The following is a 115,343-nucleotide window of genomic DNA, read 5'->3' as shown; positions in this document are numbered from 1 at the left end:
CGGCCAGATTATCATTGAAATGACGCTGTCCCGGCAGGATTTGGCCAGTTTGGTGGGAACGACACGGGAGACGGTCACCCGTACGCTAAGTTCGCTGAAAAAGGGCAAGGTCATTGATTTTGACAGTGGCAGCATGGTCATTCTGAACGAAGCGGCCTTGATGGAATATTTGCCTTAGGCTGAAACAAAGGCTGACGTTTTGCCTGGTGAAAGCATAACGTCAGCCTTTATTATTCGATAATGGTTTTTAAACTGTCTCCCTGTTTGATAGGGGAGGTATATTCGGTGGGCTGGTCATTTAAGAGCAGGGTGACCTTGGCTGTTGGCGGCAGGGAACGGGGATTGAAACGGGCTGCCAGCAGCGCATCGCTGATAATCGGGGCGGGCCGTTCCAGCGAGGTTAATTCCAGCACGCTGCCCGAGGGCACCGGAGTGTTTGGTGTGCAAGGCTTACCGTTTAAGGTGATGGTGTGCTGCACGGTGGGGATGGAGCAGGGGGTGCCGTTAAAGTTGATAACAACCTGCCGTTCCGTTGCCGGGGCAATACCAAGAATGTCACCGGCTGTTGGCGCAGCCGGCGGCGTGAGGGTGATGACATCGCCGGCCTTGACTTTGGTCGACAGCCGGGCGGCTAATTCCTGGCCGTTACGGTGGAGGCCAGGCTGGGGGCGGACCTGGTAGCGCCGTTCTGTACCGTTGATCTGATAAATATACTCTATGGAGGAACCGGTATGGCCGGTTGCTGCCAACACTTCGGCCAACGTGATTGGCAACTGGCAGATGATGGCGGCACGGTCAGTCAGTGGCGTGCCGCCATCTGCCGGTTGACCGTTAACGGTAATGACCGGTTCAATGAGGCATTGGCTGTCGTTAAGGGTAATGGTATAGGGGACGGGGATATCAACCACCTCGCTAAGGGCCGGCGACGGCGTGTTTCCGTCGACGCCGGGTGTGACGCGGAGAATGTCGTTCTCGGTGATGGCATCGTCGTAGGAGGCCGGCTGGCCGTTGAGCAGAATAGAGCCTGGCGTGCAGCGGGTGCCTGGTATAAATTTGGTCTGTCCGTTCACGCTAATGGTGATACCGAGGCCTGGCCGTCCGTGAAGACTGCGGATGTCAATGCCTGCTGCCAGCAGGGCGTCAGCGACTGTTAAATTGCCGAGGTTGAATAGATGGAGCGGGGTATCGTTTAAGGTAACATTGACAAAGTTGAGTGTCCGGCTGCCTGACAGCTTTAAAATGCCCAAGGGAGTAACGGCGTCCGGTGTTTGGAGCGGCGCCGGAATGTTGACCAGGCCGTCGATAGTTTCCGGACGGCGGATGGCTACTCGCCCCGCCGGTACATCCAAGGCCTGCGCCAGCGCTTCGGGCAGCATGGGTGTCAGCGAACCGCCGCCGACGAGCAATACTGCCTGGGGTGCGGTTGTATTGAGTTCGAGAATTTGTGTGGCAATCGACTGGGCTAACTGGCCGACGGTGGGAGCGATGGCATCGAGGATTTCCTGTACGCTTACTTTGTGTGTACAGCCAAGCACATCGACGAAAGATACTTTTTTCGCTTTACCGCTTAACTGGCGCTTTACCTTTTCCGCCACGTTAAAATCCAGCAAGTAGGACTGGGAAATAGCCTCGGTAATTTCATCGCCGGCACAGGGAACCATACCAAAGCCAATGACCGAGCCTTCCCGGGTGATAGCAACATCGGAGGTACCTGCCCCGACATCGACCAGCGTTAGATTCAGGTGGCGCATAGTGGGCGGAATCAGTACGCTGATGGCGGCAATCGGTTCGAGCGTAAGCGTCGCCATTTCCAGGCCGACCGTTTGGATGGCCGATTGCAGGGAGTCAATAACCTGGCGCGGCAGGAAGGTTGCGATAATTTCAATGGTGGCGATTTTCCCGCGCTGCCCGATCAGACTTTTCAGCACCGATTGATCCAGTGAAAAAGTGACGACACTGTAACCTACACAATAGTACAGGGTAGGATCGGCTACGGCATTGGAGGTTGCCAGTTGGTGCTGGGCCGTTTGAATAGCGGCAAGCTCCAGGGCGTGTTCATCCTCGGCGTTCAGCAGCCGGCCATGGGTTTCCAACTGAGCTGTGGAACGGATGGTGCATAAGGCCCGGCCGGCTGCGGCCACCGATACTTTTTTCAGCGGACCGCAGGTTTGCTCCAACCGTTTTTTTACGCTGTCCAGGATACTGGCGACTTCCATGACGTCGTGAATTTGCCCGTCCAGCATGGCCCGTGTGTGATGCTCCTGGCGGTCGGAGGCCAGCAGCCGGATGGCTGTACCGGTTTGTTCGCCGACCAGGCCGATTACGCTGCGCGTGCCGATATCCAAAGCGAAAAACATTTGTTTTTGCATCAGTACACCTCGAAATGGAGAGTATCTTAAAATACTTACTATTTCGAGTTTAATAGACAATTTCCTCTTTGTTGTACGGGAAATTAAGCAGCCGTTGATTTATTCCCGGACATGCTTCATATTGTCAGGATTGACCTGGGACGATATGGAAAAAAGGTAAGTGAAATAGCCCGGGGAACTGTAAACATAGGTAGGCTATTTTAAGGTTTTTGCCGACGCAGTCAGACGGGTCGGTTTGGACGCACAGTACGAATAAATCAAGGGTTATCCGGCTAAATATGGTAAAATAAGAAAACAGAAGGATCGTTGGGGAGGTTAGTGTCATGGCAGGTATTCATTTTGTGGTGGACAGTACGAGCCGGGTGCCGGTGACTATGCTGGCGGCCCATGACAATATTCATGTGGTGTCTTTAAAGATTATTTATGGCCGGGAAGAGTATCCGGAAACGATGCTGGACGCCGCCGCCGTATTCCGCCTTTCCGGAGAGCATCAGCAGCATCCCCGGACATCCCAGCCGTCGCCCGGCGATTTTTTAACTGTCCTTGAGCCGTTGGCGGCGGCCGGTCAGTCGGTCATTGTTTTGACGCTGGCCGGCGGCTTAAGCGGCACCTTTCAGGGCGCGCAAGCGGTGGCGCGGCAGTTGACGGGGGCCAATATCTATGTGGTCGATTCCCAGTCGGTGGCCGGCGGCATGGTTAGTCTGCTTCAGGCCGGTCTGACTTTGGCTGAAAATAATTTGGAGGCCGGGGCGATTGCCGTCCGGCTGCGGCAAATGGCGGAAAAGAGCCAGGCCATTTTCATGGCCGGAACGCTGCAATATTTACACAAGGGTGGCCGGATCGGCAGCGCCGCGGCGCTGGTGGGCAGCATTCTGCAAATTAAGCCGCTGTTGTATTTAGGCCGGGATGGCCGGGTCGGCGTGCTGGATAAGGTGCGGACTCAGGGACGGGCGGTGGCCCGTCTGGCCGATGAGTTAAACCGTTACAGTGGCCTGGAGTTCATTTCGGTGGCTCATATCGGCATGGAAGAGGAGGCGCTGGCCATGCAAGCCTTGCTGGGAGAGCGCTTTCCCGGCGTAGCCGTGGCTTTGGAGGAGCTGGGGCCAGTATTGGCGACTCATCTGGGACCCAAGGTATTGGGGATTATCTATCGGGAACAATAAGGGCTGCAATGATTTGTTGCGGTCAGGGAGGGATTTGCATGCCGCAGGCGGTAGAACTTATTTCCGGCAGCGATTTCCGGCGCATGATTGCCGGGGCATACCGGACCTTTATGCGGGAGCATGAATATATCAATAATCTGAATGTATTTCCGGTGCCGGATGGTGATACCGGCACCAATATGCTGTTGACTCTGGGGGCGGTGGCCAAGGCGTTGGGCGATATAACCGAAGGCGATATCGGTGCGGCCAGCAAGCGGGCTGCCGACAGTGCCATTATGGGGGCCCGGGGGAATTCCGGGGTGATTCTTTCCCAATTATTCCGGGGTATTGCCAGGGGGCTGGCCGGCAAGGAGCAGGCCACTTCATCCGGACTGGGCAAGGCTTTTCAATACGGCGTGCTGTATGCCTACCGGGCGGTGACCAAACCGGTGGAAGGTACTATTCTTACCGTGGCTAAGGGCATTGCCAAGGGAGCCCATCAGGCTGTGCGGGACGGGCGGCCTTTTGCCGATATCCTGATCGCTGCCATTGCCGCCGGGGAAGGTGAACTGCAAAGAACGCCTGAACTGCTGCCGGCCTTAAAAGCGGCCGGTGTGGTGGATGCCGGCGGTTATGGCCTCCTGGTCTTCTTGCGAGGGTGCCTGGACGGACTTAATGGAGAATATGCCGGCCCGGAGAGTGAAATGGCGAGGGAACTAATCCTGGCCGATGGCGTGTCGGCCGAGGTAGTTCACCCGTACTGCACCGAGTTTATTGTCAAACCCTGCAGCATCACGGTGAAAGAGGCTCGCCGGGTGTTGTCGCCGCTGGGCGATTCGCTGATCGTGGCCGAAGGAACCGAGCTGTTGAAGGTTCATATTCATACCGCTCAGCCCGGCCGGGTGCTGGAGTCGGCCATTACCTGGGGCACTTTGCATGATATAAAAATCGACAATATGGCTGATCAAAAGGAACACCATGCCGGAGCGGCTGCTAAGGTACCGGCCGGTGCCAGGCCGGCGGCGCTGATTTGCGTGGCGGCCGGCGATGGGCTGACCGCTATGCTGCGGGAACTGGGGGCCGATTTTATTATCGCCGGCGGCCAGACGATGAATCCCTCGGTGGAGGACATGGTGGATGTCATTCATACCGGCAAGGCCGAGCGTTACATCCTGCTGCCGAATAATAAAAATATTGTGCTGGCTGCTACGCAGGTGCAAAAACTGCTGCCTGACCGGGTGTCTATTGTGCCGACCGCTAATATTCCGCAGGGAATGGCAGCGCTGTTGGCTTTTGATCCGAAGCAGGACGTGACGGCCAATGTGCAGCGGATGACCGAAGCGGCGGCCAAGGTGCGGGCGGCTGCCGTAACGGTGGCGGTGCGGGACAGCTATCTGGCGGAAGAACTGGTGCCGGCCGGCGCTTATATCGGTGTCATTGAGCACCAGGTTCTAGTGCAGGCTCCGTCGCTGCAGCAAGCGGTGACCGGTCTGCTGCAGGCCATTGTCCGGTCGGAAGATGAACTGGTTAGTCTGTATTACGGTGAAGGGGTAACCGCCGGTGAAGCGCAGCAGATTGTGGAACAAATTGGTTTGCCGCAGGCGGAAATTCAGCTCTACAATGGCGGGCAACCCAACTATCTCTTTTTGGTCAGTGTGGAATAAGGCGGCAGCAGCTTAAAAGGAGAGTGCCTGATGATTACAACACTTAGTATCCGGGATTATGCCCAAAGCATGGCGCTGCGGCAGCCACCGCCCGGCGGCGGCAGTACGGCGGCGCTCAGCGGTCTTTTGGGTGTCAGTCTGCTGGCGCTGCTGATCAATTTGGTGCTGCCTGGCGCTGCAGCGGCGCTTGACGAACCGCAACAGCAACTGGCGGCACTTCGTGAACGGCTGTTATCGTTGGCAGAAGAGGATGCGGTTATTCTGGCCGACGTGCTGGCGGCATTTCAGTCAGGTGCGTCGGCCGTCCGTGAGGATGACCGGGCGCAGGCGGTGCTGCTGCAGGCCGCCTGCGTTCCGCTGTCCATTGCTGAGAACTGCCTGCAGGCGCTGCAGGTGGGGGAGCGGGTATTGGCGGCGCTGCCGCCTCACGCGCAGGGAGATTTGCTGACCGCGGCCTTGGCTTGCCAGACCGGCATCAAGGGGGCGCTGCTAAGTGTCGCCGCCAATCTTCCCTGGCTGGCCGATGCCGGCCAGGTACAGAAGCTAAAAGCGCGGCTGCAGGAGGTCAAGGAAAGCCAAGCCCGGCTTGTGGCCGGTTTGACCGACAGTATATATGCGGTACAGCCCTATCAAATACTGCGTTAAGGAACCGCTGATGTAATGAACCTGCCGGCCTGGTGAGATATTTTTTCAGCGGGCAAGGAAGTAAAACGGCAAGTCCCTACTTCAAGGCTTGACTGACGCAGCCAGACGGAAAAGGATCCGCCAGGCTGCGCTGTGTGAGTAAAGCAGTGGTTCCCTGACGGCAATAAATAAAGCCAGCCGATGCTGCTTATAGCAGTGTCGACTGGCTTTATGTTTGCGTTCAAGCGGTAAATCCCTCTGTTTTACTGGTCTGGTTTAGCCTGTTTGAGACTTAGACCAATCCGGTTGCGTTCTTCTTCCACGCTAATGACCACTACCTCCAAAATATCACCGACGGAAACGATGTCCAGCGGGTGACGGAAAGGCTTATGGCTCAGCTCGGAACGGTGAATAAGGCCGTTTACTTTAATGCCGATATCGACAAAGGCCCCAAAGTCGGTGACATTCTGGACCGTTCCCTTAAGCCTGGTGCCGGGAGTGATATCGGACAGTTTCATGATGTTTTTGCGGGTCAGCGGCAACGGCGTATCTTCCCGCGGGTCCCGGCCAGGTTTGGCCAGAGCGGCCAAAATGTCGCGGACGGTTGGCTCGCCGGCCGCCAGTTCCCGGGCCAAAGCAGCGGCATCGGCAGTTTGCAGCTTAGCCTGCAAGGCCGGCAGGCGGTCCCTGTCCTTCAGATCACCTGTGGTAAAGCCCAGACGGGACAGGAGTTTTTCGGCTAAGGCATACGATTCGGGATGCACCGGAGTGTTGTCCAGCGGGTTGTCAGCATTGCGGAGCCGTAAAAAGCCGGCGCACTGGGTAAAAGCAGCCGCGCCTAAGCGGGGGACTTTCAGGAGCTGCCGGCGCGACAGGAAAGAACCGGACTGGTCGCGGTAGGCCACGACATTTTTAGCAACGCTGGCGTTGATGCCGGCCACATGCTTCAACAGTTCAACCGAGGCGGTGTTCAGTTCGACGCCGACGTGGTTGACGCTGGATTCGATCACCTGGTCAAGTGTGTCACCCAGTTGTTTTTGATTTACGTCATGCTGGTACTGACCGACACCGATGGATTTCGGGTCGATTTTAACCAGTTCGGCCAGCGGGTCCTGGACCCGGCGGGCGATGGAGACGGCACCGCGAATGGACACATCCAGTTCGGGCAGCTCCTCCTTGGCCAGCTTGGAGGCCGAATAGACCGAAGCGCCGGCCTCATTGGTGATGATATAGCGGACAGGCAGATTGTTTGTATTGATTAGGCGGGCCACGCATTCCTCGGTCTCATAGGAAGCCGTGCCATTGCCAATAGATATCAGGCTGACGCCGTGGGTTGTAATGGCGTTATGCAGCGTTACCAGGGCCTTTTCCTGCTGGGCGGCCCCCAGCGTGAGATAGAGGGTGTCTGTAGCCAGTACCGTACCGGTGGGACTGACAATCGCCATTTTGCAGCCTGTCCGGTAACCGGGATCGAGTCCCATAATGGTATGACCGGCTAGCGGGGCCTGCAGTAAAAGCTGACGGAGGTTGAGGCCGAACACCCGGATGGCCTGCTCTTCGGCATTTTCCGTCAACTGGGAGCGGATCTCCCGTTCCATGGCAGGAAACAGGAGGCGCTTATAACCGTCAGCAATGGCCACTTGCAGAGTCTCGCTAAAAATTGAGCTGCCTGTAACGGTTTTCCGGATGATAAAGGAAATCAACTGCTCATGAGGAGCAGTCAACGTGACTTTTAACATTTCTTTTTTTTCGCCGCGGTTGACTGCCAGCACGCGGTGGGAGGGAATGCGCTTGACCGGTTCATGGTATTCCTTATAGGTTAAGAAATCAGCGCCCTGTTCCTCCGGTACGGCCAGCTCGGTCACCAGCTCGGCGTTCTGCCAGAGCTGCTTGCGAATGGCACTCCGGATATCGGGCTGCTCGCAGACTGTTTCAGCGATAATATCCATGGCTCCCGTCAAGGCGGCCTCGGCAGTGAGAATATCCTTTTCCGGGTTTATGAAGGCGGCGGCCTCCTCCAGCGGCGTACCGCTTTGCAACTGTTGAGCCAAAACAAGCATTGTCAGTGGCTCCAGACCCCGTTCCCGGGCTGTCTGGGCTCGGGTGCGCTTTTTGGGACGGAACGGCAGGTAGAGGTCTTCCAGGTCTTGCAGCTTACTACAGGACTGAATAGCTGTGGTAAGCTCAGGGGTTAATTTTCCCTGCTCCTCAATGTTGCGCAGAATTTCTTCCTGCCGTTTAACCAGGTTTCGCAAATATTGCAGCCGTTCTTCGGTTGTGCGGATTTGTTCCTCATCCAGCTCCCCGGTGGCTTCTTTCCGGTAGCGGGCGATAAAGGGGACGGTATTGCCGTCGTCCAGCAATTTGATGACAGCCTCGATTTGGTAAGGCTTTACCTGTATTTCCCGGGCAATGAGCAAGGGGATATCTTGTAACAGCAAAAAAATCACCTATTTTCTAAGGAACCGCTGTTGTAAGGTGCCTGTCGACCCGCTGAAAAAAAGCAGTCAGGACACGCAGGGCGAATAAATCAATGGTTCCTAAAATTCTTCCATTATTATACCATATTCTTTATGGAATATAGCCGGTCTGGTGCCTTGTGCCACTTAAAACATAGGAAAAGCTCGCAAGGGTTTTTCGTTCCCCTGGGTGGAGGAACGGGGCATATCTAAGAAATGTCAATAAAGAGGGACGGAAAAGGTGAAAAAACAGGCTCCCTTAGTCTGGCGATGGGATCGCTGGCTGGCGGGAGCCTGTTAGGCTTCAATTAACTCGGTAATGGTCAGCGTGGGCCGGTAGACCAGATTGATGTCCATCGCGGTCTGTCCCTGATTGATAACAAGGCGAATGGTGGGACGTAACGGGAAATGCATCCGGTTGTTGATCACATAGCCGGTTTGTCCGGTATTGAGACGGACCAGGGAGCCAACAGGATAAACCACTACAGTATGGAAAAAAGCCTTCAGCAAGTTCAAATCATATAAAGTATTACCGGCGGACATCATCCGCTCCGATATTTCATGCAGCGGGGTTCCGTCCAGCATGGCCTGGGCAACATCCCGGTCATAGCGATTGGCAATTGCCACCAGACGGGCCAGCGGATGAATGGCTTGTCCGGACAAGCCATTCGGTACGCCGGTGCCGTCGTAGTGCTCATGATGCTGGGCCGCGATGCCGGCGACGGTCTTACCGACGCCTGTCTTTAGCAGAAATTGATGGCCCAGGGCGGTATGAAGATCCCCGGCCGACAAGTTGCCGTCAGAGGCCAGGGGGATGATGTTCTTACCGGTGTCGTGCAGAAGCGCCCCCAGCGCCAGGTCCCGCAAAATCGGGCGCGGCATCTTGAGATACAGCCCGGTAATAACAGACAGCAGGCAAACATTAATAGCATGGTTGCTGTCATCCGGCGAAGGCTGGCGGATTTGGCAGTTCATGATTTGCGGCATGTGCTGTTCCAAATGGGTAATGGTGGTATCGGTTGCCGTTGCCAGCCGGCGAAGCAAGACGCTGCGCTGCTCCGACTGCAGAAACTCCTCGGTGGTGGCTTTGAAAATATATGTAAAGCAATGGAACAGTTCGGTTCGCAGGGCGGTCGTGATGACATCGGGCGGCCGCAGGGAATCGGCATAGGGATCGCTAACATACACATGTGGAATACCAAGCTGCTTTAGACGATGAATATATGCCTCGGTTAAGGTAATTCCTTTTTCCAGTAATAGTTTGCCGGCTGTATCAGTAAGATCTTTGGCAAGCACCATACCGGCTTTCGCGTTTTCCACACGCATTTTGATCACCTCTAAAAAGGTATTATCCGTGTACACCTATTATACAATAATATTTGTCAAAGAGAATGCCCCTAGGTCCCGGAGTGCTAGGACTTAAGTCTTATCTTATGTCACTTTTTGCAACTTGCAAGATGTATTCTGACGAACCATCGCAGGTTTACTTTCATATTATGTAAAAAAAGGGAGTTGCAGGGGAGGGAATGGAATGTCCCCATTGCTAGACAAAGCAAAAATCAAGTTAAGTTTGCTGGCAGTCGGGTTTGTCCTGTTCGGAATTCTGGGATTGATATCCTGGCGGCCGGGGCTATTTTATTTCGTTTTTCCGGTGGAGACCTACTTGTTTATGCATACTATATTCGAGTTTTCCAGCATCATTATTGGCATTTCCGTGTTCTTGATTGTTTGGTATAGCTGGCCGCAAACCCATAACGGACGGGATTTGGTCATCGGGATATCCTTTCTTGCCGTTGGCTTGTTTGAATGGGCCCATATTCTGGCCTGTAATGGAATTGCTGACAGTTTTCTCATTAACCGTGAAAACCAGACTGCGGCTTTTGCCCTGGCAAGCAGGTTTTTTGCGGCAGCCGGGCTTTTTTTTGCCGCTTTCACTCCCCGCCGCGGCCGTTATAGACTATCTGACCGCCTGCATTTCACCTGTTCGGGAATCGGTGTAGCGGCCGGGGTGATGCTGGTTATTCTCGGATTTTCCAATTACCTGCCAACCATGTACCGCCATGGCCAGCCTGATGGTGCTTTTCTTGTAGGAGTAGAGAGTGTGATCGTTGGCTTGCATATTGCCGCTTTGTACCGGTTTGCCCGGCGCAGTCCCGGTGAACAGCATGTCTGCCAGTTGCGCACCGCTCTCGTTTGCAGTCTGGCTGGCGAGATCGCTGTCATGGGTTTTGGCACAGGCGGTCACGACAGCTATGAACTTATGGGCAGTCTGTATCGGCTGGGCGCCTATTGTTTTGTCCTGAAAGCGCTGTTCGGAACTTCGGTGCTCCACCCCTATATCCGGATTTCCCGGCTGGCCAGATCACTGCGCAACTTGTCGGTACGCAATGCCAAGCTGTACAAAGAGGCACAGAACAACCATCAGCTGCTTAAAGAAACGTTAGTTCAGCTCGGTGCAATGGTGGCTTCCAAGAACAATCTGGAGGAGATGCTGGAACAGGTTATCCGTTCGGCGGCGGCTGTATTTAAATGTGATCATGCTTATCTGGCATTGGCCGAGGGTGAACCGGCCAGATTGAAGCTGGTTGCCTATATCAGCAGTTTTAAACCACCGGCCGAGTTATTGCCGGATCAAAGCCTGCTGGGAGAGGTATTTGCCAGCAGGCAGGCTATCGTCATTGACAGCTTTGCCCAAGCGCCCAAGAAGGTCGCCCATACGCTGGATGCGGCCGGACTTCATTCCATGGTGGGGGCGCCTATCCGGCATAATGGAGATATCATCGGTGCGATCGGACTTTTCTCCCGGCGGTTCGGTAATTTTACCGACAGCGATGCCGCTCTTTTGACGGTGTTTTCCCATCAGGCCGGCGAAGCGATCAAGAACGCCCGGTTTTTTGCCCATACCGTGCAGAGCCTGAATGATCTTAGGGTGCTCTACGATATTGTCAAAGAGATTGCCGTGCAGTTGTCACCAAGCGATCTATTGTGTCAGGTGACAATGAAGCTGCAAAGTCTGTTTCAGGCCGACGGGGCGGTTGCCTTTATCATGCATCACCGGGATGACGGTTTGCATACGGAAAAAGTGTTTAGTGAGAATTTCACCGACGGCGAGATTAAAAACCTGGGCAAGGTGTTTTCTGATAATAAAACAAGCTGGCCCTGGGGTGATCTGGAGGAAAGCCTTGTTACCATGTCCATTCTCAATCAGCGACGGCTGCACATTATGCCGTTAATATCGGGCGGCATTCTGCAGGGCCTGTTGGTGTTTAGCTGGCAGGATCCGAAAATCGAGATTCCCTCCGGTCTGGAAATTATTTTGAGCACCATTGCCCGCCAAACGGCAGTGGGGCTGGAGCGGGCCTATCTATATGACAACATCCGGGAAATGGCTCTGACCGATGCTCTGACTAGGCTGCCCAACCGGCGACAGTTTGACAGTTGTCTGACAAAGGAGTTTAACCGGGCTGTGGTGTATCGTCGACCGATTACCCTGGTCATGCTGGATATTGACTTTTTTAAGAAAGTCAATGATACCTGGGGGCATTTGGCGGGAGACGCTATTTTACAACAACTGGGCACAAAAATAAAATCCCTGTTCCGTAATACCGACTTCCCGGCCCGTTACGGCGGCGAGGAGTTTGCCGTCATCCTGCCGGAGACAGCCGAGGCGCAGGCCTGGGAACTGGCGGAGCATTTCCGTCTGCAGATCGCGGCAGAATCTTTTCAGGTGGAGGAAAACTGCATCAAGATTACCGTAAGCCTGGGCTTGGCAACGGTGTCCGACGATATGCTGTTCAAGATGACGGCTACCCGCTTGCTGGAAACGGCTGATCAGGCACTGTATGAAGCAAAGCAAAGCGGTCGCAACCGGGTGGTTGTCTGGCAAAAGAATGCGTGAACCCTTTCCTGACCGACCCTGTATATTCTGACTGTGCCGGGTAATGCTATGGATGAGCGCAGGCGCTCTAAAATAGCAGTCCGCAGTGAGGCACCGGGGCTGCCGGAAGGGAGGGATCAGAGTGTTATCACAAAAGGAGCTAATGCAGATTGAGGATTTTCTGGGCATGGAGCAAACTAGTGTGAAAATGTTGAACTATTTCGCCACCAACGTACAGGATAATCAGGTGAAGCAGTTATTTCAGCAGATGGCCCAAAAAAATCAGCAGCATTTTCAAACCATCAGCAAGCATCTGAACGCAGGACAAACGCTGCAATAAATTGTGAAGAGGTGAAGACACGTGGCACAAGGTCAGCAAAAAGGCGGAAGTCAGTCCAATCAAATGGTCATCAACGGACAGGGGATGCAGTATACCGACCGTGATATTCTGCAGGTATGCCTGAATGAAACAAAACACACGGCCGAATCCCTGAACACCTATATCCTGGAGGCCTGCAGCGATCAACTGCGCCGGGACTATATGACTGTTTTGGGGGATTTATATAGCCAGCAAAAACAACTGTTTGATGTAATGCAGCAAAAAGGCTATTACGACGTGAAAAACGCCAATGCCCAGGATATTTCCCAGGCAGCCAGCAAGTTTAGCAGCCAAAACGGCTAACACTTCCTATAAAAAGGAATCCCGTGAAATTTTCACGGGATTCCTTTTTATTTTATTAGGAAACAGTTATCTATGCAAGATGATCTATAGCGGCATAAACACTTTCACCCGGTTGGGAATAACCGAAAGCGTCAGCGGCAGGTAGGGGCCCCGCTCGCCGTCCAGATCGCTTTCCAGCATTTCGTCGCAGGTGATGGTGATATTCCGGGCCTGCAGGTAGGTGATGTTTTTGTGATTGGTATGGTTGCCGGTGGCCAGGTTGATTAACAGGCGCATAAACTCGGTGACATTACAGCGGGTTACAATCAACAGGTCCAGTTTGCCGTCATCCAGTCTGGCCTTCGGAGCCAGATTGGGAAAGCCGCCGGCGGCGCCGCTGTTCATAACCAGAAAGAGCAGAATGTCATCTTTAATTACCATGCCGTCAGCATTGATTTCAATTGGCAGAGAGCGGAAATAAGGGATGGTTTCCAGGGTTTTCAGGTAATAGGCTACTTTGCCCAAGGTGTTCTTTAAGGCCGTATCGGTGTTGTGGACTACCGAAGCCAGTAGCCCGGCAGAGGCAACGTTGATAAAGTATTTATTGTTGATCAGGCCGACATCAATGGTTTGCCAATGGCCCTGACAGATAATCTGGACGCATTGCTCAATGTCGCGGGATATTTTTAAGAAGGTAGCAAAGTCGTTGCTGGTGCCACAGGGAATAATCCCAAGCGGCAGAGCTGTTTCGGCCTCCAGCATGGCATTGATAACCTCATGCAGGGTGCCGTCGCCGCCGGCGGCGATAATTCCGTCAGCGTGTAGTTCTTCGGCAAGCCGGACAAAGCGCGGCGTATCCTCCTTGCTTTCGGTGCGGGCCGGGATTAGCAGGCACTGCTGGCGTTGAAACAGACGTATGGCGGCATCCAGCTCATTTTTAAAATAAGCATTGCCGGAAAGTGGATTGTAAATTAGTAAAAAACGCTTCACAGCAACCTCCTGGTAGAATCGAAAAATTTGCATATCCTTAATCTTACCATTTACAGGAAGAAAAAGATAGCGTTTTGTTCGACTGAACGGCTACGTATTGATTGTACCTGTCTGGCTGCCCGGTTGCAAGGGCTTGTCAAGAGTTTGTAAAGTTTTTGTAAATGTTTTTCTTGACAAGAAAAATCAAGCTAATGTAAAATAAATATAACTAAACAATAATTATTATCTATAAAAAATTAAGTTGGTGAATGTATGGATTCAATTACAACGTTACTCAGGAACAGAGGGTTTAAAGTTACTCCCCAGCGACTGGCCATTTACAAAGTGCTGGTCAATACCAGGTCACACCCCAGTGCCGAAATGATTTTCAATGATTTGCAGCCCGTATATCCTACGATGAGTCTGGCAACCGTGTATAAGACAATTGAGATTTTGCAGGAGCTTGGTTTGGTGCAGCGCCTGAATGTCGGCGAGGACAGCTTCCGCTACGATGCCATCGTGGATACTCATCCGCATATCCGATGTCTGGGCTGCGGCCGGGTGGATGATCTGGAGGAGGTCGATTCCCAGGAGTTCGTGAAATCCATTGACGAGACAACTTCCTATAAAATAACCGGGCAGCAATTTTATTTCTTTGGCTATTGCCCGGTTTGTCAGAAACAAAAGAAGCATCAAAATTAATTTTATAAACCCGGACTTCCCGGGTTTATTTTTTTTGCCTGTAACGCAGTAGCGCAGATGACTGCCTGACTGTTTACATAATTTACTGGTGGCAAAGTCCTTTCTAAATGGCTATAATGGATATTTGCTAGTTGTTATGTAAATTAAAAGGAGGTGCCGTTATGCGCATAGCAGGAAACCAGCAGGAAGTAACCTTGCTGGCTGGTGTTATCGGTGTGGCTTTACTGTTTTTACTGTTACTTCATGGGCCGGTAAGGCTGCAAGCTTGGCTGTATCCGCTGGCAAGACAGGCGGCACAAGCCAAAATACAGTTTGAGACCCGTAACATGGAGCGATTTGAAACAGAACATTTTGTGATTAAATATACTCCGGCCGATCAGGCATCGCTGACTTTGGTAGGCGAAGCCGCCGAAGCGGCCTACCGGCCGGTTACCCAAATAATGGGTTACCAGCCGGCAGGAAAGACGCTGATCGTTATTTATCCGGACAAAACAGAGCTGCGTAAAGCCTTTGGCTGGTCCGGCGACCAGAGCGCCATGGGCGTGTACTGGGGCGGCGCTATTCAGCTTTTATCGCCGCAGGCCTGGCTGCAGCAGGATGGCGACCAGAAGGAACAGTTTATCCGGACCGGTCCGATGGTCCATGAATATACCCATCTGGTCTTTGACTATATGACCAATGGCAATTATCCACGCTGGTTTACGGAAGGCCTGGCCCAGTACGTGGAATACCGGGTAAACCGGTATGAGTGGGTGACTGCCAAGAACAAACTGACCGGCAATCTGTACTCGATGGCGGAACTGGAAGGCGGTTTTGACGATTTGCCTAATCAGGCGCTGGCCTATCGTGAATCACTGGCGGCGATTCGCTATATTGCTGAAGTGCATGGCCAGGATAAGCTCAACGGTATTATTAGCCGCCTGCAGCAGGGTGTTCCCGTCAAAACGGCAATTGAAACGGTGCTGGGGATGGACTATGACCAGTTTAACCGGGAATGGCCGGACTGGGCTAAGAGCCATATGCAGCAGGATACCTGGGATGTGAAATAACCCAGAGAAGTATAAACTCCGGGTTATGGCTCGTCAGCGGTGTCTTCCGGCAAAGCGAGGTCCGGTTCATCCGTGTCGTCGTTGCGGTTATCCAGCTTACACAGAATTTGGGAAAGCAAGTCGATAATCTGCTTGTTTTGGGCGACGACCACATTTTGGTCCTGGGCGATGTTTTTTAGCAGAACCAGATTCTGGTTCAACTCGCCCAGTACATATTTTATGATTTTTTCCGGAGAAGCCATGGCGTACCTCCTTGGGTATGATTTAGGGCTTTCTTTTTTGAGGAATCACTGATGTAATGAGTCTGTCGGACTGGTGAAGTTTTTCGTCGGAAGAAAGTAAAACCGCAAGAATAGTTAGGCTATTTCAAAGTTTTACTGACACAGCCAAACTAAAAAAATCCGCCAGGACACGCAGCGCGAATAAATCAGTGGGTCCTTCGTACTATATATGATATGCGCGACCGGGCAAAATAGTTCCGGAAAATGGGGGTGAGGGAGGTTGCTTGTATTTAGCCCGGGGCTCGTGCTACAATAATCGTGGAGAGGATTCTGGTGTAGTAACCAGCTCAGGTGTCGCTAAATGACTTGTCACTACACTTGAAAGGAGCTTGTATGAGCATATTTCACGCATGCGATATTCGCGGCATTGCGGATACTGAGCTTACGGAAGCCGTGGCACGCAAGATTGCCAGGGCTGTGGGAATTAAATTAACCGGGCGAAGAGTTGTGGTCGGCGGTGATGTGCGGCTGTCTACGCCGCGGCTGCAGGCGATCATGGTGGAGGAGCTGGCTGCTGCGGGTTGCGAAGTCATGGATATAGGCACGGTAGCTACGCCTGTTTTCTATTTTGCGTTAAAAAATATGGACGCCTTTGGCGGGGTGATGGTCACGGCGTCGCATAATCCGGCTCCCTATAACGGCTTTAAGCTGGTGCTTGGGCCCCAGCCGGTTACGGAAGCGGATATCCGGGAAATTGAACGTCTGGTTAATGACGGCGCAGTCATCCGGAGCGAAGGCTCTGTGACGAAGGCGGACATTATTGGCCGGTACATAGAATATACGGCCGGAAAGGCCCGGCAAAACGGAATGAAGGTTGTGCTGGATGCCGGCAACGGCGCTACGGCCGACATTGTTCCCCGGTTGTTTCGCACACTAGGTTATCAGGTGGAGGAGCTTTTTTGCCAGCCTGACGGGAAATTTCCCAACCGGTCTCCCAATCCGGCGCTGGCGGAAAACCTGGCAGCTCTCGGCGCCAAGGTCCGCGAGGTCGGCGCTCAGATCGGCGTGGCTTTTGACGGCGACGGTGACAGGGTGGCTTTTGTCGATGAAAATGGACGGGCTGTGGATAATGACGATATCATGGTGTTGATTGCCCGTTACTATCTGGAGCGGCAACCGGGTACTATCATTTATGACGCCAAATGCTCGATGGTTGTGCCGGAGGAGGTAGCCAAAGCCGGCGGCAAAGCCGTTATGGCCCGTGCCGGCCACACGTTCAGCAAAGCGGCGTTTCTCCGGGAAAAGGCGCTGTTTGCCGGTGAGATCAGCGGCCATTTCTTCTTTTCCGAAATGGGCTATGACGACGGCATGTTTGCCGGGCTAAAGGTTTGTGAATTCGTGGCGGAACATGGTTCGCTGGCGGCGTTGATTGACGCTATTCCCAACTATAGTCTGACGCCGGATATCCGGGTTTGCTATACCGGGACGGACAAGGCGGCGATTCTGGCTGGCGTGGCCGAACGGCTGGCGGCATACCAACCCAACCTGATTGACGGCGTACGGGTGGAATTTGCCGACGGCTGGGGTATGATCCGGGCCTCGGTTACCGAACCTTTATTTACCCTGCGGTTCGAGGCTAAGACCCCGGAGCGGCTGCGCGAGATTATGGACTTGTTGGTTGCTGCGTTGCCGGTAAACTTGCAGATAACGGTCAGCGAAGCGATAAACAAGCTGTAGGCTGTGTAATTAATGATTTTTTAGGAAGCAAAAGGAGCTTTTTTATGCAAGTGCATGTATTGGCAAGTGGGAGTAAGGGCAATGCAACCCTGCTGCAAGGCAGGGACGCAAATATTTTAATTGACGCCGGCATCAGCACCCGGCGGATTAAACAGGAGCTGGCCAAGCTGGGCACCGGACTGGAAGAACTTGACGGCATTGTGCTCACCCATGAGCACCGAGATCATATTGCCGGCTTGACGACGCTGACTAAACGGTATCGTCTGCCCGTATATACCCGTCCGGACACCTGGTTGTCCATGACCTTAAAAGACACCCTGCCACAGGAATGCTGCCGGGATTTAAACGATAGTCTGGACATTGGCAGCCTGAAAATCGAGCCCTTTGCCATTTCCCATGACGCGGCTGATCCGGTAGGCTTTAATTTCTTTGAGGACGCCTGCAAATGCAGCGTAGTAACCGACCTGGGCTTCGTTACCGATTCGGTGAAAAGGGCGTTATCGCTGTCCGATATCATGGTATTGGAAGCCAACCATGATATCGGCATGTTGAAAAACGGCTCTTACCCGTGGTCCTTAAAACAGCGCATCATGAGTAACCGGGGCCATTTGTCCAATATGGACGCAGGCTGGACTTTAGCCCGTTTGGATAGAAAAAACCGGACTGACGTTTTTCTGGCCCATTTGAGTCAGGAGAATAACCGGCCGGACATTGCGAAAAATACAGTCAGCAGTATATTGGCCGAGCAGGGGTGCGAGGTTGGTGAGGATGTTCGTCTCTATCTTACCTATCCGGATCGCTGCGCCAGTATGGATGAATGATAAGGGGGCTTTTGCTATGGCACAGTATAAAAGGATTACTTCTTATATTATTGTTGCTGTCATTGCCGCGTTGTTGGGAGGTGGCTTTGTCTGGGGTTACAGCCATAAGCTGGCTAAAAATACACCGCAGGGTTCCAGTAACTTGGCCCAATTGCCGTCTAACGGCGGCACTCTTTCCGATGCCCGTAACACAGCGGTGGTCCGGGCCGCCCAGCAGGTAGGCCCGGCTGTGGTGGGGATCACCAATAAGGCTTATGCTAATGATTTCCGGGAAGGGAAGGTGCTGGTGGAGCAGGGAACCGGTTCAGGCGTGATTTTTGATGCCAAAGGGTATATTGCCACCAATTATCATGTAGTGCAGGATGCCCAGGAAATATCGGTATCGCTTTCGGACGGGCGAGTGGTAGACGGCAAAGTGCTGGGTAGCGATCCGGCCACCGATCTGGCGGTTGTCAAGATTGACGCTGACAATCTGCCTGCCGCTACGCTTGGTGATTCGGACAGCCTCATGGTCGGCGAGCCAGCCATTGCCATTGGCAACCCACTGGGATTGGAGTTTAAAGGCAGCGTGACGGCCGGGGTAATCAGCGCACTTAATCGTTCGATTGAAATCGGTGATCGGAAATTTAAGCTGATTCAGACTGATGCCGCTATTAACCCGGGGAATTCCGGCGGCGCTTTGGTTAACGCCGACGGTTTGGTCATCGGCATTAACAGTGCTAAAATTGCCGTCGCCGGCGTCGAAGGCATTGGATTCTCCATTCCGATTAATACCGCCCGCCCTATTTTGCAGTCATTGATTGAAAAGGGGAAGGTAATCCGGCCCTATCTGGGCATTGGAGTATGGGATAAGAACAGTGCGGCTCAATACGGCTATAGCTTGAATATTGACAAAGGTGTCTACGTTGCCAAGCTCTACAAGAACGGAGCAGCCGCCAAGGCAGGCATTAAAAAAGGCGATGTCATTTTGAAAGTGGCCGGCACCGACACCAATACCGTGGCTGATCTGCGTTCGGTTACGGATGCTCAGGCTGTAGGCAGCAGTGTGGAGGTAGTCATTCAGCGAAACGATAAAACGATGACTGTAACCGTAACTTTAGAAGAGATGCCGGAACAGCAATAAGATGAGAATCACTGTAGTTGCTGTAGGAAAAATAAAAGAAAAATACCTTACTGTCGGCATTGCCGAATTTGTCAAACGCCTTACTCCCTATTGCAAATTTAACATTGTCGAAGTAGACGAAGAAAAAATGCCGGACAATCCTTCCACGGCTGAAAAAGCCAAAGCCCTGGCCCGTGAAGGGGAACGGATGCTTAAATACATTAAGGCTGACAGCTATCTTATCGTACTGGATGTGGCCGGCAAACTGGCTTCATCGGAAGAACTGTCAGCTAAACTGGACCAACTGGCGCTCACCGGCAAGAGCGATATCACCTTCGCCATCGGCGGCGCCTTCGGCCTGGCTGATAACATAAGGACAGCCGCTAACGAACGACTGTCCTTTTCCAAAATGACCTTTACCCACCAAATGATCCGCCTGCTGCTGACCGAACAAATCTACCGGGCGTTTAAGATCAGCCGGGGGGAACCGTATCACTGGTAATGGAGAAGAATGCTCTCGAGCCTTGAAAAAACAGGGCTTGAGGGCTTTGTTTTTTGTGCGTTCCTAAAGTGGGGGAGAAGGTAGCTGTCCTGATTGTTCTGCAAATTTGGGCAAGCATGTAATGATTATTCAAAGTACGTTTATCTGATGCCAGATAAAGAAGAAAAATCTAACCATGTCGAAAAAATATCGGCTGAGGATTTGCAAAAAGCATTTGATTTAGGAGTCAGACTTATTAAATCGCAATTGATATTTAAAAGCGATTAAAATATTAGGCAATATAATGACATTACAGTCTGATATCAATAAATTGTTACAAATGTTGGAAGTGAACAGTTCTTGACACTTAATGAATTTCCAATAATTTACGATATATGGTATATGGAGTAAATTTATCAATAAAGAAGGGAATTTTCATGCCAATAAGAATGTTAGATCCACTTTCGCTGTCTAATGTAAGCACTCAACTTTCGTCGCAATTCCAAGCAAGCATCCAGTTAGATCCCGAAGCCCTAAAAGAGATGACGGCGAGAGCTGCTGCAAATCCACCACCATCGATTGTGATAAGTCAGGATCAATATAACTCAATCGCACAAAATTGTATTTCATCTGAGATGCAGAATGATGACTTCGCTTTTTCGATTTCTGACTGCACTTCACCGCAAGATGCGCAAAACTGGCAGGACTATTTCAAACAAACAGCACTGACATCGCAAAGCATTCAGCAGGACTTGGCAGCGACTAATCCTGATACGATTGACGGTAATGTATATTACCAAGACTTTAATGGGACGCGTATTACCTCTGCTACTGACAATGGTACAGACTATCTTAATAATCTTATAGTCAAGTCAAGTTTTTATAAAAGTGAGCTGCAAAGTAATTTTCAAGGTGATGATCTACAAGCACGCGTAAATAGCTTGGATAATTACGTTAATAATCTTGTTGAAAATTTTGCTCAGAAAACAGCCGACAAAATTTCTAATAAGCTACAAAGCACTGATCCCACTAGTAGCCTCACTGACGACAAAATAAAAACAGACATTCTAAATATCTTCCAAGATAATTCGCAGCAAATGCAAGAAATTATAAGCGCGAACCCTGACAAATGGCAAACTATTCTACAAACAGGGGGCGATTATTTAAATTATTTTAGAAACAAGTTGGAAACAGCTACGACAACTACCACTACTACAAATACAAATACAGCAGAGAGCAACACAGGCGATGAATTAAATTATTCTGGTCTAAAGAATTTGATTCAAACTACGGCAGGTATAGTTGCTCCTCAAGAAGTTAATCAAATAAACTTAACTTCCAATAATCTTTTTGGCGTTATCTCTAACGACATAGACTCTATTATAAGAAAAACTTATCTTTCCAATTCTTCCGATAACCAACCCTATATTATTTGTATAACTGCTTAACAAGCTGCTTATCTTTCTGGATGAGTGCTATGGGGAATGGTCATTTTCTGTCTCTCATTTCAACTGTGTGAAGCACAGGGACGGTTATTATGAGAGTCTTTTTCATGCGTTCTTTATGCCAATGGTTGTCATGACTGTTCCGATGCTTCCGTTGAAGAAAAACAAAAGTCGCCATTACCAGTGATACGGAGAACCGCATCACTGATAACGGTTCGACTAAAAATATTAGAAATAAAGAATTGACTCTGGTCCCATCCCTATATTCGGATATAAATTCGCTATCATACCCGCTACGGAGAACTGTACCACTGGTAACGATGAAAAATGGTCTCAACCCTTTAAAGTATGGGATTAGGAGTTTTTTTGCGTACTAAGCGAGAGGAAAATATAAGTGCCTTGTACCTTTCGAATGGGAAAGCCGGTAGTGCTTCAACACGGCCGGCTTTCCCGCCCCAGAGACATTCCTGCCGACATTGTTGAAAACTGATGCGTAACCCAGTATAATTTAGATGATACGGCATGATTACTCTTTATAAGAATAAGTAATCATGCTCAACTACCAATTTTTAAATGGTATTCATATTTGGCGAATAATGTGAAATATAGATTTAAGCAGATAGGCGGATAGGTTATGAAAATTTCCAAGAATGATGCGTTGATATGGTTTGATTTTTTTTCGCAATTACCTGAGGACGAGGAAGTTAGTGTAAAACATGAAGAAATTATTTACGCTACCTTTGCACAAATTGAGGCAGCCGTTGATCATCGGAATGATAGGTTAATGTCGGACATTAAAGGTTTAAAAACCTTAGAAAATAGAACTGTTTTTGTAGGAAATGAAAGCAAATTCCCTCAGGGATGTCGCTCTTGTCTGCTGGGTACTGGTTTGAGTGCAATCAGGAAAACGAACAAATGTAATTTGGAGTGTAAGTTCTGTTATAATTATGGCGAGCTAGACGCTATTCATCCGGTTGGCGAAGGACTGTGGGAAATTGGCGGCACAAAATTTTACGAGAAGGATATAGACTTGCTTCTTTCTATTCAGCAAAAACCCACTGGTATTTCCTACGTTTATTTAGAGCCTTTTATGGAAATTGAAAAATATTATACGATTATAAAGAAATTTAGTGATGCTCAAATTCATCAGCATTTATACACAAATGGCACGTTAGCCACAGAAGAGACATTGAAAGCATTAGGTGAAGCCGGTCTTGATGAGATACGTTTCAACCTGGGTGCTTCTAACTGTTCGGACAAAGTCATTGAAAATATTGGATTAGCGAAAAAATATATTAAAAGTGTAGGTATTGAAACGCCAATGACTCCGGAGTTTTTCGAAGCATTTTTCAAGAAAAAGCAAGCAATCTTCGAAACAAAACTCGATTTCATCAATTGCGCCGAATTACATTTAAATGAGAATAACATAGGCAATTACTATGGGGAAAATATGTATATTTCCCGACATGGCTATATATCCCCAATTTGGAGCAGGGAATTAACTTTGAAATTCATGAAAATAGCAGAGGAAGAAAACTGGGATTTAGCCGTTCATGATTGCTCAAACTATACAAAGTTTGCAAGAGGTTTAAACTTGAGCAGCAAAGAGGGTATGTGGTTCGGCGCCAGTAATTATGCCTGTGAGTTTTCTATGATTCCATACGAAATATTTATACCGATACTGAATGATGACAGTTTCCAATTTTTAAATGAAGAAGAATTGCCTGACGACTATAAACCGGAAATTATAGATTTTTAGAGGGGCGCGTCTTTAGGAATTCTCTTAACCCAACAGAAGGTATGGAAAATCGTCAAGAGGGGTATGTCTTTCCTGTTCTCCAATGGAAATTACCATCGCTGAATTTTAGCGCTGAAAAGCGACGCAGCAGGATCGTTTGACTAAAACATTCGCCTAGGTCCGATATGGTGAACCGTAGCGTTGTAAGGGTGAAAAATGGCCTCAATCCTTGACATAACAGGGATTGGGGCATTTGTCTTTGCTAAATAGAAATCAAATAAAAATCAATATGTTGTAGCTTAGAATAGTGTAAGTATTGCCGGTGCAACGGAAGGAGAAAAAATGAATGTAACATGTAATAACCTCAAGAGTTCTTCCCACATTCGGTGGTTTATTTTAGCCGATGTTTTATTGGGGACGTTTATGGCTACTTTGGATAGCAGTATTGTTAATGTTGCTTTACCTACTATTTCAACTCAATTGAATGTTACGTTGTCTATTGTGCAGTGGATCGTTGTTTCTTATCTGCTGGCTATTGCAAGTCTGTTGCCGATCTTTGGCCGCTTGGCTGATATGTGGGGTAGAAACAAAGTTTACTCCATGGGTTTTCTTGTTTTTACGTTGGGGTCAGTGCTTTGCGGATTGTGCAATACTATCGGAATGCTTGTGGGAATGCGGGTTTTTCAGGCAGTTGGAGCTTCGATGATGATGGCTACGAATCAAGCTATTATCGTATCTAGTTTCCCGGTTAGCGAAAGGGGCCGGGCCTTAGGTTTGCTGGGTACTTTTGTTGCCTTGGGTTCGCTGACAGGACCGGCACTGGGTGGGTTTTTAGTAAGCTGGGTAGGTTGGCGATATATTTTCTATGTCAATGTACCGATCGGAATCATCGGTTATTTGTTGGCAAACATTATTTTGCCTGCCGATAAAGACAAGAAAGCAGCATCCTTTGATTACAAAGGGAGTATTCTTTTTACGATGGGTTTAGTAGGAATACTGTTTGCGATTAATGACGGAAATGTTTTTGGCTGGAATTCACCGATCATTCTTGGTTCTTTATTTTTGGGAGTTATCTTGTTAGCAGTATTCACTCTGGTGGAGTTTCGGTTGGAAAATCCCTTGATAAATTTCAGTATTTATCGCAACCGTGTTTTTATGTTAGGCAACTTTTCGGCATTTCTCAATTTTGCCGCCACTTTTGCTAATGCGATTATCATGCCCTTTTTCTTACAGAATGTCTTACATTATTCCAGTCTCCGAGTAGGACTAATGATGGCTTCTTTACCCGTTTGTATGGCTATCGCAGCACCGCTCAGCGGGTATGGTTCTGATAAATTTGGTCCCATATGGTTTGCTACCGGTGGTTTGCTGCTGAATACATTAGGTTATCTGTTCCTGCTGTCTGTTACAACCCATTCAACTTTTGGGGGAATTATCCCCAGTCTTATTTTAGTGGGTGTGGGTACTGGCATGTTTCAGCCTCCCAATAATAGCTTTGTTATGAGTTCGGTTAGCAAAGATCAAATTGGGATAGTAAATGGACTGAATGCACTGATACGGAACCTGGGAATGATCATGGGGGCATCCTTATCGGTGTTGATTCTTGAAAAATTGCAAGCCGCCATATTATCAGGGATAGCCAACCCTACGCAAGTTCAGTTGGATAGTAGTTTTGTGGAAGCTTTTCACATCGTTATGGCTTTTGTGGCCGGAATCTCCGTATGTGCCGCAATCATTTCTTTTAGCAGGAAAAACTATATTTTGTTAAAAGGTGGATTGCAGGAATAAATTGCTTGGTGAGAGCAGGGGACTAGGCATGAATTATTTAGTTATTATCCATTTGACAGAATAAATATATAGTATATTGAACAATAGAGGTGGAAGTAACAATGACAGAACAGGAAGAAATTACGGGGAAGGTCTGATCCTCCTGCTGTTAACCAAGTAAATCTACCGGGCGTTTAAGATCCAGTCGGGAGGAACGGTACCATCGGTAATGGTGAAATAAATCCTGCTAAATTTTTTGTAAAAATTTAGCAGGATTTATTTTCTTTTAATGGAATTAATTAGAATGTCAAATCCGTTGCAGTTTCCTTATATGAAAAATATTGACCAGGGATTTACAGTAATATTTGCTTAGGGGGATTACAGCTAAAATGAGCTTTTGGGAACAATTAGTTGGTAGTGTAATGAAGCCAGATTATTATTTGAATTTTATTAAACAGTCAAAAGGTAAAGCGGTAACATATTTAATATTACTTACTTTAATTACAAGTACTTTATATGGAATACGAGTATCATTCGTGTGGAATGGTATGGTAGATTCGCTAGGCAAGGAGTTTCAAAACAAGTCGCCAGATTTCATATTTTCGAATGGAGAGATGATGGTAAAGGCTCCCATGCCATATGTAATCAGTAAAGCCAATAAAACACTATTTATTGTCGATACGAGTGGAAAAAGTGATGAAGGCATTTTAAAAGACTACGATAAAGGCGTTTTTATTGGTAAAAGTAAAATTGTTAATAAGAAAAACTCATTGGAAACCCAATCTTATGATTTGAGTACCGTGAAAAATCTTACATTTACAAAAGCAGATGCAGTGAAAGCTATGCCATGGATAAAATGGGCTAATATTCCTATAGTACTCGGTCTGCTTATATTTGGTATTATAGCTAATTTAGGTGCTGCATTACTTGTGAGTATTTGTGGATGGATCGCCAGTAAGATTATGCATTGTCAGATCGACTTTAGCGATCTTTATAAAATTGGTATTTATGTTTTGACCATGCCGTTATTTTTGGAAATGGTAAAAAATATTACTGAAATTAATGTACCGTTGTTTAGAGTCCTTTTTTATGCAATTTCTATTGGATATGTCGTAAAAGTATTAATAACAGTGAAGAATAAAAATAATATTGGAGTAGATGTTCAGTTGTCATAGAAAGTGCAGTGCCGATGTCGAAAGTGGATTTTAATGCCCTATAGGACAAGTATGTAATGAACAGGGAAGATCGTTCATTATTACAAACGGGCGGACTCAGCTTTAAGCATTTAAAGTCTAGTATAACAATGCTTTCCAATGCAATTCCAGATGAGCTTTTTGCGGTCATCTGGAATTATATTTTCTAGTCTGCAATACTCTGTATTAATGGGACGGCCCATTCAATTCACAGAATATAATAAGTAGAAATGTAGCTATACAAATTTAACGACTCGCTCTCGCTAATGATTGATGGCTTTAATAGTAAAAATCAAGACGTTACTTCAAGGGTATCTTTATTGTTTAAATCAGTAGGAGTTCAGGGACAGGCAGGTTAATTATGCAAGTGGACAAATTTGGATGGAATATACTGTTGTACTTACCTTCGCCATTTGGCTGGGCTTTTGGTCTAGTCGATAACATAAGACTAACGAGCGATTGTCCTTTTCCAAAGTGAGATTTATCTATCCCATGATCCACCTGCTGTTGACAGAGCAAATCTAACGGTGTTTAAGATCAGGCGGGGAGCCCATACCCCTGGCAATGGCAAAACTAAAAACTATAAGTCTCCTAACCAGACAGACCGTAACTTACCAATGGTAGGTTATGGTCTGTTTTTGTATAATCATGCGGCCTTTGATATAGATCACTTCTTTTTAGCGACAGAAATAGTATGATTGCATTATAAATTAAAGCGAGAAGCTAGTTAATACAGCAGTTCTACTGTTATCAGGGAGTGTGAGCGAATATGTATCATATCGGTATAGATATAGGTTATGCTACATTTAAATATATCATTTTAAAAGAAACCGCTGAAATTGATAGTGGGTATTTGTTTCATCGAGGGAATATGGACGCTGCATTTAGTAATTTGCTGACCAAAATAGAAAAAGAGTATAACCTCAGAGAATGTTATTTTGGTATTGCCGGCGAACAAGCAGAGCGCCTGCCTAATTTGAAACAATATATTGTTAATGAAGTGACAGCTTTAATTGAAGGGGCCTTTGCCAGCGATTCTTCTTTGCGCACTATTATTGAACTTGGGGCCCAAAAAGCAAAGTGTGTTACCAATGTTTCCGCCGGAGATAAAGCCCATATCAAGTTTTCGATGAATTCAAGCTGTTCGGCGGGAACAGGTTCTTTCCTGGAGGAACAGGTTTCGCGGTTAGGGATTAGTTTGTATGAGTACTCCGACTATGTAAAGAAGGCAACAAACATTCCCCGGATAGCGGGGCGCTGCAGTGTATTTTCCAAAACAGATATGATTCACCATCAGCAGGAAGGCGTGAAAACCGAAGATATATTGCTGGGGCTGGCTTACGCCCTGGTGCGAAATTTTAAGGCCAATGTAGTCCAGAAGGAAGCGCTTACCCCTCCGGTCATGCTAACCGGTGGAGTGGTGCACAATAAAGGCGTTATCACCGCGTTAAAAGCAATATTTCAGTTAGAAGATAAGGATATTATTATACCCGCGCAGTTTGATAAGATGATTGCTTTCGGGGCAGCGCTTTTGGCCAAAGAGCAGCAAATGACTGTGACCGTGGCGGGACTCAAGGCTGCAGCCGGCCCTGCTCAGCAGGATAAAAAAGAAACTAACGGTTATCCCGCATTGTATCCATTTGGTCAAAATGAAAGCAGTAACAAACATACCTGCCACAGTGCGGAAAGCATCCAGGAAGGCTACTTGGGAATTGACATTGGCTCTACCAGTACCAATCTGGTATTGATTGATCAGGAGAAAAAGGTCATTGCCTATCGATACTTGCGTACGAAGGGAAAGCCTCGCCAAGTGGTTAACGACGGAATTGCTGAGCTAGCGGAACAATTTAAACACCAGCTCAGGATAAAGGGAATTGGGACAACGGGGTCAGGCCGCTATCTGATTGGTAATGAGTTGGGGGCGGACATCATTGTTGATGAAATTACTGCCCAGGCCAAAGGCGCAGTTGCGACTGATCCTGAGGTGGATACCATCTTTGAAATCGGCGGGCAAGATTCTAAGTATATTCGTCTGCAAAATGGTATGGTTGTAGATTTCGAGATGAATAAAATATGTGCCGCCGGAACAGGATCATTTATTGAAGAACAGGCGAAAAAATTAGCTATACCTATTGAAGACTTTTCCCAGTTAGCGCTAAAAAGTGAAAATCCCTTAGATCTAGGTGACCGGTGCACCGTTTTTATTGAAGGAAATACCGCTAAAGCGTTAGCGCAAAATGAGAGTAAGAACGATATTGCCGCCGGCCTGGCCTATTCTATTGTCAATAATTATTTAAACCGTGTCGTGGGCACCCTATCTATTGGTAATAAAATATTTTTGCAAGGCGGCATTGCTTATAATCAAGCCGTGGTTAATGCATTTCGGGCGGTACTAAAAAAAGATGTCCTTATACCTCCATTTTTTAGTGTCACAGGGGCTTTAGGAGCGGCCCTTTTGCTGCAAGAAAAAATGATGCAGGATACCCAGACTGTGAGCAGAGATAAACATAGCGATTCATCCGCTCCCTGCAACATTTTGCAGGAAATGGAAAGCTTGTTTTTAAAAAATTATACCGGTGCTATCGATAAGACGAAACTGACCATCGGCATTCCTCGCGTATTGTTTTTGCACAAATTGTTTCCCCTGTTTCATGAAGTATTCAAGACATTAGGGTTTAATGTAATCCTGTCGAAGGCAACGGATGAGGACATCGTGGCTTTGAGTCAGGAGTATTCACTGGATGAAACTTGTTATCCCATAAAACTCATTAATGGTCACGTTGCTTCCTTATTGAAGCAAGGGGTGGATTATATCTTTCTGCCCAGTTTGTATACGATGAAACATGATGTTTCTAAAAGCCGTGAGGACTATGCCTGCGTATACATGCAAAGTACCTCGAAGTTGATTTCTCATGTAATGAACCTAGCCGAGAGAGGCGTAAAATTATTAGCGCCGGCGCTTTCTTTTAAATTTGGTAAAGTGTATATGATGAAGACCTTGTTAGCTATGGGAAGAGAACTGGGGAAAAACAAGGCCCAGATGGCCTTTGCCATTATGAAAGGCATGGCGAGGATGAAAGAATACAGCCGTGATGTGGAAGCGTTAAATCAAAGGGTAGCAGAGAGTTTGCAAAAGGAAGAAAAAGCATTTATCATCATAACGCGAACCTATAATGCGGCGGACCCGATACTCAATATGAAGATTCCCCAGCAACTAATCAAGATGGGCTATAAAGTGCTAACCCTCGCGAATATTTCCGCCTATGATTATGACGTATCGGCGGATTATCCCAATATGTATTGGCCCTTTGGACAACATATTTTGGCGGGGGCAAAGCTCGTAAGGGATATGCCTAATCTGTATCCCATTTATATTACCAACCATGGTTGCGGCCCGGATACCGTATTAAGCCATTATTTTACCGCCGAAATGCAGGGCAAACCGTATTTGCATATTGAGGTAGATGAACATTCCTCCAGTGTTGGTGTAATTACCCGCTTGGAAGCGTTCATTAATAGTTTGGATAATTATGACGGAAAAACAGCAGCCCCAGAAGGCGCAGCGAAGAAAGCGAACTCTGGCAGAAACGAAGCGGACAAACTGGTCCTGCCGAATCTGTATCCTTATAGTCAGGTCCTAGGCGAATGGTTTGCAAGTAAGGGAATTGCCACAGAAGTTTTACCGGCGTCTACCCAAAAATCATTAGAAGTCGGCAAACAGTTTACTAAGTCTAAAGAATATGTATCGCTATTTTCTTTGTTAGGCGATGTCTTTTATCACTTGCAAAATACGGGAGAAAAGAGTGCAAAACTCTGGCTGCCGCAAAGTGAAGGCAGCGAGGTATATGGTCAATACGGAAAAATAATGAGTGAAAAATTAAAAGCCGCAGGCTATCAGGCAGAAGTGATTTCTCCCTTTATCGAAGATCTATTGCAAAGTAAGGAGTATGGTTTTACTTTTGCCTTGGGGGTAATCCTGGCCGATCTGGTGATGATCGCCGCTAAAGAAGATCGGGACAAAATGCTGCTAAAAGGACTTGACCTGATGAAAACTGGCGGACTAAGCGAACAAAATCTTGTTGCCTTAGCCAGGGAGATTTACAGTGGGCTCAAGGAGAAGCAGCATGATAAGCAGCTTTACGTACTTGGCGAAGGAAGTGTCATATTTAATGGCTATTTAAATAGTTTCCAATTAGAAGCGTTGGAAACCAAGCATAGGCTATGGTATCAGCCTTTAGCGGAACAACTCCTGTTTACCTGGCATGATCATTTCCGTAAAGCGCCTAAGAGTGACACACAATATAAAATAAACCTAGAGGAAATAAAAGCGCTTCTAAAGGAAATTGGCAATGCCTTAGCGGAGTATAATCCCTTTGATAAGGATTTTGATGGACTAGTGAAGCAGGCTGATAAAAAATTAGACCTGTATGCCGGTGGTGGTGGGCGATATAGATTTGCTAAGCTATTTCGCTGCCCTGAAGCGATCCATGGTATTTTAATGGTGAGTTCCATGTATGAAAACACGGCTACCATACAAAAAATGCTGAGGAGCAGAGCTGCGAAAGAGCTAAGCCATCCTGTACTTGACTTGTCCTTCGATGGGTCCAGTCACAGCAACAATAAAGAAGTACTGGATACTTTTATACACTATATATAAAACTGAATAAAACAGCGAGGATTTTATACATTTGGCATTAAAGGAAGAATGTTAGGTATAGAGAAAAGGAGAGTTCCTTCGCAGTTAACAAAAACTGGGAAGGAGTTCTCTTTTTATTTATGGAATAAGTAGTAAAATAGCAGGATTTCTTACACCAAAAGGCTAGTGGTAAAATAATTATAAATCGCCCTTTAAAGTCTCGAGAGCAATAATTGCAGGAGAAAATGAAATGAATAAAAATGAAAAGCTTCAGGCCGGAAGATTTAGCAATGTACCAATTATAGTTTTATTAGTTTTGATGTATGTCATAGTTGCTATGAGTGATAACTTTAAAGGCATATTTGTACCGTTTTTTAAAGATGATTTTGGCGTAAATAATACGCAGATTGGCTATATTCTAACAGCCAGCCTGCTGGCCTATGCAATTTTTCAATATGTTGGCGGCATTCTTATAGAAAAACTGGGGTACAAAAAGGTCATATCCCTTGGTTTCATTACAGGAATTGTTTCCTTGGTACTCTTAATTTCATTTAAAACCTATGCAATGTTAGTTATTGGTTTATTTGGTTTAAATATTGGCATGGCGATGTTCAATGTGGGCGTTAACACATTAGGGCCAATCCTTACGGTTACATCCACAGCTGTTCTGATGAATTTCGTGAATTTTTCCTATGGAGTTAGTAATACGACGATACAAAAAACGGTAGGTAATCTGTTGGCTAAGGGTATACTTTGGCCCAAGTTTTATGTTTTTATGCTGATCTGTTGTGTGATATTATTCGTATATTTGCTGCTAATTAAAATACCCTATACGCCCAAAAGTAAAATGGTGACTTATAAAAAGGCCGATTTGTTTAAAAACAAAATGCTTTATCTTTATATAGTTGCGTTAGGATTTTATTTAGGTTCGGAATATGGTATTGGCAACTGGTTTGTTAATTATATGGGCGAGGAATTTAAGTTGGATGCCGATAAAAGGGCCCTTTACGCGGCGCTGTTCTTTGGATTTGAAACAGTAGGAAGGTTATTTGGCGGATTTATTGTCGATCGGTTAGGCACCTTTCGAAGTATGCTAATCTATGGCGGCTTTGCGTTCTTGTTATCTACGGTGGGTATTGTACTGGGGGAGGCAGGGCTAATGATATTCGCGCTGGCCGGATTGTTTTATTCTATTATATACCCGACTATAATCACGACTGCCCATGAGGTTTTTAAAGACGCAGCATCCTATGCAACAGGGTTAATTTTAATGTGCGGAACACTCATCGCGATGGTTGTAAATATGGTAATGGGTATAGCAAACGATGTAATAGGTGTTTACTATTCATATTTTAGTGTGGCTCTGTGCATGGCTATAACTACATTAGCCATTTTGTTAATTAAAAGAAGTGTGGAAATAGCAAAGGGGAAACAACAATTGCTGCAACCATAATAATAGAGGTTGCCTGGGGAGGAGCCGGGGACGTCAGACTGTATAAAAATGTTTTAACAGTGGAACTAATTTTTATGATAGACAGGCTTAAACATTGATTCATGAGAAAAAACTTAATCTTCGGCTTTCAAATTTTCATTTATATGACTGACGGAAAAAAGGTGAATCTATGAAAAACACATATGATGATAAACAATTTTTTGATCAATATGCGAAAATGTTACGAAGTCAGCAAGGCTTATCCAGTGCAGGAGAATGGCGCCAGTTCAGAGCTTTGTTTCCGGATTTAAGCGGCAAAAGCGTACTGGATCTGGGGTGTGGTTACGGCTGGCACTGCAAATACGCTGCTGAATGTGGTGCAAAGCGGGTGCTGGGTATCGACCTGAGTGAAAAAATGATCAATGCAGCAAAAGAAAAAAACAACGACCCTAAAATCACCTACCGGGTTTGTGGCGTGGAGGACTATGACTATCCGGCCAATTCCCATGACTGTGTGACTTCTAATCTGGTGCTTCACTATATTGCAGACATTGGCGCAATTTTTAGAAAGGTATACCTGACGCTAAAGAAAAATGGCGTTTTTCTTCTCAACATGGAACATCCTATTTTTACGGCAGGTGTGAATCAGGATTGGATTTATGATTCGGACGGAAAACCGCAATATTGGCCTGTGGACAACTACTTCTATCCCGGAGAGCGTATTACGCATTTTCTTGGACAGGATGTCACGAAACAGCATCACACACTGACGCAAATTTTAATGGGACTCATAAGTACCGGATTTCGGCTGGAAGTAGTGGAAGACGCGATGCCAAGCGTCGACATGATGAACCTTCCGGGCATGGCGGATGAAATGCGTCGTCCGATGATGCTGTTAATTAAGGCAGTGAGAAAAGAAACGCGATAAAGAAATTGTTGAACTAATTCAAGAAATTCAGCAGGACACAGGCAAAGCGGTTATCACAATGAATAACGGTACACGTGAAGTGAAAAAGAGAACTGAGGATGTTTTCGCGTATCCCAATTTAACTATCGAAATGGCGGCTATACTTCGCCGCCATTTTGTTTGATGATAGTTACCGCCTCTTCCACACGATTAGGCGGGACAAAAACAACAAGAGTAAAGGCATGCCCTCCGGCTAATGGGTTTCCGCTCATGCTAAAGCCGCTTACAGAGGGGTCGGCGCCCATGAGCACGCGTTCAACTGTTTTGGATTCTTTTGAAGTGTTGGCCGAAAACAAGGTGAGGCCCGTTAATGTTTCGGCACTGGATATGGCGCTGTCCATCTCGTCGTCGGTAGATACGCCATACCGGCTGGAGCGTTTGATGGAACTGTCGGTTAGTCCGGCATTTGCCAAAGCTGTTTTTGCCGCTTCTGCTTTAGTCATGGAAGGGAAGGTGGAAATGATTGTTTGTTCTTTTGGCATTTTATTTAGCCTCCTAAAGGATAGTCTTAATAGCATTTGTTGTAATCATTTTTCTATCCCTCTGGGGAGTGCTGTTGCAGTAATATTCAAGATATTATAGGAATAAAACGAGGTCAGCCGTCAGAAAGGCTATGGGGGACGGTACTGTTGATTTAAAGTATAATGCGAGTTAGAATATACTTGAGATAAGCAGGAATGAAAAGTTCGTCTAAAGTTAGGCCAATTCATATTTCTTATCTCATTGCTATGCTTATAGCCATTAGAGCTTTTAAAGGGGCAAAGATATATGACGCGTAAGCAGCTTATTTTTTTGTGTTTGAAATTCAATGACGTTTATGAAGACTATCCTTTCAATAAAAGGCAGTCTGACATCTTATGGACTACCATAAGACATAAAGAAAATAAAAAGATTTTTGCTTTAATTTTTGAGCGTGAGAGTCAATTATATATTAATGTAAAATGCGAGCCTCAGTACATAGAAGAGATAAGGGAACTGAAGAAAGATGTTTTTCCTGGCTTTCACATGAATAAAAGTCATTGGAATACCGTGAGAGTTAATGGCGATGTGTCTAAGGAAGAATTGGCGCAGATGATTAAGCATAGTTATAGCTTGACATCAATAAGAAGCGGGCGGCGCTGTCTCGCTGAGAAATTATAGGGAAGTCTGTTCGAGTCACCGGAAGGCAGGAAGTATAATATCGCTATACAATTTTGGCAAGAGATTATCTAAGCGAGAAATGATCGGACTCAACAGTACCATCCCCTTTATATGGGGAGACAGGGACATGTTTCTTTGAGAAATTCAAATAATTTCTCAAAGGTGAAAAGTGGTTTTCAAAATAGGAAAAACCGTCCATAGAAGGCTTACATCAATAAATTTGAATAAGAGAGGGATCTATATGATTGTTACTTGTGTTACTGTTTATGTAAAGAAAGAATTCATCGCTGAATTTATCGAAGCTACATTGGAAAATCACAAAAACTCTATTAAAGAGGAAGGCAACCTGCGTTTTGATGTACTTCAATGCAATGCGGATGAAACAAGATTTTTTTTGTATGAAGCCTATTTAACAGAAGAATCGGCAGCAGCGCATAAGAAAACGGACCATTATCTAAAGTGGCGCGATACGGTTGCCAATTGGATGGCACGGCCACGGGAGGGAGTTGCCCATTCGGTTATTGCACCCCTTGAAAAAGATTTATGGAAGTGACAAGAATGCAATTCGGAAGAAAAAACTCCGGAATAGTGAGCTAACTTTAGAAGTACTTAATTTCTATGATATTGCTGCCGGCCTGGCAGCATACTTATGCTGGAAGGGGAAACAAACATGGCAGTTGTAAAGTGCACAAAATGCGGAAAAGTGTTTAATACAGAAGGGGCCATATTGAAGCCGATCGGTGATGGCGGATATATGGAATGTTGCCCTAAATGCGGTAGTACGAGTGTATATTATGTGGATGATTTCCAAAGAGAAGAAGAGGATAGCTGGTGGAAGGGCTTTTGATGAATAGGCCGGGAAGACTTGGCAACCGGTGGCCAGGACACCTTCTTTGCCTCTATTGAAACAGAATTGAGGCCGGTGATTGAAGAATTTGCATCCATTGACCGTAGCCGGCTTCCTCCAACAAGAAGGTGATTTTTTGCTTATATTATTGTAGAAGAATTTTGAATTATGTGTAATTTTCCATACGGGACAGTGGCTTAGGTAAAAGTATGATATAATAAATATCAAATATATGGAAACCGGAGATTGGCTATAAACAAAACTTATTGCGGTATAAATTTTTTATAAAGGGGGACGTACAATGGAACATGGTAAGCGGTATCCTGCTGTTCCACAGGATATTTTTAATTACCTGGTAGGAAAGTACTCCGCCAATAGCCAGTTAAGTTGTGTATTAAGGCTTACAGGACGCATTGACGAGAGACTATTCGAACAAGTGTTGCGCATATCGTTAGAGCTGGAGCCTATTTTAGGTTGCCGATTGATTGAAGAAGATGAAACCGCTTATTGGGAGTGGCGAGATGATCTTAGTCAAGTTCAATTGTGCTCTGTTGTTGAAACTTTGGAAGTCGAGGAAGAGCTTCGGAGTTTTATTGCACAAATGGTAGACTTTGAAAAGGATTGTCAGATAAAGGCTAGGGTATTTAGAGCTGAGACGGACACCATATGCGTAATGGTTAATCATGCCTGCTGTGATGCGGGTGGCCTTAAGGAATATATGGAACTCTTGATTTCTATTTATGATCATTTATTTAAAGGCAGCCAATATACAGTCCAACCTCCAGTCTCTTATAATCGTGGACAAGATGAAATTTTTCAGTTGCCTAAAGTTATAGCTAAAATCAATACGATGATGAATAGAAAAGAAGCACCCACAGACCCTGGAGATACGGTTGCCATTCCTTGCACTTTAGGGGAAAGCATAAATCAAACCGTAGTGTCCCGGCAAATTAGTCCACTTCAGTTTCGCAGGTTAAAACAATATGCACGCAACAACGAGGCAACGATAAATGATGTTTGCTTAGCTGCTTTAAGCCGTTCTCTTTCCAAGATAGCAAAAATAGACAATGAACTTATCTCTTTATGCTTTACTTCCGATTTACGGACGTATTTGCCTGAAAAAAGAACAAACTCTATTTACAATCTTTCAGGAATGAATCCCATTCGAATTCATCAAAAGTTAACAGAAAGTTTCCATGCCACTTTGGCAGGAGTTTTAAGCGAAACAAAAAAAGTAAAGAATGATTGCCCTGGTATAGATATGGCTTTATATTTCCAAACGCTTGGACAAGTCAGCTTTAAAAAGGCAGAAAGTCAATTTGAGCAATTTATTGCAGAAAAGGTTAAATTAGAATATTGTAATCCATGGTTATCCAATGTAGGCGTTTTGGCTAAGGAAAGAATCCACTTAGGTTCCGTTGCGGTTGAAGATTACTATATGATTGGCAGCGGATGCTATTCTCCTGGATTTATGATGATTGCCAGCACATATAATGATACGCTGACTTTATCGACAAACTTTTTTGAATCAACACTTGCCCAAAGTACGGTGGAACAGCTTATGGATTTGATGGTATCGGATATGGCGATTTTTGCAGAAGGATAAAATAGGAGCTGTGCTGGTATTCCGATGAATAGGCAGGCGGACGTAACTTTTATAACGGCCTTCCTTTGGCCTATAACGCAGCCTCTGCTAATAAGGCTTCGATAAAGACTCATTAATACCAACTACCTTTCTGAATCCAGATTCGCTTAAGGTCTAATACATACAAGGTGTTTCCGTCTATTTTTCCTTATCCTGCAGGCGGCTCATGAAGCGTTCCAACGAGTATTTTCCTTCTTCCTGCCACCAGGTCTCATAGTACAGATCCTGATGATCGCTGGAATCGACTTCCTTTTTGGCAAAGTTGACTTTACAGGCTGCAGCGGGCTGCAGCGGTGATTTATGATAGCCGTGACTGCCGAAAATCAGACGGGATAGTATTACCAACCCGACACTCTGCCAGTAAGTAATCGCCTTCCAGCCCCATAAATCAGGCAATAGTGCATTCCATAGTGCTTGCACAAAAAAACCGAAGGCAAGCCCCAGGAGTAATGCTAACAGCAGGCCATATAAAATTTGCACCAATACGTGGCGTGTTTTGGTTATACAAAAATTACAGTGAACGTTCATGACCTCTATTCACCTCTGTCCAAATTTTGTTTATACTCTTGCAGCAGTTTTCTTAGTTTAGCGGTTGCCCGGCTTTTTCTTGCCAGCAGCGTGCCGATCGGTTCTTGCCATTTTACCGATAATTCCTTGAAGCTGTAGCCGTCAATTTCCGTGGCAACCCATATGGCACGCTGTTTGGGCTCTAAGCTTACTAAGGCGGTTTTTAATAGTAAAGCAAGTTCTTTTTGTTCTACGATATATTCAATAGCTGCCCGGTTATCCAGCAGTTCATTTCTTTGCAGTTGGGCATCCACCTCGGCGGCATCCAGGGAGACTGCCGGTTGGGGACGGCGAAACCAATCGAATATTTTATTTTTAACCGATTGATAGAGATAGGGCAGCAGATTTTCAATGGGGTGATCAGCGCTCAACCGGTTATATATGTTAAATAAAGTATCGGCTACGATATCTTCCGCATCCATATCGGAAATACCTGTGATCTTGGAGCGAACAAAACGAAGTAAGTTTTCTTTTTCTTGCTTAAACAGGATGATGAGATCTTGTTCGTTTTTTTGCAAAATAAACATTCCTCTACAAGGTTCGTACGCATATAGCTGAGTAAGGCTAATCATGGCAGTCTGTCGATAAGCAGTTCCTTAACGGTGACCTGGGGGTGGCGGTAACGTTGCCGGGCCGCCGTCCGTTTGCCAAACTCGATGCTTTCGGACGGGCATAGATGCAGACAGGCCAGGCATTCCTGGCAATCCTTCCGCCATTGCGGCCGTTGCCCTGCCATCGTTATATTCTTGACGGGGCATACCTTGGCACAAGTAGCGCAACCGGTACAGGATTCTCTGCAACTGAATTTTGTATAAGTACTAGGGAGTAAATGTTTCTGCCAATACCGGTTGATTCCCTGGAGAGGGGTATACATTCCTTCCGAATCATAGTGATACTTGCGGATTAAGATCGAATGAATCATTCGTTCTATTTTTTTGTCGGCTGCCGCTAACGTTTGCTGCAGCTTTTCCGGTGCCGGAATGTCGGAAAGCGGGATATAGCTGGATATCATCTGTACATGATAGCCGGCATGCAGTTCTTGTCCTTGGACAAAGAAAAGCTTTTTGAGCTGCTTCAGTGAACTGTTCAGGTATTGGCTGCTGCCACTGGTTATGATCGCAAATACATAATTTACGCTTGGAGCAAATTTTAATTTACGGATAAAGGCGGCAACCAGCGGCGGCACGCCAAAGTAATGGGTGGGAATGACCAGGCCTACCATGTCGGCATCAATATAAATACTTTCTTCTTGCGCCGTGTGCGGAATGGGACATAAACGGCAATCTTCAATGTTGGACGCCAGAACATTAGCCACGTGCTTGGAGTTGCCGGTGGCTGAAAAGTAATAGATGATAGTTTTCGGCATAAATGAATAACCACCTACTGGTTTATAGTTTGCAAGTATTTAATAAAAGACATATTCGAAATTACTTCGAGAAAAGAAATCCAGTCAATGAAATTGGATAAAGTTCTATTGGCTTATTGATAGTCAATAGTAACGCCCACACCAAAATGGATGAAATAATCGGGGTAGCCGTTAATGGGAAGCCAATAGGAAATGATATTTTTGTCGCCGCGAGTAATGGTTTTGTAAGTGGCTTTTTGGGTTTGCAAGGCTTGATTGGCCAGACAGCCTCTGTGGGCTTCCGGCGCGCCTTGCTCAATACACCGCATGCCGGGCATACGGCCAATCGCCGCACAGGCCGCATTCACGGCAATGACTTCACGGCTTTTGTGTACCAGGGTAACCGGTTCGGGGAAATTTTCCCACATTAATTGAAAAGCTTCCACTACTTTCGTATCAAGATTCATCATACACTCTCCTCGGTAGATTAAATAAGGTTCTACTTATAATAACGCTAACAGTGTGATTTTATTGCAGTCTGCTTAACTTTTAAAATATTTATTCTTAAGGTAACGCCAAAAGAAAGGATCTTTGACCACGCCACGAAAACAGTGGGAAATGGCCCCGCTCTTGTTTCTGACAAGGGTGGGGCCATTGCACATTTTTCAATAGGATTTTGGATATATACGTTAAGTTACCATAAGTGAAATTTACAAAAAAAGATAAGCAAGAGAGAAATAATTTTTTTTTACGGAGCTAACCGGAACGGTTAGTTATTAGAGCATTTGCTTGGCTTTGGCAACGGTGATTTCCAATACTCTGGTTAAGAAGGAGAACTTTTCCTTCATCATATCAAATTCAGGGCCGGATGCAAGAAATTTTCCTGTTCCTTCGACGAGAAAGCCTGTACCCTGGTAGTCTTTATAGCCCATAACTTCCCTGCTGCCTAAAGTCAGTTTCACTTTATTGTGGAGAGTAAGGTTTTTTTCGGTCCGGTGCATGGCATACGCCGGAATTAAGATTCGTTGGTCAGGCGTGATAACCAGGTAGGAATTCCAGGTATTTACCACATGGACTTCTTCCGTATTCCAGGTCACGATGGAAACGACTCCTTCATGGGTTAATACTTCGAAAAATTTTTCGCTTAGCATATTTTTCCTCCTATATGTTTATAAAATATAAAATTACAGATAATTATAATCGCAGATATATATTATCTGTAATTATTATATAAAGAGTATTTCCTTGTGTCAACCGCTCTTGCGTAAAAGAAAGGGATTGTAGATAATATTTGACTATAATGTGAAGGAGTTTGTATTGACTAATCGGAAATATGGAAGTACTATGTGAAAAGTAAACAGTATGAGAAGGTGAATTCATTGCAATTTTCCGTGGGTGTAGAGTACGCGTTACATTGTCTGTTATATATGGTGGATTTTCCGGCCGGCAAATCAGTGGGGATCAAGGACTTAGCGGCGTACCAGGGCATTTCTGAGACCTATCTTTCCAAGGTATATACAAAGCTTACGAAAGCGGGTATTGTCAAATCGATTCCCGGCGTTAAAGGCGGGTATAAGTTGGCCCGTACGCCGGAGACCATCACCTTTTGGGATGTTGTGGAGGCCATCGAGGGGGCTTCTCACTTCTTCCGCTGTGTGGAGATCAGGCAAAAAGAGATATTGCTGGACAAAGAAAACCTGCCGGACTCACACAAAAAGTGTCCCTGTTTAATTAAAGTGGTCATGCTGGAAGCGGAAGAAGAGATGAGGCAGTATCTAAGAGCTAAAACATTGGCCTGGCTGCATGCCGAGGTACAGACGAAAGTTCCTGCCGAGCAGCGGGCGGCCACGCTGGATTGGTTTCTGCGTGGGCAGTCGCGATAGGGCTCTGCTTTTTTCTGGCTGCAAGTTTACTTGCTAAGAAACTAAAGATAAAATATGTAACTGGACGTGATTGGAAGAATGGACAATCATATAACATGGTATAGAAACAAGCAGATTGAACGTACGATGGCTAATTTGGAAAAGCATAATATTGGTTCTTTTTATGTTGCTGATGAACTGGCGTTAAAAGAAAAGATAAAGCAGTTGATCCCCGAGCATTCGACGGTGGCAGTGGGAGACTCGGTAACGCTTGGGGAAACAGGCATACTGGATCTTTTGCGTAATGGCCGCTACAACTTTCTGGACAAGTACCGGCAGGGAATTACCCGGGAAGAGAAAAAAGCGCTATACCGGCAAAGCTTTGGCGCTGATACATTTCTAGCTAGTACGAACGCCTTAACTGAGGAGGGCGAATTATACAATATTGATGGCAATGGCAGTAGAGTAGCCGCTATGATCTATGGTCCGGAGCAGGTTATTATTGTGGCTGGAATTAACAAGCTGGTAAGAAATCTGGAGGAAGCGGAAAAACGGACAAGACATTACGCAGCCCCTTTGGATGCGAAGCGGTTAAACAAGAAGACGCCCTGCGCTACGCTGGGATATTGTGTGGATTGCAAAAGTGAGGAACGGATATGTAACAGCTTTGCCGTGATTAAACGGCAATTTATCAAAGACCGTATCAAAGTGGTGATTGTGGGCAGGGAACTGGGGTATTAAGATACCGGTTGCCTGCCTTTGCGTTTCGGGTAATTTGCAGGGTGCTTTTGATTTGGGCGGCGATGAGGTAAGAACCAATGAAGGTTGGCCTCGCCGGTGAGTAGGGGGAGAGGCTTTAGCGTAGTGGCGGAGGAACTGTGCAAACTGGCGAGAGCTTGCAGGGGCAGTGGGAATCTTAAAGTATACTCTGTAGCGGATAAGCCCGGTGAGAATGTCTTAGGATAACTTGCCAGGCTTGGTTACTTTCGGCGGTCCAATTGTACCGGAGGGGTAACGGCAGGAATTTTTATTGTGTGAGATAAATATAGAAGAGTAGGAATGTAACATGTTATAGCGAAGAACGAAGAAAACGAGGAATGGCTTATGGGGAAAAAGATTGTGTTTTTTGATGTTGACGGGACCATGCTGCATTTGCCAGGCGGTATGTATGAGCCTTTGCCCAGCACCTGTGAAGCGGTTCGCCTGCTGCAGGAAAAAGGCCATTATGCCGTGGTGGCTTCGGCCCGGGGCAAGCTGCCAGCGGTATTGGAAAAACTTAATTTTGACGGATTCATCGGCTGCAATGGTAACTATATTACTTTTCACCAGGAAGTCCTGTATGACAATTATTTTAAACCTGAAAACCTTACTTTTTTACTGCGACTTTTCCAGGAATATGATGTGCCGTTTAATTTCACCGGCAGCCTGGGTATCTGGTCGAGCCCGGCGGATCATCCGGTGCTACAGCGCCATAGGGAATTGTTCGGTGCCGACTTATCAGGCGATGAGCCCTGGATATTTTCCTGGCAGCCGGAAGAGATTCACTCCGGGATGGTCACCGCTATGTTTGCCGCCGAACAACAGATGCTTACCTGCCGGGATTGTTTGCCAAAAGACTGGCTGGTAGATATGTACACCTCGGAAAATATTCGCATGGATATCCACTTGCCCGGCCATACCAAAGGCAAGGGTGTCCGCTTTTTGCACGAAAAACTGGGTATTGATTTTGCCAATACCTTCGCTTTTGGCGATGCCCGCAATGACCTGGAGATGATGCGCCAGGTGAACTATGGCATTGCCATGGGAAATGCCACCGAAGAACTGAAGGCGGCTGCCTTTGCGGTAACCGACGATGTGGATAAGGACGGAATTTATAAGGCACTGAAAAAATATAATGTGATCTGAATGTTGTCTAAGCCAAAGAAGACAGCCTGGTATCCGTTGACGGGTATCAGGCTGTCTTGATATAAACTTCAGTTCAGCGGCCGAGTGGTTTTCCGGGTTAGGGTATAGGCTAAATGTCGCGCATAGTAAGATCGGATAGGAATATATAACTTATCAGGTTGATGATTTGGATATAGTGGGCCGGATCAGGAACGGCATGCTGCAGGAAGTGGTCCATTGAGTGAGACATAGCTACAGTGAGCTTGCTGACGAAAAAGTCAAAATATGAGTGAGTTTTGTAGAATAGCAAGAGGATTTTCCTGTAATTTGTCGAAAAGGAAAATAAATGGAATGGGCAAACTCAGCCGAAAGGTGAGGACGCAAAGCCATGGGTCTAAAGGGTTAGCTACCGATGACTGCCAGGCTGCGATTGAAATATCAATCGTAGCCTGTTTTTTTTGTTTTCGATCAGTAAACCTGGCCGGCTTACTGCAAAAAAGTGGACAGAACCCAAGGTGGCGGAACCAGCTCCGATGAGAGGAGGGCAGCAGCAACCTTAAGGACATTGCAAAGCGATTTCCGATGATTGAAAATGACAGTTGATACCAAAAAGTCAGGGGGATTTTTATGAAAATGTTAAAGTCACAACTCACTATTGTTATAACGGCTGTTATTGTCATAAGCTTGTTGCTTGTCGGCGGATTAAGCTACCGCAATCAACGGAATCTCATTCTAGAGGATGAAGCACAGGAATTTAAAAAAATAGACATGATTGTCCAAACCAGTATTGAAGAATATTTGAATCGTTCCGCTGCGGTCGCCGCTTCCCTTGCCTATAATCCGGAAGTGGCACGCCTGCTTAGCGAGCGGGACCGGGAAGGTTTATTCCGGCTGGTTGGCCCGGTGTATAAGCAGCTTAAGGAGCAGGGCGTAGAACAAATGCAGTTCCATCTGGCGCCGGCGACTTCTTTTTTACGAATTAATGCGCCGGGTAAGTTTGGTGATGACTTATCGGGCTTTAGAAAAACGGTAGTCGAGGCTAACAAATCCCTTAAGCCTGTTGTCGGCATTGAAGCCGGCGTTACCGGCTGGGGTTTTCGCGCTGTTATGCCAGTTTATTTCAATAATGCCCCTGTCGGTACGGTGGAAACAGGCATGAATTTTGATAAAGTCTTTTTGGAAAAACAATTAAAGGCCAAATTCCCCGGTGAGTATTATTGCTATGAGTTGAACCCAGACGGAACGGACAAGCTGTTGGCAGCGACTGCGGATGAAGACCTGCTGGCGCTGCCGATCGATACTGCCCGGCAGGTTGCGGCCAGCGGTGCGATGAGCTACGGCTATAGTAATAACGGTGAGAAGGCTTATGTAGCGGTTCCGGTCCGGGATTACTCCGGTCAGGTCAAAGCCTTGATCAAAGTGGTATTAGACAGGCAGAATACATTGGCGCAACTGCAGAAAAACATGCTGATAACCTGCGTATTAAGTGCGGGTGTCTTGGTGCTTGCGGTTTTTTTAATTCTTTTGGTTATGAAACGCCAATTAGTAAACCCTATTTATCAATTGCTGGAGAAAATGGAGCAGGTAGCGCAGGGTGATTTGAGTATTTCCTTCGCCCGGGACAAACGGGGTGAGGTCGGACGCCTGGAGGGGGCTATTGGCAATACGCTACAACAGCTTTGCAACTTAATTTCCCAAATCCAGCAAGTAGCTCTGCAGCTTGCCGCTGCCAGCCAGACATTGAATGCCAATGCCGATCTGTCGGCTCAGACAGCTGCTCAGGTGGCGGCAGTGATCGGAGAAGTAGCGGATGGAGCGGAAAAACAATTGCGGGCTGTCGATGGCGCAACGGCGGTTGTTGAACAAATGTCGGACAGCATTGACCAAATTGCCGCTCATGCCAACCAGGTGGCCGGTACTTCGTCGCAGTCGGCTGAAACGGCGCAAGAAGGCAACAAGACGGTGGAAAACGTCATTAGACAAATGGGAAATATCGAAAAGGCTGTGGCGCATTCTTCGCAGGTGGTGGTCAAGCTGGGAGCTGCTTCCCAGGAGATCGGCCAGATTGTCGATACCATTTCCGGATTGGCCGGCCAGACCAATCTGCTGGCACTTAATGCTGCCATTGAAGCAGCCCGTGCCGGAGAACAGGGACGGGGTTTTGCCGTAGTGGCGGAAGAAGTCCGCAAACTAGCCGAACAATCACAGGAAGCTGCGAAGCAAATTAGTACTTTAATTGCTGAAATACAGCACAATACGGCTGACGCGGTACTGGCCATGGAAGGAGGCACCAGAGAGGTCCGCAATGGCGCGGAAGTGGTTGTAGAGTCCGGACGTGCTTTTCAGGCTATTTTCCAATCTATCGATACCGTATCGGAACAGACCAGGGAAATTTCTGCCTCTATACAGCAAATGACCGGTGGCAGCCAGCAAATTATCCAGTCTGTGAAGGATATTGACACGATCAGCAAAGGAGCTGCCAGTAAGGCTCAGACGGTGTCGGCTGTGACAGAGGAACAATCGGCAACTATGGAAGAAATTGCTGCCTCCAGTCAAACCCTTGCTAAAATGGCTGCAGAATTAACCCGAGCCGTAGGCCGGTTTAAGCTTTAATATAAAGAACCGGCGGGCCTTCCGGGAGCGCTTGGAAGCAACCTTGCTGAAGACGAAGGAAGAGGAAAACGAGGTTTTTCTGGGGCTTATGGGCTTGGACGGTTTGAAAAAAGTTAATGATGTGTATGGTCATCGCGAAGGTGACCGATATATCAGCACGTTCAGCTCTTTGTTGCGCAGGGTACTGCGTCCAACCGAAATTGCCGAACGAATCGGAGGAGATGAGTTTGCCGTCATTTTCACTCAATGCTCGCGTCAGTATGCCCAGCAAACAATTCGGCAGCTTCAACAACAATTGAAAGAGGCATCCTTATCGCTAAACTTCATCATGAGAGTGAGCGCCGGTTTGATCGCGATAGAAAGCTGGATAGAGACTGATATTGACACCCTATTGAGTATAGCGGATGAAGCTATGTATAAGCAAGAATACCGGCATTATCGGCAGGTGCGTGCAGTAATTCGGGAGAGAGACTATAAAGGCTTTTGCGGCAAGATGGCCCATTTTTAGTTGGCTTATATATGCAAGAGGCGGGCAAACCCTATAAAGCCGCTATGGGGGCCTCCGAGAAACTGGTTCAAGTCGTGAAAGCTTTAGTCGATGCTGACAAAAAGGAGCAAGCGAAAAGAGCCGAACAAATTTGGACACTAATACTGCTGGTAAATCTGATAAACAATGTGAAAATATAGAAGGTCAGATTTTGAGGGGAGAAAGGGAATAATACTATGTTTTTTTGCTATCGCAAATGTGGAAGAAGGACCAAACGGTTGGCAGCGTTGATAACTTGCGGATTAATCTCCACAGGTTGGTTTATGACAGCCGGTTACGCCGCGCCGCGAGCAGGGGACAGTCAGCCGGTTATCGTGATTAACCAATATTTTTTTAGCGGGCAGAGCTTGGTGCCCGAGACTGAACTGGCGGCTCTGCTCAAGGACAGTGTGGGTAAACCGGCTACGTTCAGTGATTTGGAGCGGCAAGCGGATATCGTTACCCGCTACCTCCGGTCCAAGGGATACTTTGTCGCTTTTGCCTATATTCCGGCCCAGGATTTTGTTGGCGGTGACATCAAAATTGTCATTGAGCCAGGGCATTATGATCAAGTTATTATTAACAACAAGACGGAAATTCGCGAGGATGCTATCCGCCGTGAATTGGGCGGCGTAACAGCCGGGGCCGTGGTAGAAAAAAAGTCACTGGAAAGAGCCGTCTGGCTGATCGGCGACCTGGCGGGAGCAGAGGCCAAAACCTCGCTGCAGGCCGGCTCGCAGCCAGGCACCACCACGCTGACGGTTAATGTAACGCCCGAAGGCAAAAAGACCTGGGGTTATGTCGGCGTCGATAATGGCGGCTACCGTTATACGGGCCGTATGGAATACACGGCACTGGTCAACCAGGCCAATCCCTTACGGGAAGGAGATCTTCTGACCCTCAGCGGCCTCTATACGGGTGAGGGACAGTCGGCCGGCAGCCTGTCTTACACGACGCCTGTATGGGATCAGGGCAGCCGCATCGGCATTAGCTATGCCCGGTCCCGCTATCTGCTGGGTGACATCTATAGCGACTGGGATTTAACGGGGACCGCCGATGTACTCAGTTTTTCTTATCAGAAAAACCTTCAGCGTTCCCGCAATGCCAATTGGTATGCGCAACTGCGCTTTGATTCCAAAAGACTGCACGACAAGGCCTTTGGCATGATCGACACTCGCAAAGACTCTCATAACTGGGTAGCTGGCATCAACGGCGACACCCTTGACACCTGGCAAGGGGGAGGTGCCAATACCTACTCGCTCACCTATACCGGCGGCGATCTCAGGCTCCATGATCCTGTTGAGCAGGTCATTGATGATACCGGCTTGCGTACGGCCGGTTCTTTCGGCAAATACAATCTTAACCTCACCCGCCTGCAGCAAGTACGGGAACGGTTAGCGCTTTATCTGACCTACTCTTATCAATGGGCGGACAAGAATCTGGACGCCTCGGAAAAGATGTACCTGGGCGGTCCTTATGCCGTACGGGCCTATCCGGTAGGCGAGGCTTCCGGCGATGAGGGCTGGCTTGGTTCGGCCGAACTGCGCTGGAATCTGCCGAACAAGGAAGGCGCTAAAGATGTATGGCAGTTGATTACCTTTGTGGATGCCGGATCCGTTCTGCTCAATAAAGATCCGCTGCCCGGTGTGGGCGACAACCGCCGCTCCTTATCCGGCATGGGTGTTGGCGTCAACTGGAGCCGGGAAAGCAACTGGGCGGCTCGCTTGCATTACGCCTGGAAGCTGGGTTCGGAGGAGGCTCAGTCCGATACCGATAAATCGGGGCGCTTTTGGTTCCAGCTATATAAGTTTTTCTAGTCTTTATTCCCTGTAGAGGGGCGGCAGCCGCAGGGCGGGGTTTTTATGCCTCGCCGCTGTTATTCCGAATTGCTGACAAAGGAGGTCACAATACATTTATGCGTATTTCACGTAAACAGCGCCGGGCCCGCCAGCGCAGACAGGAAACGCAAGGCAGTCTGAAAAGCATACTGAAAAAGAGTGCCCAGGCCGCGACCGTGGCGGCGTTCCTGTTACATGGAGCAGTTCTCCCGCCGGCCCAGGCCATGCCTGCCAACGGGCAGGTAAGCACCGGCGCGGCCGTCATCAATCAAGCCGGCTCGGTTATGACTATTCAGCAGCAAACCGCCCAGGCGGCCATCAACTGGCAGTCCTTCGGCATTGCCGCCAATGAAGCGGTCCGTTTTCTCCAGCCGGGTGCTAATTCAGCCATCCTCAACCGCGTAATCGGCAACAATCCGTCGGCCATTTTCGGTCAATTAACCTCGAACGGAAGGGTTTTTCTGGTAAACCAGAACGGCGTGTACTTTGCGCCCGGTTCACAAGTCAATGTAGGCGGTCTGGTAGCCACCACCTTGAGCATTACCGACGCCGACTTCATGGCCGGACGCTATGCCTTTGCCAGCCAAGGCCAGGCCGGCAGTGTCATCAACCAGGGCAGCATCATTGCAGGGAATCAGGGCCTGGTTGCTCTATTGGCACCGGAAGTGAAAAACGAAGGCGTGATTGTGGCCAGAAAGGGCAGCGTCGTGCTCGCTGCCGGCAATCAGGCCACGTTGGACTTTAATGGCGACGGCAAGGTGCAGCTTGCTCTTGGCGAAGGAGCGCTTAAAGCCGTAGCCGATAATCAAGGACTCATCGAAGCCGACGGCGGTCTGGTATTGATGACCGCTCGTGCCGGTCAGGACCTGACTTCGTCGGTAGTCAATCAAAGCGGTGTCATTCGTGCCCGGAGCTTAGACGGTCAGGCAGGAGCGGTCACGCTTAACGCCGTGAACGGTACTGTACAGGCAGCCGGCACGGTGGACGCCTCGGCGGCTCAAGGCCAGGGCGGCACCGTAAATGTGTTCGGCAAGGATATTGTCGTGACCGGTCAAGTGGACGTATCGGGCAGCACCGGCGGCAAAGTCCGTATCGGCGGCGACTGGCAGGGCAGCGGCGACGCGCCTCATGCTGATCAGGTAACTATTGCCCGGGAAGCGGTCATTAACGCTGATGCCAGGAATAGTGGTCAAGGCGGCACGGTAGCTATTTGGTCGGATGGTACAACGAAATTCGACGGCACCGTCAGCGCTCGCGGCGGCGCCCAAGGCGGCGACGGCGGCAAGGTGGAAACCTCGGGACATGTGCTGCAGGCCAATGGCACCGTGAACGCCGCAGCGGTAAACGGCAAGAGCGGTGAATGGTTGCTGGATCCATATAATCTGACGATTGCCAGCGGTGCAGGCGGCAGTGCGGGAAGTGGCAGCTATGTGCCGGGCGCCAATGATTCCACCGTTGATGTGAGCACGATTAACAACGCCTTAAACGGCGGCACCGACGTAACGATTAAGACGGGCACGGTTCCCGGGATGGGCTCCGCCGGCAGTCAGAACGGTGATATTACCGTGAATTCCGACATCTTGAAAAGCAGCGGCGGCAACGCTAAACTGACCTTGCAGGCTCACAACGATATTATTGTCAATGCGAACATCGGATCTACTGCCGGCCAGTTAAACCTGGATTTTAATGCCGATACGGATGCCACAGCCGGCGGCGCAATCAGACTGAACAGCGGCAAAGCCATCACGACCAATGGCGGCTCGGTGCTGCTCCATGGCGGAGCCGGAACAACCGGTTATGCCGTCAATCAGGCAAATAGCGCTACCCCCGGCGTGGATATTCAAGGCAGCATTACCACAAGCGGCGGCACGATTACTATGTATGGACAAAGCACCGCCGCTGCTGCTAATGCCGCCGGCGTGTCGCTCACCGGCGCTTTGGACAGCGGCGGCGGCAATATCAGTATTAACGGCTGGATCAATAATACGGCCGCCGACAGCTCCAGCGCCGGCGTCAAGCTGGGCGGCACCATGAATGCCGGCACGGGTACGGTGACGGTTAGCGGTCAAAATGACAAAAGCGGCGGTAACGGGATGGCGGTTGTGCTGGGCAGCAGTGCCAACATGACGGCAAAAAACACCGTGCTGATTGGCAATGCCATGACGTTTGACGGTGCGGCGCGGGTGACCGGCGCCGCCGGCGGTACGTTAACGGTGAAGCCGCTGACCGCAGGCCGGAATGTTTTTGTCGGTACGACCGGCAGCAACGGTTTGAATTTAGTGGGAAACTTGTTCAATCAGAATAACAACTCCGTGTTCCAGGGCTTTGGCAATACAGTCATCGGCCATGATGCCGGCACCGGCACCATCACGGTGAACGGCGCGGCTTTCGGTAATGACGTGACGCTGCAGGCGACAGGCACGAACGGCAATATTGCTGTTAACGGAGCGCTCGCTGCCGGAAGCAATACGATCACGCTGAAAGCTGCTGCCGACAGCGGCGGCACCGGCGTGATCACGGCCAGCGGCTTGAATCTGCAAGGCACGAATGCCGCCTTTACCTTAGGCGGCGCCAATGCGGTCACGGCTTTGGCCGGTAATGTGAAAAGTCTGGCCTTTACCAATGGCGGTAGCTTTACGGTGGATGCGGCCGGCGGCGCCAGCGGCCTGACGATAGCTGGCAGCAGCATACTGACCGCCAATACCGGCGGCGTCACCGTCAATAAGAATATTACCAGCAGCAGCGGAACGAACACGCTGACTGTCAACGCCAATGATCCGGTCGGCGGCACGATTACGGTCAATGCCGGCGCAACTGTCGGCGCGTCCGCCGGTAAACTGAATGTAACCTTCAACGCCGGCAAGGATATATCCCTGAACGGCGGCACGATCAATACCAACGGCGGCAATGCGGCGCTGACGGCGCAGGGAGCGATTGCCCTGGCCAATGCCGCCAAGGTGCAAGCCGCCGACGGCAATATTAATCTCCGGTCGGCGACCTGGGGCACTATGAATGGTACGGTGAGCGGCGCAGGAAAGCTAACTATTGACACCTACGCGGCAAACGGCACCATTGGCGTCGGTGATGGCAGCGCCGGAGCCTTGCGGATTTCGACGGCGGCTTTCGGTACTACACCGGTGTTTACCCCCGGCTTTAGTGAAATCGTCATTGGCCGGACCGACGGCACCGGCGAAGTCAATGTGGGCAAGCTCACTGTTCAGGACAAGCTGACCGTTCAGTCCGGTGACGCAGCAGCCGGTAAGGTGACCTTTGCTGCCGGCGCCGATCTCGAGACAAACAACAAAGCGCTCACAATTGACGCCGGCACCATTGACTTTACTAATGGGGCTACTGTCGAAGCCGGCAGCGGCGACCTGACCCTAAACGCCGATACCATTACCAACTGGAGTAATGCCAAATTCGACAAGATGCTCGGCGGACAACTGGCCATTGCTCCCAAAACAGCTGCCCGGGCCTTGCAAATCGGCGGAACGGCTGCTGCCGGCAAGCTGTCGGTGGATGCTGCCGGCATGACGAAAATTGGTGCCGGCCAGTTTAGCAATGTCACCATCGGCCGCAGCGACGGCACTGGTGCAGTCTCGGTAGACAGCTTTGCCGTACCGTCCACGACGCTGACGGTGCTTAGCCCCGGCGGCGCGGCAGCCATTAACAGCGGTGCCAATATTACCGGCACGACCGGCCAGACTCTGACCTTTAAGGTTCAATCACTGACCCAGGATGCTTCGTCAAAGGTGGCAGTCGATAAGCTGCTGCTGGACGGCAACAATAGCGGCGCCTTTGATTTATCCGCCGCCGCCAATGCCGTGGGCACCGTGGCGGCTAAGGTGGGTAGTTTGAAGCTGTACAACGGCTCCCTTCTGACCATTGGTACGGTGGGCGGCGTAAACGGCATTACCGCCACCGGCAAGGTGGAACTGGCGGCTGACCGCATGACGGTGAATCAAAAGGTGACCACGCCGGGCGACCTGCAAATTTACACGCTGACCAACAGCAAGAACATTCAGGTCGGCGGCACGGATAACAGCTCCGATCTCTACCTGCCATCAAGCTACTTCAATTCCGGCGGCGTACTGGGCGGCAGCTACAACAAAATTATCCTGGGGCGCTTGGTCAGTAAAGGCGATAAGATCGCCGGCGATCATAACGGCAATATCAGTATTGCCGACACCAGCTTTTCCGCTGCTTTGGACATCAGGACGACAGCCAACGCTGCCTTATCCGGGACGGTTAAGGTCGGCTCGGCTTCCCCCTATAAGGATTTGTCGCTCACCGCAAACCAGGCCACACTGCCTGGCGGTTCCAACCTGTATGTTAAAAATCTTAATCTTGAGCTGGCCAGCGGCCTGAACGGTCTGGCAGGACAGATAAACGGCACAGGCAGTTTAACGGTCAAAGTGCCGGACAACAAGGATATTTACATTAGCGATACCTATAACGGCGATCAATATAAAATTCCTTATACGGTAATTAACAACGTATTCACAGGCTTTCCGGCCTTTGCCGTGTCAGGAAAGCAAAATGTGTACTTCGATGCAGGCAATATCGGTAAATCGGTGTCGGTTGCTTCCGGGACAGGCGTCTATGGCGTAACCGTACAAGGGAATGTAGGGATCAGCGGCAGCAATACCCATGTCGGCATCAACGGCGGTTTCTTCAGTATGAACAGCGGCACAGGCTTGACGGTGAGCGGCAACAATGCCGCCGTCAATATCAGCGCGGACAATGACGTGACGCTGGCCGATGCCGCCGGCAGTGCCGGGGCGACTCAACTGCTGGTTAACGGCAATGATGCCGTAATCAACCTGACTGCCGGCGGCAAGGTTAAGCTGGGTGACTATGCTCGCGCCGCGATTAGCGGCAGCAATGCGAACGTTACCGTCAAAGCCAGCGAGCTTGCTTTGGGAGCCAATGCCCAGATCAATCTCGGCAGCGGCGATACCAGCACCCTTACCCTGCAAGCCAATAAACTCACGGAAACGGTCGACAGCATCACCAACATCACCGGCCAGGGCACTTTAAATCTGGGGCCCCGCGACGGAGCGGTGGCGCTGGATGTGAATACTACCGGCAGCGGCAGCGGCCTGGTTATTACCCAAACGCAGCTTAACGGCGGCCTGTTTGACAATACCTTTAAGAACCTGAATCTGGGGCGAAGCGACGGCACCGGCCCGGTCACCATCGACGGGGTGAGTGTGAATAACACGATTACCGTTCAAAACGGTCCTGCCGGCACGATTAATATCGGCAGCGGTGGTCTGACTGTCAGCGGCTCCAACAAGGTTACGTTAAAAGCCAATAAAATCAGCAACTCCTCCGGCACAGGCGTTATTGATGCCGGCACCGGCACGATTAACCTGTATGCCAATGATCTGAGTAGCCTGACAGGCACCAAAACAGTCAAAGGTTCCGGTACGCTGGGGCTTGCCACCTATGACGGCAGCAAAGTCATTTCCCTGGGCAGCGTACAGCATGGCACAGGCGGCTTGTGGCTGACCAACAACCTGTTGACCACGACCTTCGATACCTCCTTCGATCATTACAATATCGGCAATACCAACCAGGGGAACATCTATGTCAATAGCTTTGATCTGGGTGGCGCTAAACAAGACACTACGCTGACAGCCCAAAATATTGTCTTCGAAGGGGATGCCAATCTGGACGGCAAGACGCTGGCGCTGAACGCCGGCAACTCGTCCAGCCAGACCAATGGAGTCATCACGGCGGATAAGCTGGCCCTGCAGGGCGGCACCTATGACCTGAGCGCTTCGGTCAACAAAATCGGCCTGTTGGCGGCCAACGCCAGACAGGTTAAGGTGAAAGCGGAGAAACTAGTCATTGGTCAGATAGCAACGCGAGCCAACGGCACTGTGACCGGCGTTGCGGCCAGCGGCACCGGTGTGGTCAACGATGATACCATCCGCCTGGAAGCGACGACTCCCGGCGGCCTGGCGGTCAATCAGAATGTCAGCGCGGCTGGTGGCGACATTACGCTGACGGCCGATACGATGACCTTTGATCCGGCGTCGCGCGTCAGCGCTCCCGGCATGCTGACCGTTCAGCAGTACAATCCCGGCACCACGCTGGACATTGGCACACCCGGCACAGGCACCTTGCAGCTAGGCTCCAGCCTGTTTAACGGTACGAACCGTGTTTTCAAGGACGGCTTCAGCCACCTGTATCTGGGCCGTGACGATGGGACCGGTGCCGTAACGGTAGCCGGCAGCCTGGATTTCGCTGATCCCACCACCATCCGTTCACCGGGAACAGGCGGCAGCATTACTGTGAAAAACGGTTCAACGATTACGACAGGCAATAATAGCCTGGAGTTTAAGACGGTCACGCTGACGACCGAGGATACGGCTACGGTAAATACCGGCAGCGGCGATCTGACGCTGACCGTGGATAATCTTAACTTGGCTGGCAACAGCGACCAGTCGCAGGCGCCCATTCAGGGTACCGGTCAGTTGATTTTTCAGACCCTGACTCAGAACAGGGATTTGTATCTTGGGCAATCGGGCGGCAGCGGCTTGTATCTGAAAGCAGGCTATTTTGACGGTACCAATACCAATCGCGTATTCCGCGACGGCTACAGCAAAATTATTCTTGGCCGGCCCGACGGCACAGGTGCGTTGTACCAGACAGGCACAACGGCCTTCACCGACGAGGTGCTGATTCGCCAGGCCAGCGCGAACAGCACCGGCAGCGTCAACGTCAAAGGCATTATCAGCACCGACGGCAATAATTTCAGTGTAGAGAGCCAAAAGGTCAACATTGACGCTCAAATCAACGCTGGCGACGGCGACGTATCCTTGACGGCGGACGCACTGACCATTACCGATACCAGCAGTGTAGCGAGTACCGGCAAGCTTCTGATCCAAACCTATTCGCCCAATACCAATATCAACCTGGGCAGCGGCGGCGGCGTCAATGATCTGAACTTAAAGAGCAGTTGGTTTAATGGCGGGCAGCGCATTTTTAAGGACGGCTTTGAGAGCATTACCATCGGCCGGACCGATGGTACCGGCGCAATTACCGTGAACGACAATTTCAAGGTAACCGATCACCTGACCTTGCAAAACGGATCAGGCCCTATTAGGGTAGCTGACGGCAAGGCCCTCGATCTGGGAGGGAATAATCTGACGGTGACGACGAATACGGGCGCCATTACCATTCCTGGCATCGTGCAGAACGTCAATACGCTGACCGCTACCTCGCTCGGCAATCGGATCAGCTTCAACAATCAGGGCAACACCATCACCCGGCTGGGCAATATTACCGCCGGCAAGGGCGTTGAAATCAGAACCAGCGGCGGCCTGACTATTGACGGTACGGTAAACGGCAATACCAGCGGGGCTGACGGTGAAGCTGTCGCTGTTTGGACCAAAGACGGCAATCTTGTTCTGGGCGGCGGCGGCAAGGTAACTTCCCAGGGTAATGCACCAGTATATCTGGTGGCTGAGAACAGCCATTTTATCAATCAAAATAAAAGCGCTAACTCCCGAGATATGATTGATCCCGGCAACAGCCGCTGGATTATCTCTACAGATGATTCCATTGGCGACGTGTACGGCGGACTGACGGGGGATTTCCGCCGGTATGGTACGGATTATAGTGAGATCACCAGCCTGCCCGGAACTTATGTTGGTAATGGCGCCGTTCACAAAAACCAGCCAGTGGCCACCATCTATGGCAAAAAGGTCTACGGCGACGGCAATGCCCAGTTCTTTGGCAATACGTTCTCTCTCTCCATTGCGGATTGGGCGCAGCGGCAAGCCTTGGATCAGGCGTTTCTCGGCGGCATGACGAGTGACCAGACCAATTCTGCCAAGTATAACTTTGGCACAGGCATTAACGCAGCGGCCGATGTCAACCTTGGCGGCACGGCCTACGGCACCAACCGCGGCGCCGGCGATGCGCTGTATGCCGCCTATACCGGAGCCAATCCGCTCAATTATAAGGTGGAAACCGAGTTCTGGGTTGCACCGAAGAACGTGACTGTAACGGCCAATACTGCTACCAAGGTCTATGACGGCCAGAAGTATATCAGCGGCGCGAATGGCGTGACCTACAGCGGTTTTGTCAACGGCCAGACGGCAGCTACAGCGGGAATCAGTGACGGCGCGGTCAGTTATGGCGGCAGCGCTGACGGGGCTAAGAATGTCGGCAGTTATGCCATTGATATTGACGGCAATTTGCAGGCCAATAACTATACCTTTACTTATGTGGACGGAATGCTGACCGTTACGCCGGCGCCGCTGACGATAAAGGCCAACAATGACAGCAAGGTCTATGATGGCCGGGGCTATAACAGCAACAACGGCGTGACCTACAGCGGCTTTGTCAACGGTGAGACGAACGCTGTATTGAGTGGTACGCTGGGTTACAGCGGCACTTCCCAGCCGGCAGTAAATGTTGGCAATGGCTATGTGATTACGCCCGGCGGCCTGACTTCCGGCAATTATACGATCACCTATCAAAACGGCGCGTTGAACATCACGCCGAAGGAGGTGCTCGTCACGGCCAATAATGCCACCAAGGTCTATGACGGCCTATCCTATGCCGGCGGCACAAATGGCGTCAGCTACAGCGGCTTTGCCGACGGCCAGGACGAAACCACGGCGGGAATCAGCGGCGGTGCGGTCACTTATGGCGGCAGCGCCAACGGGGCTAAGAATGTCGGCAATTATGCCATTGATATTGACGGTAATCTGCAAGCCAACAACTATACCTTTGCCTATGTGGACGGAACACTGACCGTCACGCCGGCGCCGCTGACGATAAAGGCCAATAATGACAGCAAGGTCTATGATGGTCTGGCCTATTACGGCAATAAAGGCGTGACCTACAGCGGCTTTGTCAACGGCGAGACGGCCGCCAGCCTGGGCGGTACGCTGAGCTACGGCGGCAGTTCCCAGTCGGCGGTAAACGCCGGCGGGTATGCCATTACGCCCGGCGGCCTGACCGCCGGCAATTATATGATCAACTTTGTAGACGGAACGCTGAATATTACGCCGGCACCGCTCACCATAACGGCCAACAATGACAGCAAGATGTATGACGGCCGGGCCTATGACAGCAACAAAGGCGTGACCTACAGCGGTTTTGTCAACGGCGAGACAACCGCCGGCCTGGGCGGTACGCTGAGCTATGGCGGCAGTTCCCAGTCAGCGGTGAATGTTGGCGACGCTTATGAGATTACGCCCGGCGGCCTGACCTCATCCAACTACGATATTCATTATGTGAATGGCAAACTGGAGATCACCAGGCGTCCGATTACCATTACGGTGGATGATGCCAGCCGCTACTACGGCTATGATAATCCGACAAGACTGGGCGGCAAAGTGACCGGTGATTTTGGCCTGGTTACAGGCGATAGCCTTGGCACCGTGGATGTGGCGGTAAGTCCGACGGCAACCCCGACAGCTAAGGCCGGTACGACGCATAGTCTGGAAGGGACCGGGGTGAACTTTACTGCCGGCCAGTCCGGCAACTATGAGATTACCTATGTGGACGGCATGCTCACCATTCTCAAAGCTCCGCTCACCATTACCGCCGATAATCAGCAACGGCCGCAAGGCACCGATAATTCCGAACTGACGGTTGCCTATGCCGGTCTTAAAAATGGTGAAAAGGCGTCGGACGTAGTAACCGGGCTTACGGTAGGCACTCAGGCCGATAAAAGCAGTCTGCCCGGCGGCTATGATATCATACCGAACGGGGCGATTGCCGAGAATTATCAAATTACGTTCGTCAATGGTCAGCTTACCGTTATCCCCAATCATGCTGCCCAGGACGCACAGACCGTCACCCAGCCCAAGACATCCCCAGGACAGCCATCTGTTCCCGGACAGACGGTCAATCCTCCCGGTTCGCCGGTCACTCTCCTTGACCCGGCCGTGCCGCCGGTCAATACCGTCACAGGTTCCGGGTTGCCGTCCGGTCTTACTGGCCAAGTCTCCATTACAACAGGCGGCCCGGCAAGCGAACGCACCTTTGTCGCCGATAACGGCGGGTTTGGCCTACGCTTGAACGGCGTACCGGAAGGCGAGCGCGGACCGGCGGCGACCAGCCGGACCTCCGGCGCGGTGCCGGTGCTGTATGCCGGTAGCGGTGAACAGCGCTTGGATGGCATCTATACGATTAATTATAATCCGAATGAGTTGTCCATCTTGCCGGCGGCGCAGAAGGTAACCATTCCGCGTTTGGATGAAATAGCTTCCGATGTGAACAAAACCTTCGGCCTGATATACCGGACCAAGTCGACAGGCTCCTTTGAAGTGACCTTCGGCAACGGCATTGTCTCCATCCATCCACTGGATGAGACTGCTTTGGGCACCGTCACCGGGAAGAACAGAGAACCTGGCCGAGCTATACTGGCTGCCGGCATTTTGTCGGCCGTCGAGGATTTGGGCGTAACTCCCGATCAGGTCAGAGCGGTCTACCTTTTTACTGAAATAAAAACTAGGAGTTGAGTTTTTCTTATGAAACAAAATGTTTTTGCCGACGGCATTGGGGCCGTTCATATTACCGGAAATCTGGTGCGCTTCGACCTGGCTGTTAAGCAGCCCGGCGAAGCAAATGGTCAGTTGGAGGTTACTCACCGACTGATTATGCCCCTGGACGGCTTCGTCAGCGCCTTTAACCTGCAGGAACAGGTGATCCGCCAGTTAACCCAGAACGGTGTATTGGTTGATGGCCGGAGCTTCCCGGCGCAGCCTCAAACTCAGGCTGAAATACAAGAAGCTGAATAAACGACAGCAACGAACTCCAGGCGGAAGTTCATTGTTGAAAACTTTGCTTACGAGTAATTGACAAATTTAAAGCTGTAAAGGCATGGCGGGGCTGTTTTTCTACGGCAAGACGACGGCAAGGGGCATACCGGACGTATGTCAATTGACAAAAATGCCGGGCGATGGGAAAGGGCCCGCCATGTTTTACAGAAGTAGGTTTGACAAGGCTCTCCGGGTAAAAGCAGTAGATATTATTAGGTGATGTACGGTACCAATAACTTGTTTGGGTATAAGTGATGCTTTCCTGAGCAGGAAAAAATGGATAAGCTCATTAGGCAGAATGCTGATGATGTGCACCGCTACGAAAGACAGCCCATTTTAAATCGGCTTGGTCAGGTTGTGGCCTATGAATTGCTCTTTCGTTCGGGACAGAGGTCGGTTTATGATGCGCCAGATGGTGATGAGGCTACAGTTCCGAATATTTATTTACAATCGCTCCAGTGGACAGAAGAGCTTTTCAATCAAACACTGAGATGACTTCTTGAACATTCTAAAACCACAATTGACAAAAGAAAGGAGTTTCGTCCAGACATAACAAGTCGTAGACGAACTCCTTTTAATTTTTTTGAGTTGAGTATTGCCGTTTTTTGATGGGATTGCGGACGTGGGAGATAGTTCATTTGATTTTTCTTTATTGTTTTTCCGTGAATGTCAGATCAAGGGACGAACGTTGGTGTCTGCCGCCAGCGGTGCGTTGGCGGCGCCGGACGCTAAAATTTTGGCCAGCCGCCGGACACCCTCAGTCAGGCGGGCTTCGTCGTGCGTTACAAAGCAGAGCCGAATATAGGGACTGTCCGGCTGGTTTAGATAAAAAGCTTCACCGGGGACAAAGGTAACGCCGGCGGCAGCGGCGTGGCGCAGCAGCTCAGCCGGGGATGCTGGCGGGCGAACCTTGCACCACAGATAGAAACCGCCGGCCGGCAGGGTAAAATCCAAATGAGCCGGACAGTATTGCTGGATTGCTCCGGCCAGGGCGTCGCGGCGCTTTTTATATTCCCGGCGGACTACGGCGAGATGTTGGGCCAGGTAGTCCTGCCGGAGGCAGGCGTGGAGAATGATTTGGGACAGGTTGTTGCTGTGCAGATCGATATACTGTTTTTCCTGGGCTAACCGGTTAATGACCGGCGGTGGGGCGGTTATCCAGCCAGTCCGCAATCCGGGGAACAGTATCTTGGAAAAGGTGCTTAAATAAATAACTCCTCCGTAGGTATCCAGACTTTTGAGAGTAGGCGGCGGTTGTTGTCCGTAATATAGCTGGCTGTACGGATCGTCTTCCACAATAGCAAGCCGATAGCGGGCGGCTAAGCGGATTAATTCCTGGCGCTGGGCTAAGGACATGACCCGGCCGGCCGGGTTCTGAAAGGTTGGGATGGTGTAGAAGAATTTGGGACGATAGCGGATCAAATAATCCTCAAGTACGGCTAGATCGAGAGTGTCGGATTGCGGCAGGCACAGAATACGGGCTCCGGCAGCCTCCAGCAGCTGGATGGTACCAAGATAGGTCGGCGATTCCACAATGACATAATCCCGTGGCTCAACCAAAGCCTTCACCAGGAGGTAAAGGCCTTGCTGAGAGCCGGAGACGATAAGGACGTTGTCCGGGCTAGTCGGGATCCCCAGTGTGGTTTGCCAGGCAGCGAGGGAATGCCTTAGCGGGGAATAGCCTTCAATAGATATGTGGCCGAAGGTTTCCTTTGGCAGGTCCGGATACTGGTTGATCAGGTTTTCCAGGATAGTGAGGTCGTAGAGCTGTGGGTCGGGCATGCCGGCAGCAAAAGAAATGGTGTCATCCGCCGTGGGCGATGAGACCAGCGAGCGAAGCAGAGAAGCTAAAGGGGATTTGTAGGGAGGGCTGAATAGTTGCTCCCAGGGCATATTGCCGGTGTTGCCGTCACCGGCACTTAGCTCGGCAATATAGGTTCCGCTGCCGACACGGGTGGTTACCAGACCGTTTTCCTCCAGCAGCCGGTAGGCGTTGATGACGGTGGTGCGGCTTACCTTGAGCAGGCTGGCGAGTTCCCGCTCCGGCATCAGTTTGGTATGGGACGGCAGCGTGCATTCTTTGATTTTGGCTGCCAGGCTGTTGGCTAGCTGCAGGTACATTGGAGCGGTTGCCTGTTGATCGATTCGAATACCACTTAGTATTTTGGCTATGTCCATTTTCGGCATTCTCCTTTTAATTAAATAATTGGTATCCTTTTATTGTTATATTGGATATTTACAATTATATTCCTGCCGGCTATGATGGATAAAAACACTAGATGAAATAGTCCGTGGCTGGGGGGAGAAACAGTGAAAATTACAGAGTTAACGGAAGGGATTAAAGACACCCTGCCGATTATGGTGGGCGTCGTCCCGTTTGGCCTGGCCTATGGGATTGTGGCGCAATCAATTGGGCTTACGCCTGGTGAAACGCTGCTGATGTCCTTGCTGGTGTTTGCCGGGGCAGCTCAGTTTATCAGTTTACCGATGTTTGCCGAGGGGGCGGGTATGACCATGATTGCCCTGACGGCACTATTAATCAATCTGCGTCATTTGCTGATGGGACTTTCCCTTGTTCCCCATATGACCGGCTTATCTTTGCCGCATAAGGCATTGCTTACCTTTGGCATGGCCGACGAAACCTATGCGGTGACGATTAGCCGGGCACAGACCGGCGGCTATAGTGCCGCGTATCAATTAGGCAGCAATATGACCGGCTATGTCACCTGGGTTTCATCCACAGTCGGGGGGATTTTTCTTGGCAGCCGTATCAGCGATCCGCTTTCCTGGGGTCTTGATTTTGCCATGCCGGCCACTTTTCTGGCTCTCCTAATTCCCCGGCTCACCGACAAGCGCAATCTGCTGGTGTGCCTGGTCGCTGCGGGCGTCAGTATCGCCGCAGCCATTAGCATAGCGGGGAAGTGGTATATTATTATTGCCTGTTTAACGGCTGCCGTAGTTGGCGGCGTATTAGAAAGGGGAGAAACTGATGCGGACTGAGATCGTTATTACCATTATCATGATGGCGATTGCCACTTTCGCTACCCGCTTTGCCAGCCCGGCTATTCTGGGGGCTGCCGGGATTCCTGCCTGTTTCAAGCGGTTTCTGAAATATGTGCCCACGGCTATCCTGACTGCACTCATCGCGCCGACCCTATTGGCGCCGCATGGCTATGTCGAAGTTTCACCTCATAACAGCTATCTGATTGCCGGTGCTATAGCGGCTCTGTTGGCCTATCTCCGACAACCACCCTTGGTAACTATGAGTGGCGGCATGGCGGTGATGCTTGGCTTGCGGGTCTTTAATTTTTGAAAAACTTGAGGGCAGAGGGTATAAGCTTTTTAGAGAACCTCTGTTTTTATGAAGCTAATGTCGGACGCGCAGTGTGAATACATCCGTAATCTCTCAGCGATAAAAAAGCCTCAATCTTTTGTTCACCAAAAGATTGAGGCTTTTGTCTGCCATTATGATTGTCGTCAATTGACCGGACTCTTGGGGCGGGCCTTCTGATCTTTCGCTGTGACGTTGCTACGGATAGAAGGAATACTGTATTTGCCGGCTATTAACCGTGCAAAAAACAATCAGTGGTGTGGTCGTTGACCATGCCGGTAGCCTGCATGAAGGCGTAGCAGATGGTGGAACCGACAAAATTAAATCCCCTTTTGCGCAGTGCCTTGCTCATTGCATCTGAGTCAGGAGTGGTTGCCGGAACCTCGCTGATCTGCTGCCAGTGATTGATTTTGGGCTGGCCGCCGACAAATTGCCAGATGAAGTCACTAAAACTGCCGTATTCTTTCTGAACAGCCAAAAATTGTTGAGCATTTTGAATTGTCGCCTTAATTTTTAACCGGTTGCGGATAATGCCCGGATTGGCCATAAGTTGTTCGATTTTGGCATCGTCATATTGGACGATTTTTGAGGCTGAGAAATTGTCAAAAGCCTCCCGGAAGTTTTCCCGTTTACGCAAAACGGTAATCCAACTCAGCCCGGCTTGCATGCCTTCCAGGATCATCATTTCAAATAGCTTTTGATCATCATAGCAGGGCTGACCCCATTCTTCGTCATGATAACAGATGTATAAGGGCTCCTCGGTAACCCAAGCGCATCGTGTTGGCATCTTGCTCCTCCTGATTGAGGCGGCTGTCGCCGCGATTTTTTACAGACTTGTCCGCTGCCGTAATTAGTTGTTATGAAATCTATTATATCATTACCGACTATTGAAGCGGTCTATATGATGTTAATTTATAAAAATTTTAAGGAATCTTTAAGACGGTTTTAGATTCTCTTTTTACAATGAGGATAAGGCAGCCGGGAACAGGCGCTGTTACATGACTGAGAGTTGCCGGAGAACTTCCGTTAAGGAGGGATACGGTTGAATCTTAGATAACCTGTGACCAGGAACAAGGAAAAGGAGCTGTTTTGTTATGAGATTATTTAATTTTTTTGATTTGTTTTCGGAAAATTGGCGGGAACATCGCCGCCACCGCCATGGACATCATCGTGGACCAGGTTATCAACGGAATCTGTCTAGATTCTATGGCGAAAGTCCTGCGCGGGATCAGGCAGCAGGGAAAGCAAAGGAATGTCCGCTTTGTAAGAATCATTGCAGCCTGTCGTCACCCCAATGTGAGCGGGGCCGGCAATATGCTGAGGGATTATAAAAAGGCTTATGTAAACCGGCCTTTATGAGATGAAGTGAATGAAAAGAAGCATTCCCGGCACGTCGCATGAGTGGCTTGCCATATGGAATTATTGGTGAGAATAGTAAAGTTTAACCGTTTGTCTTATTTTAATCATAAGTTTGCTCCATAATAACAGAGAATAAGTAATGGGGTGGATTTATGATAAAAAAGACAGTGGCGGTATGTTTGCTGCTGAGCGCAATGACTGTAAATGGCTGGACTGCACCGGCGCTTAACAAAGAAATTGCCAAAGACTTGCAGGGCTTTCAAGGCAAGGCCGGTGTGTACGCCAAGAATTTGAACACAGGAAAGACCATCCAATTCAATCAAGATGAGGTTTTTCCCACGGCCTCAACCAGTAAACTGCTGGTTGCGCTGGCTACTTACAAATATCTGTATCCCAGTGCCGAAACATACAAAAAGGAGCAATACGATCAATATATTGAAGCCATGATGACCGTAAGCGACAATGACTCCTTTTATGCTTTGCTCGGTGAATTTGACAGCAACCATGCCGATACCCTTAGTAAAGTTACCAAAGACCTGCGGTTACAGCGGACACTGATCCATAATGAAAAGGCCTATCAGCAGTACCAGTATCATAGTGTAACCACGCCCCTGGAAATGGCCAAGGTGTTTGAGCGGATTTATTCGGACTCCTACCTGGACAAAACAAAATCGGAGCAATTAAAAGACGAGTTGGCCAACTCTATTTTTCATGATGAAATTCCCCGCTATATGTTGACGCCGGTATTCCATAAGGTCGGTGAGCTGGACGACGTGCTTTGCGACGTAGGAGTTATTCAGGACGGACACGATCCTATCTTGATCAGCTTCTATACTTCTGCCGCTGATCACCGGTACTCCAGCGACTTTATAGCGGCAGAGTCGGCTAAGCTGTATAATGCGCTGCGAAGAAAATAGGAGGCGCATGTTGTGAAATATCGCTGCAAATTGACATCGCCGGTGGAAAACGGGATAATAATTCTCCTTTAACAGGGACTACTTCCTTTTGTCAGTTTATGTTATACTTTACTTGTAAACTTTGGTAATTATTCCGGAGTGTTAAGGAACAAGCGTATGACAACCTGAGGGAATAAGACGAAAGGAGTATCGGTTATGCTTCAAAATAACAATACCTCCGCGCTCGTCGAACCCGATGCCTGCGCACCAGCGCTTCATATTATGGAGGAATTGCTTAAGGTCGTGCAGCAGCTTTCCGCTACCCATGATTTACAGGCGGTAATGGATATTGTCCGCCATTCGGTACGGGAACTTACCGGTTCGGATGGGGCTACCTTTGTCTTACGGGATGGAGAATTTTGCTATTATGCAGAGGAAGATGCCATTACTCCGCTGTGGAAAGGGCTGCGTTTTCCCATGGAGATTTGCATCAGCGGCTGGGTTATGCGCAACCGCCAGCCTACTATTATTGAAGATATTTATCATGATGACCGGATTCCGATTGATGTATATCGCAAAACCTTTGTGCGCAGCCTGGCCATGGTGCCGATTAAAACAAACGATCCAATCGGTGCCATTGGCTGTTATTGGTCCAAAGTATGCCGACCTACGGCGGAACAGGTACAGGTGCTCCACGTGCTGGCCGACACGGCGGCCATTGCCATGGATAATATCGGCTACCAGGAAAGCATCGCCAGCCAGGCGCGACAGCTTGAGGAAGCTATCGACGGAACACTGTTGACGGTGGCAAAGATGGTAGAGTTAAAGGATCCCTATACTTCCGGCCATCAACGGCGGGTGGGTATCCTTTCTTACGATATAGCCTGCGAGTTAGGCTGGGATAAAAAACGCTGTGAAATGCTGCGCCGTGCGGCTATTGTGCATGATATCGGGAAAATCGGCATTCCCGGCGAACTGTTGACGAAGCCGTCCAAGCTTACGCCGCAGGAGTTCGGTCTGATTCAGACCCATGCTGCCATGAGCTACGATATTCTAAAGGATGTGCACTTTCTCATGCCCATTGCGAAGATTATTTTGCAGCACCATGAGCGTTTAAATGGCAGCGGCTATCCGCATGGGCTGACGGGGGAGCAAATTCTGCCGGAGGCCAAGATTATTGCGGTTGCCGATGTCTTTGAAGCGATGACCTCCCACCGTCCTTACCGGCCGGCGCCGGGGATGGATGCCGCTTTGGAGGAACTTTTGCAAAATAAAGGGGTATTGTATGATCCTGGTGTAGTGAATGCCCTTATCCGGTTGGTAAGAGAAAAGAATTATTGTCTTCCCGAATAAGTAAAACAGGAGGCCAAACCAGATGGCCTCCTGTTTTTTTATTGGGATTAGGCGAGGTGAAAAAGTCGATGTGTTAACGTGCGGCAGGCCTTTGTTCGCCGTTTAGCTGCCAAGGAGGGCGATGCTTTCCCGCAGCCAGGTTACATAGGCCTCTTCCCGTAGGATAGCTCCCTGCAGAACGAGATAATCACTGCGCTGTCGGTCGGTCAAGCTGGCCGGGTTGATGCTTCCATACAGCTTTTCTTTATGGTTTTTAAGTATGTACAGTTTTTCCCGGCGTTTAATTAGCTGCGATTGAAATTGTTCGATTCGTTTGCCGAGGGGCAGAGCGTCGGAAAAATAGGTTTTCAGTTTAAAAATATCCTTGGGGGTTGGTTCGAGCGGTTCGTCTTGGTTCAGCCATTGGAGAAAATCCTTTCTGCCGTCAGGGGTGATGGTGTAAAGCTTTTTTTCCAGCTTTTCTCCCTGTGTGACCGTATGGAAGACAACCAGCCCTTCGTCAGCCAGCTTTTTCAACTCGGGATAGATCTGGCTGTGTTTGGCGCTCCAGAAATTACCGAGAGCACTGGCGAATTCTTTGGTGATATCATAGCCGGTTAGCGGACCGCGGTTTAGCAGTCCGAGAATCGCATATTTTAGTGTCCGCATGGGAATACCTCCATTTAAGTGATTTTCATTGTAGCATAATTTAAGGTATCCGCCTAGAGTATTATGTATATTAAAACATGTAACTATTGACATATATATTGGCGGAAAGTATGCTATAAAGAGAAGGGCTATGCTGATCTGGACGTACTGTGCGTCCAGATGGGATTTTCCGTCCGGCTATGTCAGCAAAACCTTGGGGGGGTTCCGGTTTTCCTCTGGATTTTGCTTGCCAGACAAAAGAATCTCTCGTCGTGTTGCTCATAAAATCAGCGATTCTTTGGAGAAGAGGAGGCAGTGTGATGAATTCATATCAACAGTTGTTTACGCCAATTCGTATTGGCAACTGTACGGTGAAAAACCGTTTTGCCATGGCTCCCATGGGACCCTTGGGACTGGCCGACGCTGAAGGCGGTTTTAACCAAAGGGGGATCGACTATTACACGGAACGGGCCAAGGGCGGTACCGGGCTTATTATTACCGGCGTTACCTTTGTCGACAACAAGGTGGAAAAGCATGGCATGCCCAACTGTCCTTGTTCCACCTATAATCCGGTACAGTTTGTCCGTACCGGGCGGGAACTGACGGAGCGTATTCATGCTTACAACGCCAGGATTTTTCTGCAAATGTCCGGCGGCTTTGGGCGGGTTACCATTCCGACCAATCTGGGCGAGTTTCCACCGGTAGCTCCGTCCCCCATCCAGCACCGCTGGCTGGATAAGACCTGCCGCGAATTGACGGTGGACGAAATCCTGTATATTGTAAAACAATTCGGCGAAGGGGCTTATCATGCCAAGCGGGCCGGTTTTGACGGCGTGCAAATTCATGCTGTTCACGAAGGATATCTGATTGACCAGTTTGCTATTGCCCTATTCAACCAGCGAACCGATGAATATGGCGGCAGTCTGGAAAACCGCCTGCGCTTTGCCCGCCAGATTGTGGAGGAAATCAAAAAACGCTGCGGCGCCGATTTTCCGGTCACCTTGCGGTACAGTCCCAAAAGCTTTATCAAGGACTTGCGCGACGGCGCCTTGCCGGGGGAAGTGTTTGAGGAAAAAGGCCGTGACATTCCGGAGGGGATTGAAGCGGCAAAACTGCTGGTCCGGTACGGCTATGATGCGCTGGATGTGGATGTAGGCTCCTATGATGCCTGGTGGTGGAGTCATCCGCCGATGTATCAGGAAAAAGGTCTTTATCGGCCCTATGCCAAGTTAATGAAGGAATCGGTGGACGTACCCATCCTATGCGCCGGCCGGATGGATAATCCCGATATGGCAGCCAGGGCGATTGCCGAAGGTGTCTGTGATATTGTCAGCCTGGGCCGTCCGCTGCTGGCCGATCCCGACTACGTAAATAAACTGCGCAGCGGCCGTACCAAACTGATTCGTCCCTGCCTGTCCTGTCAGGAAGGCTGCATGGGCCGGATACAGGAATACTCGGCGCTCAACTGTGCGGTAAATCCGCATGCCTGCCGGGAACGGGCCACGATGCTCACGCCGGCTCTGCGCCCGAAAAAAGTGCTCATCGCAGGCGGCGGTGCGGCAGGCTGTGAGGCGGCCCGGGTATTAAAGCTGCGCGGCCATGAACCGGTGCTCTACGAGAAGAGCGACCGGCTGGGGGGCAATCTGATTCCCGGCGGCGTACCGGATTTTAAAGAGGACGACCATGCTTTGGCTGCCTGGTATACCGAAACCTTAAAAGCTTTGTCGGTAGAAGTCCACTTGAATACGGCGGTTGATGAGGCTCTTTGTCTGTCCGGTGATTTTGATGCGGTTATTGTGGCAACCGGTTCAACGCCTAAGGTGTTTTCACTGGGGGATGATAACAAAGTCTTTACGGCGGCCGAAGTGTTGCTGGGGAAAAAGGATCCCGGGGCCAATACGGTGATCATTGGTGGCGGACTGGTAGGCTGTGAACTGGCTTTATGGTTGAAGGAACAAGGAAAACAGGTAACGATTGTGGAGGCCTTGCATAAGCTGCTGGCTGTCAATGGACCGCTTTGCCATGCTAACAGTGAAATGCTGGAAAAACTGGTTCCGTTCAAAGACATTGAACTCAAGACCTGTGCTCAGGCGCAAAGCTTTAAGGACGGCGTATTGGAGATAAAAAGAGGACAAGAGACAGAACGGATTGTCTGTGACAGTGTTATTCTGGCCGTGGGGTACCGGGAAAACAATGCACTGTACCAGTCGCTGGAACCCAGGCTGCCTGAGGTTCATCTGCTCGGTGATGCCCGCCGGGTATCAAATATTATGTATGCGATCTGGGACGCTTTTGAAGTGGCCAGTCATTTGTAGCTGTTGCTTAGATAGAAAAAAGATAGTGGCGAGGCCCGCACTGACGATGGCAGTGCGGGCCTTTCTGACTATGTTGCCTGAAATAGCCGGATTTTGATAAAACTGCTGTTGTTTAAGTGGTGAGCGTGATTTTTTACTGTATGTAATTCCCTGCCTGCTCTTATAATAAAGAAAAGGGGGAGATTTTTAATGACGGTTTTAGCTGCGGCCATCGTGCCCCATCCGCCGATTATTTTGCCGGAGGTAGGGCGTGGCGAGGAACAGAAAATTCAAAAGACTATTGACGCTTACCGGGAGGCGGCCCGGCGTATTGCAGTACTGAATCCGGATACGGTTATTATCGCATCGCCCCATGCTACGCTGTACGGGGATTATTTTCATATTTCACCGGGCGAAGGAGCCCAGGGCGGGTTACGTCAATTTGGTATACCTAACCTTACAGTGACTGTAAGCTATGACGGAGAGTTCGTGCAAACCTTGAGCGAAATGGCTGCCCGGCGCGGCTTGCCTGCCGGAACTTTGGGCGAACGGGAAAAGGCACTGGACCATGGTACGTTAATTCCGGTCCGGTTTTTGCAAGAGCAGGGAGTTACCTGCCCGATGGTGCGCATCGGGTTATCCGGCCTGTCACTGCTGGAACACTACCGTTTGGGACAATGCATTGCCGCCGCGGCGGCAAACTTGAACCGGCGAGTGGTTTTTGTCGCCAGTGGTGATTTATCCCATAAGCTAACAGTCGAAGGACCCTATGGCTTTGCCGCCGAAGGACCGGAATTTGACCGGGAGGTAACGGAGGCTATAACCGGGGGAGACTTTCTGCGGTTAATGACCTTCCCGGAGGATTTTTGCGAAGCGGCGGCAGAGTGCGGCCTGCGTTCTTTCGTGATTATGGCCGGCGCTCTGGACGGCAGAACTGTTCAACCGGAATTACTCTCTTATGAGGGGACATTCGGTGTCGGTTATGCGGTGGGGATATTTACTGTCACCGGCAGCGACGACAGCCGCCGGTTTGACGTAAGTTATGAACGGCAGGAACGGGAGCGGCTGAGCCGGATTAAGGCGCAGGAAGACGTTTATGTCCGTCTGGCCCGGCTTTCCTTGGAAACATACCTTAGAACCGGAATGTATGCCAGCTTACCTGACGATTTGCCGGCAGAGCTTCGGCAGCGAAAGGCCGGAGTGTTTGTATCCCTGAAAAAACAGGGACGCCTGCGCGGCTGTATCGGTACGATTTTGCCGGTGACCGAATCGGTTGCTGCGGAAGTTATGCGCAATGCGGTAAGCGCCGGGACGGAAGACCCGCGCTTTGATCCGGTAACCGAACGGGAATTGGCTGACTTAACCTACAGTGTGGATGTCCTGGCCGAGCCGGAAGCCATAGAATCTGCCAATCAACTGGATGTAAAGCGGTACGGTGTTATCGTTACCAGCGGCAGGAAGCGTGGTCTGTTGTTGTCTAATTTGGAAGGCGTAAGAACGGTAAACGAACAAATCAGTATTGCCCTGGAGAAGGCGGGCATAGCTCCGGGACAGCCTTACTCACTGGAACGGTTTGAGGTGGTGCGCCATACATGAGAGTGGTTTGCGGTATTTGTCCCCATGCCTGTTCGCTGGAAGAGGGACAGACCGGTCTTTGCCGGGCCCGGGTTAACTACCGGGGCGAAATCATTTGTGAAAATTACGGCAAGCTGACGGGGATAGCGCTTGACCCGATCGAGAAAAAACCGCTGCGGCGGTTTTTTCCGGGAAGCCTGATTTTATCGGTAGGCAGTTATGGCTGCAATTTACGTTGCCCTTTTTGCCAGAACAGTAATATTGCCCAATGCGGCGGCGAAAAACTGGACATTCTGGAGGTTTCCCCGGAAACGCTGGTAAACAAAGCGCTGGAGTTGAAGCCAGCCGGTAATATCGGACTGGCCTACACTTATAATGAGCCGCTGGTTGGCTATGAATTTGTCCGTGACTGCGCTACACTGGCGGCCGAACAGGGCCTGAAAAATGTGGTGGTTACGAACGGGACTATCTGTGAAAAGCCGCTGCGTGAGCTGTTGCCGCTCATTGACGCCATGAATATTGATCTGAAAGCGTTTAGCGAACGGTTTTATCGCCTGATCGGCGGTGACCTGGCAACGGTGAAGCAAACGATCGAGCTTGCCAGTAAAGCCTGCCATGTGGAAGTGACAACTCTGATCGTGCCGGGAGAAAATGACGACGAGGCAGAAATGGAGGCGCTCGCAGCCTGGCTGGCATCGCTCAGGCCGGACATAGCGCTCCATGTGACTCGCTTTTTCCCGCGATGGCAGATGGCAGAACGGCAGCCTACCCCGCTGGATACAGTGCACCGGTTGGCCAGAGTGGCCCGCAGGCACCTGCAACAAGTGTATGAGGGGAATTGCTAGAGAATGTACCTTAACCCAAGAATGATGGTATAGTTTCAAGGATTGTTTAAGTAGGAGAGCCCGGTTCGAAGAAATCAACGCGGTTTTTTGATTGGATAAAAGGAAACGTCCCTGTTTTGACGCTGTTTTGGACAAGCCGTCTCCTTTGAGTAGGCAAGTTAGCCCTGGGCTGCATCGGAGCTGTTGCGATGTAACCCAGGGCTGTTTATATTGATATATTATACAGAAGATGAGATGAAGAAAGGAGGGATGGCGTGCTTACTGGATTAGACAAAAATGATGTATGCTGGTGCGGCAGTCAAAAAGAATACAAAAAATGTCATGCCGATTTTGACGAAAGGGTTGCCCGCTACAAAAAGCGGGGGCATCTGGTTCCGTCGAGACAAATGATCAAGAATCCGCTCCAAATAGCAGCAATCCGAGAGAGCGGCAAAGTGAATACGGCCGTTTTGGATACAGTGGCAGAGTATGTCCGGGCAGGAATTACTACGGAGGAAATTGACCGGCTCGTCTATCAAAAAGCGGTAGAATTGGGGGGAGTACCCGCACAGCTTGGCTACAAGGGATTTCCCAAAAGTGTGTGTACGTCGCTAAACAATCAGGTGTGCCATGGAATTCCTTCCCCGCGAACAGTATTGTACGATGGCGATATTATAAATGTTGATGTTTCAACAATATACAAAGACTATTTTTCGGACTCTTCCCGGATGTTCTGCGTAGGGAAGGCAACAAAAGAGGCCCGGCGGCTTGTCCGGGTTGGGCAGGAATGTGTTGTTTTGGGTTTGAAGCAAGTACGACCATGGGGCTTTCTTGGCGATCTGGGTCAGGTTATACAGGAACATGCCGTGAAACATGGCTATTCAGTTGTGAAAAAAATAGGCGGACATGGAATCGGTTTGCGCTTTCATGAACCTCCCTGGATTGGCTATGAAGGAAAAGCTAATACCGGGATGCTGCTGGCTCCTGGCATGATCTTTACTATAGAACCGATAATCAACGCCGGCAAAGCGTCAATATATTTAGATAAGAATGGCTGGACCTATTACACAGAAGATGACAGCTTATCGGTGCAGTGGGAAGTCATGATGTTGGTGACCGAGGACGGATATGAGGTAATGGCATACTGATAATAAGTCAGGCGTTTACCGTTTAAACAACGGAGTTTAGAAAGGCTGCTCGATGGATAATCAAACAGCAAGCCGTCTTTTTTGGACGGCTTGCTGTTTGTTCTTTCGTTTGACCAGGCTAGGGGATATAATGGAATTGTGAAAATGTAAATTATTTGAAAGAGGTGCTGGAATGAATACGCGTTCTGAAAGCAAGGATATCCGTTGGACGACTGGCGGTACCAGGTTGTATTTTATGGATAATATTCGCTGGCTGATGATTATTTTTGTGGTATTGATGCATCTTAACGTCACCTATAGTACGCATGGACTTTGGTATTATACTGAGCCATCCAAAACCCCGCTGGTTGCGGGGCTGTTATTTGCTATATACGGTTTTTTTACCCAGGCATATTTTATGGGTTTGCTGTTCTTTATAGCCGGTTATTTTGTGCCGGGATCACTGGATAAAAAGGGAACCGGTCAATTTATTAAGGACAGGCTGCTGCGTCTGGGAATCCCTACGCTAAGTTACATGCTGTTCATTAACCCCATTGCCTTATTCGTTGTAGGAGCCTTTCAGCATAACAATCTGTCCTATCTTTCCTGGTATATACACTATATTTCTTCTTTAGAATTTCTTAGCAGTTCAGGTCCTTTGTGGTTTGCTTTGGCTCTTTTGGTGTTTTCCCTTGTCTATGCCCTGCTGAGGCATATTTCATTTTTTCCGCCTATGCCTGCGTATCTAAAACAAGCCAAGTCAATTAAGAATTCCTGGGTTCTTTTTGTCATGGCAATTATGGCAATTGTTGCTTTTCTAATACGTCTGGTTCAGCCGGCAGGGGTGCCGCTGTTTAATACTCTGACAGGTAATTTTATGCAAATTGGCTATTTTTCATCTTATATTGTTCTTTTTGCCGTAGGGATTATCTTTAAACGTTGTAATTTACTAAGTAAGCTTTCGTATACATTTGGCAAACGCTGGTTTATCCTAACGTTGGTCTTGGGATTCCCAGCGTGGTTTGGACTGATTATCGGGGGTAATATTGTAAAGAACGGGGCGGCCTTTGCCGGTGGCTTTTATTGGCAGGCAGCAGCCAGCGCGATCTGGGAGTCGTTTTTTTGTGTAGGGGTTTCTTTGGGGATCGTTGCTATTTTTCAACACAAATACAATACGCAGGGAGCGGTCAGTAAATTTCTCGCCGATAATGCTTTTGGCGTCTACGTTTTTCATGCGCCGATTGTAGTCGCGATCACTATGGCATTGCGGGAGTTCAGTCTGAATCCGTTGGTAAAGATGTATGCAGTGGCCATCCTGGTTCTGCCGGTTTGTTTTGCTTTTAGTTTTTTCCTGCGGAAAATAACATGGATAAAGCGATTTTTTTCGTAATTCAAAAGATAATGGGAGGAAAGTAGAAAATTGCCCTTTGCTTTTTGCGTGAGTTTTTAAACGAGCTGTGTATCACAGCGCTGTGTGTTTGGCATGCTAAGAGAGTAGAGAAAAGGAAAGTCATGGAGGATTATTTTTGGAGAGCCAGGATAAGCCGTCAATTTTGTTCATATCGCTCAATCGCCATCAACGGCAGTATTATAGTCAATTGGGCGCAGCGCTGCGTGATGCCTATCATGTTCATCACGTCCACTATAGTTTAGCCGATTTTTCCGGTGCGCTGGTAAAGCCCGAATTGCCGAAAGCAGTGACGTTTACCGGTGAAGAATTAATGGATGTTATTCATTTTTCCCTGATAAAGGGTGAACTGCGCCGATTTAAAGGTTTTCGTGGCTGGATGCATTCGCGGCAGGTTCTGGAGAACCGGGCTTATTACGCTACTCTCTATTTTTATAACTATATGTGCCGTGTGGCGGTTGATCTTGTTTGTGTCTGGAATGGCCTAAATATTCCTGTGGCAGCCGCCATGCGGGTGGCAAGAAAGCTTGGCAAGAAGACGGCTTTTTTTGAAAATGGCTATCTCCCCGATACGACTACGCTTGATCCCTGGGGAGTTAATTATAAAAATAGTCTGGCCGGTAAAGCGCGTTCTTTTTATGATGCCGTCGTTCCTGACGAACGGCTGCTTGCCGATCTGTATGCTGCTGGTCCTGCCGGCCGCGGACTAAAGAAAAAATGGTATCAAAAGGTAGGTGAGCAGCAAAACCGCCAACCGGAAGCGGTTCAGTTGCCAGCCAAGTATATTTTTCTTCCCTTTCAGGTCCATGATGATACACAGGTTCTGCTGTATTCTCCGTACATCCGGTCAATGGAAGAACTGGTGCGGTATGTGGTGCATGGGGTAAAACAATATAACCGGCTTCACCGGGTGGATGTTTGGATCGTTGTTAAAGAACATCCTTCCGACTTTGGCCGTGTCGATTATTCTCAATTAAAGAAGAAATATCAATATGATAATATTATATTTTTGCGGTTCTATCCCACCGCCGATTTGATTGCCAAAGCCCAGGGAGTTATTACCATCAACTCCACCGTGGGCATTGAGGCGTTAGTCCGGCATAAGCCGGTGATTACGCTGGGTGATTCGTTTTACAACATAGAGGGATTGGTATATCATGTGGTAAACCCCGATAAAATGGCGAAAGCTATCCGGTTTATATATAATGAACCGGATCATGCGTTGATAGACAGGTTCCTCTATTATTTACGTTATTGCTATCTGATAGCCGGTTCCTGGCGGCACCCCACGGCAGAGCATTATGAGAATGTTGCCGGTAAAATCATAGAAATACTGCATTGAAAATGGTGATCAATAGGGAGACAGTAGGTTTAGTTGCCGGGCAAAAATAAGAAAAGAAATATTTTAGAAGAAAATTATTCCTAAACTATTGCAAATGATTTCCCTCTATGCTACATTTACTAAATATAAAGCAAAGAAGCTTTAGGACCAATCCTGGGGCTTCTTTGCTTTTTTGTCCTCTGTGGGCACATATAAAACAATAAAAATACCACTCGAGGGCCGGTTAGCAGCTAAAAGGTAGTACTAACCGCGAAATCATTCTATTTTATTTGGAGGAGTTATTATGAAAAAATCACTACTTATGGCCTTGACCGCCAGCCTTGTTCTGACCGGGGTAGGCACAGCCTTTGCTGCCGACGACGCAGTAAAAATTGACGGCACCATCACTCTCCATTACCGGACACAGCACGATCCGCAACGTACAGGGGATAAAACAAGAAATTCCTTTAAGTCAACGGTTACGTTGAATGCCGAAGCACCCATTGCCAGCAATTTAGATGCATATGCCCGTTTTACTTACCAGAATATCAGTAAAGACAGCGGAAATTTTGCCAAAGATTTTATTGGTGCTGCTGATGATAATAACAATGCGGCCCTTGATGCGTTTGGGCTGAAATACAGCAATGCCGGCTACAGCTATGTGATTGGTTCCCAGGCACTGACCTTGGGCGGCGGCATTGCTTATGACAACGGCTTTATCGGCAAACATGCCTTGCCGTATGCCGTAAATGTCAGCAAGAAGGTAGGTGCCGTTAATCTAAATACTATTGCGGCTAAAACAAACTACCAGGATGGCAAGGATGACGACAAGTTCTATGTGTTGCAGGGAACGACGGCGGTAAGTGATAAAGCTACCGTAGGCGCTATGCTGGCACAAGTGAATTATGGCAAAGATACAGTGGCACAGTGGAATTTAAAGACCGATGATGTAACACTTTTTAGTGTGTATGGTACCCGGCAATTGAGTGACCGGACCAGCCTTTCGGCCGAATACTTAAAAAGCAGCGTTTCTTATGCGAACCAGGGTTTCCAGGCCAATGTAACCCGCAAATTGGATGACAAAAACAAGCTGACAACAGGTGTCTACTATATTCAGGATCAGGCTAATATTTTTGATTACAATTTGGCTGATATGTCGGGAACGCCAAATAGCAATACTAAGGGTGGTTTGATTATTTGGAACCATACTTTCGATAAAAATACTAGCCTGACGGTTGGCGATTTTAACTATAAAGTATTGGATAAAAGTGCGACTAGCCAAACAGTAACCAGCGATCGCAACCGCTTCTTCACTAATGTTTCAGTAAAATTCTAATAAAAGAAACACAGAAAAAGATGGCTGGAGGGGAAAGATCATCCCTTAGCCATCTTTCCTTTTATATTTTTTAGAGTGCTACAAACTAACAAACCGCCCTGCGCACAGGAACGGTTTATACCGGTGGTGCATACGACCACTGGCTTGTATGTAAAAGGGCTGAACACCCTTTTATAGCTGTATAGGGATTGCCATGCCGTAGCTGACGGAGGAGGGTCAAATCGGCATGGCATTTTATTTACCCTTAGTATACCGCTTAAGGAGGGATGCATTGTTAAGCTGGATTTAAGTATTTGTTAAAAGAGTCGCCAATACCTAAGAGAAGATAGTAAGTTCCGGGGCTAGCCAGGCCTGGTCAGAGTCTGGAGGGACCATAACCAGCAGGTTTACATAGTATATATAAAAAACAAGTAGGTGAATGATTTGGACTGCGAAGGGTTAACTGGGAAAGTTATAGTACCGGGTGATCCAGGTTATGAGCGGGCCAGGCAGGATTATAACAGAGCGATCAGCCAATATCCGGCAATGATCGTATATTGCACTGACTCCCGCGACGTCGCCAACGCTATTTGCCGGGCGGAAAAGGACGGACTGGGACTACGGGTAAGGTCCGGTGGACATGATTATGAGGGGTATTCCAATGGCACCGGCAAACTGGTCATTGACACTTCTTTGCTGAATCAAGTCCGGATAAACTTGCAGGACGCTACGGTAAAAGTACAGGCAGGGACAAGATTGTTGTCATTATATGAACAGCTGTACGAGTATGGTTACGCATTTCCCGGCGGGACCTGCCCGACAGTAGCGATTTCCGGGTTAATCTTAGGCGGCGGGATTGGTCTCTCTACCCGGTATTTGGGATTAACGGCGGATAGTCTGCTTGAGGTAACCATGATTAATTATGCCGGGGAACAGCTTGTGGCCAATCGTCAGTGTAATTCCGATTTGTTTTGGGCGCTTAGGGGAGCTGGCGGCGGAAACTTTGGCGTTGTAACCGACTATACTTTCCGGTTGGAGAAGGTAGATCAAATTACGGTCATTCAGCTTAGGTGGGATAATAATAAAGCGGCCCGAGACCGTTTTATGCCGTTGTGGCAGGAATGGCTGCCCGGACTGGATTGCCGTATGAGCGCATTCGGCGGAATCTACCCGGCCGGTGCCTGGCTGAACGGTTTTTTCTATGGGACTACTGAAACGGCCAGACAGCTCTTGCGTCCTTTCCTGGCTATTCCGGGCTTGACTCTGGAAATCACTATGTATGTTCCCTTTATTGATGCCATAAAGATCATTGGAGCCATTTACCCTAAGAGTGAGACTTTTCAGGCGGCAGGCAGATTCGTTCAGAAAACGCTTTCGAAGGGGCAATTGGATACGCTGATTCATATTATCGAACAAGCTCCTTCCGAACGTGATTCATCCATCCGTGTCTACTCGCTGGGTGGTGCTGTCCGGGATGTCAAAACGGAGGAGACGGCTTTTGCTTACCGGCAGGCTGATTACATTATGGCGCTCATGTCTGCCTGGAAAAAGAAAGATGAAGCAAGGGCCCATCGACGGTGGATCATGCAGGGCTTTTGCTTTATTGAGACATTCACCCGGGGTTCTTATATAAATTTTCCCTATAATAGAACGCAAGGGTATCTGCAGGCCTACTTTGGAAAAAACCTGCCCAGATTGCAGGAGATAAAAGCAGCTTACGATCCTTATAACGTATTCCGGTTTCCCCAAAGCTTACAACCTCCACTGCGAAGCGGCCGTATGAGCAGAGGGTAGCGCTGCTGGCCCTAAACTGGTGTGTCGCAAAAGGACACTGCCTGGCTGCAGTGTCCTTTTGTTTAAAATACTTCTATGGCAGTGCCAACCGTAAAGTCGGCCGGTGTCAGGGCCTCCTCGCCCTCGAGCATAATGCAGCCGGGGCGTTCGGGGGTAGGGCCGCCCTTAAAGCTCAAGGTGCAATGACCCAGCTCCTTCAAGGTATGCATGACCTCGGAGCCGATGGAGGATATGGAGAAGACCTTGCCGCAGATGCTTAGCATATCGCCTGCGGCAAAATCGGCCAATATAGGGGCCGGCTGATGGAGAACGGCCATATCAGCCAACTCCGGCGGCACGCCGTCGTTAAAGATGATGATGCAGTTTAGATCCGCTTCGGTGAGGAACTGCATAGCTTCGGTTCCCCAGCCGGTGATTTCTGAATGATATTTCATGATGATTTCTCCCGTAAATCGAGGTTTGTTTAATACATACCAAAGCTGAACAGAAAAGCGATGAGTACGGAAAGCGGGCCGGTAATCAGGCGGGAATAGAGTACGGCGGGGACGCCCAATTCAATCGTTTCCGAATCGGCTTCGCCAAGACTTAGGCCAACGGGAATAAAATCGCCGCCGACCTGCGCGTTAATGGCGAACAAAGCAGGCAGGGCATATTGAGCGGGAATGTGGCCGAGCCCGATTTCCACGCCCAGCAGTGTTCCTACGACCTGGGCGATGACGGCGCCGGGGCCGATTACGGGCGCTACAAAGGGCAACGAGCATATAATGGAGATGAGCAGCATGCCGGGCAGGGTGCTGGCCAGTGGCGAGACGGTATGAGCTATGACGTTGCCGATGCCGGACACCTGGATAATACCGATGATCATGCTGACAAAGGCCATAAAGGGCAGGATGCTTTTTATCACCATGTCAATGGTTTCGCGGCCGGCCTGATAAAATTTGTTGACCACGCCGCCGACGGCAATGCCGAGACGGGTAATAGCATTTTTCTTTTTCCCGGCGCTCATGGCGGCGATTTCCGCTCTGGCCTGGGCCTTGGTTTTCGGTTCGGCGGGGGAAGCGGGGGCGGTGGCTTGCGCCTGGCTGCCGTCCTTACTGGTTAGGATAGCTCCTTCCGGGGCGTAGCTTATGCAGTTTTCGGTTACATCGGATACATAGAGGGTTTCGGTAATAAATTTGGCCAGAGGACCGACTTTGCCGACCGGTGTGAGATTGACGGTAAAGACATTTTTCTTGGGATATACGCCGCAGCGGGCAGTGCCGGCGCAATCGACGACGGCGACAAACATTTCGCTGTCCGGCACCGCCGTAGTGAAGCCGTCAATGACTTCGCAGCCGGACAGTTCGGCAATCTTGACGGCCAGGGGGTGAATGCCGCCGCCGGTTACACTGACAACCTTATGGCAGGTGTCAGTGGGCATGATGGTTAAAGGGCCGCCCCAGCCGCTGTTTCCCCTGGTTATGGTAATTGCTCGGTACATGGAATCATTCCTTTCTAAGGTCGTAAATTAGGGAGCGATACTGGTTTTTATTTCTCTCTTGCTTTTAATGTGGCATAGATTTTTTCAGTTACCAGACCGCGGATAAAGATGACGATCACGCCAACCAGGAAGTAGCGGACAGCCAGTTCTCCCAAGGGAAAACCCAGGGTGGTAATGCCGGCAGCAATGCCCATGTAGACAAACAGTTCACCGCCGTTAGCATGGGGGAACAAACCGGTTACCGGGTGCAAAAAGCTTACAGTGGCATCGTAATAGGCCGGCTTATGCTTGTTGTCGACGAAACGTCCAAAGCTGTAGCACATGGGGTTGCCTAAAAATAATACGGCCAGGATCGGCAATATGGTGTACCGGGTTACTACGTTTTTCGTTGCGGTTTGCGCCAGGTTATGAATGCGCTCTTCGCCGATTAATTTAATAAAGGCGCTGACGGCGGTCATTAAGATGACGATGAGCGGAATAATTCCGACTACCCAGCCGGAAAAGGTGGTTGCGCCTGCTTTGAAAAGATTCATAAAGCCATTGGCTAGATTTGCTATTAAATCCACGTTGATTTCCTCCATTTTACATGATTTATATGTTGTAAAGATGAGTCATAAACGGAACAAACGGTATCCCGGGCCCTGGGATTCCTGTTTGAACCGCTTATGCCTCAACTGTATTTAACCGTAGAATCAGTGCCTCCAAAGCCTGCAAGTGCGCTTTATAGGCCTTTTGCTGTTTGGCCGGCAGCGCTTGGTACTCGTCGTGCAGCTCATAGATGGTTTTGCCGGTGATCTGCTGTAAGGCTTGAAAGCGGCTGAGAATCGTATAGCCTTCCAGTATTTCGCCGCCGGTAATCCGGCCGTCCTGGTCACAGGCGATGACGACAATATTGCCGGGGGCGAGTTTACCCTTTTTACTGCCGATGCCGACACTGCCCAGCTGGCAGAGACGGCGGACCGTTTTTTTATACTGCCGGACTTGCTGTAGCGTGGCCGCAGCCTGTAATACTAAAATGACAAATAAAGCAAGATAAATCATCATGTACTCCTTATACTTTCTAAAGTGCAAGCAAGGCCGTAGCGCAGTCGAAATCGGTGACCAGCGTATTGATGAAGCCGCCCCTGATGGCACCGCGCACAGCCAGGGCTTTCACCGCGCCGCCGGCGATGCCGATCCGTTTCTGGACTTTCTTTAGCTGTTTAAATGGCATGCCTGCCACCCGGCGGTTAAAGCTCATAAATTGCTCACACTGGCCATCCTGATCATAAAATTGCAGCAGAATATCGCCAACGGCACCAGCTTCGACAAACTTGTCCAGCGTTTCGCCGCTGACATAGCCTGTTTCCATCAGGGTGGAACCGCCGCGCTGAGGGATGCCGATACCCATGATAATTGTGCTGATGCTGCGATAAAGTCTTAATACGCTTTGTACCGATTCTTCCTTCAGAAAGCCTTCCAGAACATTGACATCGGAAAAGATGGCCGGAGAAAAGAACTGGGCACAGTCACCGCCGAATAGCCGGGCAAATTCGCTTGCGATATAGTTGGAGTGAATGTCCAGCCGACTGGCGCCGATACCACCGAGAATGGGTACGAATTTGCAACGGATGGGTTCTTCCAACTGGCGGGCGGCTCGCAGGACGTTTTGCAGGGTCATTCCCATGGAGACGCCGACCACGTCGCCGTCTTCGAGAGTGCGAATCAGAAAATTGACGGTTTCTTTGCTCACGTTGAGACTGATTCGCTCGTTGGCCGTTTCCGCAGGGCTGGGTTCGGCAATAGCGGCTTCCCGCAGGCCGTACCTTTTTTCCAGTTCCCGCTCCAGCTTGCCGAATTTGATATTGTAGGGATTGGTTACTTCGATTTTAACAAATCCCTGTTCCTTACCCAGCTTGAGCATCCGGGATACCGAGGGACGGGAGACGCCTAAATATTCGCTGATGTCCTGCTGGCTGAGCTGATCATCATAGTAGAGACTACAGCATTTAAAAATGAGACGGGGATCGTCGATGAATTTTTTCATGACAGCCTCCTTTGATGAATCATATTATCAATATATCTATATTTGAACAATTGCAAATAATAGCTGTTGCTATCTGAAATGTAAAAAAGTTTGATTTTATCCGAATTATCACTATTCTTATGTATTGCGCGATAGGTAGTTTCTCTGGTCATAATTATAGACCAGGATTATTATTTTATCAATATTTTGAAATATGAACGTTTGTAAATTATATGTCGTTAAAAGTTGTATGTTTACAAAATTTCTATATGCTCGATGCAGGTACAATGCGAACATTTGTGCCTTATCATTAATAGTTCTTGGCAGAAATGCGGCTGGCGGTATGAATTACCAGATTACTGCGGCAGGATTTTGGCCGGAACAGCGGAATATTCTATATTCAAATTTATGGCGTGTTATAGACAGAGGAAGACAGGTATAGAGTCCTGCCATAAGATAAGGAGAGTAGGGTGTGGAATGAAAAGCGGAAAACTTGTTATTATCGGGGCGGGCAATGTGGGGTCGGCCATTTTGAATTCGGTGCTGCGGCTAAACATAGTCAATGATATTGTGGTGATCAATCGCAACCAGGATAAGGCACGGGGCGAAGTGCTGGATGCCAGCCATACAACCGCCTTTGTGTATAGTGCCAATACGTCGATCCGGGTCGGCGGCTATGAAGAATGCGCCGATGCCAAAATTATCATCATCACCTCGGGCGCCAATATTACACAGGGCAATAATGGTGACCGCATGGTACTATTAGAGAAAAATGTGGCTATTTTATCGGAAGTGATGGACAATATTACAAAATATACTAAGGAGGCGATTGTCATTTTGGTTTCCAACCCGCTGGATGTGCTGGTCTATGTGGCGCAGACCCGTTTTGGATATCCGCGGGAAAAGCTTATTGGCACCGGGACCTTGCTGGATACGGCCCGGTTTAATAAGATGCTGGGCGACATTTGCGGGGTTGATGCGAAAAATGTGACAGGCTATGTATTAGGCGAACACGGTGCTGCGGCATTTATTCCCTGGAATACCGTCAATATCGTGGGAATCGCTTTTGATGATTTTGAAAAACAGTTCGGTTTAGCGGAAAAAATCGACAAGGATAAAATTCTGCAGGATATGAAAACCGTGGGTTTCGATATCCTGGCTTTGAAGGGGCATACCAGCTCCGGCGTGGCTTTAAGCGCCTGCCGCTTGGTGACCGCCATCATGCGCAATGAAAAGTGCATACTGCCTGTCTCCATTGTGCTGGACGGCCAATATGGCGTGACCGATGTGGCTTTAAGCCTGCCGTGCGTCATTTCGGAAAATGGCATCGAACGGGTGCTGGAGCTGCCCCTGGATGAAAAGGGGCAGGGCGAGCTGGATCATTGTGTAAGTCATTTGAAAGGAATTCTGCGGACGCTTACCGCGGGGAACTCCAACGCAGGCGGCCAGTAACCTGTCGGGCTAAGGCGGATAAAAACGGTAAAGGGACTTATCAAAAGATAAGTCCCTTACTGGTCCCAGGATGCCGCCACCTGGTATGTTCAAACCTGCCGCTAGCAGGTGGGCTTCATAAGATATGGTTTTGCCTTCCACTCTTCGGTGGCCCGGCAGCCGCATACCATCTAAATCCCCAATTAATAAAGTAGGTTGAACATAGCAAAAGTTCGCGTGCATCACAGGATTACGATTTATTTGTTAACATAATAACATGTATTTTATTGTTAAGCAATAGGCAGTAAGCAAGAAAAATAGCGGTTCTGTTTAACCGGGTTGGCATATGCTGAGGTATACGACGGTATGCGGCCGCTTGATTTTCTGCTTAAGGGACCACTGATTTATTCACCAGCTCATCCTGACGGATCTTTCTCGCCAGGCTGGCCGGCTAATTAAATCAGCGGTTCCTTAGTATAATACCAGGTAAGCTACGGGATCGACGGCGGTGCCGCTTTTCCGGATTTCATAGTGGACGTGGGGGCCGGTACTGTTGCCGGTACTGCCGGCATAGGAAATGATCTGCCCTTTCTTGACTTCCTGGCCGACGGTTACAGCCACTTTATCGTTGTGCCCGTACAGCGTTTCCAGACCGTTGCCGTGATCAATTTTAACCAGATTGCCATAGCCGCCGGCCCAGCCGCTTTGCACTACCTTGCCGTCTGCCGTAGCGACGACCGGCGTACCGGTGCCGACGGCAATGTCCAGTCCCTGATGCAGTTCGCTGCCGCTTTCCAGGGGCGAACTGCGCCAGCCAAAGCCGGAGGTGATTGTTCCGTAGACCGGCCAGATAGACGGTGTGGCGGCAAGAGACGGATCGGCCGCCTGGGTAACCGGCCGCTGCTGTAAAGTGGCGGCCGGTTCTTTTTTTATGATTATGGCGGCGCTGGGACCGGCTGTTTCCTGATATGCTGCCAGACTGCCGATGCCAAAGAGCAGGCAGAAGGCGGCCAGAACGGTCAGGCAGATGCTTAGCGCCGTTTTTTGAAACGAATGGGTAACCGGCCGGCTGCCGGCTGTTTTATAAGACAGTTGCATGCAATATATACCTCCTTACGGTACCGAACGGAAACAAAAGTGCTCGCTCCCGCTCGCTACAGTATACATTATAACGGAAATGAGCGGTTTTGGTTCATTTTTTTATCGACGCTGCGGCAAAAGGAGTCCCTTATCAGCCTAAAACCGGTCAGATAATGGTGAGACTAGTTTTCGCGACACGAGGCGGCGGAGGACGGCATACCGGTATATGCTGACCGGAGGCAACGAAGAGATGGTTCCCTAGACCGTCCAGCATTTACCGGATCAGACAGGTGCGGGACCTGCCTTGACGGCGGAAGGGAAAAGTGAGAACATAGTATCTGTTATAGTGTTAGTTTTACGGAGGAAAAGTATATGAAAATAGCAATCCGGCAAAATCAGCCGGTGCTGGTAGGCGGCTTGCTGCTGCTCGTACTGGCCGCGCTGATTGCCGTCAGTTATCATTTGTTTCCGCTGCTGCGCTGGGCCCGGCACCAGTTCCAACTGCCACAGTCGCCTGCCGCTGTAACGGCGGTTGCTGCCGGTGTTGTGGACAAGCCATACAGACTTGTCCGGACCGGTTCGCTGGAGCAAGCCCAGCTTTTACCGGTTTACACAGAGTATGCCGGGACGGTTGCCAGGCTTTATGTGGTGCCGGGGCAGGCGGTTAAAACCGGGCAGCCGCTGCTGACCCTGGAGGCGGTCACTGCGCCACCGGTGGTACAGCCTGCGCAGCCGTCGGCCGGCCTCCCGGCCTCGCGGGCTTCTTATGAGAACGCGCAGCAGGAATTCGACCGGTATCAAAAATTGTATGACCTGGGAGCGATTTCCCGCAAACAGTTGGAGGCGGCGGCAGCCCGTCTTAAAGCTGCCCGGGAAAGCCAAGGCAGTGCGCCGGCGGCGTCGGGAAGCACCACGCAATCCGTTGCTGCCGTGCCCCGTGGTCCGGTAGAAGTAAAAGCGCCGGCTGACGGGATTGTCACCGGGTTGATGACCGCGCAGGGTAAGAACGTGCCGTCCGGACAGCAGCTTATGTCCTTGGGCAGCGGGCAGGAATTGGAAGCGGTCATTTCACTGGAGCAAAGCGATTTGTATGTATGCCGGCTGGGTACGGCAGTTACGCTGCAACTGGGTGAGCAAACGGTGCCGGGACAGGTTGCGGGCATCTATCCGGAAGTAGGGGAGGATCAGTCCGTTACCTACCGGGCTCATATCAAGCTGACTGGTCAACCGGCCGGTCTGGTGCCGGGGATGGCCGTGCAAATGATCCTGGAAACGGGGCAGACGGTGCCGGTGCTGGCCGTTCCGTCGGCAGCCCTGCAACAGGATGATACAGGGAGTTGCTTTGTCTATACCGTAACGGACAATACCGTTGGGACACAGCCGGTGTCTATCGGTGAGACCGTAGGTGATTTTACGGAAATTACCGCAGGCCTTTTGCCGGATACGCTGGTGCTTCGCGGCGCGGTTGGCGGTCTGTATCCCGGCGCAACGGTCGTGCTGCAATGAGGGAGTCATTATCATAGAGGAGTGATTTAGGATGGAGGCAAACTGCCTGTTTCTCTGCTATCCTGCCTGCAGTACCTGTAAGAAGGCCCGGCAGTGGCTGATGGAGAATCAGATATCCTATGAGGAGCGTAATATCAAGGAAGCCAAGCCGTCGGCCGCAGAGCTAAAAGCTTGGCAGGCTAAAGCCGGCGTACCGCTGCGGAAGCTGTTCAATACCAGCGGCATTTTATATAAGTCGCTGGCCCTAAAAGATAAACTGCCGGGGATGAGTGAAGAAGAACAGTTGACGCTCCTGGCAAGCGACGGTATGCTGGTCAAGCGCCCGCTGCTGATCACCGGGAACCGTGTGCTGGTAGGTTTTAAAGAGGCTGAGTGGAAAACGATGGGCTGAGCATTCACCCAAAAAGCTTCATGTGCAATGAGCATAGTGAAAAATAGTTATAATGTGCACATGAACATTGAGCAGTGCTTCCAGACATACTATAATAAACCCATACTCAAATGAATGAAACAAATTTGCAATGGCGCAAACCGTGAAAACCGGTTTGCGCCGTTTTGTTTTTGGAGGGAAAGCCGATGGCGGTCAGCTTTGAACATATTTATAAAGCTTTTGATGAAGTAAACGGAAAACCGCAATACGTTTTGCAGGATATCAACCTAACGATAGAGACGGGCCAGTTCATCTGTATTTTAGGTAAGAGCGGCTGCGGTAAATCCACGCTGCTTAACCTGCTGGCCGGTTACCTTAAGCCGGATAAAGGCCGTATTCTGGTGGACGATAACCGGGTGGAAGGTCCGGCAGCCGACAGGGGCGTCGTATTTCAGCAGCACGCCTTGTTTCCCTGGTATACGGTGCGGGAGAATGTGGAGTTCGGTCTCCGGCTGAAAAACCGGAAAGACGCGGCCCAGATCGCTACCAAATACATTTCACTGATCGGACTGGAAGGATATGAGAAGCTGTATCCGTCTGAACTGTCCGGCGGCATGGCGCAGCGGGTGGGCATTGCCCGGGCACTGGTCAACGACCCAGCCGTGCTGCTGATGGATGAACCGCTGGGAGCGTTGGATGCGCTGACCCGCGATACGATGCGCAAAGAACTGATCCGGATCTGGCAATTGAGCCAGAAGACCATCTTTTTCATCACCCATAGTGTACCGGAGGCGGTTTATCTGGCCGACCGGGTGGTGCTCTTAAAGCAGGGCGAGGTTGCCCTGGACCAGCCGATCAACCTGCCGCGGCCGCGAGAGACAAAATCTCCGGAATTTTTAAGCTATGTCGAGCTTTTTGAACAAGGCTTGACCGATAATCAAACAGAGTCAGTCATTACGGAATAAAGGGGTGATTAGCATGCCGACAATGGAAGAAGGTTTGATGAAGCTGCAGCGAGGGCTTCCCGCGTTACCGCAGGAGGAGGTGATCGTTCCCCGGAAAATTTCGGAAGCCAGAAAAGAAAGAAACAATAAATACTACAAGGGTATTTCCCTATTCGTTTTCTTCTGTATCTGGCAATTTGTCAGCCATCTGAATGGCCTGAACCAGTGGTTCAATCCGGTGTTTCTGCCGTCACCGGTGACAGTGGTGAAAACAGGCTATGAATATTTTATGGCCGGTACCTTGGTTGATCATCTGACTATGAGCTTTTACCGGATGATTGCCGGCTTTTCCATCGGCGTGGTGGTGGCGCTGGTGTTAGGAATTCTGATTGCGACAAGCCGTGAGTTTGACAATATTCTGTCGCCGGTTCTGAATATGGTGGGCCCCATTCCGGTATTTGCCTTTTTGCCGATGTTTCTCATCTGGTTCGGCATTGGCGAATCCTCTAAGATTGCCCTGATCGCTTACGCCACCTTTATACCGCTCCTTAGCTACATTGTGGACGGCATAAAAAATACCGATCCGGTGCTGATCCGGTCGGCACGCAGTCTGGGGGCCACGCCCCGTCAGGTATTTACCAAGGTCATTTTGCATTCGGCCCTGCCCCATATCTTCGCCGGTATGAAAATCAGTCTGGCGTTGACCTTCTCCGCCCTGGTGGTGGCCGAAATGATGGGCGCGTCGTCCGGACTGGGCTACATCATTGTGAATGCCAAAAACTGGTTTAAAATGTCTGATATGTTTTTATCGGCCACTTTGATCGGTTTGGAATATACCCTGTTCTACGGGATATTGACCCGCCTGGAAAACCATTTGTTTAAATGGAAAAAAGCCGGAGCCAGTAAAGCGGTAGAACATTAGCTATTAAATTGAAAGAAAAAAGCATGGGGGGACAAGAATGAAAAAAAGTATGGTAGGGTTGGGTTTTGCGGTCTGTATGCTGGCCGCGCTGGTAGCCGGCTGTGGCTCAGGCAGCCAAAAAACGGAAAAAGAGGCGCCCCAAGCGGCGTCCCAGGAGATTGTCGCCTATGGCGTCATTGATCCGCAGATTTCGGCGCAGCAGATTATTGCCGACAAAAAAGGGTTCTTTGCCGCCGAGGGAGTCAAGGTGACCAATAAACTGATTCAGTCGGGCGGCGACATTTCACCGCTAATCTCGGGCGGTACGGCCCAGGTATCTTTTGAAACACCGTACACCGACATTGCCGTGGCAGCCAATAACGTAGGCGTTAAAATTGTGGCGCCCATGGCCGATATCGGCAATACCCAGGCGGTGGTGGCCGGCAAGAATGTAACCATTCAGAAGGCGAAAGATCTGGAGGGCAAGAAAATCGGCATCGCGGCCGGGGCTGGCGTATTGATTGCCATCCGCAATATGTGTACCGAGCTGGGAGTCGACATCAACAAGATCCAGTTTGTCATCTTAAGCCCCAGCGACCAGATTGCGGCCCTGGACCGCGGTGACATTGATCTGATGGCCTGCTGGGAACCGTGGGTCAGCAATGCCGTCAAAGCCGGCGGCAAGCTGCTGTTCAGCGGTCTCAACTCTTATCTGCCGGATAAACAGGGACCGGTGTCATGGCTCAGCTTTTACACGACCATGCAGGTAACCGATCAGTTTCTGAAAGAGCATCCCCAGGAAATTCAGGCGATGCTGAAAGCACTGAAAAAAGCCACCGACTTCATTCATGAGCATCCCGATGAAGCCGCCGAAATTATTGCCAAGGAAATCAATCTTGATAAAGAACAGGTAAAAAGGATTATGGGGCAAAACAAATATTCTATGCAGTTTGACGATCATTTCAAAAAATCCAGCGACGAAATGGCCTCGTTTATGAAAGAAATGAAGAATATCCCCAGCAAGCCGGAATTCAGGCAATATGCCGATCCGACGCTGTTAAAGCAGGCCTTGCCGGAATTGGTGACGGTAGCGGAATAAATAGAGGAGGAAATAAAGATGAGAATAAAAAAGGGATTATTGCGTAGCTGCGCCGCCATGATGGTCATTGTAGCCGGTTTAGCGACGGCCGGCTGCGGTGGCGGACAAAAGGCTGCCGCGCCGGCTGCCGGTTCGGGGGCAGCCAAGGAAATCATCGCCTATGGTGAGCTGGACCCGCAGGTATCGGGCCAGCAGATTATTGCCGAGGAAATGGGCTATTTTAAAGAAGAGGGCTTAAACATCAAAAATAAGCTGATGACCGGGCCTGATGAAAATGCGGCCCTCGTGGCCAGCGGTGAAGCGGGCATTTGTTTCGGTTCGATCTATAACAACATTGCCGTATCCGCCAACGGCGTAAAGGTCAAGGTGCTGGCTCCACTGGCCAATGCCGCCGGCACGCAGAGCGTGGTAGGCCGCAAGGATTTGCAGCTTACCAGCGCCAAGGATTTGGAGGGCAAGAAAATCGGCATGACTAACGGCGCCGGCGTATTGATCGCCATTCGCAACATGGCGGCGGCCACCGGCACCGATATCGGCAAGATTCAGTTTGTCAATCTGCCGGTTTCCGATCAACTGGCGGCGCTGGAAAAAGGCGATATTGACGCTATGGCGGCCTGGGAACCGTGGGTCGGCAAGGCTGTTGACATGGGCGGCAAGCTGCTGTTCAGCGGCACGACCTCCAATTTACCGGACAAACAGGGCGATGTTCACTGGATTGACTTTTATATGACGGTCCAGGTTACCGATGATTTCTATCAAAAGAATCCGGAAGTGGCCGAAAAACTGCTGAAAGCGTTACATAAGGCCACCGACTACATCAATCAGCATCCGAAAGAGGCTGCCGCCATTATCGCGAAACGGATTAACATCAAGGAAGACGAATGCTTCCGTATTATGCAGAAAAACGTATATGCCATGAACTATGATCAGCAGTTTGTCGACGGGGCCAACAAAATGGCCGAATTCATGCTGGATATGAAAAATATCAAGGCGGTGCCGGAGGCTAAAACCTATCTGGACCCCAGCGTATTAAAGAAGGTTTTCCCTGATGCGGTGAAAATCTAAGAAGTTTGTTGCCAAGGTAAGCACTGGTTAAATGAACCTGTCGGGCCGGCGAGAGATTTTTTCGTCTGGCAAGGAAGTAAACCGCAGGAATAGCGGCCCCTATTGCAAGGTTTTGCTGACGCAGCAAGGCGGAAAAAGCTCCGTCAGAACGCGCAGTGTGAATTAATCAGCGGTTGTCCAGGAGCCTGTCACTTTTGTTTGCGTAAATCCAAAGCGCACAGTCCCAGATATAACAGAAAATTTTCATCCATATCGCTCAGGTCGGTATGGAGAAGCTCTTTGATCTTTTCAATCCGGTGCAGCATGGTATTGCGGTGCAGGTAGAGCTGCTTGGCGGCCACGCTGGAGTTGAACTTGCTTTGAAAATACACTTTCAGCGTGGCTGTTAAATCGGTATTGTTCTGGACATCGAAGTCGAGCAGCGGCTGCAGGGTGCTTTCGATGATCTGGCTGCTATCCTTTTTATAGTAATGAAGCAATAAATGGTAAGCGATTTGATGAAAATAAGAAGCCGGCGCCGTCTGCTTCAGGCGCTGCTGCAGGGCAAGGGCTTGCAGGCTCTCTTCAAAAGAGGTATGCAGAGCCTGCAGAGTATGGTGAAAACCGCTGATGCCGGACGGCAGCGGGAGTTGGCTGAGCTGCTGCGCTTGCCGGCAAAGACGGTCGGCGATACGGCGGACTTCATTGAGTGCGTGTACAGGATTGCTCTCGACGGGAAACAGAAAAAACGCGCAGAACAGGCTGTCGTTGGCGCAGGTGAAAATGGCCATCTCGTCGGTGCGCGTCTGGGAGCAATAGTTTTGCAGCAAAGGCAGGAGCTTCTTTTTTGGCAGCTCGCTGTAGGCTTGCAGGGAGAAGCTGGCACAAACCCAGGCTTTATGATAGTTGAACCCGTAAAAGGAACAAATTTGCTGCGTTTCTTCCAGGGTGGCCTGGGTATGGTGCATCAGGAAATTTAAGAAGAAATGGGCGCGGTTGGCAGGGCCCGGCCGGGACACTTGTTGCTGTTCGCAGGCAAGGGCCATGATTTGAGCCGCTTTATGTAATACAGCCATAGTCTGACTGCCGGTCGGCTGGTTCTGGGTGAGGAGACAAAGATAACCCAGATGGTTGGGCAGCAGGCTGGCCAAGAGCAGGTACTGCCGGTCATTCAGAGTGAGACTGAAATCGGTCAATGGCATGGTCTGTTCGGTGAGCTGATCGGCCATGGCGACGGCTGCCTCGGCAAGCTGCCCGCTGTCAAAAGCGGCCGGTGCCGCCAGAGCGAGGCAGGCGTAAGACAGGTCGGTAATTAAGACAGGGCTGCCGAAGAAATCAGCCGCGATTTTTACCAGGCAAGTCAGGTCTTTATGCTGAAAAAAGGCTTCGCTCAGCTCCATAATGAGCTGCTGGTCCTGGAGCGTTTGTTGGTGCTGCTGCAGATACAGCTTGTTGTATACGGTGTGAATGATTTCCGAGAAGCCGTAGAAAAAGGGTAGTTCGATGACCGGGAAATCCAGCTTTCTGGCTTCGTCCAGCAAAGGCTCGGGGATGGTTTTGAAAAACCGCTTGATTTTGACGGCCAGCCCGGCGCAGCCAATTTCTTTCATTTCCCGGATAATGGTGCGCTGCAGCTCGGGATCATCCTTAAAAATATAGCCGGTGGTCAGGATTAACTCATTCTTTTTGAACCATTTAAGCACATCCGGATTGTCGAGGATATTGACGCTGGTAATCTCGCCGGACGACTGAAGGTTGCCGACAACTAAACGGATATTGTTTAACTGACTGTGATGAATAAACCAATCTAACGTAACTGCCATACCGTTCATCCCTTTGCTAAGTAACCACTGCTTCATTCGCGCATCGCGTTCCGATGGGTTCATTGAATCAGGGTTACCTTGGTAAGTTTGGCTAGATTATATCACTCCATCTGGAAACGGTAAATATAAAGTCGTAAAGGAAGGTGGCACCGTGTACGATCTGTTAATAAAAAATGCCCGGGTGGTTACCGCCGATGAAGTGATTGCGGCGGCGGTAGCGGTAAAGGATGGCAAGGTTGCCGCCGTTCTGGCCGGTGAAACGCCGGTGCCGGCGCGGCAGGTGCTGGATTTGACAGGGAAATACCTGCTGCCGGGCGTGATTGACTGCCATGTGCATTTTAACGAACCGGGCTATACCTGGCGGGAAGAATTCGCTCAGGGCAGCCGGGCGGCCGCAGCCGGCGGCGTGACAACGGTGATCGACATGCCGATGCAGAACAGACCGCCGGTTATCGACCAGGAGGTCTTTGTCCGCAAGGCGGAACTGCTGCAGGGAAAATCAGCCATTGATTACGGCTTTTGGGGCGCTCTGGTCAAAACAAATCTGGATAAACTGATCGGTTTGCAGGAAGCCGGCGCGCTGGCTTTTAAATGCTTTATGTGCAATCCGGGCCAGGATTATACGGCGCTGGATATAGCGGAAATTGAACAGGTGCTGGTTACTTTGCGGGAGTTTGGCGGGTTGGCCGGCTTTCACTGTGAGGATCACGACATGATTGAACGGCTGCAGACCGCCAGTCTGGCTGCCGGAAAAACCGGCCGCCGCGATTATCTGGCGGCGCGACCGGTCGAGGCTGAGCTGAAAGCCGTTAACGACATTATCGCTTTGCTGGATAAAACGGAAGGCCGGGCCCATATTTGTCATGTTTCCCACCCGGCCGTGGCGGAAGCCATCCGGCAGGCTAAAATAAAGGGGCTGGATATTACGGCCGAGACCTGCGTACATTACTTGCTGTTTACCGGGGAGGACCTGGTGAACGAAGGGCCCCGGTTTAAGTGTTCGCCGCCGCTTCGGACGGCAGCCGACCGGGAAAAGCTGTGGGACTATGTGTTGGACGGCACGCTGGACTGCATTTGCTCCGATCACTCGCCCTGTACGCCGGAAGAGAAGGCGGAAGCTTCCGAGACCGGTACCTTTGGCGCCTGGGGCGGCATCAGCGGGGTGCAGACTTCATTGCAGACTTTTTGGGATTTGGCGGTCAACCAAAAGGGAGCGGACCCGTCGCTGGTGGCCCGGGTGATGAGTCTAAATCCGGCGGCTATTTTCGGTCTGTATGGTGTCAAGGGTGCCGTCATACCCGGCCGGGATGCTGATTTTACCGTGATTGACCCACAAAGAAACTGGGAAATTACCGCTGATGAGCTGCTTTACAAGCACAAATTTTCGGCCTTTACCGGTCTTAGCGGCACCGGCGCGCCGGTTATGACCATCGTCCGGGGGCAGGTTGTGATGGAAAACTGCCGGTTGCGGGACGAGGGTACCGGTCAACTGGTCCGCCGCTGCAGGGAGGAATAACTATGGAACTGCAATTGGCGCGGCTGACGGAACGGATTAAGGGTCATTTGGCAAAGCTGCGCTGCTTTTCGTCAACCCTGGAGGGTGTTACCCGGCTCCCCTTTACCGCCGAAGCCCGTCAGGCGATTGATTACCTGACGGAAGCCATGAAGCAGGCGGGTATGACTGTACGGTTGGATGCATCGGGAGCCCTGATTGGGCGGTATGAAGGCCAAACAGCGCAAACGGTGGTGCTTTGCTCCCATTATGACTCGGTGCCGCACGGCGGCGCTTTTGACGGCATCGCCGGTGTGGTATGCGGCCTGGAACTGGTGCGGGAACTGGCGGCGGCCGGCCGGCGCCTGCCCTGGTCGCTGGAGGTGGTGGCCACCAATGATGAGGAAGGCGTACGGTTTGGCGGCGGCTTTTTCTCCAGTAAAGCGTTTTTAGGTCTGTGGCAGCCGGCCCAGTTGACCGCTATCCATGACGGCGAGGGGGTCAGTCTGGCGGCAGCCATGCGAGACTTCGGACTGGAGCCAGGGCAGATTAGCCAGGCTGCCTGGGACTTAACTACCATCCGCTGTTTTATTGAAATTCACTGTGAGCAGGGGCCGGTGCTGGAACAGCAGCAGCGGGAAATCGGCATTGTCAGCGGCATTGTCGGTATGCGCCGCTATGTGATCAGCCTGCAGGGACGCCCGGATCACGCGGGGACCACGCCGATGACCATGCGGACCGACGCGCTGGCGCTGGCCGCCCGGCTGATCAGCAAGGTTGAGGATACGGCACTGACCTATCCTGAGGCTGTCGCCACCGTCGGCTTTTGCGATATCCGACCTAATGTGGTGAACACCATTGCCGGGCAGGTAGTGTGCAATCTGGATATCCGGAGCCGCTGGGAAGCCGATATACAGGCCATGGAAGATGACATTCTGGGCTTTATCAGGAAACTGGCCCGGATGCGGCAGGCCGGCTGCGAAGTAAGCCGCACGCTGACGGTACGGCCGGCGGAACTGGATCGGACCTTGCAGGGGCTGCTGGAAAATAGCTGCCGCCGCCGGGGCTATGCTTTCGGCTATTTGCCCAGCGGCGCCGGTCATGATGCCCTGCAACTGGCGACGGCGGTGGCGACGGCTATGGTGTTTGTGCCCAGCCGGGGCGGCCGCAGCCATTGCCCGGAGGAATATAGCGACAGCCGCCATCTGGCAAAAGCCGTGCTGGCTGTGCTGGATACGCTGGAAAATTTGCCGTAGGAGGAAAAATCATGGGATATCCAAATGATGTATTAAGTACCCGCGCCATCGTGAAACCGGGCCTGTATGCCATCATACCGAAGGACGGGTTGGTCAATAATGTCATTCCTTATATCGAAAACTGCCGGGTTAGTATTGTGGCCTCGCCGAAAATGGGCGCCGGCTTTGTCCAGTATGTGGTGGAAGCGGCGCCGGGCGGCCGGACAACAGCCCCTTTCGGCGGCGAACCGGCAATCGAAAGCTTTTTGTACTGCATCGAAGGAGCGTTGGCTGTTACGGTTGGTCAGGAACGTTTTGTGCTGACTGCCGGCGGCTTTATCTACGCGCCGGCCGGTGCGGGTATTGCCTTTACCAGTGAAGTGCCGAGCAAGCTGCTTTTGTATAAACAGAGGTATCTCCCGCTGGCCGGGAAAGCTGCCTATACTTGCGCCGGCAACGTCAATGAGATCGCTTACCGGAACTATGACGATATGGCCAATGTATATATCAAGGACTTGCTGCCTACCGGGCTGGGGTTTGATATGAATATGCATATTTTAGCCTTTGAGCCGGGGGGCTGCCATCCTTTTGTGGAAACTCACGTGCAGGAGCATGGCGCCTATATTTTAAGCGGCGAGGGGATGTACCTGATGGAAAACACCTGGCTGCCGATCAAAAAGGACGACTTTATGTGGTTCGGTCCTTATGTGCCCCAGGGCGCCTACGGGGTGGGGCGGGACCTATTTGCCTATATTTATTCCAAGGACTGCAACCGGGATGTCACGTTATAACAGAGGAGGATACTATGAAAATTGCCATTATTGAACCCTTGGGCGTCGAACGGGAAAAACTACTGCAAATTGCCGCCCAAGTGCTGGGAAAAGACGCCGACATTACCTACTACGACAGTCCGCCCGCCGATCAGGCGGAGGTGGTGGCCCGGTCCCGGGCCGCCGATATCGTTGTGCTGGCCAATATGCCCTACCGCGAAGCGGTGCTGGCCCAGTGCCCGCAGATTACCATGCTGTCGGTGGCCTTTACCGGCATTGATCACATTGATATGGCTTATTGCCGGCGGAACAACATTACCGTCTGCAATTGCGCCGGCTACTCCAATGAGGCGGTCGGCGAGCTGGTCTTCGGGCTGGTGCTTGGCTTGTATCGCCGTCTGATTGCCTGTGACACGGCGGTGCGCCGGGGCGGGACCAAGGACGGACTGATCGGATTTGAACTGGCAGGAAAAAAATTCGGTATTGTCGGCACCGGTGCCATCGGGCTGAAAGTGGCGGCGCTGGCCCGGGCCTTTGGCTGCGAGGTGTATGCCTACAGCCGGACGGTGAAGGACAGCCCGGGCATCCGCTATGTGGATTTGGATACGCTGCTGGCAACCTGTGATATCGTATCGCTCCATGTACCGCTTATGGAACAGACCAGGGAGTTGATTAACCGAGAGAAGCTGGCGCTGATGAAACAGAGCGCTGTTTTGATTAATACGGCCCGCGGTCCTGTTGTTGATGCCGCGGCGTTGGCTGAAGCCCTGACAGAAGGGCGGCTGGCCGGGGCGGCGGTGGATGTTTTTGAACAGGAGCCGCCTATTCCGGCCGGACAGCCGCTGCTGCAGGCGCCCAACGTCATTTTGGCGCCCCATGTTGGTTTTGCGACCAAGGAGGCTTTGGTCAAACGGGCGGTTATTGCCTTTGAGAATATAAAACAGTGGCTGGCTAAGACGCCACAAAATGTAATGTAAAAGGAAGCAGAACGAAGGTGGCGTTATTATGACAAAGCAGGCAAGTGCAGCTAACATCCGCCATTGGCTGGAAACGATCAACACCTATAACTCCACGCCGGGAGCCGGTACTACACGGGTTTTGTTCACCAAGCCCGAGATGGAGGCCAGACAATATGTAAAGGACGAAATGCGAAAGCTTGGGCTGACGGTAAAAGAAGACGGGATCGGCAATATTTTCGGCATTTTGCCGGGCCGTCAGCCGGAACTGCCGCCGGTCTGGACGGGATCGCACATTGATACGGTGCTCCATGCCGGCATGTTTGACGGCATGAGCGGCGTGGTGGCCGGTTTAGAGGCGGTGCGGCTGATCCGGTCAGCCGGCGCCACCTTTGAACGGAGTATTGTCGTGGTGGTGTACACTTCGGAAGAACCTACCCGCTTTGAACTTGGCTGTCTGGGCAGCCGGGCGCTGGCTGGCAAACTAAACCTGGCCGATGCCTATAAGCTGGTGGACAAGGGGGGGCGGAATCTGCCGGAGGTGCTTACCGAGCTTGACTATGACCTGGCACGGTTTGCTGAAATTCCTATCAAGCCGGGTGCGGTATACGGCGCGGTGGAGCTGCATATTGATCAAACCGGCGTATTAGAGCGGGCAGGGAAAACGGTGGGAGTTGTCAAAACCATCTGTGCGCCGACCAACTTCGATATCGAGGTGACCGGCTGCCAGTCCCACGCCGGCGGCACTTCCATGGAGGAGCGGCGCGATGCCTACGCGGCAAGCTGTGAAATCGGTCTGGCATTGGAAAAACTGGCCCGCGAGTCGGACAGCGAATATACGACGGCTACCATAGGGCGGGTGGAAGTCTGTCCCAATGCGGTCAATGTCATTCCGGGCAAGGTAAAGTTCTCTATTGATATCCGCGACTGTGATTTTGACGCCAAAGAGCGTCTGGTGGCCAGGCTAAAAGCGGTGATTGCCGGCATTGAGGCAAAACGCGGCGTTCAGGTCAGCCTGACCGAATACAATAACGACCAGCCGATGCACTGCAATCCGGCGATGATGGCTAAGATTGAGGCGGCCTGCCGCCAGCGCGGCATTTCCTATCAAAAGGTAATCAGCGGCGCCTTCCATGATTCTATGCTAGTCGGTGAGTTTGCCCCGGTGGCGATGATCTTTGTACCCAGCAAAAACGGCATCAGCCATAGCGCCGAAGAATGGACCGACTTTGCCGATATTGCAGCCGGCACCGATGTACTTATGGATACGCTGCTGGCCATGGCAAACGAAGTGTAATAATGCTGTTGCATAATAATCTTGTTTATGTATTACAGTCTGGATGTGCTGCCAAATAGTCAGACATCCTTTTGGCATTGCCCCAAAAGGACCAAAAAGGCTAGGCCTGTTCTCCAACATACTTGAAAAATTGCCGGCTTACTAAAATCCGTAAACTCGCTTCGCTCAAACAAATACCCAAAGGGCACAGCGCGGATTTCTTAACGTAAGCCGGCAATTTTTCATCCTGCGGAACGTATGTTTCCAAAAAAGGCCGAACAAGAAAACAGAACGGGCAGTTGTACTCTTTTATGACAAAGGCTCCGTTCTGTGTAAGGCAATTTGGTATAGAGGGGTAACTATCTGTAGCAAGCGGTTTTCGGACTCGTGTTTTATATTTCGGCAACTACCCGGCAGGGGAGGCCGGACAGGCCGGCGTAATTGACCGGATAGGTATGGACCAGGAAACGACGGCCCTGGGCTTTTTGCATTACTATGTCCAGATTGGCCAGGTTTTCAATGACGAAAATATGGTGATCGGCGCAGTACTGGTCGGCCTGTGCGTGTCCTGCCGCCTGGCGGATTCCTGCCATATCCACGCCGATGAGACTTACTTTTTTATTTACCAAAGAGGTGATCAGTGCCTGAGACAGCTCGGGATGATTTTTAAAATAACCGGGACTGCCATAGGGGTGCTCTTGCAGCCAGCCTGTATAAAACAGAACAAAGTCATCCTCCTGAATGACCGTGGCAGCAATATCGGTTACTTCAATTTCTCTGTCCCGTATATGGCTGACATCAAACAGGATGCCTTCCCGCTCCGTGTTATCCAGGGAAAAGGTTTTGTCCATGACATCAAAATGTGTTCCGATGTGGCCGAATTTCCCGACAGGAGGGATTTGACCGGCTGCATCAAGCTGAAAAAATGACTGCAAAAGGTCTTCGGTCAGTGTTACCGATAGATCAATTTTCATGCTAGATCACTCCTTTAAGTTTATTGTTTCCTTATAAACAATTTTATTATAACGGAAAAATGTTTCCATGTAAACAATTCGGGGCGGATTTATTTTATTTTACCGGTTAATGCGCTATAATAGACATAAATACTATTGAGCGGGTTGGGACTATGAAGCAGAAAGAAGCAGAACTGAAAGAGTTAATCGGTAAAATCGAAACGCTGGTGTATCATGTGGAGACGCTGGAAGGACAGGAGGAAGTTTTGCTGCAGGCGGCGTTGGCCGGGCAAATTGATGGGCGCCTGCAGCAGATCGGCCTGTCCTTGACCGAATGTCATGTTCTCGACTGCATGGAACGCCATGCCGGCTTGAACACGACAGCCATTGCCAAGCAGATGAACATGACCAAAGGCGGCATATCCAAAATCGCTGCTAAATTAATTAAAAAAGATTTGATCGAAGTGCGGCGTCTGCCCGATAATCAAAAAGAAATCTACTATAACCTCACGCCGTTGGGCAAACAGGCTTTTGGACTCCATGCCCGTCTGCATAGAATTGCGCGGGATCAGTTTACGAACCAGTTCGGTCAGTACAGTCCGGCAGAATTGCAGACGGTAAAGCGATTTATTGATGATCTGATCGCCATCTTGCCGGCCGTAGGACAAGAGGGCGGCTTGTTTCAACCAGACGGCAGGTTGTATTCGTCAGAAGGAGGGGAAGGAAAATGAATCTGGTGACTGTGTTAACCCTGCAGGGAGCCGGTGTGCCCAAGGAGGTGCATCCCGTTATCGTAAGCGACGATAAGGAACTTGTACTGATTGACTGTGGTTATCCCGGCAGCTTGCCTTTGCTTAAGCAGGCTGCGGCAGAGCAGGGGGTGGAGCTGGACCGGCTGACAAAAATCATCATCACCCATCACGACTATGACCATATGGGCTCGCTGGCCGCCTGCAAAAAAGCCTATCCCGGGGTGCAGGTAGTGGCAGCCAGGGAAGAGGCGCCGTATATCGCCGGCGAGAAAAAATCGCTGCGGCTGCAGCAGGCGGAAGCCCTGCATGCCGGCCTGCCGGAGGAGCAAAAAGCCACGGCCAGGGAATTTCAAGACCGGCTGGCAGCGCTGGAGCCGGCAACAGTGGATATTCTTGTTCAGGACAGGGACTGCTTTCCCTGGGGCGGCGGTCTCGAAATTATTGCCACACCGGGGCATATGCCCGGGCATATTTCGGTATACCTTAAGGAAAGTAAGACGCTGGTTACCGGCGATGCCCTGGTAGCCGAGGCGGGCCGGCTCTTGTTTGCTAACCCGCAGTATACCCTGGATATGGAACTGGCCTGGCAGTCCAGCCGGAAGTTTCTGAATTATGATATAGCAAGAATGGTTTGCTATCATGGCGGCATTGTCACCGAGAACATCCGGGCGGCGCTGCTGGCTATGTAAAAATCAAACAGGCGGGCTGTCCTGGAATGTATCCAGAACAGCCCGCCTGTTTGATTGCCGAAGCCGCTACGGCCTGTTTTTAACTTGGCTTAAGGTGCTGGGCGGACGGCTATTAAATTGTTCATAGTATTCCACCTCGAAATACATCCGTTCAAAAATGATTTTACTGATCATTTCGTTGATTTCCCGGCAATTTTGCTGGAAGCCTTCATCGATGGCGCTCATCAGGTGATCGATCTGTTCCTGCGGCATATCCGGCAGCAAGGGTAGATTAAAGCAGGGTTCGAAGGTCTTATTGGCATAATTAGCCACGAAATGAATCATCCGGTCGCCGACCTGTTCAGTCAGATCGGGATTGCCGGTCAATTCAAACAGGTAGGCGCGGATCAAACGATCCATTTCCTGCAGCATTTGATCATCGGAGGTAGGAAAGCTGACAATTTTAGCGGTCATGGCAGGTGCTCCTTTATGCGGTACTTGGCGCTTTGATTTCTTTCCTGACGGGCGGTCGCATCAGCCTGAGGAACGAAAAACCGTAGCTGGCTAATCCGCTGGTTTACATGCAATCATCATAGCATTATTATCGCGGGGAACTATTAGAATTGGCTTTGGAAAAAAGACGAAAAATGCAGATAAAAATATGTACTGAAAATATAAAACATATATTGTACTTTGTCTCCAAAAGATGTACAATGAAGGTCGCGATTGAATCTAGTAAGGCGGTGATATGGTTCGATGAAAAAGAAAATTTCTATGTTAGGGGTCCCCATGTGGTTGGGACAAACGCGGTATGGCACCAATTTGGGGCCGTCGGAACTGCGGCTTGCCGGCTTGACAGGCCGTCTAAAGCAGCTTGGCCTGGAAGTGGCCGATGAGGGTAATGTCCCGGTGGGAAGTGCCGGGCCGCGCAAACTAGCAGATAAGAACATGAAAAATACTAAAGCCGTTGTCAAAGCTAATGAGAAGTTGGCGGCAAAGGTTTCCGATATGGTAAAGAAAGGGCGATTTCCCCTGGTATTGGGTGGCGACCACAGTATAGCCATCGGTACACTGGCGGGCATTGCCAAGCACTATAAGAATCTGGGGGTCATCTGGTATGACGCGCATGCCGATATGAATACCCCTGAGACCTCGCCTAGCGGCAATATTCATGGAATGCCGCTGGCAGCCAGCATGGGACTGGGGCCGGCTTGCCTGACCCAGATCGGCGGTTACAGCCACAAGGTCCGGCCGGAAAATATTGTGCTAATCGGTGTCCGGGATATTGATCCCGGTGAGCAGGAACTGATTGCCAATGCCCGGATTAAGGCGTATTCGGCCGACGATGTCAGCCGGCTTGGCATAGATAAAGTCATGCAGGCGGCGCTTGATTATCTGGCTGAACGCTGTGACGGCATTCATCTCAGCTTTGATCTGGACGGCATTGATCCGGCGGAAATTCCCGGCGTAGGTACGCCGGTGAGTGCCGGCATCAGCTATGCTGACAGTCTGCAAGCCGTCGAACTGCTGTTTAACTCCCAAAAGATTACTTCCGCCGAATTTGTTGAAGTCAATCCACTGCTGGATAAAGGCGGCGTCAGTGCCCAACGGACAGTGGATTTAATCAGTACCTTGTTTGGCGAAAAAAGTGCGCTGGCACTCCGGAGCGAGATTTCAGTCGGTGCAGCACAGCACGTGGTATAAAGAAAATCATGGCAATGCAGCGACAAGGGCCTTGTCAGCAGGGATGGCTTACCCGAAAGGGATAAGACATCCCTGCTTTTGCTATGTCTTATCGTGGGACGGCTGGATAGAATAGTGTAAGAATTCCTTGGCAAATGACAGGGAAAAAGGGTTCGGGTCCTATCCGGCGAACTATAACAAGTATTTTAGCCACAGGCGGAACTTGACGCGAACTAGCAAGTTACCCGCCGTGCGAGGCAAGGGGTTATCAGCATGCGTGCATATATCAGGGGAAAACTATATTCCTGTCTGCAGCGACAAACGATCGGCTCGCATTTGCAGTTTCTTATTTCCGTTGTGCTGGTTACCGTCAGCATCAGCCTGTGTCTCTTATACACCTGGCATGAGCGGGAACTTCGCCTGATCGAGAGCGAGCAGGCAATGCACCGGTCGGTTGCCCTGCAATCACAGTTGATTGACGAATGGTTTCAGGACCGGTCGGATGACTTGGAAACGATAACGCGGCTACAAACGGTGCGAACGGGAAATCTTACCGGCATGTTGAATGATTTTCAGGCCGGGTTAGCCAGCAGTAAGGAATTTGAAGGCTATGCCTTTGTGGATCAAAGCGGTAAGACGGTGGTCGACACGGTGGCGCAGCCGGGAACGGACGTAAAGAACCGTGACTATTTTCGTCTCGGCATGGCCGGCCAGTCGGTAATTACCGGAATATTGACCGGCCGGGCCACGGGACGGAAAATTGTTATCCTTGCCAAGCCGGTGTTTGATTATCAAAACGAGATTCGCGGCATTGTGTTTGGCACAGTGACTTTGCAAAAGCTGGACGGCATTATTCAAAACCTGGAATTCGGCACAACCGGCAAAGCTTATCTGGTAGATGAGCAGGGAACGGTGCTGGCTAAATCCAGCCCGGGCGACGGGCAGGATATTTCGCTGGCGGAAGACGAGGGCTACCGGCAGGCCAAGACGGGAATTTCCGGGGCAAAGAGGTATATTAACCAGGCCGGTCGCCCGGTTGTCGGGGCCTACCAGTGGATTCCCGAACGCAACTGGGGCATTATTTTTGAAGTGGAGCAAGCGGAGGTGCTGGCGCCGCTCTATGACATTCTGATCCGGGCTTTGCTTGGCAGCCTGATTATTTTATTCCTGGCCTTATGCGTCGCCCGCCTGATTGCCAAAAATATTGAGAAGCCGATTGCCATGTTGTTTGTCGCATTGCAGCGCACCCAAAAGGGAGAGTATGAACATGCCGTGCCTGAGCGGGAGTTCCAGTTTGCGCCGGCTGAAATCCGGGGGCTGTGCAATGCCTTTAATATCATGCTGGGTACCATCCACGAGCACGTCAAATTGCTGCATAACATTAATGAAGCCTTGTCGGTGGCAGAGAGCAAATACCGGACCTTAAGCATTCGCGACCAACTGACCCAGCTCTACAACCGGACCTATTATGAGGCCGAACTGGAGCGGCTGCAGGCGTTGCAGCAGCCTGTTGCGGTTGTCGTCTGCGATGTGGATGGACTGAAACTGGTAAACGACACGCTGGGGCACAAGGCGGGGGACGGTCTGATCAAGACAGCGGCGCGACTGTTGATGGATAGCTTTCCGCCCACGGCGACGGTGGCCCGGATTGGCGGCGACGAATTTGTCGTTCTGCTGCCCAATGTAACGACAGAGTCCATGCGGGCCCAGGTACTCGCTCTCTATCAGCGGGTGGACGAGCACAATCACCGGCAGCCCGGCCATCCTCTCTTTCTATCAACCGGCGGTGTGGCGGCCAAGCCGCCTTTTGAGCTGGAGGAGATGGTGAGTGAGGCCGATAACTATATGTATCAGGAGAAAGAACGCAACCGCAGCCGTAACCGCCGCTGGCTGCTCGCCGCGTTTATGAAAACGGTGGCGGAGTATGACGATAGATATCTGGAACATTTAGAAGGGGTAAAAAAATGGAGCCAACTGCTGGGACGGGCCCTGAAACTGGATGATCTGCAAATGCGGCAGATCGAACTCGTCGCCCAGTATCACGATGTTGGCAAGATTGGTGTGGACCGCCACATTTTGACGAAGGCTGAGCCTCTGAATGAGCAAGAATGGGAGGAAATCAGGCTGCACCCCGGAATCGGAGGACGGTTGGCCAAAACCGTGCCCGATCTGCAGGCCTGTGCCGAACTGATTATTTCCCATCATGAACGCTGGGATGGAGAAGGTTACCCCAACCGTCTGAAAGGAGAGGAGATTCCCCTGGTTAGCCGGATTGTGGCCATTGCCGATGCGTATGACTCCATGCAGCGTCATACCAGCTACCGGCGGGGCCGGTCACCGGAGGCTGCCCGGCAGGAACTTGAAAACTGTTCGGGCAGCCAGTTTGACCCCGAACTGGTACGGATATTTCTTAGGGCTGTTTAGCGGCATACATTGTACGCCCGGCAGTTGTGCAGTATAATAAAAAAATATAAAATAAACAGTTTTTGTAACTGGAGGTTTATAGGAGACAGACTATGGCAATTGAAGCGGTGAAAGCATATTTTAGGGCTCATGGCCGGGAACAGGATATTTTGGAATTCCCTGTGTCCAGCGCAACGGTTGAATTGGCGGCACAAGCGGCCGGGGTTATTCCGGCGCGAATTGCCAAGACGCTCTCGTTCAAGCGGGACGATGGCTGTGTTCTCTTGGTAACTGCCGGTGACAGCCGGGTGGATAATGCAAAATTCAAGACGGAGTTTGGCTGCAAGGCAAGAATGTTAACGGCCGACGAAGTGTTGGCGGCAACGGGACATGCCGTAGGCGGCGTATGCCCCTTTGCCATTGACAATACAAAAGTCAGCGTTTTTGCCGATGTTTCGCTTAAAAGGTTTCAAACGGTGTTTCCCGCCTGCGGCAGCAGCAATTCAGCCATTGAATTAAATTGTGACGAGTTATATGAGTATTCCCGGAGTGAGAAATGGGTCGATGTCTGTAAGGACTGGCAAGGTTAAACTGTTTCACCGCGGTGAAACAGACGGGAGAAGGAGGCTAAGCAACATGGAACAGGGCAGGCCGGTGGTTCAGCGTCCTGGCAGGGATCTTGATATTCAAGTAGCGCTACAAGTAATGGGCTATATTTGGTTAAAACATTTGCTGCAATTCAGCGCCGAGCTGGCCGTCAAATGGCTGGGAACAGCCGGTGATATCGAGGCTTCCGGTGGAGTTTACGTGGCGGTGAAGCCGGACCAGTTTTGGGCGTTGAAAGAGCGGGAAAATCATGCGGAGGCGGTACCCTGCTTTTCTACTGATCAGGCGGCGGCCGAACAAGTGATTGCTGAAATGAAAAAACGGGGCTGCCGCTATGATGTGGTGACAATGGACGACGCGGCAGCGCCATACCGGGTGACCTTTTCCCGGAATGACGGTGAAACGGTCACGGCCGCCGGAGCCGCCATGCCCGAGGCTGTGGCCAAGGCGGCGCTAGCCTTTGTAGACGGTGCAGCCGCCGTGGACAGATAGGCGGTTGCCGGTTTACGGGACAACAGAACAGATAGCAAAGAACACGCCCTAGCCGGATATGGCAGGGCGTGTTTTTTGTGATCAAATTTAACTAGGAATTTATAACTATTTCACTGTATAATAGGAAAGTCAGGACAAGGAAAGACATAATCTGACAAAATGCTACATACGCGAACCGGACAGTCGGCGGGAAGGCTGGCATCAAGTTTTTCGACGCAAAAGGTGGGATGGAATGAGCCTGAAAACAAAAGTAACTTTGTTTATGACAATTCTTTTAGTAATGAGCGTAGGTTTTGTGACGGCAATTCTTTGCTATCAGGCCCATTCCAACTGGGAGCAGTATGCTTTCCGGCTAATGGTGGAAAAAAACCGGGGGACAGCCTTGTCTTTGCAAGCTTGGCTTGCTACCCGGCCAAGCTTGCAGGAAACCCCGTCCGCTCGGGTAACCGGCGAAGGGGATGCTTACGGTGAGGCCGGCTTGCAAGAAAAGTTGACGACTGTAGCCCGCCAATTTGACGACGAACTGGCACAGGATCTGGGAGATCAGATGGAACCGGCCATGGCGGCCGCCCCGCCGCAACAGCTTCTGCTGGATACGGTCGGTGATGTTTTATATGCCGGCAATGCGCCGCCCCGGCAGCCGCTTCCACCGGCTGTCCTGCTGCAGGCCATAGCCGGGAACGGAACGGGGCAAGGTTGGGTTGACTGGGCGGGAAAATCCTATAAGGTATTTTATCAAAACCTTTCCGCCGCCGGCTGGATCTTTGCAACGCTTGTCCCGGAAGAACTTTTTCTCGCCCATCAGCAGGGCGTGATTGCCCAGTCCGCAGTCATCGCCACAGTGACGCTGCTTATTTCCCTCATGGGCATTAGCCTGCTGCTGCAATATTATTCACGACCTTTGGCGGCACTGACGGCTGTGGCGGAACAAGTCGGAGCAGGCAACCGGCAGGTTTCGTTCCCTATTTTCCGGGAACGGGAGTTTAGAACCTTGTCTGTCTGTTTAGAAAACATGCGGAGCGGGTTTTTACATATGTTTAAAGAATCGCAGGCGCAGACCGAAGAGATGCATTCGCTATATCAACAGGTAGTGGCTTCGGAAAAAGCACTGCATGTTCAGTATGAGGAACTCAGGCGGAAGGAAGCGGCGCTGCGGATTAGCGAAAGACGCTTTAAGCTGGCGATTGAGGCTTCGCAGAATGCCCTGTGGGAATTGGATTTGGCGTCAGGTGAATTTTTGGTATCTCCTTCAGACAGCAAGGTGTTTCAAATGCCGGAGGTGGGTTGTATCCGGCATTTGTGGGAACTGGTGCTGGCTGAGGACCGGCCGCGTTGTGATCAGGCCTGGCAGGAATACCTTTCAGGCGGGACACCGGATTTTTCCTGCGAGTTTCGTCTCAAAAACGGTGATAACGGATATCTCTGGGTGCTGAGCCGCGCCCGGACGGTGGAAACCGATGAAGCCGGCCGGCCGCATCGCGTGGTTGGTGCTATCGCCGACATCAGTGAATTAAAGCGTTGCAGCGAAGAGGAACGGTATCAGATGACTCATGATCATCTCACCGGGTTATATAACCGGCAAGGCTTCTTGGAGGCCTTTCAGGCGTTGACGCAAGACGGTCTGGTACGAGGCTATCTGGCTGTTATTGACGTGGATGATTTTAAATTGATAAACGATGTGCAGGGATATCAAGCCGGTGATGAGGTGCTCAAGGCCTTTGCCTGGCAATTGAAGACCTTGCAGGCCGGTCAACCGGTGGCCGGGCGAATGAGCGGAGATGTGTTTCTGCTCTTTTTGCCGGAAATTAATGAGGCCGGTGCCCGGAACTATTTGCAAAGACTGACGAGCTGTTTACTGGAAACCCCTCTGGGAACCATGGTAGTTCACGCCAGTGGCGGGCTGGTGGCGTATTCTGGATACGGACAGGATGTTTTGGCGTTGCTGCAAAAGGCGGACTTAGCGGCTCATGCGGCAAAAAAGCAGGGAAAGCAACGGTTTTTGCTGTATGAGCCGGCCATGCAGGCCGAGACCGAATGCCGGGTAAGGCTAAAAAATGGCTTGCGGAGAGCACTGCAAAAGCAGGAACTGTATCTGGTTTATCAGCCGGTGTACCGGATTGCCGACGGGCATATCCACCTGGCCAGTTTTGAGGCCTTGGCACGCTGGCACAGTGATACACTGGGACTTGTATCACCGGCCGAATTTATTCCGGTGGCAGAGGAAAGCGGCTTTATTATTCCCCTTGGCGAATGGGCGATCCGGGAAGCCTGCCGTTTTATTGCCACGGCGATCGGGGATACCGGCAGAGCGGTTACGGTATTTGTCAATATCTCCATGCGTCAGCTTTTGGGCAACGGTTTTGTTGATAAGGTATGCGGCATTCTGAATGAGCAGGACATTCCCGCAAGCTGCCTGGGTATGGAAATTACCGAAAGCGTGCTGGCCGCCGACTTTAAAGCCTGCGTCGGAATTCTGGAACAATTAAAGGCGCTGGGAATCAAAATCTCACTCGATGATTTCGGCACAGGCTATTCTTCACTTACCTATCTGCGGCATTTACCAATTGACGTGCTTAAACTGGACAAATCGTTTATTGATGTGTTAGGTGAGGCGGAGGGGGGGAAAGGTGAAGTGCTTGCGGCAGGAATTATCCAAATAGCGCAGCAAATGGGCTATCAGGTGGTAGCGGAAGGCGTGGAGCGGCTGGAACAGCTCCGCAGTTTAATCGGTCGGGGCTGTGATTACTACCAGGGGTTTTATTTAAGCAAGCCCTTGCCGGTGCCGGAAGCCCTGGAATTATTGCCGGAGTCTGTTGTAAAACGGAAGGTCGATTTCTTCACCGCCGGGCCGGCTATAAAAGTGGAATAAAGCGGCTATCGCCGGCATAACTGCCGACAGATAAAACACGTTTAGCGGTGACGGACATGTTATCAAATGTGCCGTTATCAGCCTAAATGTGTTTTTTGTTATTAGAAAAACGGTAAGAATCCAAGAATACATTTACATTTGTAAAAACAATCGTTGACAATATTTGAATTTTCAAATAAAATTAAAATGAAAAAAATGGAAAACCATATATAAGAGACGTTAAGGTAGAGAAGTCTAAAATTAACTTTTATTCAGCCGGCAATGGCTGGAGAAGTTATTTTTAGACTTTTTTAGTTATGAAAAAATGTATCGAACCGGATCTAAGCAGGTGGCAGTTTTCGCCGGAAGTGCTTATTTGCCGGGTTTTATTTTTGGAATATTCCGCCGGATATGACGGGCGGCGGACTACGCGAAAGAATACACGGGGGATAAGACAGACATGCAAGCGATAAAACGCGATCAGTCAACGCCAGTGGTCCTTGATAAGGAGACGGCGGTGCGGGCGTTGGCGATAGTGGCCGGCACCTGGGGAATGACGGTAGGGGAAACTGAGCTCTATAAAGCGATGGGCCAGAAAGGCGTATTCCGGGAGGCTGATTTTAAGCATATGGCTAAAGTCTGCCGGTTGAAGGCGAAAGTAACCTTCCCGGGGCAGCTTGCGGTGAATCAACTGCCGGTACCCTCTATCGCGATTATGCGGAACGGTACCTGCTGTGTTATCGGTCAGTCCAACGCCACTCATATTATGGTCTATGATTTCCGTCAGCAAGAGCCCCGGGCGGAACCATTGACTCAATTCATGAGCCGTTGGTCAGGCCGGGCGGTTGTACTTAGGCGCCCCTTTTCCTTCAAAGAGGCGGGAGCCCGGTTTAATTTGGCCTGGTTTATTCCGGTCATTTTACGGTATAAACGGTTTCTGGGTGAAATTGTGCTGGCGTCCTTTTGCTTGCAGCTGTTCGGTCTGATCACCCCGTTGTTTACGCAGGTGATTGTCGATAAAGTGCTGCTCCATAAGGGCGTGGCAACCCTGGATGTCCTGGCCCTGGCTTTGCTGGCTGCCGCCTTGTTCCAGGCCGTGATGACCTTGCTGCGGACTTATTTATCAACGCATATGAGCAATAAGGTTGACATCATTCTGGGCGCCCGCGTGTTCCGCCACCTGCTGTCCCTGCCGCTGCGCTATTTTGAGTTAAGAAGGGTCGGCGATACGCTGGCCCGCCTGTCGGCGCTGCAAAGTGTGCGGGAGTTTTTAACCGGCTCTTCGCCAACGGTGGTGCTGGATACTTTGTTTTCGATTGTTTTTGTGCTGGTTATGCTGCACTACAGCGTTTCCCTTACCTTGCTGGCGCTTGCGGCCATACCGCTGTATCTGCTGCAAAATGTGCTGGCGACGCCGGTTTATCGCAAACGCCTGGAGGCGGTATGGAGCAGCGGCGCAGAAAGCAATGCCTTTCTGGTGGAAGCGGTTACCGGAGTGCAGACCATCAAAGCTCTGGCGCTGGAGCCGCAATTCAATGACCGCTGGGAGAGCCTGATGGCAAAATACGTCCGGACCGTCTTTCAAAGTGCCCGCTTCAATATGGTCCTGAACGGTTCAGGCAGCTTAGTTCAAAATATGGCCGGTTTAGCCGTGCTGCTGTTTGGCGGTCACAAAGTCATGCAGGGTGAAATGACGGTAGGGGAACTGATCGCTTTTCAAATGCTGGCCAGCCAGGCCAGTCAGCCGCTGTACCGCCTGACCGGCCTGTGGCAGGTCTTTCAACAGGCATTTCTTTCGGTGGAACGGCTTGGCGACATTCTGAATACACCGCCGGAACAGGTATGGGCAAATCAGCCGGCGGCTTTGCCTGCTGTCTGCGACGGCATTGTTTTGGAGGATGTGGTGTTTCGCTATCAGGCGGCTGGGAAAAAGGTGCTGGATGGCGTGAACATGACCATTCGTCCCGGCATGAGGCTGGGAATTGTAGGCCGGTCCGGGTCGGGCAAGAGCACGGTTGCCAAGCTGATTCAACGCCTCTATTTGCCTGAAAGCGGCCGGGTTTGCATTGGAGGAACCGACGTGCGGCAGCTCGACCCGAGCTGGCTGCGCCGCCAGATCGGCGTGGTGCTGCAGGAGAGCTTTCTGTTTACCGGCTCGGTCAGGGAGAATATTGCCTGGTCCTGCCCCGGGGCGCCGGTGGAACAGGTTATTGCGGCAGCTCAGCGGGCGGGGGCTCATGAATTTATTCTGGAACTGCCCGAGGGCTATGATACGAAAGTCGGCGAACGGGGCGCCGCCTTGTCCGGGGGCCAGCGGCAGCGGATTGCCATTGCCAGGGCGCTGATCAACGAGCCGAAGGTGCTGATTTTTGACGAAGCGACCAGCGCGCTGGACTATGAATCGGAACGGATCATTACCGATAATTTGGCGCAAATCGCCGCAGGCAGGACATTAATCCTGATCGCCCACCGCTTTTCCACGATCAGACAGTGTGAAGCCATTCTGGTCATGGAACAGGGGAAGGCCGTGGAGATGGGAAGTCATGAGGCGCTGATGGGCAAGCAGGGCATGTATTATCACTTATATCGGCAGCAAGAGAGTGGGAAGCAGCATGAAAATAAAAAAATTGATGGCAAAATGGTTTGATTTGCCGGCGCGAAAAGGCTGGCGGCAGGAGGAGACGGAATTTTTACCGGCTGCCCTGGAAGTGGTGGAAAAGCCTCCCGCCCCGGCCAGCCGGGTGGTATTGTGGACGTTGCTGGTACTGATCGGCTGTACGCTGGTTTGGGCGGTGGCCGGCTCACTGGATGAAGTCGCCGTGGCGCCAGGCAAGCTGATTCCTACGGGAAATGTGAAAATTGTGCAGGCTGAAGATAAAGGAGTGATCAAGGCTATTTGTGTCAAAGAAGGCGATACGGTTAAACGGGGACAACTGCTGATTGAACTGGACGCGACCATGCCGGCGGCCGATTTGGCACGAATTAAGAAAGAAATTGCCCTGTATAGCCTGGAGATGGACCGGCTGTCGGCGGAAGCGGCAAACCGGCCGTTTCTGGCGAAACAATATCCGGAGCTGGATGAACGGGATGCCGTGTTGCAGCAGATGCTTTATCAAAGCAGGAAATTGGAATATCAGACCAGGCTGTCGGCTGCCGCGGCCAATGTAAAGCAAAACCAGGTAAGTCTGGAGAATGCCCGGAGCGTTTATGAGAAGCTGCTGCCGTTGCAGGAGATTGCCCAGGAACGGGAGCGGAAAGTGGCCGAACTGGTTAAATTGGATGCGGTGGCTAGTTTTGTGCTGCTTGATTACCGGCAGAAGAGACTGGAATCGGAGAAGGAACTGGCCAGCCAGCAAAAGGAGATTGAACGGCTGGAGTGGTCACTCCGGCAAAGTGAGGATACGCTGGCTAATGTGAACGCCGAGTGGCTGCGCGGCATTCATGATAAACTCCAGGAAGACAGCAAGGCGCTGCAAGCCAGCTTGGAAGAGTTGAAAAAAGCGGAGGAAAAGAATCGGCTGTCCGCCATTACTTCACCGGTTGACGGCCGGGTGAGCCAGTTGGCGGTGCATACCGTCGGTGGGATTGTTACCGCCGCCGAAGCGCTGCTCGAGGTTGTGCCGGCTGATACAAGGCTGCAGTTGGAAGCCTGGGTGGCCAATAAGGATATCGGTTTTATCCAGCCAGGACAAGCGGCGGAAATCAAAGTGGAAACCTTTAACTTTCAAAAATATGGGACGGTGCCCGGTGAGGTCATTGAAATCAGTCCTGACGCGGTGGAGGATAAGGAAAAGGGACGGCTATACCGGGTGGTGCTGGCTCTGCAGGAGCCTTCCTTCCGGGCGGCCGGACGGGAAGTGTTACTGAATCCCGGCATGACTGCCACGGCGGAAATTAAAATCCGGCGTAAACGGGTGATTGAATATTTTCTGGATGTGTTTCAGCAATACCGCAGTGAGGCACTGAGGGAGCGGTCATGATGACAAATGGCACGCTGCCGCCTGGCGCGGATAAATTGGACACCGCCTTGAAATGCCTGCTTATCGTGGCCGGCTATTACGGTATTCCCGCCGTGGAGGAGCAACTGCGCCGGGCTTATGTGGTAAAGGCCGGGAAAATGGATACGCTCATGCTGGTACGGGCCGCCCGGGGGCTGGGCTTCAAGGCCCGGGCGTTTAAAGGTGACGCGGTGCGGCTGGATCGAATGGCCCTGCCGGCCATAGCCCTATTAAAAAACGGCAAATATGTGGTACTGGGAAAATGGGACGGGGAAGCGGCGATGCTTGTTGATCCCGGCCGGGAACAGCCTGTTGCGTTACCACGGGACAGTTTTTTACAAGCCTGGAGCGGCGAACTGGTTTTGTTTACCCGCCGCCTGGGGACGGCGGAAAAACAGAAAAGGTTTGGCTTGTCCTGGTTCATTCCGCTAATCTGGCGTTATCGGAATTTATGGGGGAAAGTGCTGGGCTTGTCGTTCCTGCTGCAGCTATTCGGGCTGGCCAGCCCGTTTTTCACCCAGCGGATTATTGATGACGTTCTGGTGCATCACAGTGTGAACTCCCTTGATGCGATGCTTTCGGGCATGATTGTTGTTTCGCTCTTTCAAACCTGGATTACGGGCGTGCGGACTTTTTTGTTTACCCATGCCACCAATCAGGTTGATGTCATGCTGGGCGCCAAACTGTTTCGTCAGATCACCGCCCTGCCGGTAAAATATTTTGAAACCTGGCAGGTTGGCGAGGTGGTGGCCCGGGTCCGGGAACTGGAGAATGTGCGGCAGTTTATTACCGGATCGGCGATTACCGTGGTGCTTGATGTGGTATTTACCGTGGTGTATATGTTAGCCATGTTTTTATACAGCACAACGCTGAGCGTAATCGCTCTGTTGATTTTACCGCTTTATATTCTGCTGAATGCGGTGGTCACACCACTGTATCGCAGCCGGTTGCAGGAGCAGTTTGCCGCAGGCACGGAAAACCAGACTTTTCTCATTGAAATGGTGACCGGTATTCACACGGTGAAAGCGCTGGCTGTGGAGCCGCAATTGCTGCAGGAATGGGAGCAGCGCCTGGCCCGCTATATTGAAACCTCCTTCCGTACCGCGAACCTGGCCAATGTTGCCGGCAGCACCGGCGGTTTTATTCAGCAGTTTTTCATTTTGCTGGTTTTGTGGTTCGGTGCCCGGCAGGTGATGGGCGATTCACTAAGTGTGGGCGGCCTGATGGCGTTTCAGATGCTGGCCGGTCAGATTTTTGCTCCTGTTTTGCGGCTGGTCAGTTTATGGCAAAGCTTCCAGCAGGTTGGCGTGTCGGTAGAACGGTTGGGCGATATTATGAATGAAACGGCGGAGCCGGCGTTTAATCCCAACCGCACCACCCTGCCGGCGGTGCGGGGCGATATAGTGTTTGACCGGGTTACTTTCCGCTACCGGCAGGATGCCGGTGAGGTGCTGCACCAGGTAAAGCTGCAAATCCGGGCGGAAAGCAGCGTGGGAATTGTCGGCCGTTCCGGCTCCGGTAAAAGCACGCTGACCAAATTGATGCAGCGTTTATATGTGCCCGAATCAGGCCGCATAATGATTGACGGAGTGGACTTGGCCCAGGTGGAGCCCGCCTGGTTACGACGGCAAATTGGCGTTGTACTGCAGGACACATTTTTGTTTAACGGAACGGTACGGGAAAATATTGCCGCGGCCTGTCCGGGGGCACCGATTGCCGATGTAGTAAAGGCGGCCCGCATGAGCGGCGCTCATGAGTTTATCAGTGAGATGGCCCAGGGCTATGATACGTCGGTCGGTGAGCGGGGCAGCGCCCTGTCGGGCGGCCAGCGTCAGCGTCTGGCTATTGCCAGGGCCTTGCTGACCAATCCGCGGATTTTAATTTTTGACGAAGCCACCAGTGCGCTGGATTATGAATCGGAGCGCAGGATTATGGAAAATTTGAACCAGATGGCTGCCGGCAGGACGTTGATTATGATTGCTCACCGTCTGTCCACTGTGCGCCACTGCGATCAGATTATTGTACTGGATCGCGGCCGGGTGATGGAGCAGGGGTCACATGAAGAGCTGATGCGTTTGCGGGGGATTTATTATTCCCTGCATCAACAGCAAAACCCGGATGAGGCAGATCCGGTCTGCGAAGGGGTTGGCGAGACTGCCGCGACAGAGTGTTGGTCAGATACGCCGGGTAATTGGTAGATTACAGTTTTGAAGCGGTCATTCCGCCTCAAATAAAATATACCAAAGGGAGAGTGTCAGAGTGGAAAAAAGGAAAACCCCGCAACAACAGCCTGGCAGCAGGGAGGTGGCGCAAAAATGGGTCTGAGCTTAAGCAGCTTAAAGCTGGACTTGCAGGTATTGGCCAAGGATGTGGGCACGGTGATCAGTGAACAGACAGCCAAAGTAGTGTCCGATCCGGCTAAGGTGGTGCAGCAGATCGTCAGTGATACCCAAACCGCCATTTTCGGCAAGCAGCCCGATTTGGCAACCGATTTAAAAAACATCATGGAGTATCCGATTACCCTGGCGCAATCGGCGGCGCTTAACCTGTTTAACGCTTTGCCGGGTACGACGGCAAAGCCGGTATTTACCGAACAGCCCGGCAGTATCAGCGGCGGCGCCGGCAAGGTTGTCGTCAATACGTTTATGAGCGGCGCTTCCATCGGCGATTTGTCCTGGCTGATTTACAGCGCCAAGGAAAAGACCAATCCGGCGATTACAAGCAAATGGAAAGTCTATCAGACAGTGGAAACTACCAGCGGCTATAACAGCACGGTCTATGTGGATGCGGCGAATAAGCAGGTGGCGATTACCCTGGAGGGGACGCAGCCGAACAGTGACTTAAGCCCGCTTTGGCTGAGCAAGGACGGTGTGGCTGACCTGCAAATCGGGTTGGGCGTAATTCCGCCGCAAATGCTGGAAGGGTATCAGAAGTTTAAGACCATGGTCGCCGACGCGCAGCATACGTTTGCCGGATACGGCATTTCCGTGGCCGGCCATTCCCTGGGCGGCGGCCTGGCGCAGATGATGTCGGGTATGTATTTTATCGATACGGGAATTGCCCTGCCGACGATAGCCGAGGCCGGGCCGGGTATGCTGGGGGCCCTGAAGGAATATGCCGAGGAACAGTTATTGGCCGGCAATGCCATCCATCTGCCGAGCGGCGGTACCATCAAGCTTAGTGCCGGTACCCTGCTGGACCGGATGAAGCAGGCCAAGGCGATTGTAAGCACCTTTCAGCCGCAGCAGTTCAGCAATGTAATTAACCTGATTACCGAGCAGGACCCGGTGGGCCACGTCAATTACAATGCCGATCCGAGCAAGGATAATCATGTGGGGGTTGATGTCATCGTACCGGCGATCCTGACGCCGCGGGAAGATTTGCAGGATGTGGAATATACGGCGCTCTTAGGGGCTAATTCGCTGAACATCGTTACGCCCGATATGCAGGGAATTCTTTCCGGTTTAAGCAATATCAGCGCCACCCGGTTCGACCGCCATGAGCCCGACCAATCGGATGCCCTGTGGTCAGGGACTGCGGTGGGGCTCAAGCAGTTTGACGGTGATATCGGACTCGGTACGGCCGTGTTCCGCAGCTATGGCCCGCCGACCCAGGTGTGGGCCGGCATCCAGACCAATATCCCGGAGGTGGAGATTTTCGGTACGTCCACCGGGCAGACCATTCAGGTAGGGCAGTATGTCAAGGATAAACAAAATGCTCTCTACATTGGCGGCAGCGGCAACGATGTTGTCATCGGCAGCAACAACGGCGATATGCTGGTCGGCGGCTCAGGCAGCAGCTCTATCTTCGGCGGCAATGGCGACAACTACATCAGCGGCGGTACCGGCAACAGCCTGCTTTATGGCGGCAGCGGCAACGACATCATCTATGCCGGTTCAGGTAACTGTTATTTGAACGGGGGCGGCGGCAGCAACCTGCTGATCGGCGGCACCGGCCACGACACCTTCTACTGGGGCGGTACGGCCAATAACCTGATGTACAACGGCCAGGCCGGCGGTATCTACGACTTTATCATCGCCGACGGTGCCACCGGCAGTTCCCAGATCAAGTGGGGACGAAACTTTACCAATATCGGCAGCAGCAAGGTGGAGCTGCAGGGCGCGCTGGGTGACGGCAGTTATCTTCTGTTTAACTTCGCCGATGAAATCCGGATAGCTGATATGCAGT

General features: G+C 50.3%; 91 protein-coding genes, 1 other RNA gene, 1 pseudogene and 1 riboswitch (1 of these 94 running past the window's edge). Of the genes and pseudogenes, 69 read left to right on the top strand and 24 right to left on the bottom strand.

Features of this window, described 5'->3' with window-relative positions; translation table 11 throughout:
- Positions 1-178: the 3' end of a Crp/Fnr family transcriptional regulator gene (locus tag F3H20_RS06755; protein WP_149734184.1), read on the top strand. It extends 497 nt beyond the left edge of the window; the window shows 178 of its 675 coding nt (coding positions 498-675); its start codon lies off the left edge, out of view; it ends in the stop codon at positions 176-178.
- 52 nt (positions 179-230) lie between these two features.
- On the opposite strand, the gene F3H20_RS06750 is transcribed toward F3H20_RS06755, so the two are convergent.
- A complete protein-coding gene (locus F3H20_RS06750; RefSeq protein WP_149734183.1) occupies positions 231-2,369 on the bottom strand; it encodes a cell division FtsA domain-containing protein in 2,139 nt (712 codons plus the stop codon).
- A 323-nt stretch (positions 2,370-2,692) separates the two neighbouring features.
- On the opposite strand from F3H20_RS06750, the gene F3H20_RS06745 reads away from it, so the two are divergent.
- Genes F3H20_RS06745 through F3H20_RS06735 form a run of 3 tightly spaced genes read left to right on the top strand, consistent with a single transcriptional unit; the run spans position 2,693 to position 5,820 of the window.
- Positions 2,693-3,532 carry a DegV family protein gene (locus F3H20_RS06745; RefSeq protein ID WP_149734182.1) on the top strand — a complete coding sequence of 280 codons (840 nt, stop codon included), beginning with the start codon at positions 2,693-2,695 and terminating at the stop codon, positions 3,530-3,532.
- A 38-nt stretch (positions 3,533-3,570) separates the two neighbouring features.
- A complete protein-coding gene (locus tag F3H20_RS06740) occupies positions 3,571-5,175 on the top strand; it encodes a DAK2 domain-containing protein (RefSeq protein ID WP_149734181.1) in 1,605 nt (534 codons plus the stop codon).
- Between the two features lie 30 nt (positions 5,176-5,205).
- Positions 5,206-5,820, top strand: coding sequence for a cyclodeaminase/cyclohydrolase family protein (locus F3H20_RS06735; RefSeq protein WP_149734180.1), 615 nt, complete (start codon positions 5,206-5,208; stop codon positions 5,818-5,820).
- A gap of 242 nt (positions 5,821-6,062) precedes the next feature.
- On the opposite strand, the gene F3H20_RS06730 is transcribed toward F3H20_RS06735, so the two are convergent.
- Both F3H20_RS06730 and F3H20_RS06725 read right to left on the bottom strand, forming a co-directional pair.
- Complete coding sequence (locus F3H20_RS06730; RefSeq protein ID WP_149734179.1) at positions 6,063-8,240, bottom strand: Tex family protein; 2,178 nt, start codon at positions 8,238-8,240, stop codon at positions 6,063-6,065.
- Between the two features lie 315 nt (positions 8,241-8,555).
- The gene (locus F3H20_RS06725; protein ID WP_149734178.1) at positions 8,556-9,584 is read right to left on the bottom strand and encodes an HD-GYP domain-containing protein; all 1,029 of its coding nucleotides are present in this window, start codon (positions 9,582-9,584) and stop codon (positions 8,556-8,558) included.
- A gap of 205 nt (positions 9,585-9,789) precedes the next feature.
- On the opposite strand from F3H20_RS06725, the gene F3H20_RS06720 reads away from it, so the two are divergent.
- The 3 genes from F3H20_RS06720 (at position 9,790) to F3H20_RS06710 (ending at position 12,817) form a co-directional block, all read left to right on the top strand.
- On the top strand, positions 9,790-12,156 hold the full coding sequence (locus F3H20_RS06720; RefSeq protein WP_149734177.1) for a diguanylate cyclase: 2,367 nt from the start codon (positions 9,790-9,792) through the stop codon (positions 12,154-12,156).
- A gap of 121 nt (positions 12,157-12,277) precedes the next feature.
- Positions 12,278-12,475, top strand: coding sequence for a ferritin family protein (locus tag F3H20_RS06715; RefSeq protein ID WP_149734176.1), 198 nt, complete (start codon positions 12,278-12,280; stop codon positions 12,473-12,475).
- 21 nt (positions 12,476-12,496) lie between these two features.
- On the top strand, positions 12,497-12,817 hold the full coding sequence (locus F3H20_RS06710; RefSeq protein WP_223191658.1) for a spore coat protein: 321 nt from the start codon (positions 12,497-12,499) through the stop codon (positions 12,815-12,817).
- A gap of 84 nt (positions 12,818-12,901) precedes the next feature.
- On the opposite strand, the gene F3H20_RS06705 is transcribed toward F3H20_RS06710, so the two are convergent.
- Positions 12,902-13,786, bottom strand: coding sequence for a diacylglycerol/lipid kinase family protein (locus F3H20_RS06705; protein WP_149734175.1), 885 nt, complete (start codon positions 13,784-13,786; stop codon positions 12,902-12,904).
- Between the two features lie 252 nt (positions 13,787-14,038).
- Between F3H20_RS06705 and F3H20_RS06700 the strand changes: the two genes are divergently transcribed.
- On the top strand, positions 14,039-14,467 hold the full coding sequence (locus tag F3H20_RS06700) for a Fur family transcriptional regulator (RefSeq protein WP_149734174.1): 429 nt from the start codon (positions 14,039-14,041) through the stop codon (positions 14,465-14,467).
- 161 nt (positions 14,468-14,628) lie between these two features.
- Positions 14,629-15,516 carry a peptidase MA family metallohydrolase gene (locus tag F3H20_RS06695; protein WP_149734173.1) on the top strand — a complete coding sequence of 296 codons (888 nt, stop codon included), beginning with the start codon at positions 14,629-14,631 and terminating at the stop codon, positions 15,514-15,516.
- Positions 15,517-15,539: 23 nt separating this feature from the next.
- Here the strand turns inward: F3H20_RS06695 and F3H20_RS06690 are convergent, their stop codons facing one another.
- Positions 15,540-15,758 carry a hypothetical protein gene (locus F3H20_RS06690; protein WP_149734172.1) on the bottom strand — a complete coding sequence of 73 codons (219 nt, stop codon included), beginning with the start codon at positions 15,756-15,758 and terminating at the stop codon, positions 15,540-15,542.
- 372 nt (positions 15,759-16,130) lie between these two features.
- On the opposite strand from F3H20_RS06690, the gene F3H20_RS06685 reads away from it, so the two are divergent.
- The 11 genes from F3H20_RS06685 to F3H20_RS06630 all read left to right on the top strand — a co-directional run bounded on the left by F3H20_RS06685 (position 16,131) and on the right by F3H20_RS06630 (position 33,017).
- Positions 16,131-17,474 carry a phosphomannomutase/phosphoglucomutase gene (locus F3H20_RS06685; RefSeq protein WP_149734171.1) on the top strand — a complete coding sequence of 448 codons (1,344 nt, stop codon included), beginning with the start codon at positions 16,131-16,133 and terminating at the stop codon, positions 17,472-17,474.
- A gap of 44 nt (positions 17,475-17,518) precedes the next feature.
- Positions 17,519-18,295, top strand: coding sequence for an MBL fold metallo-hydrolase (locus F3H20_RS06680; RefSeq protein ID WP_149734170.1), 777 nt, complete (start codon positions 17,519-17,521; stop codon positions 18,293-18,295).
- A gap of 16 nt (positions 18,296-18,311) precedes the next feature.
- Positions 18,312-19,418, top strand: a complete 1,107-nt coding sequence (locus tag F3H20_RS06675; RefSeq protein ID WP_149734169.1) for a S1C family serine protease — start codon at positions 18,312-18,314, stop codon at positions 19,416-19,418.
- Position 19,419: 1 nt separating this feature from the next.
- A complete protein-coding gene (gene rlmH, locus F3H20_RS06670) occupies positions 19,420-19,899 on the top strand; it encodes a 23S rRNA (pseudouridine(1915)-N(3))-methyltransferase RlmH (RefSeq protein ID WP_149734168.1) in 480 nt (159 codons plus the stop codon).
- A 416-nt stretch (positions 19,900-20,315) separates the two neighbouring features.
- Complete coding sequence (locus F3H20_RS06660; RefSeq protein ID WP_149734167.1) at positions 20,316-21,326, top strand: hypothetical protein; 1,011 nt, start codon at positions 20,316-20,318, stop codon at positions 21,324-21,326.
- 631 nt (positions 21,327-21,957) lie between these two features.
- Positions 21,958-23,082, top strand: coding sequence for a radical SAM protein (locus F3H20_RS06655; protein WP_149734166.1), 1,125 nt, complete (start codon positions 21,958-21,960; stop codon positions 23,080-23,082).
- A 321-nt stretch (positions 23,083-23,403) separates the two neighbouring features.
- On the top strand, positions 23,404-24,849 hold the full coding sequence (locus tag F3H20_RS06650) for an MFS transporter (protein WP_149734165.1): 1,446 nt from the start codon (positions 23,404-23,406) through the stop codon (positions 24,847-24,849).
- A gap of 368 nt (positions 24,850-25,217) precedes the next feature.
- Positions 25,218-26,003, top strand: coding sequence for a DUF1189 domain-containing protein (locus F3H20_RS06645; protein WP_149734164.1), 786 nt, complete (start codon positions 25,218-25,220; stop codon positions 26,001-26,003).
- Positions 26,004-26,790: 787 nt separating this feature from the next.
- Entirely contained in the window at positions 26,791-30,678 is a 3,888-nt protein-coding gene (locus F3H20_RS06640) for an acyl-CoA dehydratase activase (RefSeq protein WP_149734163.1), read from the top strand.
- Positions 30,679-30,907: 229 nt separating this feature from the next.
- Entirely contained in the window at positions 30,908-32,110 is a 1,203-nt protein-coding gene (locus F3H20_RS06635; RefSeq protein WP_149734162.1) for an MFS transporter, read from the top strand.
- Between the two features lie 169 nt (positions 32,111-32,279).
- Entirely contained in the window at positions 32,280-33,017 is a 738-nt protein-coding gene (locus F3H20_RS06630) for a class I SAM-dependent methyltransferase (RefSeq protein WP_149734161.1), read from the top strand.
- A 137-nt stretch (positions 33,018-33,154) separates the two neighbouring features.
- Here F3H20_RS06630 and F3H20_RS06625 read toward each other — a convergent pair whose 3' ends face one another.
- Positions 33,155-33,538: a hypothetical protein gene (locus tag F3H20_RS06625; RefSeq protein WP_149734160.1), complete on the bottom strand. Its 384-nt coding sequence runs from the start codon at positions 33,536-33,538 to the stop codon at positions 33,155-33,157.
- 286 nt (positions 33,539-33,824) lie between these two features.
- Between F3H20_RS06625 and F3H20_RS06620 the strand changes: the two genes are divergently transcribed.
- The 4 genes from F3H20_RS06620 to F3H20_RS06610 all read left to right on the top strand — a co-directional run bounded on the left by F3H20_RS06620 (position 33,825) and on the right by F3H20_RS06610 (position 36,649).
- A complete protein-coding gene (locus F3H20_RS06620) occupies positions 33,825-34,196 on the top strand; it encodes an MmcQ/YjbR family DNA-binding protein (RefSeq protein WP_149734159.1) in 372 nt (123 codons plus the stop codon).
- Positions 34,197-34,437: 241 nt separating this feature from the next.
- Positions 34,438-34,749 carry an antibiotic biosynthesis monooxygenase gene (locus F3H20_RS06615; protein ID WP_149734158.1) on the top strand — a complete coding sequence of 104 codons (312 nt, stop codon included), beginning with the start codon at positions 34,438-34,440 and terminating at the stop codon, positions 34,747-34,749.
- Between the two features lie 117 nt (positions 34,750-34,866).
- The gene (locus F3H20_RS19845; protein WP_188128222.1) at positions 34,867-35,043 is read left to right on the top strand and encodes a hypothetical protein; all 177 of its coding nucleotides are present in this window, start codon (positions 34,867-34,869) and stop codon (positions 35,041-35,043) included.
- Positions 35,044-35,344: 301 nt separating this feature from the next.
- Complete coding sequence (locus F3H20_RS06610) at positions 35,345-36,649, top strand: hypothetical protein (protein ID WP_149734157.1); 1,305 nt, start codon at positions 35,345-35,347, stop codon at positions 36,647-36,649.
- A 177-nt stretch (positions 36,650-36,826) separates the two neighbouring features.
- On the opposite strand, the gene F3H20_RS06605 is transcribed toward F3H20_RS06610, so the two are convergent.
- From F3H20_RS06605 to F3H20_RS06585, 5 genes are all read right to left on the bottom strand, one after another.
- A complete protein-coding gene (locus F3H20_RS06605; RefSeq protein WP_149734156.1) occupies positions 36,827-37,216 on the bottom strand; it encodes a hypothetical protein in 390 nt (129 codons plus the stop codon).
- 5 nt (positions 37,217-37,221) lie between these two features.
- A complete protein-coding gene (locus F3H20_RS06600; protein WP_223191657.1) occupies positions 37,222-37,782 on the bottom strand; it encodes an RNA polymerase sigma factor in 561 nt (186 codons plus the stop codon).
- Positions 37,783-37,823: 41 nt separating this feature from the next.
- The gene (locus F3H20_RS06595; RefSeq protein WP_149734154.1) at positions 37,824-38,621 is read right to left on the bottom strand and encodes an EFR1 family ferrodoxin; all 798 of its coding nucleotides are present in this window, start codon (positions 38,619-38,621) and stop codon (positions 37,824-37,826) included.
- A 113-nt stretch (positions 38,622-38,734) separates the two neighbouring features.
- Positions 38,735-39,070, bottom strand: a complete 336-nt coding sequence (locus F3H20_RS06590) for a hypothetical protein (RefSeq protein ID WP_149734153.1) — start codon at positions 39,068-39,070, stop codon at positions 38,735-38,737.
- 306 nt (positions 39,071-39,376) lie between these two features.
- Positions 39,377-39,751 carry a pyridoxamine 5'-phosphate oxidase family protein gene (locus F3H20_RS06585; protein WP_149734152.1) on the bottom strand — a complete coding sequence of 125 codons (375 nt, stop codon included), beginning with the start codon at positions 39,749-39,751 and terminating at the stop codon, positions 39,377-39,379.
- A 195-nt stretch (positions 39,752-39,946) separates the two neighbouring features.
- On the opposite strand from F3H20_RS06585, the gene F3H20_RS06580 reads away from it, so the two are divergent.
- The 9 genes from F3H20_RS06580 (at position 39,947) to F3H20_RS06540 (ending at position 58,611) form a co-directional block, all read left to right on the top strand.
- Positions 39,947-40,483: an RrF2 family transcriptional regulator gene (locus tag F3H20_RS06580; RefSeq protein ID WP_223191656.1), complete on the top strand. Its 537-nt coding sequence runs from the start codon at positions 39,947-39,949 to the stop codon at positions 40,481-40,483.
- Between the two features lie 78 nt (positions 40,484-40,561).
- Positions 40,562-41,203 (top strand): lactate utilization protein, encoded by a 642-nt coding sequence (locus tag F3H20_RS06575; RefSeq protein WP_149734151.1) that lies wholly within the window; start codon positions 40,562-40,564, stop codon positions 41,201-41,203.
- A 363-nt stretch (positions 41,204-41,566) separates the two neighbouring features.
- The gene (locus tag F3H20_RS06570; protein ID WP_149734150.1) at positions 41,567-42,367 is read left to right on the top strand and encodes an HAD family hydrolase; all 801 of its coding nucleotides are present in this window, start codon (positions 41,567-41,569) and stop codon (positions 42,365-42,367) included.
- A gap of 323 nt (positions 42,368-42,690) precedes the next feature.
- Positions 42,691-42,778, top strand: a riboswitch (cyclic di-GMP riboswitch).
- Positions 42,779-42,973: 195 nt separating this feature from the next.
- Positions 42,974-44,959 (top strand): methyl-accepting chemotaxis protein, encoded by a 1,986-nt coding sequence (locus tag F3H20_RS06565; RefSeq protein ID WP_149734149.1) that lies wholly within the window; start codon positions 42,974-42,976, stop codon positions 44,957-44,959.
- A 1-nt stretch (position 44,960) separates the two neighbouring features.
- Complete coding sequence (locus tag F3H20_RS06560) at positions 44,961-45,467, top strand: GGDEF domain-containing protein (protein WP_149734148.1); 507 nt, start codon at positions 44,961-44,963, stop codon at positions 45,465-45,467.
- Between the two features lie 257 nt (positions 45,468-45,724).
- On the top strand, positions 45,725-47,302 hold the full coding sequence (locus F3H20_RS06555; RefSeq protein WP_223191655.1) for a ShlB/FhaC/HecB family hemolysin secretion/activation protein: 1,578 nt from the start codon (positions 45,725-45,727) through the stop codon (positions 47,300-47,302).
- A gap of 98 nt (positions 47,303-47,400) precedes the next feature.
- Positions 47,401-57,816, top strand: coding sequence for an MBG domain-containing protein (locus F3H20_RS06550; protein WP_149734146.1), 10,416 nt, complete (start codon positions 47,401-47,403; stop codon positions 57,814-57,816).
- Between the two features lie 9 nt (positions 57,817-57,825).
- Complete coding sequence (locus tag F3H20_RS06545; RefSeq protein WP_149734145.1) at positions 57,826-58,095, top strand: hypothetical protein; 270 nt, start codon at positions 57,826-57,828, stop codon at positions 58,093-58,095.
- Between the two features lie 297 nt (positions 58,096-58,392).
- Positions 58,393-58,611 carry a hypothetical protein gene (locus F3H20_RS06540; protein WP_149734144.1) on the top strand — a complete coding sequence of 73 codons (219 nt, stop codon included), beginning with the start codon at positions 58,393-58,395 and terminating at the stop codon, positions 58,609-58,611.
- Positions 58,612-58,785: 174 nt separating this feature from the next.
- On the opposite strand, the gene pdxR is transcribed toward F3H20_RS06540, so the two are convergent.
- Positions 58,786-60,294 carry a MocR-like pyridoxine biosynthesis transcription factor PdxR gene (gene pdxR / locus F3H20_RS06535; protein ID WP_149734143.1) on the bottom strand — a complete coding sequence of 503 codons (1,509 nt, stop codon included), beginning with the start codon at positions 60,292-60,294 and terminating at the stop codon, positions 58,786-58,788.
- A 132-nt stretch (positions 60,295-60,426) separates the two neighbouring features.
- Between pdxR and F3H20_RS06530 the strand changes: the two genes are divergently transcribed.
- The gene (locus F3H20_RS06530) at positions 60,427-61,116 is read left to right on the top strand and encodes an AzlC family ABC transporter permease (RefSeq protein WP_223191654.1); all 690 of its coding nucleotides are present in this window, start codon (positions 60,427-60,429) and stop codon (positions 61,114-61,116) included.
- Positions 61,106-61,429 carry an AzlD domain-containing protein gene (locus F3H20_RS06525; RefSeq protein WP_149734142.1) on the top strand — a complete coding sequence of 108 codons (324 nt, stop codon included), beginning with the start codon at positions 61,106-61,108 and terminating at the stop codon, positions 61,427-61,429. Before F3H20_RS06530 ends, F3H20_RS06525 begins: the two co-directional genes overlap by 11 nt.
- Before the next feature lie 250 nt (positions 61,430-61,679).
- Here F3H20_RS06525 and F3H20_RS06520 read toward each other — a convergent pair whose 3' ends face one another.
- Complete coding sequence (locus tag F3H20_RS06520) at positions 61,680-62,234, bottom strand: DNA-3-methyladenine glycosylase I (protein WP_149734141.1); 555 nt, start codon at positions 62,232-62,234, stop codon at positions 61,680-61,682.
- Between the two features lie 326 nt (positions 62,235-62,560).
- Here F3H20_RS06520 and F3H20_RS06515 point away from each other — a divergent pair, with 326 nt between their 5' ends.
- From F3H20_RS06515 to F3H20_RS06505, 3 genes are all read left to right on the top strand, one after another.
- On the top strand, positions 62,561-62,806 hold the full coding sequence (locus F3H20_RS06515) for a hypothetical protein (RefSeq protein WP_149734140.1): 246 nt from the start codon (positions 62,561-62,563) through the stop codon (positions 62,804-62,806).
- A gap of 152 nt (positions 62,807-62,958) precedes the next feature.
- Entirely contained in the window at positions 62,959-63,723 is a 765-nt protein-coding gene (locus F3H20_RS06510; RefSeq protein ID WP_149734139.1) for a serine hydrolase, read from the top strand.
- Between the two features lie 195 nt (positions 63,724-63,918).
- A complete protein-coding gene (locus F3H20_RS06505; protein ID WP_188128220.1) occupies positions 63,919-65,055 on the top strand; it encodes an HD domain-containing phosphohydrolase in 1,137 nt (378 codons plus the stop codon).
- A gap of 102 nt (positions 65,056-65,157) precedes the next feature.
- On the opposite strand, the gene F3H20_RS06500 is transcribed toward F3H20_RS06505, so the two are convergent.
- A complete protein-coding gene (locus F3H20_RS06500) occupies positions 65,158-65,703 on the bottom strand; it encodes a PadR family transcriptional regulator (RefSeq protein WP_149734138.1) in 546 nt (181 codons plus the stop codon).
- 299 nt (positions 65,704-66,002) lie between these two features.
- Here F3H20_RS06500 and F3H20_RS06495 point away from each other — a divergent pair, with 299 nt between their 5' ends.
- The 8 genes from F3H20_RS06495 to F3H20_RS06460 all read left to right on the top strand — a co-directional run bounded on the left by F3H20_RS06495 (position 66,003) and on the right by F3H20_RS06460 (position 77,340).
- Complete coding sequence (locus F3H20_RS06495; RefSeq protein ID WP_149734137.1) at positions 66,003-67,997, top strand: oxidoreductase; 1,995 nt, start codon at positions 66,003-66,005, stop codon at positions 67,995-67,997.
- 189 nt (positions 67,998-68,186) lie between these two features.
- Positions 68,187-69,572, top strand: a complete 1,386-nt coding sequence (gene amrA / locus F3H20_RS06490; RefSeq protein ID WP_149734136.1) for an AmmeMemoRadiSam system protein A — start codon at positions 68,187-68,189, stop codon at positions 69,570-69,572.
- Positions 69,569-70,396: an AmmeMemoRadiSam system radical SAM enzyme gene (gene amrS / locus F3H20_RS06485; RefSeq protein ID WP_149734135.1), complete on the top strand. Its 828-nt coding sequence runs from the start codon at positions 69,569-69,571 to the stop codon at positions 70,394-70,396. Before amrA ends, amrS begins: the two co-directional genes overlap by 4 nt.
- Positions 70,397-70,650: 254 nt before the next feature.
- Positions 70,651-71,523 carry a type I methionyl aminopeptidase gene (gene map, locus F3H20_RS06480; protein WP_149734134.1) on the top strand — a complete coding sequence of 291 codons (873 nt, stop codon included), beginning with the start codon at positions 70,651-70,653 and terminating at the stop codon, positions 71,521-71,523.
- Between the two features lie 172 nt (positions 71,524-71,695).
- Entirely contained in the window at positions 71,696-72,892 is a 1,197-nt protein-coding gene (locus F3H20_RS06475; RefSeq protein ID WP_149734133.1) for an acyltransferase family protein, read from the top strand.
- Between the two features lie 136 nt (positions 72,893-73,028).
- Positions 73,029-74,252 carry a capsular polysaccharide export protein, LipB/KpsS family gene (locus tag F3H20_RS06470; RefSeq protein WP_149734132.1) on the top strand — a complete coding sequence of 408 codons (1,224 nt, stop codon included), beginning with the start codon at positions 73,029-73,031 and terminating at the stop codon, positions 74,250-74,252.
- Between the two features lie 283 nt (positions 74,253-74,535).
- Positions 74,536-75,567, top strand: a complete 1,032-nt coding sequence (locus tag F3H20_RS06465) for a hypothetical protein (RefSeq protein ID WP_149734131.1) — start codon at positions 74,536-74,538, stop codon at positions 75,565-75,567.
- Positions 75,568-75,990: 423 nt separating this feature from the next.
- Complete coding sequence (locus F3H20_RS06460) at positions 75,991-77,340, top strand: FAD-binding oxidoreductase (RefSeq protein WP_149734130.1); 1,350 nt, start codon at positions 75,991-75,993, stop codon at positions 77,338-77,340.
- 62 nt (positions 77,341-77,402) lie between these two features.
- Here the strand turns inward: F3H20_RS06460 and F3H20_RS06455 are convergent, their stop codons facing one another.
- From F3H20_RS06455 to F3H20_RS06435, 5 genes are all read right to left on the bottom strand, one after another.
- Entirely contained in the window at positions 77,403-77,774 is a 372-nt protein-coding gene (locus F3H20_RS06455) for a PTS glucitol/sorbitol transporter subunit IIA (protein WP_149734129.1), read from the bottom strand.
- A 29-nt stretch (positions 77,775-77,803) separates the two neighbouring features.
- Entirely contained in the window at positions 77,804-78,820 is a 1,017-nt protein-coding gene (srlE, locus tag F3H20_RS06450; RefSeq protein ID WP_149734128.1) for a PTS glucitol/sorbitol transporter subunit IIB, read from the bottom strand.
- 47 nt (positions 78,821-78,867) lie between these two features.
- Entirely contained in the window at positions 78,868-79,386 is a 519-nt protein-coding gene (gene srlA, locus F3H20_RS06445; protein ID WP_091750807.1) for a PTS glucitol/sorbitol transporter subunit IIC, read from the bottom strand.
- Between the two features lie 97 nt (positions 79,387-79,483).
- On the bottom strand, positions 79,484-79,864 hold the full coding sequence (locus F3H20_RS06440; protein ID WP_316842693.1) for a transcriptional regulator GutM: 381 nt from the start codon (positions 79,862-79,864) through the stop codon (positions 79,484-79,486).
- A 16-nt stretch (positions 79,865-79,880) separates the two neighbouring features.
- A complete protein-coding gene (locus F3H20_RS06435; protein WP_149734127.1) occupies positions 79,881-80,846 on the bottom strand; it encodes a sugar-binding transcriptional regulator in 966 nt (321 codons plus the stop codon).
- Positions 80,847-81,302: 456 nt separating this feature from the next.
- Here F3H20_RS06435 and F3H20_RS06430 point away from each other — a divergent pair, with 456 nt between their 5' ends.
- Complete coding sequence (locus tag F3H20_RS06430; RefSeq protein ID WP_149734126.1) at positions 81,303-82,277, top strand: L-lactate dehydrogenase; 975 nt, start codon at positions 81,303-81,305, stop codon at positions 82,275-82,277.
- Between the two features lie 58 nt (positions 82,278-82,335).
- Here F3H20_RS06430 and ssrS read toward each other — a convergent pair.
- Positions 82,336-82,510: non-coding RNA, 6S RNA (gene ssrS / locus F3H20_RS06425), on the bottom strand.
- A 217-nt stretch (positions 82,511-82,727) separates the two neighbouring features.
- The gene (locus F3H20_RS06420) at positions 82,728-83,354 is read right to left on the bottom strand and encodes a M23 family metallopeptidase (RefSeq protein WP_149734125.1); all 627 of its coding nucleotides are present in this window, start codon (positions 83,352-83,354) and stop codon (positions 82,728-82,730) included.
- A 354-nt stretch (positions 83,355-83,708) separates the two neighbouring features.
- Here F3H20_RS06420 and F3H20_RS06415 point away from each other — a divergent pair, with 354 nt between their 5' ends.
- From F3H20_RS06415 to F3H20_RS06390, 6 genes are all read left to right on the top strand, one after another.
- Positions 83,709-84,842, top strand: a complete 1,134-nt coding sequence (locus tag F3H20_RS06415) for an efflux RND transporter periplasmic adaptor subunit (RefSeq protein WP_149734124.1) — start codon at positions 83,709-83,711, stop codon at positions 84,840-84,842.
- Positions 84,843-84,873: 31 nt separating this feature from the next.
- Entirely contained in the window at positions 84,874-85,233 is a 360-nt protein-coding gene (locus tag F3H20_RS06410) for an arsenate reductase family protein (protein WP_149734123.1), read from the top strand.
- A gap of 185 nt (positions 85,234-85,418) precedes the next feature.
- Positions 85,419-86,177: an ABC transporter ATP-binding protein gene (locus F3H20_RS06405; protein ID WP_149734122.1), complete on the top strand. Its 759-nt coding sequence runs from the start codon at positions 85,419-85,421 to the stop codon at positions 86,175-86,177.
- Between the two features lie 13 nt (positions 86,178-86,190).
- Positions 86,191-87,078 (top strand): ABC transporter permease, encoded by an 888-nt coding sequence (locus F3H20_RS06400; RefSeq protein WP_149734121.1) that lies wholly within the window; start codon positions 86,191-86,193, stop codon positions 87,076-87,078.
- Positions 87,079-87,115: 37 nt separating this feature from the next.
- Positions 87,116-88,156, top strand: coding sequence for an ABC transporter substrate-binding protein (locus F3H20_RS06395; RefSeq protein ID WP_149734120.1), 1,041 nt, complete (start codon positions 87,116-87,118; stop codon positions 88,154-88,156).
- An 18-nt stretch (positions 88,157-88,174) separates the two neighbouring features.
- A complete protein-coding gene (locus F3H20_RS06390; RefSeq protein ID WP_149734119.1) occupies positions 88,175-89,221 on the top strand; it encodes an ABC transporter substrate-binding protein in 1,047 nt (348 codons plus the stop codon).
- Between the two features lie 188 nt (positions 89,222-89,409).
- On the opposite strand, the gene F3H20_RS06385 is transcribed toward F3H20_RS06390, so the two are convergent.
- On the bottom strand, positions 89,410-91,023 hold the full coding sequence (locus F3H20_RS06385; protein WP_188128219.1) for a PucR family transcriptional regulator: 1,614 nt from the start codon (positions 91,021-91,023) through the stop codon (positions 89,410-89,412).
- Between the two features lie 151 nt (positions 91,024-91,174).
- Here F3H20_RS06385 and allB point away from each other — a divergent pair, with 151 nt between their 5' ends.
- Genes allB through F3H20_RS06360 form a run of 5 tightly spaced genes read left to right on the top strand, consistent with a single transcriptional unit; the run spans position 91,175 to position 96,773 of the window.
- Positions 91,175-92,539, top strand: a complete 1,365-nt coding sequence (allB, locus tag F3H20_RS06380) for an allantoinase AllB (RefSeq protein ID WP_149734117.1) — start codon at positions 91,175-91,177, stop codon at positions 92,537-92,539.
- 2 nt (positions 92,540-92,541) lie between these two features.
- A complete protein-coding gene (locus F3H20_RS06375) occupies positions 92,542-93,771 on the top strand; it encodes a M20 family metallo-hydrolase (protein ID WP_149734116.1) in 1,230 nt (409 codons plus the stop codon).
- 11 nt (positions 93,772-93,782) lie between these two features.
- Entirely contained in the window at positions 93,783-94,541 is a 759-nt protein-coding gene (gene allE, locus F3H20_RS06370; RefSeq protein ID WP_149734115.1) for a (S)-ureidoglycine aminohydrolase, read from the top strand.
- A gap of 14 nt (positions 94,542-94,555) precedes the next feature.
- The gene (locus F3H20_RS06365; protein ID WP_149734114.1) at positions 94,556-95,497 is read left to right on the top strand and encodes an NAD(P)-dependent oxidoreductase; all 942 of its coding nucleotides are present in this window, start codon (positions 94,556-94,558) and stop codon (positions 95,495-95,497) included.
- Positions 95,498-95,525: 28 nt separating this feature from the next.
- Entirely contained in the window at positions 95,526-96,773 is a 1,248-nt protein-coding gene (locus F3H20_RS06360; RefSeq protein ID WP_149734113.1) for a Zn-dependent hydrolase, read from the top strand.
- 371 nt (positions 96,774-97,144) lie between these two features.
- Here F3H20_RS06360 and F3H20_RS06355 read toward each other — a convergent pair whose 3' ends face one another.
- Positions 97,145-97,726, bottom strand: a complete 582-nt coding sequence (locus tag F3H20_RS06355) for a cyclase family protein (protein ID WP_149734112.1) — start codon at positions 97,724-97,726, stop codon at positions 97,145-97,147.
- A gap of 152 nt (positions 97,727-97,878) precedes the next feature.
- On the opposite strand from F3H20_RS06355, the gene F3H20_RS06350 reads away from it, so the two are divergent.
- Both F3H20_RS06350 and F3H20_RS06345 read left to right on the top strand, forming a co-directional pair.
- Positions 97,879-98,436: a MarR family winged helix-turn-helix transcriptional regulator gene (locus F3H20_RS06350; protein ID WP_149734111.1), complete on the top strand. Its 558-nt coding sequence runs from the start codon at positions 97,879-97,881 to the stop codon at positions 98,434-98,436.
- Positions 98,433-99,146: an MBL fold metallo-hydrolase gene (locus F3H20_RS06345; protein WP_149734110.1), complete on the top strand. Its 714-nt coding sequence runs from the start codon at positions 98,433-98,435 to the stop codon at positions 99,144-99,146. The genes F3H20_RS06350 and F3H20_RS06345 overlap by 4 nt, the downstream gene beginning before the upstream one ends.
- Before the next feature lie 66 nt (positions 99,147-99,212).
- On the opposite strand, the gene F3H20_RS06340 is transcribed toward F3H20_RS06345, so the two are convergent.
- Complete coding sequence (locus F3H20_RS06340; protein WP_149734109.1) at positions 99,213-99,599, bottom strand: hypothetical protein; 387 nt, start codon at positions 99,597-99,599, stop codon at positions 99,213-99,215.
- Between the two features lie 282 nt (positions 99,600-99,881).
- Between F3H20_RS06340 and rocF the strand changes: the two genes are divergently transcribed.
- From rocF to F3H20_RS06295, 9 genes and pseudogenes are all read left to right on the top strand, one after another.
- Positions 99,882-100,829 carry an arginase gene (gene rocF, locus F3H20_RS06335; RefSeq protein WP_149734108.1) on the top strand — a complete coding sequence of 316 codons (948 nt, stop codon included), beginning with the start codon at positions 99,882-99,884 and terminating at the stop codon, positions 100,827-100,829.
- A gap of 252 nt (positions 100,830-101,081) precedes the next feature.
- On the top strand, positions 101,082-103,232 hold the full coding sequence (locus tag F3H20_RS06330) for a diguanylate cyclase domain-containing protein (RefSeq protein ID WP_149734107.1): 2,151 nt from the start codon (positions 101,082-101,084) through the stop codon (positions 103,230-103,232).
- 92 nt (positions 103,233-103,324) lie between these two features.
- Positions 103,325-103,801, top strand: a complete 477-nt coding sequence (locus F3H20_RS06325) for a YbaK/EbsC family protein (protein WP_149734106.1) — start codon at positions 103,325-103,327, stop codon at positions 103,799-103,801.
- 46 nt (positions 103,802-103,847) lie between these two features.
- Complete coding sequence (locus tag F3H20_RS06320; protein WP_149734105.1) at positions 103,848-104,309, top strand: hypothetical protein; 462 nt, start codon at positions 103,848-103,850, stop codon at positions 104,307-104,309.
- A gap of 232 nt (positions 104,310-104,541) precedes the next feature.
- Positions 104,542-107,178, top strand: a complete 2,637-nt coding sequence (locus tag F3H20_RS06315; RefSeq protein ID WP_149734104.1) for an EAL domain-containing protein — start codon at positions 104,542-104,544, stop codon at positions 107,176-107,178.
- 439 nt (positions 107,179-107,617) lie between these two features.
- Complete coding sequence (locus F3H20_RS06310) at positions 107,618-109,804, top strand: peptidase domain-containing ABC transporter (protein WP_149734103.1); 2,187 nt, start codon at positions 107,618-107,620, stop codon at positions 109,802-109,804.
- Entirely contained in the window at positions 109,770-111,137 is a 1,368-nt protein-coding gene (locus F3H20_RS06305) for an HlyD family type I secretion periplasmic adaptor subunit (protein ID WP_223191653.1), read from the top strand. Before F3H20_RS06310 ends, F3H20_RS06305 begins: the two co-directional genes overlap by 35 nt.
- Positions 111,134-113,353, top strand: a complete 2,220-nt coding sequence (locus F3H20_RS06300) for a peptidase domain-containing ABC transporter (RefSeq protein WP_149734102.1) — start codon at positions 111,134-111,136, stop codon at positions 113,351-113,353. Before F3H20_RS06305 ends, F3H20_RS06300 begins: the two co-directional genes overlap by 4 nt.
- 117 nt (positions 113,354-113,470) lie before the next feature.
- A pseudogene (locus tag F3H20_RS06295) lies at positions 113,471-115,343 on the top strand (hypothetical protein); the annotation flags it as partial.

Source organism: Propionispora hippei DSM 15287 (assembly GCF_900141835.1).
Taxonomy (GTDB): Bacteria; Bacillota; Negativicutes; order Propionisporales; family Propionisporaceae; genus Propionispora; species Propionispora hippei.
Note: the sequence above shows the minus strand (reverse complement) of the source record. Positions and strands in the feature narration are given on the sequence as shown.

Excerpts from the sequence above, each read along its gene's own strand:
- F3H20_RS06435 (WP_149734127.1), bottom strand. The coding sequence starts at position 80,846 with ATGAAAAAATTCATCGACGATCCCCGTCTCATTTTTAAATGCTGTAGT.
- amrS (WP_149734135.1), top strand. The coding sequence starts at position 69,569 with ATGAGAGTGGTTTGCGGTATTTGTCCCCATGCCTGTTCGCTGGAAGAG.
- F3H20_RS06680 (WP_149734170.1), top strand. The coding sequence starts at position 17,519 with ATGCAAGTGCATGTATTGGCAAGTGGGAGTAAGGGCAATGCAACCCTG.
- F3H20_RS06355 (WP_149734112.1), bottom strand. The coding sequence starts at position 97,726 with ATGAAAATTGATCTATCGGTAACACTGACCGAAGACCTTTTGCAGTCA.
- F3H20_RS06600 (WP_223191657.1), bottom strand. The coding sequence starts at position 37,782 with ATGTTTATTTTGCAAAAAAACGAACAAGATCTCATCATCCTGTTTAAG.
- F3H20_RS06505 (WP_188128220.1), top strand. The coding sequence starts at position 63,919 with ATGCTTCAAAATAACAATACCTCCGCGCTCGTCGAACCCGATGCCTGC.
- F3H20_RS06545 (WP_149734145.1), top strand. The coding sequence starts at position 57,826 with ATGAAACAAAATGTTTTTGCCGACGGCATTGGGGCCGTTCATATTACC.
- F3H20_RS06410 (WP_149734123.1), top strand. The coding sequence starts at position 84,874 with ATGGAGGCAAACTGCCTGTTTCTCTGCTATCCTGCCTGCAGTACCTGT.
- F3H20_RS06635 (WP_149734162.1), top strand. The coding sequence starts at position 30,908 with ATGAATAAAAATGAAAAGCTTCAGGCCGGAAGATTTAGCAATGTACCA.
- F3H20_RS06690 (WP_149734172.1), bottom strand. The coding sequence starts at position 15,758 with ATGGCTTCTCCGGAAAAAATCATAAAATATGTACTGGGCGAGTTGAAC.
- F3H20_RS06345 (WP_149734110.1), top strand. The coding sequence starts at position 98,433 with ATGAATCTGGTGACTGTGTTAACCCTGCAGGGAGCCGGTGTGCCCAAG.
- F3H20_RS06405 (WP_149734122.1), top strand. The coding sequence starts at position 85,419 with ATGGCGGTCAGCTTTGAACATATTTATAAAGCTTTTGATGAAGTAAAC.
- srlE (WP_149734128.1), bottom strand. The coding sequence starts at position 78,820 with ATGTACCGAGCAATTACCATAACCAGGGGAAACAGCGGCTGGGGCGGC.
- F3H20_RS06320 (WP_149734105.1), top strand. The coding sequence starts at position 103,848 with ATGGAACAGGGCAGGCCGGTGGTTCAGCGTCCTGGCAGGGATCTTGAT.
- F3H20_RS06640 (WP_149734163.1), top strand. The coding sequence starts at position 26,791 with ATGTATCATATCGGTATAGATATAGGTTATGCTACATTTAAATATATC.
- rlmH (WP_149734168.1), top strand. The coding sequence starts at position 19,420 with ATGAGAATCACTGTAGTTGCTGTAGGAAAAATAAAAGAAAAATACCTT.
- F3H20_RS06620 (WP_149734159.1), top strand. The coding sequence starts at position 33,825 with ATGACGCGTAAGCAGCTTATTTTTTTGTGTTTGAAATTCAATGACGTT.
- F3H20_RS06630 (WP_149734161.1), top strand. The coding sequence starts at position 32,280 with ATGAAAAACACATATGATGATAAACAATTTTTTGATCAATATGCGAAA.
- pdxR (WP_149734143.1), bottom strand. The coding sequence starts at position 60,294 with ATGGACATAGCCAAAATACTAAGTGGTATTCGAATCGATCAACAGGCA.
- F3H20_RS06735 (WP_149734180.1), top strand. The coding sequence starts at position 5,206 with ATGATTACAACACTTAGTATCCGGGATTATGCCCAAAGCATGGCGCTG.
- F3H20_RS06750 (WP_149734183.1), bottom strand. The coding sequence starts at position 2,369 with ATGCAAAAACAAATGTTTTTCGCTTTGGATATCGGCACGCGCAGCGTA.
- F3H20_RS06300 (WP_149734102.1), top strand. The coding sequence starts at position 111,134 with ATGATGACAAATGGCACGCTGCCGCCTGGCGCGGATAAATTGGACACC.
- F3H20_RS06495 (WP_149734137.1), top strand. The coding sequence starts at position 66,003 with ATGAATTCATATCAACAGTTGTTTACGCCAATTCGTATTGGCAACTGT.
- F3H20_RS06570 (WP_149734150.1), top strand. The coding sequence starts at position 41,567 with ATGGGGAAAAAGATTGTGTTTTTTGATGTTGACGGGACCATGCTGCAT.
- F3H20_RS06340 (WP_149734109.1), bottom strand. The coding sequence starts at position 99,599 with ATGACCGCTAAAATTGTCAGCTTTCCTACCTCCGATGATCAAATGCTG.
- F3H20_RS06575 (WP_149734151.1), top strand. The coding sequence starts at position 40,562 with ATGGACAATCATATAACATGGTATAGAAACAAGCAGATTGAACGTACG.
- F3H20_RS06740 (WP_149734181.1), top strand. The coding sequence starts at position 3,571 with ATGCCGCAGGCGGTAGAACTTATTTCCGGCAGCGATTTCCGGCGCATG.
- F3H20_RS06700 (WP_149734174.1), top strand. The coding sequence starts at position 14,039 with ATGGATTCAATTACAACGTTACTCAGGAACAGAGGGTTTAAAGTTACT.
- F3H20_RS06385 (WP_188128219.1), bottom strand. The coding sequence starts at position 91,023 with ATGGCAGTTACGTTAGATTGGTTTATTCATCACAGTCAGTTAAACAAT.
- F3H20_RS06615 (WP_149734158.1), top strand. The coding sequence starts at position 34,438 with ATGATTGTTACTTGTGTTACTGTTTATGTAAAGAAAGAATTCATCGCT.
- F3H20_RS06420 (WP_149734125.1), bottom strand. The coding sequence starts at position 83,354 with ATGCAACTGTCTTATAAAACAGCCGGCAGCCGGCCGGTTACCCATTCG.
- F3H20_RS19845 (WP_188128222.1), top strand. The coding sequence starts at position 34,867 with ATGGCAGTTGTAAAGTGCACAAAATGCGGAAAAGTGTTTAATACAGAA.
- F3H20_RS06510 (WP_149734139.1), top strand. The coding sequence starts at position 62,959 with ATGATAAAAAAGACAGTGGCGGTATGTTTGCTGCTGAGCGCAATGACT.
- F3H20_RS06465 (WP_149734131.1), top strand. The coding sequence starts at position 74,536 with ATGAAAAAATCACTACTTATGGCCTTGACCGCCAGCCTTGTTCTGACC.
- F3H20_RS06365 (WP_149734114.1), top strand. The coding sequence starts at position 94,556 with ATGAAAATTGCCATTATTGAACCCTTGGGCGTCGAACGGGAAAAACTA.
- F3H20_RS06695 (WP_149734173.1), top strand. The coding sequence starts at position 14,629 with ATGCGCATAGCAGGAAACCAGCAGGAAGTAACCTTGCTGGCTGGTGTT.
- F3H20_RS06430 (WP_149734126.1), top strand. The coding sequence starts at position 81,303 with ATGAAAAGCGGAAAACTTGTTATTATCGGGGCGGGCAATGTGGGGTCG.
- F3H20_RS06520 (WP_149734141.1), bottom strand. The coding sequence starts at position 62,234 with ATGCCAACACGATGCGCTTGGGTTACCGAGGAGCCCTTATACATCTGT.
- F3H20_RS06660 (WP_149734167.1), top strand. The coding sequence starts at position 20,316 with ATGCCAATAAGAATGTTAGATCCACTTTCGCTGTCTAATGTAAGCACT.
- F3H20_RS06655 (WP_149734166.1), top strand. The coding sequence starts at position 21,958 with ATGAAAATTTCCAAGAATGATGCGTTGATATGGTTTGATTTTTTTTCG.
- F3H20_RS06585 (WP_149734152.1), bottom strand. The coding sequence starts at position 39,751 with ATGCTAAGCGAAAAATTTTTCGAAGTATTAACCCATGAAGGAGTCGTT.
- F3H20_RS06625 (WP_149734160.1), bottom strand. The coding sequence starts at position 33,538 with ATGCCAAAAGAACAAACAATCATTTCCACCTTCCCTTCCATGACTAAA.
- F3H20_RS06565 (WP_149734149.1), top strand. The coding sequence starts at position 42,974 with ATGAAAATGTTAAAGTCACAACTCACTATTGTTATAACGGCTGTTATT.
- F3H20_RS06725 (WP_149734178.1), bottom strand. The coding sequence starts at position 9,584 with ATGCGTGTGGAAAACGCGAAAGCCGGTATGGTGCTTGCCAAAGATCTT.
- F3H20_RS06595 (WP_149734154.1), bottom strand. The coding sequence starts at position 38,621 with ATGCCGAAAACTATCATCTATTACTTTTCAGCCACCGGCAACTCCAAG.
- rocF (WP_149734108.1), top strand. The coding sequence starts at position 99,882 with ATGAAAAAGAAAATTTCTATGTTAGGGGTCCCCATGTGGTTGGGACAA.
- F3H20_RS06745 (WP_149734182.1), top strand. The coding sequence starts at position 2,693 with ATGGCAGGTATTCATTTTGTGGTGGACAGTACGAGCCGGGTGCCGGTG.
- F3H20_RS06415 (WP_149734124.1), top strand. The coding sequence starts at position 83,709 with ATGAAAATAGCAATCCGGCAAAATCAGCCGGTGCTGGTAGGCGGCTTG.
- F3H20_RS06390 (WP_149734119.1), top strand. The coding sequence starts at position 88,175 with ATGAGAATAAAAAAGGGATTATTGCGTAGCTGCGCCGCCATGATGGTC.
- F3H20_RS06455 (WP_149734129.1), bottom strand. The coding sequence starts at position 77,774 with ATGAAATATCATTCAGAAATCACCGGCTGGGGAACCGAAGCTATGCAG.
- amrA (WP_149734136.1), top strand. The coding sequence starts at position 68,187 with ATGACGGTTTTAGCTGCGGCCATCGTGCCCCATCCGCCGATTATTTTG.
- F3H20_RS06525 (WP_149734142.1), top strand. The coding sequence starts at position 61,106 with ATGCGGACTGAGATCGTTATTACCATTATCATGATGGCGATTGCCACT.
- F3H20_RS06360 (WP_149734113.1), top strand. The coding sequence starts at position 95,526 with ATGACAAAGCAGGCAAGTGCAGCTAACATCCGCCATTGGCTGGAAACG.
- allE (WP_149734115.1), top strand. The coding sequence starts at position 93,783 with ATGGGATATCCAAATGATGTATTAAGTACCCGCGCCATCGTGAAACCG.
- F3H20_RS06645 (WP_149734164.1), top strand. The coding sequence starts at position 25,218 with ATGAGCTTTTGGGAACAATTAGTTGGTAGTGTAATGAAGCCAGATTAT.
- F3H20_RS06310 (WP_149734103.1), top strand. The coding sequence starts at position 107,618 with ATGCAAGCGATAAAACGCGATCAGTCAACGCCAGTGGTCCTTGATAAG.
- F3H20_RS06650 (WP_149734165.1), top strand. The coding sequence starts at position 23,404 with ATGAATGTAACATGTAATAACCTCAAGAGTTCTTCCCACATTCGGTGG.
- F3H20_RS06540 (WP_149734144.1), top strand. The coding sequence starts at position 58,393 with ATGGATAAGCTCATTAGGCAGAATGCTGATGATGTGCACCGCTACGAA.
- F3H20_RS06610 (WP_149734157.1), top strand. The coding sequence starts at position 35,345 with ATGGAACATGGTAAGCGGTATCCTGCTGTTCCACAGGATATTTTTAAT.
- F3H20_RS06395 (WP_149734120.1), top strand. The coding sequence starts at position 87,116 with ATGAAAAAAAGTATGGTAGGGTTGGGTTTTGCGGTCTGTATGCTGGCC.
- F3H20_RS06330 (WP_149734107.1), top strand. The coding sequence starts at position 101,082 with ATGCGTGCATATATCAGGGGAAAACTATATTCCTGTCTGCAGCGACAA.
- F3H20_RS06400 (WP_149734121.1), top strand. The coding sequence starts at position 86,191 with ATGCCGACAATGGAAGAAGGTTTGATGAAGCTGCAGCGAGGGCTTCCC.
- F3H20_RS06685 (WP_149734171.1), top strand. The coding sequence starts at position 16,131 with ATGAGCATATTTCACGCATGCGATATTCGCGGCATTGCGGATACTGAG.
- F3H20_RS06720 (WP_149734177.1), top strand. The coding sequence starts at position 9,790 with ATGTCCCCATTGCTAGACAAAGCAAAAATCAAGTTAAGTTTGCTGGCA.
- F3H20_RS06550 (WP_149734146.1), top strand. The coding sequence starts at position 47,401 with ATGCGTATTTCACGTAAACAGCGCCGGGCCCGCCAGCGCAGACAGGAA.
- F3H20_RS06675 (WP_149734169.1), top strand. The coding sequence starts at position 18,312 with ATGGCACAGTATAAAAGGATTACTTCTTATATTATTGTTGCTGTCATT.
- F3H20_RS06325 (WP_149734106.1), top strand. The coding sequence starts at position 103,325 with ATGGCAATTGAAGCGGTGAAAGCATATTTTAGGGCTCATGGCCGGGAA.
- F3H20_RS06315 (WP_149734104.1), top strand. The coding sequence starts at position 104,542 with ATGAGCCTGAAAACAAAAGTAACTTTGTTTATGACAATTCTTTTAGTA.
- F3H20_RS06350 (WP_149734111.1), top strand. The coding sequence starts at position 97,879 with ATGAAGCAGAAAGAAGCAGAACTGAAAGAGTTAATCGGTAAAATCGAA.
- F3H20_RS06500 (WP_149734138.1), bottom strand. The coding sequence starts at position 65,703 with ATGCGGACACTAAAATATGCGATTCTCGGACTGCTAAACCGCGGTCCG.
- F3H20_RS06375 (WP_149734116.1), top strand. The coding sequence starts at position 92,542 with ATGGAACTGCAATTGGCGCGGCTGACGGAACGGATTAAGGGTCATTTG.
- F3H20_RS06605 (WP_149734156.1), bottom strand. The coding sequence starts at position 37,216 with ATGAACGTTCACTGTAATTTTTGTATAACCAAAACACGCCACGTATTG.
- F3H20_RS06475 (WP_149734133.1), top strand. The coding sequence starts at position 71,696 with ATGAATACGCGTTCTGAAAGCAAGGATATCCGTTGGACGACTGGCGGT.
- F3H20_RS06440 (WP_316842693.1), bottom strand. The coding sequence starts at position 79,864 with ATGATGATTTATCTTGCTTTATTTGTCATTTTAGTATTACAGGCTGCG.
- F3H20_RS06305 (WP_223191653.1), top strand. The coding sequence starts at position 109,770 with ATGAAAATAAAAAAATTGATGGCAAAATGGTTTGATTTGCCGGCGCGA.
- F3H20_RS06590 (WP_149734153.1), bottom strand. The coding sequence starts at position 39,070 with ATGATGAATCTTGATACGAAAGTAGTGGAAGCTTTTCAATTAATGTGG.